At 37.8% G+C, this 110,595-nt stretch carries 103 protein-coding genes and 1 pseudogene; 76 read left to right on the forward strand and 28 right to left on the reverse strand.

Annotated features, from left to right (window positions below):
* Positions 1-419: 419 nt before the first annotated feature.
* The 4 genes from HMPREF1212_RS24795 to HMPREF1212_RS24810 are packed head-to-tail and all read right to left on the reverse strand — an operon-like array spanning position 420 to position 2,373.
* Entirely contained in the window at positions 420-647 is a 228-nt protein-coding gene (locus tag HMPREF1212_RS24795; protein ID WP_046151539.1) for a hypothetical protein, read from the reverse strand.
* 2 nt (positions 648-649) lie between these two features.
* On the reverse strand, positions 650-1,009 hold the full coding sequence (locus HMPREF1212_RS24800; RefSeq protein ID WP_157317138.1) for a hypothetical protein: 360 nt from the start codon (positions 1,007-1,009) through the stop codon (positions 650-652).
* A complete protein-coding gene (locus HMPREF1212_RS24805; protein WP_046151537.1) occupies positions 1,006-1,185 on the reverse strand; it encodes a DUF7336 domain-containing protein in 180 nt (59 codons plus the stop codon). Before HMPREF1212_RS24805 ends, HMPREF1212_RS24800 begins: the two co-directional genes overlap by 4 nt.
* 51 nt (positions 1,186-1,236) lie before the next feature.
* The gene (locus HMPREF1212_RS24810; RefSeq protein ID WP_046151536.1) at positions 1,237-2,373 is read right to left on the reverse strand and encodes a hypothetical protein; all 1,137 of its coding nucleotides are present in this window, start codon (positions 2,371-2,373) and stop codon (positions 1,237-1,239) included.
* 269 nt (positions 2,374-2,642) lie between these two features.
* Here HMPREF1212_RS24810 and istA point away from each other — a divergent pair, with 269 nt between their 5' ends.
* On the forward strand, positions 2,643-4,175 hold the full coding sequence (gene istA / locus HMPREF1212_RS24815) for an IS21 family transposase (RefSeq protein ID WP_046151535.1): 1,533 nt from the start codon (positions 2,643-2,645) through the stop codon (positions 4,173-4,175).
* A complete protein-coding gene (gene istB, locus HMPREF1212_RS24820; RefSeq protein ID WP_046151534.1) occupies positions 4,172-4,963 on the forward strand; it encodes an IS21-like element helper ATPase IstB in 792 nt (263 codons plus the stop codon). The genes istA and istB overlap by 4 nt, the downstream gene beginning before the upstream one ends.
* Before the next feature lie 66 nt (positions 4,964-5,029).
* Here istB and HMPREF1212_RS24825 read toward each other — a convergent pair whose 3' ends face one another.
* The 5 genes from HMPREF1212_RS24825 to HMPREF1212_RS24850 all read right to left on the reverse strand — a co-directional run bounded on the left by HMPREF1212_RS24825 (position 5,030) and on the right by HMPREF1212_RS24850 (position 7,053).
* Complete coding sequence (locus HMPREF1212_RS24825; RefSeq protein WP_082099988.1) at positions 5,030-5,713, reverse strand: ParB/RepB/Spo0J family partition protein; 684 nt, start codon at positions 5,711-5,713, stop codon at positions 5,030-5,032.
* Between the two features lie 52 nt (positions 5,714-5,765).
* The gene (locus HMPREF1212_RS24830; RefSeq protein WP_046151533.1) at positions 5,766-5,972 is read right to left on the reverse strand and encodes a hypothetical protein; all 207 of its coding nucleotides are present in this window, start codon (positions 5,970-5,972) and stop codon (positions 5,766-5,768) included.
* 12 nt (positions 5,973-5,984) lie between these two features.
* Positions 5,985-6,203: a DUF3873 family protein gene (locus HMPREF1212_RS24835; RefSeq protein WP_046151532.1), complete on the reverse strand. Its 219-nt coding sequence runs from the start codon at positions 6,201-6,203 to the stop codon at positions 5,985-5,987.
* Positions 6,204-6,210: 7 nt separating this feature from the next.
* Positions 6,211-6,543 carry a hypothetical protein gene (locus HMPREF1212_RS24840; protein WP_046151531.1) on the reverse strand — a complete coding sequence of 111 codons (333 nt, stop codon included), beginning with the start codon at positions 6,541-6,543 and terminating at the stop codon, positions 6,211-6,213.
* 270 nt (positions 6,544-6,813) lie between these two features.
* Entirely contained in the window at positions 6,814-7,053 is a 240-nt protein-coding gene (locus tag HMPREF1212_RS24850; protein WP_046151529.1) for a hypothetical protein, read from the reverse strand.
* 493 nt (positions 7,054-7,546) lie between these two features.
* On the opposite strand from HMPREF1212_RS24850, the gene HMPREF1212_RS24855 reads away from it, so the two are divergent.
* Both HMPREF1212_RS24855 and HMPREF1212_RS24860 read left to right on the forward strand, forming a co-directional pair.
* Positions 7,547-7,825, forward strand: a complete 279-nt coding sequence (locus HMPREF1212_RS24855) for a helix-turn-helix domain-containing protein (RefSeq protein ID WP_046151528.1) — start codon at positions 7,547-7,549, stop codon at positions 7,823-7,825.
* Between the two features lies 1 nt (position 7,826).
* Positions 7,827-8,123: a helix-turn-helix domain-containing protein gene (locus HMPREF1212_RS24860; RefSeq protein WP_046151527.1), complete on the forward strand. Its 297-nt coding sequence runs from the start codon at positions 7,827-7,829 to the stop codon at positions 8,121-8,123.
* A 66-nt stretch (positions 8,124-8,189) separates the two neighbouring features.
* Here the strand turns inward: HMPREF1212_RS24860 and HMPREF1212_RS24865 are convergent, their stop codons facing one another.
* Together HMPREF1212_RS24865 and HMPREF1212_RS24870 are read right to left on the reverse strand one after the other, a co-directional pair.
* Positions 8,190-9,377, reverse strand: coding sequence for a site-specific integrase (locus HMPREF1212_RS24865; RefSeq protein ID WP_046151526.1), 1,188 nt, complete (start codon positions 9,375-9,377; stop codon positions 8,190-8,192).
* Between the two features lie 20 nt (positions 9,378-9,397).
* Positions 9,398-10,624: a site-specific integrase gene (locus HMPREF1212_RS24870; RefSeq protein WP_046151525.1), complete on the reverse strand. Its 1,227-nt coding sequence runs from the start codon at positions 10,622-10,624 to the stop codon at positions 9,398-9,400.
* 329 nt (positions 10,625-10,953) lie between these two features.
* On the opposite strand from HMPREF1212_RS24870, the gene HMPREF1212_RS26825 reads away from it, so the two are divergent.
* The 28 genes from HMPREF1212_RS26825 (at position 10,954) to HMPREF1212_RS25000 (ending at position 35,667) form a co-directional block, all read left to right on the forward strand.
* Complete coding sequence (locus HMPREF1212_RS26825; RefSeq protein ID WP_369800863.1) at positions 10,954-11,151, forward strand: hypothetical protein; 198 nt, start codon at positions 10,954-10,956, stop codon at positions 11,149-11,151.
* 178 nt (positions 11,152-11,329) lie between these two features.
* The gene (locus tag HMPREF1212_RS26465) at positions 11,330-12,088 is read left to right on the forward strand and encodes a hypothetical protein (protein WP_052725115.1); all 759 of its coding nucleotides are present in this window, start codon (positions 11,330-11,332) and stop codon (positions 12,086-12,088) included.
* 113 nt (positions 12,089-12,201) lie between these two features.
* Positions 12,202-12,591 carry a helix-turn-helix domain-containing protein gene (locus HMPREF1212_RS24880; RefSeq protein ID WP_232430222.1) on the forward strand — a complete coding sequence of 130 codons (390 nt, stop codon included), beginning with the start codon at positions 12,202-12,204 and terminating at the stop codon, positions 12,589-12,591.
* A 413-nt stretch (positions 12,592-13,004) separates the two neighbouring features.
* A complete protein-coding gene (locus HMPREF1212_RS26470; RefSeq protein WP_157317140.1) occupies positions 13,005-13,718 on the forward strand; it encodes a hypothetical protein in 714 nt (237 codons plus the stop codon).
* A 196-nt stretch (positions 13,719-13,914) separates the two neighbouring features.
* On the forward strand, positions 13,915-14,262 hold the full coding sequence (locus HMPREF1212_RS24890; RefSeq protein WP_052725117.1) for a helix-turn-helix domain-containing protein: 348 nt from the start codon (positions 13,915-13,917) through the stop codon (positions 14,260-14,262).
* Entirely contained in the window at positions 14,246-14,422 is a 177-nt protein-coding gene (locus tag HMPREF1212_RS27065; RefSeq protein ID WP_157317143.1) for a hypothetical protein, read from the forward strand. The genes HMPREF1212_RS24890 and HMPREF1212_RS27065 overlap by 17 nt, the downstream gene beginning before the upstream one ends.
* Positions 14,423-14,492: 70 nt before the next feature.
* Positions 14,493-15,518, forward strand: a complete 1,026-nt coding sequence (locus HMPREF1212_RS24895; protein WP_046151624.1) for an AAA family ATPase — start codon at positions 14,493-14,495, stop codon at positions 15,516-15,518.
* 64 nt (positions 15,519-15,582) lie between these two features.
* Positions 15,583-16,494 carry a toprim domain-containing protein gene (locus tag HMPREF1212_RS24900; RefSeq protein WP_046151549.1) on the forward strand — a complete coding sequence of 304 codons (912 nt, stop codon included), beginning with the start codon at positions 15,583-15,585 and terminating at the stop codon, positions 16,492-16,494.
* Between the two features lie 17 nt (positions 16,495-16,511).
* Entirely contained in the window at positions 16,512-16,844 is a 333-nt protein-coding gene (locus HMPREF1212_RS24905) for a helix-turn-helix domain-containing protein (protein ID WP_046151550.1), read from the forward strand.
* A gap of 49 nt (positions 16,845-16,893) precedes the next feature.
* Positions 16,894-17,775, forward strand: coding sequence for a hypothetical protein (locus HMPREF1212_RS24910; protein WP_157317145.1), 882 nt, complete (start codon positions 16,894-16,896; stop codon positions 17,773-17,775).
* Between the two features lie 337 nt (positions 17,776-18,112).
* The gene (locus HMPREF1212_RS24915; RefSeq protein ID WP_046151552.1) at positions 18,113-18,580 is read left to right on the forward strand and encodes a hypothetical protein; all 468 of its coding nucleotides are present in this window, start codon (positions 18,113-18,115) and stop codon (positions 18,578-18,580) included.
* The gene (locus tag HMPREF1212_RS24920; RefSeq protein WP_087880948.1) at positions 18,570-18,908 is read left to right on the forward strand and encodes a DUF4134 domain-containing protein; all 339 of its coding nucleotides are present in this window, start codon (positions 18,570-18,572) and stop codon (positions 18,906-18,908) included. The genes HMPREF1212_RS24915 and HMPREF1212_RS24920 overlap by 11 nt, the downstream gene beginning before the upstream one ends.
* Before the next feature lie 71 nt (positions 18,909-18,979).
* Positions 18,980-19,357 (forward strand): DUF4134 domain-containing protein, encoded by a 378-nt coding sequence (locus tag HMPREF1212_RS24925; protein WP_046151554.1) that lies wholly within the window; start codon positions 18,980-18,982, stop codon positions 19,355-19,357.
* 6 nt (positions 19,358-19,363) lie between these two features.
* A complete protein-coding gene (locus HMPREF1212_RS24930) occupies positions 19,364-19,666 on the forward strand; it encodes a DUF4133 domain-containing protein (RefSeq protein ID WP_046151555.1) in 303 nt (100 codons plus the stop codon).
* Positions 19,667-20,037: 371 nt separating this feature from the next.
* Positions 20,038-20,475 carry a hypothetical protein gene (locus tag HMPREF1212_RS24935; RefSeq protein ID WP_046151556.1) on the forward strand — a complete coding sequence of 146 codons (438 nt, stop codon included), beginning with the start codon at positions 20,038-20,040 and terminating at the stop codon, positions 20,473-20,475.
* A gap of 26 nt (positions 20,476-20,501) precedes the next feature.
* Positions 20,502-23,222: a TraG/VirB4 family ATPase gene (locus tag HMPREF1212_RS24940; protein WP_046151557.1), complete on the forward strand. Its 2,721-nt coding sequence runs from the start codon at positions 20,502-20,504 to the stop codon at positions 23,220-23,222.
* Positions 23,223-23,228: 6 nt separating this feature from the next.
* Positions 23,229-23,882, forward strand: coding sequence for a hypothetical protein (locus tag HMPREF1212_RS24945; RefSeq protein ID WP_046151558.1), 654 nt, complete (start codon positions 23,229-23,231; stop codon positions 23,880-23,882).
* A 20-nt stretch (positions 23,883-23,902) separates the two neighbouring features.
* Positions 23,903-26,452: a hypothetical protein gene (locus tag HMPREF1212_RS24950; RefSeq protein WP_046151559.1), complete on the forward strand. Its 2,550-nt coding sequence runs from the start codon at positions 23,903-23,905 to the stop codon at positions 26,450-26,452.
* Complete coding sequence (locus tag HMPREF1212_RS24955) at positions 26,449-27,168, forward strand: hypothetical protein (protein ID WP_046151560.1); 720 nt, start codon at positions 26,449-26,451, stop codon at positions 27,166-27,168. Before HMPREF1212_RS24950 ends, HMPREF1212_RS24955 begins: the two co-directional genes overlap by 4 nt.
* Before the next feature lie 59 nt (positions 27,169-27,227).
* Positions 27,228-27,956 (forward strand): DUF5045 domain-containing protein, encoded by a 729-nt coding sequence (locus HMPREF1212_RS24960; protein ID WP_232430223.1) that lies wholly within the window; start codon positions 27,228-27,230, stop codon positions 27,954-27,956.
* 137 nt (positions 27,957-28,093) lie between these two features.
* The gene (locus HMPREF1212_RS24965; RefSeq protein WP_046151562.1) at positions 28,094-29,230 is read left to right on the forward strand and encodes a membrane protein; all 1,137 of its coding nucleotides are present in this window, start codon (positions 28,094-28,096) and stop codon (positions 29,228-29,230) included.
* A 27-nt stretch (positions 29,231-29,257) separates the two neighbouring features.
* Entirely contained in the window at positions 29,258-29,872 is a 615-nt protein-coding gene (traK, locus tag HMPREF1212_RS24970) for a conjugative transposon protein TraK (RefSeq protein WP_046151563.1), read from the forward strand.
* Positions 29,873-29,883: 11 nt separating this feature from the next.
* Positions 29,884-30,237, forward strand: coding sequence for a hypothetical protein (locus HMPREF1212_RS24975; protein ID WP_046151564.1), 354 nt, complete (start codon positions 29,884-29,886; stop codon positions 30,235-30,237).
* Positions 30,238-30,244: 7 nt separating this feature from the next.
* On the forward strand, positions 30,245-31,411 hold the full coding sequence (traM, locus tag HMPREF1212_RS24980; RefSeq protein ID WP_046151565.1) for a conjugative transposon protein TraM: 1,167 nt from the start codon (positions 30,245-30,247) through the stop codon (positions 31,409-31,411).
* 21 nt (positions 31,412-31,432) lie between these two features.
* Complete coding sequence (traN, locus tag HMPREF1212_RS24985) at positions 31,433-32,278, forward strand: conjugative transposon protein TraN (RefSeq protein ID WP_046151566.1); 846 nt, start codon at positions 31,433-31,435, stop codon at positions 32,276-32,278.
* A 3-nt stretch (positions 32,279-32,281) separates the two neighbouring features.
* Positions 32,282-32,785, forward strand: coding sequence for a hypothetical protein (locus HMPREF1212_RS24990; protein WP_046151567.1), 504 nt, complete (start codon positions 32,282-32,284; stop codon positions 32,783-32,785).
* An 18-nt stretch (positions 32,786-32,803) separates the two neighbouring features.
* Entirely contained in the window at positions 32,804-33,460 is a 657-nt protein-coding gene (locus tag HMPREF1212_RS24995) for a hypothetical protein (protein WP_046151568.1), read from the forward strand.
* A gap of 17 nt (positions 33,461-33,477) precedes the next feature.
* On the forward strand, positions 33,478-35,667 hold the full coding sequence (locus HMPREF1212_RS25000) for a type IV secretory system conjugative DNA transfer family protein (RefSeq protein WP_046151569.1): 2,190 nt from the start codon (positions 33,478-33,480) through the stop codon (positions 35,665-35,667).
* A gap of 581 nt (positions 35,668-36,248) precedes the next feature.
* Here the strand turns inward: HMPREF1212_RS25000 and HMPREF1212_RS25010 are convergent.
* Together HMPREF1212_RS25010 and HMPREF1212_RS25015 are read right to left on the reverse strand one after the other, a co-directional pair.
* Complete coding sequence (locus HMPREF1212_RS25010; protein WP_046151571.1) at positions 36,249-38,120, reverse strand: ATP-binding protein; 1,872 nt, start codon at positions 38,118-38,120, stop codon at positions 36,249-36,251.
* Positions 38,121-39,296 carry a hypothetical protein gene (locus HMPREF1212_RS25015; RefSeq protein ID WP_046151572.1) on the reverse strand — a complete coding sequence of 392 codons (1,176 nt, stop codon included), beginning with the start codon at positions 39,294-39,296 and terminating at the stop codon, positions 38,121-38,123.
* Between the two features lie 221 nt (positions 39,297-39,517).
* Between HMPREF1212_RS25015 and HMPREF1212_RS25020 the strand changes: the two genes are divergently transcribed.
* From HMPREF1212_RS25020 to HMPREF1212_RS25100, 17 genes are all read left to right on the forward strand, one after another.
* A complete protein-coding gene (locus HMPREF1212_RS25020; RefSeq protein WP_046151573.1) occupies positions 39,518-39,754 on the forward strand; it encodes a helix-turn-helix domain-containing protein in 237 nt (78 codons plus the stop codon).
* On the forward strand, positions 39,747-40,403 hold the full coding sequence (locus tag HMPREF1212_RS25025) for a DUF1819 family protein (protein WP_074557827.1): 657 nt from the start codon (positions 39,747-39,749) through the stop codon (positions 40,401-40,403). Before HMPREF1212_RS25020 ends, HMPREF1212_RS25025 begins: the two co-directional genes overlap by 8 nt.
* Positions 40,404-40,416: 13 nt before the next feature.
* A complete protein-coding gene (locus tag HMPREF1212_RS25030; RefSeq protein ID WP_157317147.1) occupies positions 40,417-40,983 on the forward strand; it encodes a DUF1788 domain-containing protein in 567 nt (188 codons plus the stop codon).
* Positions 40,984-40,995: 12 nt separating this feature from the next.
* Positions 40,996-44,550 (forward strand): BREX system P-loop protein BrxC, encoded by a 3,555-nt coding sequence (brxC, locus tag HMPREF1212_RS25035; protein WP_046151576.1) that lies wholly within the window; start codon positions 40,996-40,998, stop codon positions 44,548-44,550.
* Positions 44,551-44,564: 14 nt separating this feature from the next.
* The gene (gene pglX / locus HMPREF1212_RS25040) at positions 44,565-48,041 is read left to right on the forward strand and encodes a BREX-1 system adenine-specific DNA-methyltransferase PglX (RefSeq protein ID WP_046151577.1); all 3,477 of its coding nucleotides are present in this window, start codon (positions 44,565-44,567) and stop codon (positions 48,039-48,041) included.
* 11 nt (positions 48,042-48,052) lie between these two features.
* Positions 48,053-49,081, forward strand: a complete 1,029-nt coding sequence (locus HMPREF1212_RS26475) for a DUF4365 domain-containing protein (protein WP_052725118.1) — start codon at positions 48,053-48,055, stop codon at positions 49,079-49,081.
* Between the two features lie 10 nt (positions 49,082-49,091).
* Complete coding sequence (locus tag HMPREF1212_RS25050) at positions 49,092-50,624, forward strand: RNA-binding domain-containing protein (RefSeq protein ID WP_232430224.1); 1,533 nt, start codon at positions 49,092-49,094, stop codon at positions 50,622-50,624.
* An 18-nt stretch (positions 50,625-50,642) separates the two neighbouring features.
* Entirely contained in the window at positions 50,643-54,332 is a 3,690-nt protein-coding gene (locus HMPREF1212_RS25055) for a YobI family P-loop NTPase (RefSeq protein ID WP_046151579.1), read from the forward strand.
* Positions 54,333-54,344: 12 nt separating this feature from the next.
* Entirely contained in the window at positions 54,345-56,840 is a 2,496-nt protein-coding gene (gene pglZ, locus HMPREF1212_RS25060) for a BREX-1 system phosphatase PglZ type A (protein WP_046151580.1), read from the forward strand.
* A gap of 15 nt (positions 56,841-56,855) precedes the next feature.
* Positions 56,856-58,883: a protease Lon-related BREX system protein BrxL gene (brxL, locus tag HMPREF1212_RS25065; RefSeq protein ID WP_046151581.1), complete on the forward strand. Its 2,028-nt coding sequence runs from the start codon at positions 56,856-56,858 to the stop codon at positions 58,881-58,883.
* An 8-nt stretch (positions 58,884-58,891) separates the two neighbouring features.
* Positions 58,892-60,805 (forward strand): SIR2 family NAD-dependent protein deacylase, encoded by a 1,914-nt coding sequence (locus tag HMPREF1212_RS25070; RefSeq protein ID WP_046151582.1) that lies wholly within the window; start codon positions 58,892-58,894, stop codon positions 60,803-60,805.
* A gap of 5 nt (positions 60,806-60,810) precedes the next feature.
* Positions 60,811-62,673 carry a DUF262 domain-containing protein gene (locus HMPREF1212_RS25075; RefSeq protein WP_046151583.1) on the forward strand — a complete coding sequence of 621 codons (1,863 nt, stop codon included), beginning with the start codon at positions 60,811-60,813 and terminating at the stop codon, positions 62,671-62,673.
* A 79-nt stretch (positions 62,674-62,752) separates the two neighbouring features.
* Positions 62,753-63,658, forward strand: coding sequence for a helix-turn-helix transcriptional regulator (locus HMPREF1212_RS25080; protein WP_046151584.1), 906 nt, complete (start codon positions 62,753-62,755; stop codon positions 63,656-63,658).
* A 91-nt stretch (positions 63,659-63,749) separates the two neighbouring features.
* The gene (locus HMPREF1212_RS25085; RefSeq protein WP_046151585.1) at positions 63,750-64,043 is read left to right on the forward strand and encodes a hypothetical protein; all 294 of its coding nucleotides are present in this window, start codon (positions 63,750-63,752) and stop codon (positions 64,041-64,043) included.
* A 3-nt stretch (positions 64,044-64,046) separates the two neighbouring features.
* A complete protein-coding gene (locus HMPREF1212_RS25090) occupies positions 64,047-64,247 on the forward strand; it encodes a hypothetical protein (RefSeq protein ID WP_046151586.1) in 201 nt (66 codons plus the stop codon).
* Positions 64,248-64,273: 26 nt separating this feature from the next.
* Positions 64,274-64,603, forward strand: a complete 330-nt coding sequence (locus HMPREF1212_RS25095; protein WP_046151587.1) for a DUF4177 domain-containing protein — start codon at positions 64,274-64,276, stop codon at positions 64,601-64,603.
* Positions 64,600-65,445: a hypothetical protein gene (locus tag HMPREF1212_RS25100; RefSeq protein WP_046151588.1), complete on the forward strand. Its 846-nt coding sequence runs from the start codon at positions 64,600-64,602 to the stop codon at positions 65,443-65,445. Before HMPREF1212_RS25095 ends, HMPREF1212_RS25100 begins: the two co-directional genes overlap by 4 nt.
* Before the next feature lie 65 nt (positions 65,446-65,510).
* Here the strand turns inward: HMPREF1212_RS25100 and HMPREF1212_RS25105 are convergent, their stop codons facing one another.
* Entirely contained in the window at positions 65,511-66,161 is a 651-nt protein-coding gene (locus HMPREF1212_RS25105) for a M23 family metallopeptidase (protein WP_046151589.1), read from the reverse strand.
* A gap of 222 nt (positions 66,162-66,383) precedes the next feature.
* Between HMPREF1212_RS25105 and HMPREF1212_RS25110 the strand changes: the two genes are divergently transcribed.
* From HMPREF1212_RS25110 to HMPREF1212_RS25190, 17 genes and pseudogenes are all read left to right on the forward strand, one after another.
* Complete coding sequence (locus tag HMPREF1212_RS25110; RefSeq protein ID WP_046151590.1) at positions 66,384-67,139, forward strand: DUF4099 domain-containing protein; 756 nt, start codon at positions 66,384-66,386, stop codon at positions 67,137-67,139.
* A gap of 22 nt (positions 67,140-67,161) precedes the next feature.
* Positions 67,162-67,386 carry a hypothetical protein gene (locus HMPREF1212_RS25115; RefSeq protein ID WP_046151591.1) on the forward strand — a complete coding sequence of 75 codons (225 nt, stop codon included), beginning with the start codon at positions 67,162-67,164 and terminating at the stop codon, positions 67,384-67,386.
* A 24-nt stretch (positions 67,387-67,410) separates the two neighbouring features.
* Positions 67,411-68,958, forward strand: a complete 1,548-nt coding sequence (locus HMPREF1212_RS25120; protein WP_046151592.1) for a hypothetical protein — start codon at positions 67,411-67,413, stop codon at positions 68,956-68,958.
* A gap of 19 nt (positions 68,959-68,977) precedes the next feature.
* Positions 68,978-70,579: a toprim domain-containing protein gene (locus HMPREF1212_RS25125; RefSeq protein ID WP_046151593.1), complete on the forward strand. Its 1,602-nt coding sequence runs from the start codon at positions 68,978-68,980 to the stop codon at positions 70,577-70,579.
* Between the two features lie 17 nt (positions 70,580-70,596).
* Complete coding sequence (locus HMPREF1212_RS25130) at positions 70,597-71,085, forward strand: PH domain-containing protein (protein WP_046151594.1); 489 nt, start codon at positions 70,597-70,599, stop codon at positions 71,083-71,085.
* On the forward strand, positions 71,066-71,767 hold the full coding sequence (locus HMPREF1212_RS25135) for a hypothetical protein (RefSeq protein WP_046151595.1): 702 nt from the start codon (positions 71,066-71,068) through the stop codon (positions 71,765-71,767). The genes HMPREF1212_RS25130 and HMPREF1212_RS25135 overlap by 20 nt, the downstream gene beginning before the upstream one ends.
* 18 nt (positions 71,768-71,785) lie before the next feature.
* On the forward strand, positions 71,786-72,466 hold the full coding sequence (locus HMPREF1212_RS25140) for a hypothetical protein (protein WP_046151596.1): 681 nt from the start codon (positions 71,786-71,788) through the stop codon (positions 72,464-72,466).
* Between the two features lie 25 nt (positions 72,467-72,491).
* Positions 72,492-73,157: a hypothetical protein gene (locus HMPREF1212_RS25145; RefSeq protein WP_046151597.1), complete on the forward strand. Its 666-nt coding sequence runs from the start codon at positions 72,492-72,494 to the stop codon at positions 73,155-73,157.
* 18 nt (positions 73,158-73,175) lie between these two features.
* Positions 73,176-74,003, forward strand: a complete 828-nt coding sequence (locus tag HMPREF1212_RS25150) for a M23 family metallopeptidase (protein ID WP_046151598.1) — start codon at positions 73,176-73,178, stop codon at positions 74,001-74,003.
* An 11-nt stretch (positions 74,004-74,014) separates the two neighbouring features.
* Positions 74,015-74,308 (forward strand): hypothetical protein, encoded by a 294-nt coding sequence (locus HMPREF1212_RS25155; RefSeq protein WP_082099991.1) that lies wholly within the window; start codon positions 74,015-74,017, stop codon positions 74,306-74,308.
* 22 nt (positions 74,309-74,330) lie between these two features.
* Positions 74,331-76,127, forward strand: a complete 1,797-nt coding sequence (locus HMPREF1212_RS25160) for a hypothetical protein (RefSeq protein ID WP_046151600.1) — start codon at positions 74,331-74,333, stop codon at positions 76,125-76,127.
* An 11-nt stretch (positions 76,128-76,138) separates the two neighbouring features.
* On the forward strand, positions 76,139-78,475 hold the full coding sequence (locus HMPREF1212_RS25165) for a MutS N-terminal domain-containing protein (protein WP_046151601.1): 2,337 nt from the start codon (positions 76,139-76,141) through the stop codon (positions 78,473-78,475).
* Between the two features lie 5 nt (positions 78,476-78,480).
* A complete protein-coding gene (locus HMPREF1212_RS25170; RefSeq protein WP_046151602.1) occupies positions 78,481-80,094 on the forward strand; it encodes a glucosaminidase domain-containing protein in 1,614 nt (537 codons plus the stop codon).
* Positions 80,095-80,160: 66 nt separating this feature from the next.
* Complete coding sequence (locus tag HMPREF1212_RS25175) at positions 80,161-80,790, forward strand: hypothetical protein (protein WP_046151603.1); 630 nt, start codon at positions 80,161-80,163, stop codon at positions 80,788-80,790.
* 6 nt (positions 80,791-80,796) lie between these two features.
* Positions 80,797-82,509, forward strand: a pseudogene (locus HMPREF1212_RS25180) (zincin-like metallopeptidase domain-containing protein); the annotation flags it as partial.
* Positions 82,510-83,209: 700 nt separating this feature from the next.
* Positions 83,210-84,679, forward strand: a complete 1,470-nt coding sequence (locus HMPREF1212_RS25185) for an McrB family protein (protein WP_046151604.1) — start codon at positions 83,210-83,212, stop codon at positions 84,677-84,679.
* Positions 84,672-86,039, forward strand: coding sequence for an McrC family protein (locus HMPREF1212_RS25190; RefSeq protein ID WP_052725120.1), 1,368 nt, complete (start codon positions 84,672-84,674; stop codon positions 86,037-86,039). The genes HMPREF1212_RS25185 and HMPREF1212_RS25190 overlap by 8 nt, the downstream gene beginning before the upstream one ends.
* Positions 86,040-86,106: 67 nt before the next feature.
* On the opposite strand, the gene HMPREF1212_RS25195 is transcribed toward HMPREF1212_RS25190, so the two are convergent.
* The 9 genes from HMPREF1212_RS25195 to HMPREF1212_RS25235 form a co-directional block, all read right to left on the reverse strand.
* Complete coding sequence (locus HMPREF1212_RS25195; RefSeq protein WP_046151605.1) at positions 86,107-86,478, reverse strand: DUF2958 domain-containing protein; 372 nt, start codon at positions 86,476-86,478, stop codon at positions 86,107-86,109.
* 10 nt (positions 86,479-86,488) lie between these two features.
* On the reverse strand, positions 86,489-86,770 hold the full coding sequence (locus HMPREF1212_RS25200) for a hypothetical protein (RefSeq protein ID WP_052725121.1): 282 nt from the start codon (positions 86,768-86,770) through the stop codon (positions 86,489-86,491).
* Positions 86,771-87,128: 358 nt separating this feature from the next.
* Positions 87,129-88,538 carry an OmpA family protein gene (locus HMPREF1212_RS25205; protein ID WP_046151607.1) on the reverse strand — a complete coding sequence of 470 codons (1,410 nt, stop codon included), beginning with the start codon at positions 88,536-88,538 and terminating at the stop codon, positions 87,129-87,131.
* 171 nt (positions 88,539-88,709) lie between these two features.
* The gene (mobV, locus tag HMPREF1212_RS25210; RefSeq protein WP_046151608.1) at positions 88,710-90,173 is read right to left on the reverse strand and encodes a MobV family relaxase; all 1,464 of its coding nucleotides are present in this window, start codon (positions 90,171-90,173) and stop codon (positions 88,710-88,712) included.
* Positions 90,174-90,413: 240 nt separating this feature from the next.
* Complete coding sequence (locus tag HMPREF1212_RS25215) at positions 90,414-91,274, reverse strand: hypothetical protein (protein ID WP_046151609.1); 861 nt, start codon at positions 91,272-91,274, stop codon at positions 90,414-90,416.
* Between the two features lie 95 nt (positions 91,275-91,369).
* Positions 91,370-91,864: a hypothetical protein gene (locus tag HMPREF1212_RS25220; protein ID WP_046151610.1), complete on the reverse strand. Its 495-nt coding sequence runs from the start codon at positions 91,862-91,864 to the stop codon at positions 91,370-91,372.
* 7 nt (positions 91,865-91,871) lie between these two features.
* Positions 91,872-92,249, reverse strand: a complete 378-nt coding sequence (locus HMPREF1212_RS27070; protein ID WP_157317149.1) for a hypothetical protein — start codon at positions 92,247-92,249, stop codon at positions 91,872-91,874.
* Positions 92,250-92,263: 14 nt separating this feature from the next.
* Positions 92,264-92,710: a hypothetical protein gene (locus HMPREF1212_RS25230; RefSeq protein WP_046151611.1), complete on the reverse strand. Its 447-nt coding sequence runs from the start codon at positions 92,708-92,710 to the stop codon at positions 92,264-92,266.
* Positions 92,711-92,722: 12 nt separating this feature from the next.
* Positions 92,723-93,781: a hypothetical protein gene (locus tag HMPREF1212_RS25235; RefSeq protein WP_157317151.1), complete on the reverse strand. Its 1,059-nt coding sequence runs from the start codon at positions 93,779-93,781 to the stop codon at positions 92,723-92,725.
* Between the two features lie 316 nt (positions 93,782-94,097).
* Between HMPREF1212_RS25235 and HMPREF1212_RS25240 the strand changes: the two genes are divergently transcribed.
* The 4 genes from HMPREF1212_RS25240 to HMPREF1212_RS25255 all read left to right on the forward strand — a co-directional run bounded on the left by HMPREF1212_RS25240 (position 94,098) and on the right by HMPREF1212_RS25255 (position 95,968).
* Positions 94,098-94,754, forward strand: a complete 657-nt coding sequence (locus HMPREF1212_RS25240; RefSeq protein ID WP_046151613.1) for a recombinase family protein — start codon at positions 94,098-94,100, stop codon at positions 94,752-94,754.
* Between the two features lie 246 nt (positions 94,755-95,000).
* Positions 95,001-95,327, forward strand: coding sequence for a cupin domain-containing protein (locus tag HMPREF1212_RS25245; protein ID WP_046151614.1), 327 nt, complete (start codon positions 95,001-95,003; stop codon positions 95,325-95,327).
* A complete protein-coding gene (locus HMPREF1212_RS25250; protein ID WP_052725125.1) occupies positions 95,327-95,608 on the forward strand; it encodes a DUF1294 domain-containing protein in 282 nt (93 codons plus the stop codon). The genes HMPREF1212_RS25245 and HMPREF1212_RS25250 overlap by 1 nt, the downstream gene beginning before the upstream one ends.
* Positions 95,609-95,683: 75 nt before the next feature.
* Complete coding sequence (locus HMPREF1212_RS25255) at positions 95,684-95,968, forward strand: hypothetical protein (protein WP_046151616.1); 285 nt, start codon at positions 95,684-95,686, stop codon at positions 95,966-95,968.
* A gap of 464 nt (positions 95,969-96,432) precedes the next feature.
* Here the strand turns inward: HMPREF1212_RS25255 and HMPREF1212_RS25260 are convergent, their stop codons facing one another.
* The 5 genes from HMPREF1212_RS25260 to HMPREF1212_RS25280 all read right to left on the reverse strand — a co-directional run bounded on the left by HMPREF1212_RS25260 (position 96,433) and on the right by HMPREF1212_RS25280 (position 101,003).
* Positions 96,433-98,658 (reverse strand): SF1B family DNA helicase RecD2, encoded by a 2,226-nt coding sequence (locus HMPREF1212_RS25260; RefSeq protein ID WP_046151617.1) that lies wholly within the window; start codon positions 98,656-98,658, stop codon positions 96,433-96,435.
* Between the two features lie 81 nt (positions 98,659-98,739).
* Entirely contained in the window at positions 98,740-98,991 is a 252-nt protein-coding gene (locus tag HMPREF1212_RS25265) for a hypothetical protein (protein ID WP_046151618.1), read from the reverse strand.
* Between the two features lie 7 nt (positions 98,992-98,998).
* Positions 98,999-99,754 carry a ParA family protein gene (locus tag HMPREF1212_RS25270; protein WP_046151619.1) on the reverse strand — a complete coding sequence of 252 codons (756 nt, stop codon included), beginning with the start codon at positions 99,752-99,754 and terminating at the stop codon, positions 98,999-99,001.
* A 184-nt stretch (positions 99,755-99,938) separates the two neighbouring features.
* The gene (locus HMPREF1212_RS25275) at positions 99,939-100,433 is read right to left on the reverse strand and encodes an SLOG family protein (protein WP_046151451.1); all 495 of its coding nucleotides are present in this window, start codon (positions 100,431-100,433) and stop codon (positions 99,939-99,941) included.
* Positions 100,434-100,439: 6 nt separating this feature from the next.
* Positions 100,440-101,003, reverse strand: a complete 564-nt coding sequence (locus tag HMPREF1212_RS25280; RefSeq protein WP_046151321.1) for a hypothetical protein — start codon at positions 101,001-101,003, stop codon at positions 100,440-100,442.
* A gap of 1,273 nt (positions 101,004-102,276) precedes the next feature.
* Here HMPREF1212_RS25280 and HMPREF1212_RS25285 point away from each other — a divergent pair.
* From HMPREF1212_RS25285 to HMPREF1212_RS25310, 6 genes are read left to right on the forward strand one after another with little or no spacing between them, the layout of a single operon-like run.
* Complete coding sequence (locus tag HMPREF1212_RS25285) at positions 102,277-102,828, forward strand: RNA polymerase sigma factor (RefSeq protein ID WP_046151322.1); 552 nt, start codon at positions 102,277-102,279, stop codon at positions 102,826-102,828.
* A gap of 3 nt (positions 102,829-102,831) precedes the next feature.
* A complete protein-coding gene (locus HMPREF1212_RS25290; protein ID WP_046151323.1) occupies positions 102,832-103,086 on the forward strand; it encodes a hypothetical protein in 255 nt (84 codons plus the stop codon).
* Positions 103,083-104,342, forward strand: a complete 1,260-nt coding sequence (locus tag HMPREF1212_RS25295; protein WP_046151324.1) for a dynamin family protein — start codon at positions 103,083-103,085, stop codon at positions 104,340-104,342. The genes HMPREF1212_RS25290 and HMPREF1212_RS25295 overlap by 4 nt, the downstream gene beginning before the upstream one ends.
* On the forward strand, positions 104,339-106,606 hold the full coding sequence (locus HMPREF1212_RS25300; protein WP_046151325.1) for a dynamin family protein: 2,268 nt from the start codon (positions 104,339-104,341) through the stop codon (positions 106,604-106,606). Before HMPREF1212_RS25295 ends, HMPREF1212_RS25300 begins: the two co-directional genes overlap by 4 nt.
* 11 nt (positions 106,607-106,617) lie before the next feature.
* Complete coding sequence (locus tag HMPREF1212_RS25305; protein ID WP_046151326.1) at positions 106,618-107,148, forward strand: hypothetical protein; 531 nt, start codon at positions 106,618-106,620, stop codon at positions 107,146-107,148.
* Positions 107,145-110,591, forward strand: a complete 3,447-nt coding sequence (locus HMPREF1212_RS25310) for an ATP-binding protein (protein WP_052725099.1) — start codon at positions 107,145-107,147, stop codon at positions 110,589-110,591. The genes HMPREF1212_RS25305 and HMPREF1212_RS25310 overlap by 4 nt, the downstream gene beginning before the upstream one ends.
* Positions 110,592-110,595: the final 4 nt, after the last annotated feature.

The following is a 110,595-nucleotide window of genomic DNA, read 5'->3' on the forward strand; positions in this document are numbered from 1 at the left end:
CTTTGTGGATAAAGGAGAAGTCGATAAGGTCGTTTATACGGCGTAATAAATTGTCTGCCGGAACTATCAAGTCATATAAACTTGAGTATTGACTGAATTGGAAGGTCTGTTGAGATGGTACCATATCTGCTTGATTTATACCTATAAAGATAAGAAAAAGTCAGCACATATCCCAATATATTGGTGGATATGTGCTGACTAATTAGAAGCCGATTGCTATAAAAAGGACTTTTTCAGTGCCCTCTATCATAAACCATCGGATTTTTCATTTTGTAGGGTTTAGTCGACAAAACCCTCAAACATTGGCTTTTTGCTTCTTTTTCCCCGCATAAAGCCTTGCTAATGGCTCATGGAAAAAGAAGTCCGGGCAAAGTTTTCTCTACCCGGACATAAGTCCTTAAAATCGTTATCAAAGGCACTTACAGCCCATTCTCGACCATGCTACGCAGTCGGTCAGCCACCCATTCCATTGTTGGATTGCATGGATATACGAACGTTCTACGGCGTATGTTTTCAATAATTAACCGATTGGGAAGCAAATGCACCGCTTCGCAGTCGGGGTCTATTTCATGTAGCAGTTCCTCCAGTTTGTAATACTGTTCATGGTTGGCAATAACAGGATTGCCGATATATACGTTTATCGTCATATTTAGTATCGTTTAATGTTCCACCATCCGTAAACTTCGTCCCTGTCGGGGGTTGTGCTACACAATTCCCCAGCAACAAAATTCTCTTTGAGCAAAGAACAAATATGTTCTTCGTCCACCTCCGAAAAAGTGAGTTCTTCGCCGTCTAACCACCATTCAATATCATGGGAATATAGGCGTTCAACGCCCTGCGAAATCTCGTATTTAGGCTCTTTCTGTGAACACTTTTTTATCTCACGTTTAGAAAGGGTTTCGCTACGATACATATTTTCATTGCATCGGGGGCAATAGAACGGATAATCTAAATTTGTTTCCTTTCGTACCTGCGTACCGCAATGTTTACAAAATCGGTGTGTTCTCATACTTCCTCGAATTTATCAATTTCACATTCGACTATATCCACCTCCGCATCACAGACGTATAGGTTGTTTTCTTTAGCTGCATCTATCGCCTTTATTTTTGAGGTGAACACGCCGAAAAATACACGGCTACTATACGTTTTCCAGACATCGGTCTGAAATAAAACATACACTGTCATATTGTTGTGTTTTATGGGCGGGATTGCTCCCGCCCTTGTTAATACTATGGTTTAGACCGCAACGGCTACCGCTTTAGGTTTGGGTGTGGTCGCTAATGCTGTTGTCGTTTTCGGAACAACGGCTACCGCTGTGGGTGTCGGTATGGCATCTGTTACGGTTGCTTTCGGTGCTACTTCTTTCTTTGCCTCTTTTACCTTTACTTTGGCGGGTGTGGCGTTTTTCTTGGCAGTCTGCGCCTTATCTGCTTTTTTCGCTTTGGCTTCCGCTTTTCCTTTGGGTTTATCGGCTTTAAGAGGCATTTTAGGCTGTTTCTCCTGTGCTTTCAGCCCTGCTATACGTTCGTCCAGTCGGGCGTTCTTCTTGCCGTATTCCTCACTGTATTGGGCTTCTATGGTTGCTGTCTTTTCGGGTAGGTGTTGCGTGGCAAATGCCAACATCATACCGCCCTGTATTCCCGAAACGGTGGTTGTTCGCTCGGTCAAGTGGCTATACAAATAATCACGGCGGATAACAGTTTTTTGTTCTTTGGTAAGATTGGCAACGATTTTCTGCGTCTTCTCATCCGACAAATTGCCGTAATAGTCGTTTTCTTTCAACCCTACGGCGGGGTAGCTGTGTTTACGCAATTTTGAGAGCATAAAGAAATACATTGCTTTTTCTTCATCGGCGGTAAAATCCGACTTCGGCAGTTTTTCCGTGCGGAGCAGTTCCTTTATATCCCCTGCGGTTTTTTCCTTAGCAATTTCGTTGTTGCGTACCTTTTTCGCTTTGAGATCGGTAATTATCTGCTCGTTAGTCTTGGTGTCCTTGCTGTTTACCTCTTTGTAATACAAGCTAATATCTTTGCTGTCTATATCGGCATAGACACGGATTTTACCCTGTTCTTTGAGGCTGTCGAGTTCTTGGGTCTTATTCTCAAAATAGGTCTGCTCCTTGCTGTAACGCTCCTGTGCCTTTTCCAAATCTTCGGGCTTCTCGTATTTGGAGGCTTCGGGTGCGGTCGGCTCTTTCGGGAAACGGTTAAGATTGTAGGTTTGTACATTCTTAAACTCATATCCCGCTTTTTTGATTTTTTGGACTGCTTCACTATCCCTGCCGTATTGGTCGCCTATAAATACGAGTTTCGGGTCGGCTTGGGCTACTTCTTGCGCCTTATCTACAAGGTAGAGCGTATTTTTGGCTTCCAAACATTTTTTATTGGCACACAGACCGCAATTCTTCCCGCAATCGCTACCCGCAAAAAGGTCGTAATTTTTGGAATTAAAGTTACATTTCAGACACTCGGTTTTGTCAAAATCGTAGCTGTCGAGGTCGTTTGTAACCAGTAACTTTGAATCGTCAAAAATCGGAAAAGTAAAATCGACATAATTAGATAAAAAAATAGCATTGTAATTTTGTAGTGCAAACTCCTAATTACAATGCTATGTGCGAGACCTCCAAGTTAAAGAAGTATCTCATGTGGAACAAAGTTAACGAATTATTTTCAGACGGTCTCAACAAGACCCAGATAGGTTTAGTTTTAGGTCTTCATCGTCAGACAGTGAGCAAATATCTTTCGCTGAGCGAAGACGAGTTTATCTCCAGTGCAAGCTATGACCGTCATTACGGTCATAAGCTTGACCCTTACGAAGATTATGTGGTGAATGAGCTAAAGAAATGGTCCTTTCTTTCTGCCCCTCAGATCCATGACCGGTTAAAGGAAAACTTTCCGGATCTACCGTTAGTAACGCCCAAGACAGTGTTCAATTTCGTTCACCGTGTGCGTTTGATCCATGATCTTCCTAAAGAAGAAGAAAGTAGTTTCCGTCCCTATGAAAAGCAGCCTGAGACGCGCTATGGGCAATATGCTCAGTGCGACTTCGGGGAGCGGTGGATGAGGACGCCTCAGGGGGAATCATTAAAAGTTTATTTCTTTGCAATGTCGCTGAGCCGCAGCCGGTATAAGTTCGTCTATTTTAGCCGTACGCCGTTTACTACAGCCCTTGCGGTGTATGCCCATGAACTGGCCTTTGCGTTCTTCTCAGGTATTCCTGAGAAAATAGTGTATGATCAGGACAAAGTGTTTTTGGTTAAAGAAAATCTGGGTGACCTTCTTCTTACCGGTGGCTTCCGCGTCCTGATACGTGAACATGGTTTCGAGCCGGTCTTTTGCCGCAAGTCCGATCCCCAGAGCAAGGGGAAGATTGAGAACGTAGTCAAATATGTAAAGTACAACTTCTTGCGTGGTCGTGAATTTATCGGTATCGAGCAACTCAACCGGGACGTGCTTGGCTGGCTGGACCGCACGGCTAACGGTACGGAACATCACGGCATCCGACGTATTCCATCTGAGGAGTTCAGGACAGAGAAACCACATCTTATGCCTTATAAAGGGGTTCCTACAGTTCCTTGCGAAAAACTGGCGCCACACCATGTGCGAAAGGACAACGTGATTAACTATAGGGGAAACTATTACACAGTACCCACAGGAACTTACAACGGTCATCAGACACTGGTTTATCTGGAAGAAAAAGAAGGCAGCCTGCATATCTACAGTCATGAGACGGGTAAAACTCTTGCCACCCACAAGATAAGCCAGGAGAAGGGACGGCTGATAAGTAACACCTCGCATCGACGTGACCGCGAAGCATCACTGGACGAATATGAGGCCTCCGTTCGCCAAACACTTCCCGAAAGTGCAACGATTGATGCCTATCTGTCGCAGTTACGCTTACATAAGGCCCGTAACTACCGCGACAATCTCCAGTTCATTGCCCGGCACCATAGGGCATACTCCGGCGCCACACTTGTCGAAGCCTTTGCCAAGTGCCTTGAGGCAAGTGTCTTCAATGGATGCCACCTGATGGAGGTGGCAGAGACCCTTAGAGTCCGGGGTAGACAGCCTCTTATTGATGTCCGACAGGAAACCGAAGCTGTTCCTCAAGCCGACATGTCGGCCATGCTCCCGGAGAAAACCGACCTATCCACTTTTAACACCCTCTTCGTATGACAATAAACGAACAAATCAAAAGCCTGTGCTCTCGTTTACGCCTATATGCCCTTCCGCGTCTGCTGGAATCAGAATCCCACATAGCCCAAGAACAGGGTAAGACCCATGTCGAGTTCCTTCACGACCTGCTGAACCGTGAGGTGCAGGAAAGGGATGGCAAAGACTTCCAGCGACGCCTCAAAGCGGCGGCTCTGCCTGCACGGCATGATCTGGAACTTTTCGACCACAACTACTCGCAAGGAATAACCGCACCCGGGCTGCGTGATCTGCGACGGCTGGGATGGCTCGAGCAGAATTACAACATAATACTCATGGGTCCTTCCGGAACAGGGAAAACCTTCATCGCCGCAGGACTCGTATATGAGGCTATACAACAAGGATATAAGGCGTATATGGTTACGATGGAGGATATCATTAATACCATCAAAATGAAAAGCCTGATGCCTTCGGCAATGACCGCCTACAACCGGTTGCTTAAAGCCGATCTGGTGGCTATTGACGACATCATGCTCTTCCCGGTGAAAAAAGAAGATGCCGCCGGCTTCTTCAACCTAATCAACACGCTGCACGAGAAAGCATCGCTGATAATTACCACCAACAAGGTTCCCACCGAATGGGCAAAAACGCTGGATGACGAAGTCCTTGCTTCGGCAATCCTTGACAGGTTGTTGTATCGCTGCGAGGTAATAAAACTCTCAGGACAAAGCTATCGGATGGGAAATCGAAAATCTATTTTTGAAGACGGAAAAAAACCATCTATGTCTGGGGGTACCCCCAGACATAGATAAACAGCAGTGCTATAAATAAACAATAGTATAAACCAATTGTCTCGACTAAAATGTGATGATTTAACTTTACCGAAATATGATGATTTTAAATTTGCTTATTACATCGTTTGTGTAGTAACTTTTTATACGGCTGTCTAAGGTGGTAGCGGAAATATGATACCATTCGTTTTTTCCGTCCTCATCTAAACGGTCTTTTAGCACCGCTTCCTGTGTTTTCTTGTCGTACTTGCTTAGGACTATCCCCGCCGATGCGGTCAGCTTACCTGACCTTACGAGTTCGGCAATACCTTTGATAAGGTCGCACAGTTTGAGCATTTGGTAGATATGCTTCTCACTTTTGCCGTATTTTAGGGCAAGGCTCGGCACATCATACCTTTTGGTATTTATAAGGCGTTTATAGGCTTCTGCCGCTTCCATTGGTGGTACATCTTCCCGCTGTAAATTCTCGGTAATAGAGAGGTCATATGCTTCCTCGTCCGACACGTTCCGAACGATAGCGGGAATGTCCGCAAGTTTCAGCATCATAGAAGCCCTAAATCGCCGTTCGCCACAAATTATCTCATAGCGTTCGCCCTTTTGTCGCACGGTTATCGGTTGTATCAGACCGTTGTTTTTGATGCTCTGCGCCAGTTCATCCAACTGTACAGGGTCAAAGGTTTTGCGTGCATTGTAGTTGCTCGGCTCGATTAGGTTCATGGATAGCATTACGCTTGTGTTTACTGTTGCTGTGTTGTTTACTGTCGTTTTCATATCTCTAAAATTTTAATGATTAATTACTGTTTATGAATTGAAATTTGATTTATTAATATTCTACAATCTTTAAATTTTGATTTTTCAAAAACTGTCTGCCACATTCGCAAATAACATGGGTATCGGTTATGCGAGTGATAGCGCGTGTAACTTCTTCGTGGCAGATATACGGCTTTCCGTCCATGTACCCATTTTGTAAATCGCCTGAAATGAGGTAGCGATTTCCGATTATAATGTCCTTTACTTCTATCATTTTCATGTCCTTAAATTTTTATTGATTATTTACTTTCTTTTCGAGCCACTTATCCCGCCGTTCCCTGCACGTTTCCAACGATTGGGCTACGGTGCTGAACAGTTCGCCGTCCGTGTGGCGATAATCATACTGGTAATAAAAGCTACCTCGAAATGCTCCCGCTAAAAAGCGTTCGTAGTTCTCCTGTCCTATGGCGCATACAGATACGCCGTCTTTGTTCATCTTGCTTGCTGTCATGGTCGTATTAGTTTACTTCGATTATTTTGTCAATTCTTCCGTAAAGCATGGCACGTAGGCTTGTTTTGTCGATTGCTCGGTACTCTTGATATGTGCCGTATTGCTTCACTACATAGGTTTTTAGTATTTCGGAAAAGTCGAAACGATAACCCTGTAAGGGTATAGCGTTTTTGAAATAGCTATTGTGGTTTACGTTTTCGGCTATCCAGTTTTTTTCTTCCCTGCTTAAATTTTCCCCTGCGTTTACTTTCTCACGAAGTAGATATACTTTAGAGCCTTTCAGCGTTTCTAATTCGGGAACATCCCACTTTACAAACTTTGTCGCTATTATTGTTTTCATTGTCTTGATGTGTTAAATATTAGTCTAATCCGAAATAGTAGGCTAAACGTGGCTCTTTTGACTTTGGGAATATCCACCCCTCTACCTTTTTGCCGTTTAGGGTCAACCTACTGTTGAAACTTCCCCCCATCTCTTTGAGTTGGTTGATTATCGGTTGTGTATCGCCGAATACAGCGACCGATTTTGTAGAATATGCCACGAGTGTACAATTTGCTTTTGCTACGACCTCTTGATTGTTGATTTCTAATAGATTGCTCATGTCTTTGTGTCTTAAAAAATTAATACTGTCAAAAGGAGGATAAAGCCAACAATCACGGCAATGGAAAGAAGAAAGATTATAACGCCTTTAGTGATGTTCCACAGTAGGTAAATACCTGCTACCACCGCCACGAACGACCAACCCCAAAGGGCAAAACCCGCAACTACAAAAGCTATTTTCAAAATCGAACCTATGCTGATTGGAAGGTTTGAGAATCGTTGTTTCCTATTTTTTTCTGCTGTCCGTATCATAATTTCTGACTTTTTTTTGAACGCTATGCCGTATCGGAGCCGGTTATGAGTGATCGAGTTTCAGGGGCAGAGAAAGGTAGTGTTTAGCCGATGCAAGTTTTTCGGGATAAAATACGCTCGCCCGCGAGGGAAAGAGGAAGATTTTTCACGAAACCGCTTTGCGGCTCGAACTTGTCTTCGGCGTGAAGAACACGGAAATACTTTCGCGCATGAAATCGAACACTTCATCGGCTAAGTCGGCATTCCGCTAAAGAGGAAGAAGCTATAAGATACGGTTCGGCGAAAAAATCAAAAGAAATTACTCCCGAATAATCCGAAAAGGGAGTACGAAAAACGGCAGATTTAACCGCCGCTGGTTACATCAGGATGCACGTTTAGGTATAGACAAGTGCAGACGAAAGCTACCACTCAATAAAGACATGGTATATGCTGTATTTTAATGATTTATCTTTGTTCTCCCGTAATCATAGTATTAACGAAAAGGTAAATCACTATGGAGATAATAAATATAGAAGCCCGAACTTTTGAGGCTATGATGGAGCGTTTCGAGGCATTTGCCCGAAAGGTGGATATACTATGCGGACAGCATAAGGGCAAAGAGCTTAAAGAATGGTTGGATAATCAGGATGTATGCGTAATTCTGAACATCAGTCCCCGCACATTGCAAACGTTACGTGATACTGGTAAATTGGCATATACTCAAATACATCGGAAGATGTATTACAAGCCCGAAGATGTGGAAAAGGTCATTAACAGCTTAAAATTACAGTAGAATGAGCAATGAGGTTATAACTAAAGAAAACGAACGGATAAAAGCGTTTTTCCACTCACTCGATAAAATGTTAGATAATATCGAAACAGCATTAATAGATTATAAACCAATGTTGAACGGAGAGCGTTTTCTGACTGATGTACAGGTGGCAGAAAGGTTAAAAGTCAGCCGCCGAACCTTGCAGGAGTATCGTACCGCAGGAAAAATCCCTTACATTCAATTCGGCGGTAAAACCCTGTATCGGGAATCGGACATACAAAACATACTGGAAAAGAACTACCGCGAAGCATGGGAGTAGCTTGCTTTGTATTTAATCAAAAGCCCCCGAAATCAAATAATTTCGGGGGCTTTTAGTTGAACGGTCTTATACTGCTTTTCTCCGCTCAATCAGCCTATCCATATCTTCCGATATTTTATCATCCGTTACTTTGGCGTAGGTTTGAGTGGTTGAAATATTTGTATGCCCCATCATTTTACTGATACTCTCGATAGGAATACCCGCCGAAAGCAAAAGTGTCCCAAACGTGTGGCGGCTTTGATGATAGCTGAGATTGCCCTTCACGCCTGCAAGGAAGCCGATTTCATGGATGCAGTTCCATAACTGGTCGCGATTGGGTAGTGGAAACACAGGCTTAGTTTCATCCGTTGTGTTGTATAGCGATAAAAGCTGTTCGGCAATCGGGTGTAAAGGTATAAAGGCTTCAACATCGGTCTTTTTACGATTGATCTTTATATAACGCCGTCCATCTGCTGCCTTTCCGATATGGCGGGGATATAACCCTTTAATATCAACATAGGCAAGGGAGGTAAAAGCAGAAAAAATAAAGGCTCTGCGTGTTAATTCCTGCCATTTGTCGGGCAGGGGATTTTCCATAATCGTTTTCAGCTCGTTCCGGCTGATATGTTCCAATTTTGGAGAAGCTTTCTTTTCATACGGCACATCGGCAATAGGATTACACCGAAGTATTTCCCGATCAACGGCAATATAGATAAGCCGATTCAGCCAAGTAAAACAATGGTTAATATGTCCCGAACTATAATCCTTACTCTTTAGGTAGAGTTTGTATCTCTCGCCAAATTCTTCGGTAATATCTATAAAAGCAATATCTTTCAGCTTTCGGGTAAGAAGAAATCCTCGCAGGTTACTTTGAGAAACCTTCGATTGCCGATAGGTAGAGGTGGAATTTATTTCAATAGAACGCAATCTTAATCGCTCACGTTCTACTTCGCCTGCCTCCAGTAATAGGGTCGGAACGGAGTTTACTTCGGTAACCGTATTTTTAAGCAGTTCAGCACTGACAACCCCCTGTTCCTTGAGAATAGTAACATAGGACTGCTCGACACGGTTACGAAATGCGATGAGCTGATTGTTGCTTCTTTCGTCTTTAATCTCGCCTTTTTTAGCGTTCCAATCTTCTATTTGACAGTAGATGCCTGTTGAGATAACCGTTTGCTTGCCGTCAATGGTAATTCGGCACTGGACAGCCGTTGTCCCATCAGTTTTTACTTTGTTTTTATTGATGTAAAATAATATTTTGAATGTACTACGCATGATAGTTGTATTTTTAATGATTACAGAACTAATTTTAAATCTTGGGTTGTTTCGATATACTTGTCCATATCCTCAAAGAGCTTTTTCGGGGTAACACGGGCGTATATCTGTGTGGTTTTTATATCCGAATGACCGAGCATCTTTGAAACGGTTTCAATAGGTACGCCTGCTTCGAGCGTAATTAAACTCGAAAACGAGTGCCGCCCCATGTGGTAGGTCAGTACAGGGATATTAAGCATTTGACGTATGCTTTGAAGATTCCATTTCAACGTATTGTACTCCATTTTAGGGAATAGAGTTTGCCTCGACTTGTTCCTGTACTTTTCAATTAACTCAATAGCTTCGGGCAACAGCTTTACACGGCAAAGTTTACCGTTCTTGCCTCGTTTGTATTTGAGCCATAAGTCGCCCGCATCATCTTTGGATAAATTATCGTTTGTGATGGCTACTACATCAATGTAGGCAGTCCCGGTATAGCACGCAAAGAGAAACATATCGCGAGAGGTAATGTGCGACCAGCGGTGTTCTTCAATCTCCAAATCCCGTATCTTTTCAAATTCTTCACGGCTAAGAGTTCTTGGCGGATTCTCTTTCTGTTTCAGCAAAGGATAGTTGGCGAAATAGTGTTTATCGGAATGCCCTTCTTTAAAGGCTATCCGGCAAATCTTTTTCAGTAATGCCAAATAGTGTCGGGCAGTTTCCACACTCAACCCTTTATCGAGAATTATATAATCCTGAAATTCTCGGATAAACTGCTCATTAAGCTGGCTGAATGCAAGGTCTGTCGAATTGGAGTTCTTTTTGATAAACTCCGCCAAGCGTTTTCGGGTGTAGAGATAGTTAGGTAAAGTACGGTGGGAATAATCTATACCGACACGCGCTTTTACCTCTTCGATATGGCGGTCGAATAGCCGCATCAGGGTCATTTGAGTGTCCATACTTCCCTGAAATTGATTCTTCACAGCTTCCGCATCGAAGGGTTGTTTTCGCTCGATGAGTGTGTCGTAAGCCTCATTGACTGCAAGCAGCAGCTTGTCTAACTTTGCGTTGGTAGCCACCGCCTCACGGCTTTTTCCGTTCAGGCGGCTTTCGCGTGGATTCCAAAGGTCGGGAGTACAGGATAGCTTACAGCTGAACTGTGCCATAGACTTGCCGACAGTGATACGCCCCATGATAGGGGTTTTGCCCGATTTGTCGGGAGAACTCTTTTTGAGGTAGAGCAACACCTTGAATTTTTCTTGTTTCATTACACTTATATTTTTGTGGGCTTTGCCATAGGCAAAGTTACCTGTTATATAAGTGCTCTTTATTACGCAAAATACTGAAATTCAGAACAAAAGAACCATAATTAAAGTTCTTCGATCTACTTCTGTTACCTATTTATTTTCGGTAACTGGCAGGTTAACGATTTGGTAACTGAAATACTGCTTACATCCGCTTTGCTTTGAATATTTCAGATTACCGTAAATCTACGCAAATCAACTCATTTCAAACGTGTTATCTCTTCTGCTTCTTACGTCATCTTACCCTTGCTTTTCTGTGATTTATCCACTCATTCCGCCATACTTTTGCCTCGTTGCAACTAGAACTTGGCACAGACATATATACAGTACAGAGTCTACTTGCACATAAGAGTGTAACAACTACTCAAATTTATGCCCGTCATGCCGACCCAAAACGTCGAGAAGCGGCCAATAGGATGTCACTTGAAGTGTTAAATAATGTTACGAACATCAAGAATGAATCATCTGAGACTGGTACATCAGATGAATAGTAAATAAATATCAAGTGCAAAAATGAACCAAAAACCGACAGAATCTGACAAGGATTTTGTCGGTTTTTGGTATTTCTAAAAAGAGTTAAGTATTTGTGTATCAATAATAATAACTTATATTATTTCAAATTATTCTCTATAACTTTGTACTCGAAACTAAGAATAATTTGAAGTAATTATGAGTAACCCAACAAAAGAAAAAATCTATTTTGCTATTATCACAAACGTTGTGATGCTATCCGTTATCACCTTTGTCCCATTATTTTCGGGAGATAACGTGATAGCAGATTGGTATCGTACAAAGGTTGAAATATTATCATCTGAACCTGCTTCAATATGGATATTTCTTCTATTGTGTCTGTGTACTATTATGATTATTATACTTTTTGGTCGTAGCTTGCGTAATGTCAAATTACCATTTTCTAATATATCCCCTAAAAGCAATGCAAATTATATGCAATGCGATACAGATCAACTAAAAGACCTTACCAACGAACTAGCAAGCTTAAACAAGATTGCAGAGCTTAAAGAAAAAAGAAGGATTGCAAATGAACGTCTGGAAACACACAAAATGAACCTTGTGAAAACGTATTTGCACGAAGAACTTTGTATCTATATGAAAGAGGAAGAACTCTCCATGCTTATTGAAAACGTATGCAGATTCACTTTGGAAAAAGGATTCTCACCTATTCCTGTGGTAACAGACTGTCGACTCTCTACCCTAGATCTGCGCCATTTGGTATGGAACATAGGCAAACGACTTTCTTGGAATGGTAATCAGTGTTCGGTATTCTTAAAAACATGTTTTCCTATTGAGATGAAAGAACTTGAAATAGAAACAATTCGTCGCAATCTACGTCAAAGAGGGACATGCCTTATAGAATTAGATATACCTGAAAATGGGTCTTTTGAGTTTCATAACACTCACACATCATAATTAATCGACAATTACTTTTAATTACTTTGACTTATTTCCTTACATCCGAACACTTACATTAATCAGCATTTTATCATTGAGTTCCTTTGCCATTGAAATCAAATAACAATATTATGATCGATATGACAACAGATGAAATGACTTTCAATGATGTTCCACAAGTAGTGGCTCATGTCTACAACAAAGTAGAAAGACTAGAAACTCTTATTCAAAATCTAAATGAGGAATTGAGAAAAAATGTTCTTACAAAGAAAAGCGACCACACACCCATGACCCTTGACGAAGCATGTGAATTTCTAAAGATGAAGAAATCTACAATGTACTATAAACTTGGACGTGGTGACATACCGGGAACACGTTCAGGAAAATACTACATATTATTCAAAGATGAGCTTATAAAATGGATTGAATCAGGTCGTAATGGAAAAGCGCATCTTACACCTGAAGAAGAAAATGAATTAATCGCCCTATCTCATAGAAGAAAATCCAAACGTACACTCTAAGTCAAACAGTACAGGGTCTCATTAATCGGTATAAACGTAAATGCTAAATACACGTTATACAGGATTTTAAATCAATCCTACAGATGAATATAGAAAATTACAAGGTTGTACCGACCTGTGGTGCAATATGGCTGTAACTTTGTAGGTTTAAATAGAATGTATAATGTAAAAAGCCGCAAGCTCATATTACAAGTAAGCCCAACTTGAAACTGCAACAGGTCTCTAGCTGGGCTTTTCTTTGCTTAGAAAATGATGAATAAAGATATTATATATCAACATAAACATTAAAAAAACCAAAATTCAAAAAGAAATGACTGAAAAGAACAATCAATTCGGTCTCTCTCTTTTTGTGTATTCCGAGCCTACACAACAATAAGAGCCAGCAGACCTATGCACCGCAAAATGAGTTGCAGATGCTTTGTATTGCTGCCTATGAGCAGTATCAATTAGAAATCATAAACGATGACAAACTGTATCATCGTTATGTAGAGGACTTTGTAAATTCTCACATGATTATCGACAGTTCTAATCACAATGATTGGAATATACACTTCAAGAACCTATGTTCCATAAAAAGCCTCCTTGAGCAACGCAAAGATTTGGTATTGGAATACTTTTCCAAACCACACTTGGAAATGACAGATTGCAATGAGATGATTCTCTCTCTAAATTATGGTAGATCTCCTAAATCAAAATTCTTAAAAGCTGAACTTGGTAATCTTTCAGATAATCAGCTCCAGCAAATTACAGATTTTGTCAATGGTGACTTTGAGAACAAGAAGAAAAAGAAAGGCTCAATCTTCGCAAAAGCGGTAAGCTATGATGAAATGTATGATCTCTTTCACTGCCGTCTTACGAATCCGATCAGGACTGGAAGCAATGTCAAATTTGCTCTATTTATGGATAGTTTGAGTACACATAATCTTCTTCATTATTCTTATCAGGAATTGATTCTTGAATATCAACTTATTCTATCATCAAAGGATGGCGTTTATTATGGAGGGAATGCCATCAGTGCAAGTATCTCAATAGCAAAGAGAGGAAAAAGTTACATCGGCAACCCGTATGATTCTTTTGTAAATGAACTGACAATATGCAGTGAAAATGACATCAAACATACTAAGTGAAAGAATAAAATTATAATACTTCTTATAATAGAAAAAGGTGTTATAAGGTCACTTATACCGGTTTGATAATCAGGACGTAATTTTGCCTTCGAATCGATTCGAGATTCGGAGGCAAGACTTCCTTTCTCAACCCAAAAGCAGTGTCAACCATAATGTGTCACTGTTAGTCAGTAACATTTAAATAAGCAAGAACCGTATGGTAAAACAGAGAATAACCCAACAAGTATTACATAAAAGACTTGAACGAGTAGAGTCACTAATTGATGAATGTAATCCATCAGCCATTGAAGACATGATTAAAAGACTTGCAAAGATTGAGCGCAAACTGTTTTTGACCAAAAACATGCTCACATCTGAAGAAGCAACAGAGTTTACAGGCATCTCTATATCTCAGCTATATAAGCTTACACGTACACAAATGATTCCACATTGGAAGCCAAGGGGAAAAATGGTGTACTTCGACAAGAAAGAATTGGAAGAATGGATGCGACAGAACCCGATTAAAGGCTTTAATACAACTTCACAACATGAGCAAAAAATATAAATCCGCCCCTCATTATCTGACAGCAGAACATGAAAAGCTTACAGATAAACAATTGGAGCAGTTGATTGAAAAATCTACAATCACTGCCTCAGAGTATAATACAGAATCGCACCACGATTCAAAAGTACAAAGTAATGGAAAAGAAAATAAGAAAAATTAGTATACCAAAGCCTTCTGATGATTTCAAAAGTGATTTTGACTTCAACTTTAAAAGCGATTATCCGGATGATATGCTTGAGCGGTGCTTGAATAAGGGGCAGATAAAAGTTACTGAAAGACCTGAGAATCCACCTCAGATATTATGGGTCGGTGACTGTGTAGTGGCAACATTCGGTAATTTTAGTGCTTCAACCGGAAAGGCAAAGAGTAAAAAGACTTTCAATATATCTGCTATGGTTGCAGCAGCTCTTACCAATAGTAATGTGCTCAATTACAGAGCTAGTCTGCCCAAAGGCAAACGTAAGATATACTATTTCGATACAGAGCAAAGTCGTTTCCATTGCCATAATGTACTTGAACGTATTTTGAAGATGGCAGGTTTGCCAATTGGTCAAGATACTGACAGAATAAAGTTTGTTGGCCTTAGAGAGTACACACCAAGCCTACGACTCAGTTTGATTGATTATGCCCTTCGTAAAAGTGAAGGTTATGGGCTTGTTATTATCGACGGTCTTCGTGACTTAATGTATGACATCAATAATGCAAAGGAAGCCACAGATTTGATTACCAAACTGATGAGCTGGACAAGCAATTATAAATTACATATCCATTGTGTGCTGCATCTAAACAAGAATGACAGCAATACACGAGGACATATTGGTACAGAGCTTGAGAATAAGGCTGAAACAGTTCTTGTCGTAAGCAAGGACAGCAAGAATACTGAAATCAGTGAAGTGCGCCCTATGCACATGCGAGACAAGGAATTTACATCATTCGCCTTTCATATTGATGATAATTCCCTCCCTGTTCTTGAGGAGGATTACAAAGTTACCGTTGTAAAGCAGCGTGATCCACAACTTACAACTCTTCCGAAAACTGTTCATAAGGAAATTCTAGATGAGCTGTTTAGTCAATATAAACCTACCAACTATGCGGAAATGGTATCAAGAATTGGTGAATCCTATACTGCACATGGCTATAAACGAGGCCTAGTGGCATACAAGGAATTGCTAAAGTTACTATCTGCAAGTGGTATCATAAAGAATGAGAATAAAGTGTACAACTATTATCCCAATATATTAAACATTCAGGAGTAAGTATGAGTATAGGTATTTTCCCCCTATATATATAATACTTATACCTTCCAAAAATCATAAGAAAATGACAATTGAAGAAATAAAACAGATAAACATCGTGGACTACCTTTATCATAAGGGTATTAAGCCAACTAAACAATACCATAATACCTATTGGTATCTATCACCTTTGCACGAAGAAACGAATAGCTCATTCAAAGTAGATATGAATACCAATCTTTGGTATGACTTTGCATTAGCTCAAGGTGGCAATATCATCAATCTTGTTCAAGCCATGAACCCACTTTTAGACAATAATGGTATTATCTGCCATTTAAAATCTTATAGTAATAATGATGATAATCAATCTTTCATCCCCGTCCCGGACAGAGAAGCACTTATCAGAAATAATAAAGTCAAGAATGATAATACAATCATTGATAGAATAGTTGATATCAGCAATGCCAATCTTATCAACTATTTAGTGGGAAGGGCAATTAGTATTGATGTTGCCAAAGAGTATTGCAAAGAAGTATACTATACAATTTCATCCAACAAAACATATTATGGCATAGGTTTCAATAACAATAGCGATGGTATGGAGATACGCAATCAATTTTTCAAGCGATGTATCGGGAAAAAAGATATCACTCATATAGCTAAAGAACGAGAACTGCCTGTACGTCAATGTTGTGTGTTTGAAGGCTTTTTCGACTTTCTTTCATACAAGACATGTAAAGAACGAGGAGATCGATGGCTATGTGTAGATGGTGTCTGTGACTATTTAGTTCTTAATTCTGTTGCTATGGTAAACAAGGCCATCCCATGTTTGGAGAGATACGATAAATTATTTCTCTATCTAGATAACGACGATGCTGGAAAATCAGCTACAAGAACCATCATTGAAAGATATGGTTCGAAAGCTAAAGATTGCCGGGAACGATATGCTAAATTCTCTGATGTAAATGATTTCATAACAGGTAAAACTAAAGTATAACATAAATAGAAGATGAAATGAATACAGACCCGAAGATTCTAAGACTAGAAGAGAGAGTTCAGCAGATTGAAGAAGAAATGAAGGTGTTGGGTATCTTTTCTGATTTTCTGAAAAGAATTGAAAAAATAGAAGCAACCATCTTTTTGAATAAAGATATCTTCACTTTCAAAGAGGCATCAATAGTTCTTGATATGTCGCATAGTCAGTTGTATAAGATGGCACGCAACAAAAGTATTCCCCATTACAAGACCGACCGAAAGATTTATTTTATCAAAAGTGAGCTTATCGATTGGTTGAAACAGCATCCGAGAAAAAGAAATAAATACCCCAATGACTATGGACATAAATAAATGGTGGGAATGGTATCACCATATCCGAACAAGAACTAAATTCAATCCTATGAATATCGAACAAATAAATAAAATCAGTCTGACAGAACTATTATCAGAATTTGGCTGTATGCCAGTGAAGAAGCGAAGAAATACCGTTTACTTCAATTCACCTTTTTATAATGATAATAAAAATAGTTTCGAGGTTGACATCGTTAAGAACGTATGGCATGATAGAGGACTCAATAAAGGTGGTGACGTTATATCATTTGGACGTATATGGCATAAATCAAATAACGTTGAAAAAGTTATTGATGAGTTTGAGAAATATGAGCATCTGATTATTGGTCATGAACTTTCTGTAAAACCAATTCCAAAACACGATGCAGATGAAATGATAATAAATTCATGTAATAGACTAAGCAACCATGCTTTACTATCATACCTGCGCTCAAGAGGAATAGATATCAATGAAGCAAAGATATTTGCCAAAGAAATAATATATAGAATTGAGGAAAAGAACTATGTAGCTCTTGCGTTCAAAACTATATACGGAGGTTACCTACTTCACAATCCATACTTTAAAGGGTTCTTGGGCAAAGATGGTTTGTCCATACTTCATCATGAGACTATAGGAGTTCAAGATACCTGTTGCATTTTTGAAACCTATATGGATTTTCTGAGTTATAAAACTCTGGAATCCAATGGTCATAAATTAATGGATACACCTGTTCCCTGTGATTATATTCTACTTCATTCAGCAGATTATTTACATAACTGCCTACAACGACTTGTCAGTTATAAGGAAATCCATCTCTATCTCCATCACTCCCTTTCCGGCCACACAATGAAAGATACTATCTATGGATTATATAAGGATAAAACAATTGATGAATCTTTCCGGTATATAGATGATATTAGCTTGACAAAGTATCTACAATATAGAAGATAATTCTATATCCCCAATCAATTATGATTTAGGAGGCTTTTCCATTAGGAAGGTCTCCTTTTTTGCATCATCGTAAGGTAAATGGCAACTACTTTGAAAAACAAAACATTCTCCAAAATATGATATTTAAGTATGATTATATTATCCATTAGAATTGATGTTAAGAATGATTTGGGATGCCTCTAAAAATTCTTATATCTCAATTTTTCAAATTTACTTTGTACCTGAAAACAAGGTTTGAATGTGACAGAATAAGATATTTTTCATTATTACAACCTCTGTCTTGAGAATAATCAACTGGCATTCTTGTCACAAAACAGATTAATAAACAAAGTATGATATGAGTCCATTTTTAATTTTTGCAATTGTCCTAACTGTAGCTTACATCATCTACTATGCAGTGATGATAACAAGAGACCTATATGGTAAGAAAGATGAAGAAAACAAACATGAGGAAGTATTCGACGTTGGTGATATGGATGAATTGGAAGAAGCCGTTGTTGTTTCAGAAAAAGGTAATGGATTCTCAGTAGCTGATAAGCAATACGAAACCACAACTCATACCTACGATGAGATTCCCGAAGATATAAAAGTTGAAAAACCAGCTCAGCCTGAACCCAATCAAACAACGAAAAAAGATATAGTAAAGATTATCGAAGCTAAGGTATTACCAAAGATGCAGGTTACCCACATTTATATGGAAGATCAAATGATGCAAGATGATACTACAGCATGCATACTTAACGGAGGTGACAGAGGAATAGGTAAACCAAGAGTAATAGTAACATCGTTAAATGATGAGTTATAAATATTTAATCATTTACGTGTGTTTGCTCCTCTTCGTATTTTGTCCACAGTCCGTTTTTGCCAAATGTGGTGGCGTGGATTACAGTTGGGGAGCAGATGCACTCGCAACAATGCACGACTATATTGTCACAATGATGCTCTATGTACTCTGGCTATGTTATGCCATAGCAGCAATCATGGTAATAATATCAGCACTTCAGATATATATCAAAATGAATACAGGAGAAGATGGTATAACAAAATCTATTATGATGCTCATTGGAGCATGTATTTTCATGATAGGTGCTTCCATCGTATTCCCTGCATTCTTCGGCTATCAAATTTGGTAGCCACTAAAACCGAACTCAATGCGCAACGAGTAATATAAGTACAATTAAAAATTAAAATTAAATCAAGAAGAATGTTTAATAAAACAATGAACTTTTTGAAGAAGACTGCGAAAAGAGCAGCTTCTTCTCAACGATTAAAATCAATGGCTCTTATGCTTCTCGTTGGCACAGGTGCCGTAATGGCACAAAACTCAGCTGGAGACTACTCAGCTGGTACAACAGCCCTGACAACTGTAACCGCAGAGATAGCTAAATATGTTCCTATTGTGGTAAAGTTGTGCTATGCGATAGCTGGTGTCGTAGCCGTTGTGGGTGCGATTTCCGTATACATTGCCATGAACAACGAAGAGCAAGATGTCAAGAAAAAGATCATGATGATTGTAGGCGCATGTATTTTCCTCGTATCAGCAGCTCAAGCACTTCCATTGTTCTTTGGCGTAACAAACTAAGCATAAATGACCAGTAAAGAACAGACAATCCATTATCCTGAATATCCCCTTTTCAAGGGCTTGCAGAAGCCACTTGAATTTATGGGATTTCAAGGAAGATATATCTACTGGGCGGCAGGAACTGTAGGCGGAGCTATCATTGGTTTCATTGCAGCATACTGCCTACTAGGATTTGTCGCAGGATTAATTGTTCTGGTCGCTACTATCTCAGTGGGTGCCGGACTAATCATAATCAAACAACGGAAAGGACTGCACACTAAGAAGAACGACCGAGGAATATTCATTTACGCAAGAAGCAAGCACATTTAAGTAAAGATATGACCATCATGACCAACGTATGGATTATTAGTAAATGTTGAACGCAGGCAGGTTCTACCTAAAATCCAGGCAGAGCCTGCCTTTATAAATTCCACAATCAATGAAGAAACCACTCATTCTATGTCTGATGGTATCGGCACTTTGTATCTCATGTAAGGAGAAACATTACACTCCACCTAGTCTTGATGCCGTAAGGTCAGCAGAAAAGGCAAGGATACAATGGAGTAAAGAAGTACAAAAAACAACTGTAACTCAGATAACAGTAATAGATACAACATCTATTCAAGATAGTATCACATCTGTTTCTGTCAAAAATTTGAGTACGGATAGTATCACAAGCAAAACAATAAATCAATAACGAAATGACTAAGAATAAAAGAAAAAATAAAAGCAACGGCAATCAAGATGCAGGTATGAGAATCGGTTTTATGGCAATCAGAAACTTAACCATTAAAGATATTCTATCACTTGATTTTAAGGATAAAGGTAAGGGCTACATTGAATTGACAATTGGCTTTGCTAATCTAAAACCTGTAGTGCTCCCTCTTAAAATCAGTAAGGAATGCTATGCTGATTTCCAAAAGCTAACTGGAGATAAGAGAATCAGTATCATAGATACTTTAAGGGAAGCAATCTATGGTGATTTGAATATTATCACTTTTTGGAGAGTGAAAAACTATGATCTGAATAATACCAAAGAATACATGGGTTGCCATCAAGCTGTCTGTGAAAGCATTGATAAATTTAAAAATATATGGGAATGTCACATCGAGTTCCTTGTGTGCGAAATGAGTCATTAATCAACCAGTCATAAAAACAATATCAAATGGTACTGTACATTATTCTATTTTTCATTGCAATCTGCTTAGGCATGGCAATTAGTGTCTATGCTTTCGGAACAGGTGGCAAACGAAAGAAAATATTCCAAGACATCTATTTCTCAATAGAAGACATTGAGAATACCGGTGTGATATATACAAAGACTGGCGAGTTTTCGGCAGTTATGCGTATAGAGAATCCTGTGCAGAAATACTCAGCCAACATCGATAGTTACTATGAGTTCAGCCATCTCTTTTCCGCCATCTCACAAACATTAGGCGAAGGGTATGCCATGCATAAGCAAGATATCTTCACCAGAAAGCAGTTTAAAGACGAAAGTGGAAATGAGCATGAGTTCCTTTCTGAATCATATTTTAAATACTTTAAAGGTAGAGAATATACCGACACCAGTTCATATCTAATCATCACTCAAGAAAACAAGAAAGGCCGTCTGTTATCTTACGATAGCAAGAAATGGCGAGACTTCATCGTCAAAATCAATAAGGTTTATGATCAGTTAAAAGATTCAGGTATCCCTGTTCGTTTCCTTGGTAAGGAAGAAGCCAGTGAATATGTTGATAGATTCTTTGCGATGAATTTCAGGGATAAGTCTGTATCCATGACAGGCTTTAAGGTTGATGATGAAATGATTTCTATGGGTGACAAACGCTGCAAGGTATTCTCTCTCGTAGATGTGGATTGTGCAAATCTACCATCACAAGTACGTCCCTTTACCAATATAGAGGTAAACAACACTTCTATGCCAGTAGATATGGTGTCGTTGATTGACAGCATACCTGGGGCTGAAACTGTTGTCTATAATCAAATTGTTTTCCTTCCGAATCAAAAACGTGAATTAGCATTACTTGACAAGAAGAAGAATCGTCATGCCAGTATGCCTAATCCTTCCAACCAAATGGCTGTAGAGGATATAAAGAATGTGCAAGAAGTAATTGCGAGGGAAAGCAAGCAGTTGGTTTATACACATTATAACATGGTTGTCGCAGTTGCTCCTGATACAGACATTCAAAAATGTACAAACCATTTGGAGAATGCATTTGGACGCATGGGTATTCATATAAGCAAGAGAGCCTACAATCAATTGGAACTGTTCGTTAATTCATTTCCGGGAAACTGCTATAGTATGAACGAAGACTACGATAGATTCTTGACATTGGGTGATGCGGCAACATGTCTAATGTATAAAGAGAAAATTCAGCATAGCGAAGATACTCCGCTGAAAATATATTATACCGACCGTCAAGGAGTACCCGTAGCAATTGATATTACTGGTAAGGAAGGGCGTAACAAGCTGACTGACAATAGCAACTTCTTTTGTTTAGGGCCATCAGGTTCGGGCAAGAGTTTTCATATGAACAGCGTAGTCCGTCAACTTTGGGAACAGAATACTGACGTTGTTATGGTCGATACCGGTAACTCTTATGAAGGACTTTGTGAGTATGTCGGAGGTAAATATATCTCCTATACGGAAGAGAAGCCCATAACCATGAATCCTTTCCGAATCAAGAGAGAGGAACTTAACGTGGAGAAAACTGGGTTCTTGAAAAATTTGGTGCTACTCATTTGGAAAGGTACACAAGGAACTATCTCCAAAACAGAAGACAGACTCATAGATCAAGTTATAACGGAATATTATTCCACTTTCTTTAATGGGTTCAACGGCTTTACACCACCCCAGCGTGATGATTTGAAGAAAAGTATTGAGATAGACGAACACAACTTGATGAACCAACATCCAGACGAAACGCAGCAACAGAGAGATGAACGTATCAATAATGTTATCGACGAAATCGAAAATCGACGTAAGGAACTAAAGGTAGAGAGCCTTTCTTTCAATACCTTCTATGAGTATTCTGTTCAACGTATCCCTGCTATCTGTCATGAGAACAGCATTACAGGAATAGATATAAGTACCTATCGGTATATGATGAAGGACTTCTATAGAGGTGGCAACCATGATAAAACTCTTAATGAGGATATGGACGGCTCACTCTTCGATGAGACTTTTATCGTATTCGAGATTGATGCAATCAAGGATGACCCACTTCTTTTCCCTATAGTCACACTCATTATTATGGACGTGTTCTTGCAGAAGATGCGAATCAAGAAGAACCACAAGGTACTTGTGATTGAGGAAGCATGGAAAGCTATAGCAAGTCCATTGATGGCAGAGTACATTAAGTACCTCTATAAAACTGCGAGAAAGTTTTGGGCATCTGTTGGTGTGGTAACTCAAGAGATTCAAGATATCATTGGTTCTCCTGTTGTGAAAGAAGCCATCATCAATAATTCAGATGTAGTAATGCTACTTGACCAAAGCAAGTTCCGTGAACGCTTCGATACCATTAAAGCTATCCTCGGATTGACCGATGTAGATTGCAAGAAGATTTTTACGATCAACCGACTTGAGAATAAAGAAGGTCGTAGTTTCTTCCGTGAGGTCTTTATTCGGCGTGGAACTACCAGTGGTGTTTATGGCGTAGAGGAACCACATGAGTGCTACATGACATATACAACTGAGAGAGCCGAGAAAGAAGCTTTGAAACTCTACAAGAAAGAGTTGAATTGCAATCACCAACAAGCTATTGAAGCCTATTGTAAAGACTGGGATGCATCTGGTATTGCTAAATCACTACAATTTGCTCAAAAGATTAATCAAGAAGGATGTGTTTTGAATTTGAGCAAGAAAAAACAACCAAATTATTAATAAACAATGAAAAGAATAGATTTAGTAAATCGTTTACATTTCATCGAGTTGGATATCAGACCAAGCTTGATAGATAAGTTGGCACATGAATTAAATAAAGAAGATCGTCATGGTGATTCCTATGAATCAATATGTAAGATGTCAGAAGAAGAGCTGCTCAAAGTTCCTCATATCACAAAAGATATTGTAGATAGAATAAAAGAACATCTTGCAGGTTATGGATTACGTCTTGGTATGACAGATAAAGACATCGAAGACTATAAGGATGCAGAGTATAACAAACTACATGGCAAAGAAAAGGTCGAAGATACTTATGAGAAAAAGCAAGGATCAGCCTCCATTAAAGAGGAAACGCTCAAGGGAAACTCAAAGCAAACAGAGGATAAGAAATCCAACAATCAAATAGAATATCGCAACAAGATCAATGCTAATCCATTTGAAAAAGGGACGCTTAATGATTTGGAGTGGATGCGTCATCAGACCAGAATCCAACTGTTGACCCATCAATCATGGTTTGTAAGACTCTTTTTCCCATTCTCATTCCGTTTGCAGATAGCTATGGTACAATCATCGGAAGTGTTCAAAGTCTTTACAGATGATATCGTGCAACGTGCATCAGAATGTAGAAGTCAGGAAAGCCCAAAACAAACATCAAAATAATCCCACCAAACAAGAGAACAATGAAACGGTTTCAGGTAATTATAGCAATTCTATTTTGTGTGATAGTCTCAGCTAGAGCACAGTACTACAGCATAAACTACGATAAACAAACTATCGCAGCTATGGCTGCTGCCTATAATGCAGAAGCCGTTACTGAAGGATATTACAATGAGCAAGTTCAAAAAATACTTCAACACTATAATGCCGCTGAAGTAGCTTCCGCAGGTATTTTTGCTTCCAAGTTTCTGGAGAGAAAGGCACTTACGAACTTAGGCATTTGGTCAAGCTCTACAGAAAACTATTTCTACAAGCGTATCTATCACATGGTTAGCGATAAGATTATGCCGAAGATATGGACAGTAGCGGGTCTGATGATCAAAAGTCCACAAACAGCTATGTATTGGGGCAGTTATTTGATGAAAATATGTGATGACACAAAAAATCTGTGTATGCAGTTTGAAAGTGTGGTAACAAATTCCTCCCTGTCTTTTTCAGATGTAGCGTTTCTGCAAATCAACCAAGAGATTGCATCCATCCTAAAATTATCAGAAATAGGAAATATTGATTTCGAGGCTATGCTCAAAGATTTCTCTAATATACCTACCAATTTCTCTAAAGATGACTTAAAAGCGGATTTGGATAATCTCTATAGTTCAGGAGCAAATTTGGCAGCGGCCGGAACTACTAATCTTGGTGAAACATTAATGCAGTCAAGCCAGTTCAATTCATTGTTTTCAGGAAAGATGTCATCAGCCATTGACATAGCGAAAAACTATGCCAACACTTTTGAAAAATTTGAAAAAGATGCCGGTGGAGTATTACTTGAAGCTATTGGTGGAAGTGATAATGTATCAGCACTTTTTAGTTTTTCCAATTACAATATGACCTCATGGATAAGTGATTATGTAGATGGCGTTATGGGACAATACTATACACAACGATGGTATATATATCGTCGTGACCAAGGACGTATTGTTCTTTGTGATTATTATCCACCGACAGGTAAAGATGACATAATCTCGGGACCACATTGGACTCGATTTGATACATCTGATCCCAATTTCTATCCAAACTCCTCTCAGATGGAAACGGTATTGAGAAATTCAGAAAATATGGCCGGATGGTCTAGAAATCGTATACAGCAACTCAATAACAGTAATGATGGCAATACCTACTCTATGAATTATTGGTGGTCGAGCTATATTATTACACGTAACAATAGACAGACGAAGAAAGCCTATGCTTATGAGATTCATGTCACAAAGAGTTGGAACCATACAGAAGAAATATACGAAGACGTTTTCGATTCCTACTCTATGGATCTGAATACTTTCAAAGCACAACTAGAGGCACGCCTTTCTGATTTTAATGATAATGAGAATGGCTATACATACTATATCGGTTCGGATAGCAAAAAGTATTATCAGACTACTGATGCAGCAAAGCTTAAAGGGTGTGAAACCGTAACTATCAGCGTAACTTGTAGTGATGGTGTCACATTAGGTTCTGGAACAACTAACTATAAATGCAGTAGTTGCAGTGGCTCGTTAAATAACCACAGTAAGGATTGTGCTATGAGTACAACCATCTCAGAAAGCAATCTTGATACATCTGAACTCGATGCAATGGAACAGGAAGCAAAGAGTGCTATCAGCAAATTGGAATTGGAGATAGCCGCTTTGGAAGAGCAGAATAAGACATTGCTGCAATATATTGCTAGTGCAAGTGTTAATGATGCTTCTCGTTATCGTGAGCAGTATAATCAGAATTCAAATAATATTGCAGAGCTTAAGAAGGAACTTACTACATGGCAACAGAAACTCAACGATATCACTAATGCAAAAGCAGAAGCATCAAACGACAATTCTGTTGCTACTGATGACTATTATCGTATCCCTGCTATCATGGCGGATTGTAAATCAGCCTATAACCTGACTTGGCAAGGACAAGGTTCTTGGAATGGATATACCTATATCCGAAAAGCAACGATGCCAAACATCAATGGTGTAATAACATTCACAGCCACATTGAGTATTGCCAGAAAACCTAAATATTTCTTGGGTATCAAGATACACAGAGCTATCATGCAAATCAGTTGGTCACTTACATCAGAATATACAGATACCTCTGTTGTCGATGTATTGACGCTTGATCCAAACAAAAGTGAACAACAAAAGGCTGATGAAGTGAATAAACGCATATCCGAAATAGCCCGTGAATATCCATCTTGTAAGATTACTACTGAGTATGCAAAGACGGAACCGGCAGAGACAGACAATACAGATGACACACGTCATCTTCTATGGTCATCGGACAGGCTGAATATCGCAATGGAGATAGACAGTAGAATTACACAAATATATGCAGACCTTGTTTCTCTGGAGAAGATGATGCATTACAAACGTAATATCATAGATGTTCTTCTTGATATAGCCCCTTATGTTAATGCAGACCAAGGCAGACGATTAACCTTAGTAGAAGAATGTCGTAAACGTTGGTTGCGTAAGGCTGCCAGTACCAAACACTCTGATAGCTATAATGGCAAATATGAAGAGGAGAATGACCAATGAGACAGTTGATTTTTATGCTTATCGTTTTACTATCCCCTCTCAAGATGATGGCACAATGGGGTTTTGATGTTGTGAGTGTAGAAGCCTACATAAATGACCATAAGAAACAGCGTAGTCTGTTATTGGCAAGATCAACATTGGAATACAGCAATAAACTCCTTCATCAGTATAGTAGTGAGCAGACTAATAACTACAAAGAGATCAATGTCGAACTAGATAAATATACCAGGGCTTTTGACGTGATAGACGTGTTGTATCAATCATTGCGTACAAGCATGAATGCCGTTAATACTTATGAGAATGTCAGTGATAGAATATCAGACTACAAGAAACTCTTGAACGATTTCAACTCTCAGGTGGTGAAACGTAAGCATATCGAGTTGGCAGATACAATGCTCATAAGTATCAACATAAAAGCCATTGCGAATATTGCTAAAGAGGGAGAATATCTTTATAAATCGCTCAGTGATTTAGTGCTATACGCCACAGGGGCTGCTGCTTGTTCAACAGCAGACTTGCTTGTAGTCATGGAAAGTATCAATACATCACTTGACAATATAGAAAAGATGCTTAACACAGCCTATTTCGACACTTGGAGATACATCCAGTTGAGAATGGGCTATTGGAAAGAGAAGGTATATCGAACGAAAACAAAGAAAGAAATGATAGATGATGCATTTGGAAGATGGCGGAAAGCCGGAAAACTAGAGAAATAGCATAAGTACAATTTTATAAATATTGAATAATGAAGATGACAATAAAGACATACAGTCTTATGGCAATAATGACTTTGTGCTCCGCAGATTATGCTAATGCACAGAGAGTATCATACAATCATGATTCCTCTAAACAGAATCAGATTACCGTGATGGAAACTGGAGCCGGTTCTCTCTCTCCTGAACTATATTATATGGCAACACATAATTCATACAAAAAGACAGCTGCCGCAAAGAATAAGCAAGGTTACCGCACGATAGCTAGCATAAGCTGTTACAATCAAGTTGATTATGCAGAAACAATAGATTCAGCTCTGACAAAACGAGCTAAAATAGAAGCACTTAACCTCGCTGATAGAAGTATTGATTTAGCATGGTTGGCAGAGGGTTCAAAGATAACAAGCAAGTTGGATGTCTTTCAGAAAAACATAGATCGAATCATTCCGATGGGTGGATCTTATGAACAAAGGAAGCAATGGCTTGAGTATTACAACGAATATGAATGTGCCATCAAATCAATAAAAAACTACTATATGCCCAATGCACAACGAAAGAAAATGTACTTGGATATATATGCCGGATTGAATTATAAAAATGAGACACTGGTAAAACAACTGGTGAGTTTCCAAACAGCTAAAGAGACAAAACAGCTTCTCTCATCCAACACAAATTATAAACTGGCCGATAAGACAAGCATTATTCTTTTGGCAAAGCGGAACTGGAAGAAAGCCAGTAACTCAAAAGAAAGCGGAGGGTCAAGTAATGGTAGTATAGAGGAATCCGAATGATATAAACCAATAACAATATTAGCATGCAAAGTTTTAACCGACAAATGTCAATCATCACAGATAGAAACGTGGAGATAAGAAAAGCAGGATTAAAAACAAAGTTATACGTAACGGAACAATCAAACAAGTAATCATCTATGGCTGAAGGTACTAACATATTATCAGATTTTGGCATTAATCTCCTCGAAGAAGAGATTGATGATGTCATCTTTCAAACAAACGAGTTTCTTTGTGATGCTACTTTTACAGGCTCACAAGGTCCATTTTGGTGGCTTGTACAGATGTGTATGGCATTGGCAGCTCTATTCTCCATCGTCATGGCATCAGGAATGGCATACAAAATGATGGTTAAACATGAGCCGTTGGATGTGATGAAATTATTCAAACCATTGGCTGTCTCCATCATTCTCTGTTGGTGGTATCCACCTGCTGATACAGGCATGGTTGGAGGTGGTAGCCAATGGTGCTTCCTTGATTTCCTGAGTTATGTACCTAATTCCATAGGTTCCTACACTCACGACCTCTATCAAGCGGAAGCAGCTCAGATAGAAGATAAGTTCACTGAAGTGCAAGAACTAATCTATAAGCGAGACACAATCTATAACGACCTACAGGCAAAAGCCGATGTAGCCCATAAAGGAACTTCGGATCCTGCTGTCGTACAAGAGACAATGGTAAGTGCAGGTGTTGAAGAAGTTACCAATATGGAGAAGGATGCAAGCCGTCTTTGGTTTACATCGCTCACTGCTGGAGCTGTTGTCGGACTTGACAAAATCGTGATGCTCTTATCTCTGATAGTATTTAGAATCGGTTGGTGGAGCACTATTTATTGTCAGCAAATACTCCTAGGAATGCTAACAATCTTCGGTCCTATACAATGGGCGTTCAGTCTGTTGCCAAAATGGGAAAGCAGTTGGGCTAAATGGATAACAAGATATCTGACGGTGCATTTTTATGGAGCCATGCTCTACTTCGTTGGATTCTATGTGCTTTTGCTCTTTGATATCGTACTGAGCATACAGGTTGAAAACCTTACTGCAATCACCGCTTCTGAGCAGACTATGGCATCCTACTTACAGAATTCATTCTTCTCTGCCGGCTATCTGATGGCTGCAAGTATCGTAGCGTTGAAATGTCTTAACCTCGTTCCTGATTTGGCAGCATGGATGATACCCGATGGCGATACCGCATTCTCGACACGAAACTTTGGTGAAGGTGTTGCTCAACAAGCAAAAATGTCTACTCAGGGATTGATTGGACATGTAGTCAAATAGTCTTAACCCCTAAAATGTAATCATAAAATGGTAATAAAAAATCTAGAGAATAAAATCAAACTTGTGACTATCATCTGTGGACTTTTCCTCGTTGGCTGTGTGTTCATTAGCATTTCGAGTATTTGGACAGCACGTAATATGGTGGTCGATGCACAAAACAAAATCTATGTTTTGGATAGCAATGTTCCAATCTTAGTGCAAAGGACGACAATGGATGAAACGCTTGATGTGGAAGCAAAAGCACATATTGAAGCTTTCCACCACTACTTTTTCACCTTGGCTCCTGATGATAAGTATATAAAATACACCATGAATAAAGCCATGTATCTAGTGGATGAAACTGGTCTTGCCCAGTATAATACTCTGAAAGAAAAAGGCTTCTATAATAATATCATGGGAACAAGTGCTGTATTCAGCATTTTCTGCGATAGCATCAAGTTCAATAAGGAGAAAATGGAATTCACTTATTACGGTCGTCAACGAATAGAAAGACGAACAAATATTCTGACTCGTGAGCTTGTAACGGCTGGACAGTTGAAAAGAGTACCACGCACTGATAACAATCCTCATGGACTTTTGATTGTCAACTGGAGAACGCTACTTAACAAGGATATCGACCAAAAGACAAAAGTCAACTACTAAAAACATAAGATATGAAAGGAATAAAACGAATGTTGTTTGGCGAGAAGATGCCTGACAAGAACGACCCTCAGTATAAGGAACGTTATCAGCGTGAAGTGAAAGCAGGACGCAAGTTTGCCCAGACATTGAAAATTGACAAAGCGGCTGCACATGTACAACGATTTGCCGATATACACAAAACACTATTCTTAGTTATTGTCTTTGGATTTGTCGCTTTAAGTTTTGGCTTCAATATCTACCGTATGGCGAGAGTATATAACCACAAGCAGAGTTCAATATCTGCCATCGAGAGACAAGATTCACTTATACGCTCCAGACATAAGGGAGAAAGTAGGAATATTCACCCAATAAACAAACAAAAATAGAATCATCATGAAGCTGACCGATAAAATCAATTTCAAACAGCCTAAATACATGCTACCGCTGATTATATATCTCCCTTTGCTTGGAACAGCATATTTCGTTTTCGATATGTTTGATACGGAACTGGCAGAGAAGAAAGATGCCAATATGCAGACTACGGAATATCTGAATCCGAATCTTCCTCAAGCACAGATAAAGAGTGATGGCATTGGTGGCAAATACGAGAATATGCTCAATTCTTACGGCAAGATTGAGGATCATAGTGCCGTAAACAATATCGAAATAGAAGACAATAATGAAAAAGAAGAGTTTCAATCGAAATATTCAGACGAAGAACTTCGGAAGCTTGATGCCGAAGCAGCCGAACGTACAGCAGAAATGGAAAGACAGAAAGGCATGCAGAAAACCGACACCGATAAGACAGAATCCGAAGCATTGGCAGAACTCAACAAAGCATTGGCTCAGGCGAGGTTGAAAGCCCAACAAGAGACAGGTTTAACAGATACTGGCCAACAAGCTGATGAAACCAATCCCGCAAACAGAAACATAAGCGGTAGCGTAAACATCAACGATAAGTCAAGAAACGCAATATCCGAAGAGTCAGAACCCACTGAGGTTGTGAAGAAAGTCAAAGTTTCTTCTGACTACTTCAATACCCTCGCTGAAAACGAAAAAGAGGCCAATCTAATCAAGGCTATCATTGATGAAGACGTGAAAGCTACCGATGGGACTCGTATCCGTTTGCGCTTACTCGATGATGTGGAAATCGGAGAGCTAGTTGTACCAAAAGGTTCATACTTGTATGCCACAATGAGTGGCTTTGGTTCGCAACGAGTAAAGGGTAACATCAAAAGTATGCTTATTGATGACGAATTAGTAAAGATAAATCTGTCCATCTATGATACAGATGGCATGGAGGGACTTTATGTTCCTAGTAGCAGTTTCAGAGAGACCACTAAAGATGTAGCAAGTAGTGCAGCTTCAGGAAATATGGAAATGAATAATGGTACAAACACAGGTAACAGTATGACTCAATGGGCTGCTCAGGCTATGACGAATGCTTATCAAAAGACTAGCAATGCCATTGGTAAAGCCATCAAAAAGAATAAAGTCAAGTTGAAATACGGAACATTCGTGTATCTCATCAATAGCAAGGAAAGTAAAAAGAATAAGTAAGCGTAAATAAAATCAGCAATTATGAAAATCAAGAAAATATTTGGCGCATTGATACTTTGCGCCGTAACAAGCACTCCGATATTAGCACAACAGACCTATGAGGAGATGGAGCAGCTCACCATCAATGAGCAGGTGACAACAGTTATCACGGCTTCGGAGCCAATTCGATTTGTCGATATATCTACCGACAAGGTTATTGGCGACCAACCCATCAACAATACCATACGATTAAAACCCAAAGAAGGTCTTCATGCAGATGGTGATGTGTTGGCAATTGTAACCATTGTAACAGAACGATACCGCACCCAATATGCACTTCTGTATACTACAAGAATGCAGGAAGCTGTAACCGATAAGGAAATTCAACTAATCGAGCGCAATGCCTATAACAATCCGGCAGTAAGTATGTCAACAGTTGATATGACTCGCTTTGCACGCCAGATATGGAACTCCCCTGCAAAGATAAGAAATATCGCAACCAAGAAACATCGAATGGTTATGCGACTGAATAACATCTACACGGCAGGTGACTATTTCTTTCTTGATTTCTCTGTTGACAACAAAACCAACATTCGTTTTGATATTGACCAAATACGATTGAAACTGGATGATAAAAAGATGTCGAAAGCGACCAATACACAATCTATCGAGATTCAGCCGGTGATGATATTGGAACAAGCGAAGTCATTCAAGTATGGGTATCGTAATGTTATTGTCATTAAGAAAATGACCTTCCCAAATGACAAGGTTCTTACCATCGAGATGGCAGAGAAGCAAATTTCGGGCAGAAATATCCTTCTAAATATCGATTATGAAGATGTCCTGTCAGCTGATTCGTTTAATGCAGTTTTATTGGAGGAGGATTAATCTATGAAGAAAGTAATTCTAATGGCAATGTTGTTTATTGTCACCCTAACATCATCTCATGCTCAAGACGGTTCAAATAGAATATCTTTAAGTACAGGAGTATTGTATGAAAGAGGCTTAGACTTAACACTCTCCTATGAACATGAAACCAAATATCATAATGCGTGGGAGTATTTTGGCAATGTGTATCTGAAATGGGATGAGTGTGCTTCTTGCGGTCATGTTTGCCCCGACAGTTTTTGGAAAAACTACCGTACCTATGATTTCGGTATAGCCTATAAACCTTGTGTGGTACGAGGCAGAAACAATCATGGCAATGTGCGTATTGGAGCTTCCGTAGGCAGTGATACCGACAAGGTTATCGGTGGTATCCATGTAGGCTACGAACATAGCTATGCTCTCCAATCCGGTTGGCAAATCTTCTGGCAAGTAAAAACAGATATCATGATAAAAGGCCTTGACACCTTTAGGACGGGGGCTGCTTTAGGAATCAAATACAGTCTATAACCGAAAACAATAATCAAAATGAGAAAAATATTTTCGATGTTAGCGATAGCTACAGCAGTAATCACCTTTACATCATGTGATGCTCACAAAGACTTTCCTGATACAGACACAAAGGTATGTCATGTACTTTGTAGTGACGGGAAAATAATGCCTATAACAGATGTCGAGAAACAACATAAGACACCAGTTGCGGTTGTTTTTGATATCAATATTGATGATAACACATCTGGCAATGGAACAGCTGTATATCTATATGAAGTAACCCCCTCTGCCTTTGCTGATAGTCTAGGTGTAAAACAGAGCACATCGACTGATGTTACAAAATGGGACGGCAATGAGAATACATTCAACATGTTTAATTGCAGAGATGTTTCTTCTCCATTAGCCAATAGCGTATTTGAACTTTGGAATAATGGACAAAGTGCCTATATCCCTTCAGTATCACAAATGCGTATGCTCTATGCAGCAAAAGATTTAATCAACCCTATTTTAAAGCAATGTGGTGGCGACCCAATCCCTGATAATCCGGATGACTGTTGGTACTGGACTAGTACCGAAGTATCAGGACAAGAGTTAGCCAAGGCATGGCTCTACTCACTTAGTAGCGGTTCGATGCAAGAAACTCCAAAGACACAGACTCATAAGGCACGAGCCATTCTCACACTCAATAATTAAAAACGAATATCAAATTCATGGAAGAAAGTAAAGAATTACAGGGAGCTTATAAAATATTTCGGGCAGTCATCTATATCTCCATATTGGTGGAGTTCTTTGAATATGCCTTTGAACCAGCCATGCTAGACCATTTCGGAGGTATCCTTGCCGACATTCATGGTAGAGTCAAACAATGGTTTATCTATAATGATGGTCATCTGATATATAGCAAAGTAGTCACTTTCTTCCTCGTTTGTATCACTTGCGTAGGTACACGAAACAAAAAGCATCTGGAATTCGACTCACATAAGCAAGTGCTTTATCCCATCCTAGGCGGTGTCATACTACTTATCCTATCCGTGTGGCTCTTTGGCTTCACGATGGATGCACATTTTTATTCCCTAAGATTGAATATCATTTTCTATATGATTACAACAATAGTGGGAACAATTCTTGTACACATAGCTTTGGATAACATTAGCAAATTTCTGAAAGAAGGACTTGGAAAAGATCGTTTCAACTTTGAGAATGAAAGCTTTGACCAATGTACGGAGATGGAGGAAAATAAATACTCTGTGAATATTCCAATGCGCTTCTATTATAAAGGTAAATTTCGCAAAGGAGCCATATCAATCAGTAATCCGTTCCGAGGAACATGGGTAGTCGGAACACCAGGTTCAGGTAAAACATTTTCAGTAATTGAACCGTTTATCCGTCAACATAGTGCGAAGGGCTTTTCGTTAGTTGTATATGACTACAAGTTCCCGACTCTCGCACAGAAATTATACTACCATTACCGTATCAATCAAAAGGCAGGTAATACTCCAGATGGATGTAAATTCAATATGATAAATTTTGTTGAAGTTGAGTATTCCAAGAGAATCAATCCTATCCAGCAGAAATACATCAACAATCTTGCAGCAGCCAGTGAAACTGCTGAGACATTGCTTGAATCCCTTCAAAAAGGAAAGAAAGAAGGTGGTGGCGGTAGCGACCAATTCTTCCAAACATCTGCCGTCAACTTCTTAGCTGCTTGCATATATTTCTTCATAAACTATGAGAAAGAGCCGTACGACAAGAATGGAACGATGTTGATTGCGGAAAAAATTCTTGACCCAACAACAAAAAGACTCAAACCTACAGGACGTGTATTTGACCATAACGGAGAAGAAACAAAAGCAGACCATTGGTTAGGTAAATACTCTGATATGCCACATATTCTGTCCTTTCTCAATGAAAGTTACCAAACCATCTTTGCTGTACTTGAAACCGATAACGAGGTCGCACCTTTACTTGGTCCATTCCAAACAGCCTTAAAGAACAAGGCCATGGAACAGTTAGAGGGTATGATTGGTACTCTACGTGTTTACACCAGTAGATTGGCAACAAAAGAGAGTTATTGGATATTTCACAAAGACGGAGATGACTTTGACTTAAAGGTCAGTGACCCTAAGAATCCAAGTTATCTTCTCATTGCTAATGACCCGGAGATGGAAAGCATCATCGGGGCTTTGAATGCTTTAATTCTAAATCGACTTGTGACACGAGTAAACACCGGTCAAGGGAAAAATATACCTACAAGTATCATTGTGGATGAGTTACCTACTCTCTATTTCCACAAGATAGACCGCTTGATAGGTACAGCCCGAAGCAATAAGGTAAGCGTTGCATTAGGTTTTCAGGAATTGCCACAGCTTGAAGCCGACTATGGTAAAGTTGGTATGCAGAAAATAATCACCACAGTCGGTAATGTGATAAGTGGTTCTGCAAGAAGTAAAGAAACTCTTGAATGGTTGAGCAGTGATATCTTCGGTAAGGTAGTTCAGATAAAGAAAGGTGTAACTATCGACAGAGATAAAACTTCTATAAATCTCAATGAAAACCTTGACAGCCTTGTTCCAGCATCAAAAATCAGTGATATGCCTACAGGATGGATTTGTGGTCAGACCGCACGTGATTTTGTAGTAACCAAGACTGGACGTGGTGGCTCAATGAATATCCAAGAAAGTCATGAGTTCAAAACCACAAAATTCTACTGCAAAACTGATTTTGACATGGAAGCTATCAAAAAGGAAGAAGAGGATTATATACATTATCCAATCCCTAAATTCTATAATTTCGGTCCTGTAGATGAGCGTGAGCGCATACTTTACAAGAATTTTGTTCAGGTGGGACAAGACGTAAAAGAAATGATCAATTCCATCTTTGGCAAGGATAAGCATATTTAGTGTGCTGGAATCTAAAATCCATATAAATGATTAGAATCTTGAACATTAGACTTTTGACGACAGTACTGCTACTTGTAATGACGATTAGTGTTTCAGCAAAAGACAAACAACAAAATACAAACATAACATCAAAGGAGTATTCTTCACTTTATAGCCTTCCCAAATTTGAGAGGGCTGTTTTGCTTATAAAATATTGTGAAGGTATGCACTCCCAAAAAGACTATCCATACGTTGGCTATGGACATCGACTTCAACCTGGTGAGAAACTTACATCACAGATTACTAAGAGACAGGCTGATTCGTTGTTACGTAGTGACCTAAAGAAACTATGTTACTTATTCCGTGACTATGGTTCTAACACTATTTTATTAGCCACACTCGCCTATAACTGTGGTCACGTCTCTATCTTGGGCGATAAGAACAAACCTGAAAGTCGGCTAATTCAGAAAATCAAGCGAGGCGAAAAAAACATAGAGAATGAGTACATAACATTCTGTAAATGGAAAGGTAAGGTAATTCCATCCATCAAACGGAGGAGATGGATAGAACTAAAACTATTAACATAATTCATTTGATTCAGATTAGACTTCATCAATCCAATTCTTAATCAAATCTATATTGTCACTTTTAGGACTATAATGTTTCTCTATCTTGTACATTTGTACAATAATTGGCAAATCTGCAATAACCCCGGATAATACACAAGCTCCTACAGGAAGAATAGGTAAAGACTCTATGGACAATTTATCTAAATAAGATACTGCCTTTTCTACCATTTCCAAATCTCTGTTATTAATTAATCTATGGATTAAATAGTTATGTAACTGTGAAATAATAGTAGATGAGATATCTGAAGGTCGTTGGCTGGCAATTGTTAGAAAGACTCCAAACTTTCTGCCTTCTTTTATAATTTCTTCAAACGTTTCCAATCTAAAGTCCTTCCATGATTCACTTTCCCTCATAGATTCGTAAGAAAGGATGTTATGAGCTTCATCAACAATAATATTTAAGGACTCACTCAAAGTTTCATTTTTTGTTTTTTTATGGGTTGTATAAAGCTTGAATGATATAAGAAGAGGTATTAGTTTCTTCATATTTATATTCACATCATTCAAATCGATAACTACAAAATAATTATTATTCCAAAAATCAGCATTGTCATCAATAATAAATACCTTTTCGAAATCTTTCATCAAAGCCTTTAGCTTATTAATTGCCGGTGCAATGTGTTCATTGATAGCTCTATTATTTATAACATCTTCAATTAGTTGTATATATAGGTATTTTATAATAATATCAACAAAATTTCCATTTTCTGCATAATCATCTATAGCTCTATATATTGATAGTCTATTAATGTAAGATTGCCCTATAGAATTATTAAAGAATTTCATATCTCCAGCCACAATTGTATAATATGAACTCCTGCTTCCATGCCATTCTAAATCCTTTTGTAAGCCAATGCTTATTCCTGATTCATTAATTTTTTCTGGTAATATCTGTTCAAAATAATCCAATAATAATTTAGCCTTAGTATGGTCGGGCATAGATAGAACACTTTTAAGAAGATTATGCAATGTACCCTTTATATAGGATATAACATATTTTTTCGAATGAACATTTTGATAGAACGATAAAGTCCTTTTAATAAATGGCTGTTGTGTCTTTTCAGTTGCGCTAGCCAATATATTAAAAAGTTCTGGATTGAGAAGATCCTCCTTCTTTAATGGTATTTTATTCCCCGTGCTGTTACGAGTACATAGTATATATGATTTTTTTGTATCTGTAATTACTCCTTCCTTTGAATACTCCCCATTGAAATCAAATAACAAAAATTTTGCATTCTTCTGAAACATCTTGTTTGCGCTTACTTTATCAAACAACTTCTTGTAAATACCAGCTAATGTATAACTCTTTCCACTACCAGTATTTCCAAAAATTCCAATATGACTTGAAAACAACTTATTAATACTGATTTCTATTGGCACATTGCTATCAGATACTAGATGACCAATTTCAATAGTCAACTCATCATCTTTCGCAAATTTATGAATTAATGAGAATTCACTATTATCCATTAACAAGCATTCATTACCTATAAGAGGAAGCTCTTTTACTCCCTTATGGTATAAGCCATTTTCAAAATATCCTATCAGCTTAACTACTAGAGTTCTACTAATTTCCTCATTCTTATTATGGTATGAATCATTAACGTCGTTATTTTCCTTAATATATTCACTTTCAACTTTTGCCACAATATGAACAAATCCTTTTAGGATGTTTAGATAACTTCCTACTGATACATTTTTAATTATCTCACCTCTATATAAAAGATGGGATAAATTTTTATTTTTATCAACCTTAATGCAAACCTCTCTACCATTGACTGACAATACTTCACCAACTCGAAATATTGATTGTTTTTGCAGTAAGTCATTTACAATCGTATCCATTTATTTATTGATTAGTTTAAGAATATTGTCAAAAACATATTTATTAATCGATTCAAAATCGAACGCTGCAAGACCATTTAGATTCTCATTTGCAAACTCTTGATCTTGACATAACTTAAATCTCTCAGGAGTTAGTATCTTAATATTATTATTGTTTACAGGACCAGCCTTTGAAATATTGTTAGATATAGCATCTCCAGCTTCTTGGTTATATGCAAAAATTAGAACTAATAATGTTGGGTTTGAGTTAGCTGCACGAACAGTAATTTTCGCAATATGCTCATCAGCAAAAGAGAATCCAGCAGCCATTAATAATGTTGATGCACATTCAAGGTTATTTGAATATAATCTCATTAATTCATAGAAGTGTAAGTCTATAACGCTTTCTCTAAATTTTGTCTTGCGAGGATTTATCATTATTAGCTTATTATATTCACTTATGAACTGATCAACATTTGGATCAACAACATCTAATTCAAGATAATCCTTCGCAAATTCCACAATCTCACATAGAGGGGTTTTTTCAGAAAATGATGAAAAAATAGCTGTTGAATTTAAAGAATCACATAATGCTTTTAAATTCCGAAGTTGCTGTAGTGTTGAATCATAATTTACGTTATTGTCCTTTCCTTGAATCCAATTTATTGACCCATGAATTTTCATAAAGTTGAAAATTGGAATTAATGCACTATTCTGATATAAAGGGCTAACCTTTGAAACAATATTGGAGAAACTATCTTCTCGATAAACCGGAGTCTGATGACCTTTAAAACCATCATTAAACTCTATGCCCTGAGACTCTGCTGATATTTCAACGAAATTATCGATATTAGTGGTAAAGATATTTACTTGCTTGTCCAACAAAGTGTCCTTTCTCCTAGCAATAATCTCGTTCCAATTTTTCAAGAAGCATTCGTAATTGCTAATTACTTTGTCACAGAGAGGAGATTCTCTTGTGAATTCTTCCAAACAAGGAAACATTACTCCCTTTAAATATTTCACATACAAAGACAGCTGAACCAATGTTCTAATGTTTTTATCATCTATATCCGCACTTTCTGTCAATAGATTCTCTATACTACCTAGTGTCGATAGATATGGCTGAGATAAGCCAGACCCAAATAAGAAGCTTATATGGGAAGATTGAATGATATTTTTAAGCTGTTCTAGTTTCATGTTAAATTTATTTTGATGACTTGAACTATTAGTATGACTTGACTATTTGCTATTCGTCATGCAAAAGTAGCTCAATTTCATATTAATTCATAAGTTTAAACTAATAAAGTCATAATATTGATGTAATTCACCATAATATTTGCATAAATGTCGTTCAAAAAGGTATATTGTCAATTTTTATTAGTATTTTTGCATTTTGGATACAATAAATTAGGTGTAATATGCAAAAGAATAAAGACATCAATCGATTAAAGGTTGTATTGGCTGAAAAGAAACGAACCAACAAATGGCTGGCAGATGCACTGGGAAAAGATCCTGCTACTGTTTCAAAATGGTGCACAAACACTGCACAGCCATGCCTTGAAACACTGCTTGAAATAGCAAGAGTCCTTGAAGTTGACGTTAAAGATCTTTTGAATTCATCAAAAACTGAAGCAAAGTATATAAGAGTTGAATAAAGTAATGATGGAAAAAGAGAATAACAATGTGTATAACATGGCTTTCACAGCCGGCGCAGCTATGCTCAGCGAAACCCTTGCGGTCGCTGAAGCATATCTCGACTGTGGGCAAGATTGGGAACTCACCAGAGAAAAAACAATAAAAGAGAATCTGATGAGTAAAGGCAAACTATCATCCAATCAAAGATATTTTCAGTTGATGAAACAACGTATTGAGGTTCTCAATAATGAAGAAATACAGATGCTTGTTCACGGTTCTGTATCAGCCAGACGACAACTTATTCTATTAGCTATTTGCAAAGCATACCGTTTAATATTTGATTTCATCAATGAAAATGTTAGGGAGTGCTTTTATAATTTTCACGAAAGTATATCTTATGCCAACTTCAATGAATTCTTTAACGAGAAGAAGTATGAACATCCGGAAATGGAAAAAATATCCGAATTGTCTATTTATAAGATGAGACAGGTAATATTCCGTATTCTTGAACAGACAGAGCTAATAGAATCAGCTGAGTCAGGAGAACTGCGTCGCCCGTATCTTACAGAAGAACTAGAACGTATGATTGTTAAGGATGATGCAAAATGGTTAGCAATATACCTCTATTCTAATAACGAAATTTCTAATCTCCATGACTTGTATGCATAATCAATCAATCGATATGGACACACTCTTTGATGGTGTGTATAACAAACTGTTGGCTCCTAGCTTCGGCAAGAATTTAGGTGGTGAATTACCATTGTATATCCAGCCGATACCATCTGATCAACAATCAGAAGAAAGCAGTCAAATTAAACGCTTGTCTAACAGACTCAAAAAGAAAGGTTTCGAAACAACATCAATAAACCTATATGATATCTGTATGACAATACTCTCAGAAGAAGGTGTCTTAGAAACTATTTTCGAGGAAGAAGCTAATATTCCCAAAGAGGATATCATAGCCACGCTTGATAGCATGCTTGACATTAAATCGGTAGTCATTCCTCGTATAAAAGAAAAGATAATTGAAGATAATTCCACTTTTGTCTTTATCAGTGGTGTTGGGAGCATCTATCCTTTCATACGTTCACATGGAATTTTAAACAATATCGATGAACTCACAGAGAGTTGTAACCTGATATTGTTTTTCCCCGGAGACTATAACAATCTTCAATTAAAACTTTTCGGTAAAATCTCCGACGAGAATTATTACCGAGGACATAATCTAAATGATATAAAAGAAATTTAATACATAGAAATCATGATACAGGAGCGAATATATAAAAAGGACATTCAACGCCCTATCAATGGTGTAATCAAAGCAGATAGCAAAAATGAGCTCAGCAATGAAATCACCGAGTATGTTATCACAGCTGAGCAGCAACAACCAAAACTACTTCCAACACTGTTCAAGACATTAGTAGCACCAACCAGACCTACTTGCGTATGGATATCAGGCGACTTCGGAAGTGGTAAATCACACTTGCTGAAGATTCTGTCATACGTTCTTGAAAATCAATTAGTCATTGATGGACGTAAATGCGGTGATATTTTTGCAGACAAAGCCGAAGACGATTTTGAACTGAAAGGTGATATTCAGAAAGCCTGTCGCATACCTACAGAAAGTGTCCTTTTCAATATTCAAGAGAAACTTGATGGTGTTGCCAAAGGCAGCATCGATCCTGTATTAAATATATTCTTGAAGGAATTCAATCGCAAGATGGGATTCGATGATAAGAAACCGGAGATTGCAGAGATTGAAAGATATTTTGATGAGAAAGGCAAATTTGATTATCTAAAATCAGAGTTCAAAAAACGCTTTGGTGAAAACTGGGAAGATGCCCGTAAGTCTATACTGCTCAAACTTCAAAAGTTAGCTGAGATTATGGCTGATGTAGAAAATACCAGCAAAGAAATCGCCTATCAGAATATTCAAGTTCAAATCAAGAATTATAAGTTAGACATTGATGGATTTGTCAACTTGGTAAAGAAGCATCTCGATAAGCAACAACCTGGTTCTCGATTTATCTTTTTTGTTGATGAGGTTGGCCAGTTCATAGGGAAAGATGTCCACCGTATGCTCAGCCTTCAAACTATCGCAGAAGGATTAATTGACAAGACTGATGGTCTTGCCTCAATCATGGTAACATCACAGATGGATATCGACGCCACTCTTGGTAATCTCGAAAAGCAACAAGAATATGATTTCTCACGTATCCAAGGTCGTTTTACCACTCGCATCAACCTGACAAGTGCAAATGCAGATGAAGTCATCCAACGCCGTTTGCTTGAGAAAAACGAGAAACCAAAGAAAGAATTGTGCTTAGTATATGATCAGCAAAAGAATATCATCAAAAGCCTGTTCAATTTTGGGGATAACAGTCAGTTTAAGACAAACTACAAAGACGATGCTCAGTTTGCTATTGACTTCCCTTTTATTGACTATCAGTTTGACCTTTTACAACGGGCTATCATTGAATTAAGCAAGAACAATGCATTCAGCGGTAAACAGCAATCTGTTGGTGAGCGTTCACTTCTGACAATTACTCAAGAAGTTGCCATCGCATACAAGGACAAAGACCTCAATCAGATTGTACAGTTCTGTGATATGTATGAAGGCATCCGTGGAATCCTTCAAACAAAGGTTCAGTCGGATATCCAGCAAGCAGAAAAAACATTGGGTGATGATATGGCATTGAAGGTCTTGAAGACACTCTTCATGATAAAATATGTGAAAGGTTTCCCATCAACAACCGACAATATAACAAAAATCATGCTGCCTACTCTTGACACCGACTTTCCGGAATACAAAAGTCGTATTCAAGAGGCTTTGAATAAGTTGGTTCATACCTCTTATATCGAAAAAGGTGCTAATGACGAATACCATTATCAGACCAACGAAGAAAAGGATATTGAGAATGAGATAAAGAATGAAGACATTCAGCCTGATGCCATCAATAATGAATTGAAGAAAATATTCCGTGATGAGATTTTCTCAGACTCAAAAATAAAACTGTCAAACAATAAGGTATTCTCTTATGGACGAATGGTAGATGAACAGCAAGATGGTCGCGATTCTGAAATGTATATCCATTTTGTTACACCTTTAAATAGTCTTGTGAATACCGACCAACAAGCAATGCTTATGTATTCTATGGGACATCCAACGCAATTATGTGTGGTACTTGGTGAAGACAAATACATGGCAGAGGATATTGCAATGTTCAAAAAAGCAGATAAATGCCTGACTAGACTTTTGTCTGCAAATGGTGATAACTACCGTCAGCAAATTGTAACAGACAAGCGTCGTGTAAATGCAAACCGTAGAGTTAGCATAGTAAATCGTTTGGTTGAACTTACAAAGAGCGCACACCTCTATATAAATGGTCAAGAGCTTACAGACATACGTTCATCAGACATCAAAACACGTCTAAATGAAGCCATGACTAAACTTGTGGAACAAGTTTATACTAATCTTAAGATGTTGACTATCGAATATGATGATTCGATGCTTAAAACAATCATAAACGACACAACACCTAGTGGTGAATTTGGTTTTCAAATAGACAATTGTTCACAAGAAATTCTCAACTGGATTAATCGTAACAAGGGCATGAGTGTTCGCACAAAGGTTAAAGACCTCGTTGATTATTTCAAGGCGAAACCTTATGGTTGGTATGAAACAGCATCGCTGTGTATCTTGGCTAAATTGTATAAAATGGACAAGATTTCATTTAGAAGTAACGGCGGTATTGTGCCCGATAGAGACCTATACACCAATATGACAAATGGCACTCAGCAAGCTGTTCTTATTGTAGATATAGAAGAAACTATCACCAACTCCCAGATTGCTAAATTAAAGAATCTATATAAAGAATTCTTTGAGGATGAAAGTTGTTCAGCACAGAGTGCAAAGGATGTTCACTCAGCATTTATAACTCGTCTCAACAAGGAAATTGCAGACCTACGTTCAATCAAAGATCAGTGGCACTTTGATTTTGTGAAACCAATGGAAGAAATCATTCCATTGCTTAGCTGCTTGGCAAGTTGTGTTTACCCTGGATTATACACTAAAACCAATCAGATAGAGGATGCTATCGACCGCAAAGTAGATGAAGCTGATGTAATCTGCCAATTCGTTAATGGCAAACAGTTTGATATTTTCAAACGTATTGACACGCTGAAAAAAGGCAATCAAGCAAATCTTACATACGTTTCTGCTGAGTTGATAAAGGCTTTGGATGAGATATACAACTCAGCTACACCTTGGAGCTTAATGGCAAAAGGAAAGGCAACCATTGATGCTATAACAAACGAGATTAAGGAAAAGCAGGAAGCAGCCATTGCTGATGTCATTATTATTCTGGATACAAAATTGCAGGCACTTACCGGTCTTTCTTCATACGGTGCTTTGCAAGCCAACCAACAACAGCAGATCACGGCTATGTTTGAAGTGTTGAAATCAAAAGCTCAGTCTGAACGATACATCGGGAACTTGATTGCAATGAATAATCAGGTTACAGACACTTACAACAAGTGTCTTGATTCTATCAACCATTGGATTGAAGAGAAACAAAAAGCACAGGAAGAGGAAGCACGCAAGAAAGCTCAACAGCAGAATGGCGATGGACATACTATCGCACAACCTAATACACCTCATGTTATTCATAAGGTCGTTAGCAAACAGAAGGCTATGGCTGTAACTTTTGACAAACCTGTTCTTGAAACAAAAGAAGATGTAGAAAAATATGTAGATGCATTGAAAACTCAGTTAATGCACTTTATTGAACAGAACAACAATATCATGTTGAATTAATAGAAAATAATAGAATGGCAACAAATACAAGTGCTTTAAAGACCTTTGCACAACAGACACGCATCAAACTGATCTCGCTTATCAAAACGAAGTTACAGCTGGTGCTAAATACTGATACTTCTGAGTTTAGGGGTTACGAAGAAGAAATAAAAAAGCTGCGTAGTAAAATTTCGCAGCAAGGAGAAGATGGTGTAATTGAGGAGGTAGCTTATACTTGGTTTAATCGTATTATGGCTCTTCGCTTTATGGATGCCAATGGCTACAATTCTCCAATGATTGTTACTCCTGCCGCAGGACAAACTCGACCGGAGATATTACAGGATGCAATGGCGGGAAACATAGATGACGAATTAAGCCTTTCTGATGACGATAAATTTCTGCCTGAGGCCAAACTCTATCGCTGTCTCTTGATTGCTGTATGTAATCAGAAGAACCATGCCATGCCATTCCTTTTTGAGCGAATTGCCGATTATTCGGAGCTTCTTCTTCCCGATGATTTGCTGTCGGAGCAAAGTTTTGTATCCGATATTCGTAATGGAATGAGCGTTGATGATTGCCAAAATGTGGAACTAATGGGCTGGCTGTATCAGTTCTATATCATTGACCGCAAGGCTGATGCCGAGATTAAGAAAACGAAGAAAGGTGGATTGAAGAGCGATGAACAGGCAGCAGCCACTCAGTTGTTTACTCCACATTGGGTGGTGCGCTATATGGTTGAGAACACCCTAGGCAAGATATGGATGACGCTGCACCAGGAAAGTCGCCTTATTGATGAAATGCCATATTATATCAAGTCTCCCGACGGGCAAGTTGACCCAATACCGGAAGATATCAGTAAAGCATCTGACATTCGTTTTATCGACCCTTGCATGGGTAGCGGACACGTGCTGGTGTATGCTTTCGACCTCTTTACAAAGATGTATGAGGAAGAAGGTGAAATGACGAAGGATATTCCGAATCTTATTTTGACCAATAATATTTTTGGTATTGACATTGACCCTCGATGCTATCAATTGGCAAGCTTTGCGCTAACAATGAAAGCTCGTGCTTACTATAGCCGCTATTTGCGTCGCACCGTATCGCCTAATGTCATTGCACTGCAAAATATTGACCACGACACCATTGAATCATCAGGTAGTTGGCAGAAGGATTCCCTAATGTGGCAATTTGAGAATGTAGATACTATTGGTTCTTTGCTAAAAGTTGCTCCTGATGAGTGCACAGCAATCAAGGTTGACAGCGGTTTGTTTGGAGCAAATCAAAAGGTATTGAAGAAGCAAGCGGAATATCTTTCGGGTACTTATCATTGTGTGGTTACTAATCCTCCGTACTTGGGGAAAGGATTTTGTGATGAATTGAAGAATTATGTAAACAAAGAATATCCAAATTCCAAAGCCGATATAATGGCAACCTTTATGGAGCGTACTTTGGAGTTTGCAGCAAAGAACGGAAAGATGGCAATGATTAATATGCACTCTTGGATGTTCTTGTCCTCTTATGAAAAGCTACGTGGCGTAATTCTTGACAACTATAATATAGATTCTTTACTTCATCTTGGTCCTCGTACCTTTGATGAAATTAGTGGTGAGGTGGTTCAGAACGCAGCTTTTATTGTGGCTAATCATAGGCCAAGTGAATTTGGAGGAATATATTACAGATTGGTTGCAGGAGGAAATTGTCATTCAAAAGAAATGATGTTTTTAAATCCCGAACAAATTGATACAGAAAAGAGAGATCAGCAAGATATCATCTTTAGCAACGTTTCTCAGAAGAACTTTGAGAAGATTCCGGGATATAAGATTTCATATTGGGCTTCTGAAAAAGCAAAAAATAATTTTCTTTATAAGAAATTCTTGTCCGATAACATACATAATTTACAAGGAATAATTACTGGTAATACAACTAAATATTTAAGATTATGGTATGAGGTAGATTATAAGAACGTATCTATCCATGCAACATTATTTAACAACTCCAGATATTGGATTGCATATACAAAAGGCGGAAGTGTAAGAAAATGGTTCGGCAATAATGATTATGTAATTTATTGGAAAAATGGAGGTGATTATTTGGTTAGAAATAGAAGCACCAATTCCAAATATTATCTCAAACCTTGTTTTACATGGTCTTTGATTGGATCACAAAGATTCTCAACGCGATATTGTGATAATGGCTTTCTTTGGGATGTCTCAGGTTCAATCGGAGTACCTCAAAACAACAATTGGGAAATCTTGTTAGGCTTAATGAATTCAAACATTATAGATAAATATCTAAAAATATTAAATCCAACATTAAATACCAATATAGAAGATATTGACTCAATACCATTAGTTCCAAAAATTGAGGAACCGTCAAATGCGATAGATTATACTGTTAAACAAAATATCACTATTTCTAAACTTGATTGGGATGCCCACGAAACGAGTTGGGATTTCCAAACATCACCGTTGTTTGATGCAATGTTGGGGGAAATTGGAATGTCAAAATCTCAATTCTATCATTCTCGAATGATAGCTGAGGCTAATAGAGGTGTGCTATTGTCTGAAGTATGCAAAACTTACTGTGAGCAATGGCAAGCCTTGTTTATGCAACTCCATGCCAACGAAGAAGAGCTCAATCGTCAATTCATAGAAATTTACGGCCTGCAAGACGAACTTACACCCGAGGTGCTACTCAAAGAAATCACTATCCTTCAAGAGGGAGAAATAAGCATAGAAGACGACCAGATAATATGGCACAACGATGTAATCATTAAGCAGTTCATCAGCTATCTTATTGGCTGCTACATGGGCAGATATTCCGTAGATAAGCCCGGACTAATAATAGCAAGCCAAGGACAAACATTAGATTCTATTGACCCTGAAGTTCAAAAGACTTTGGAGATAGATGATGATGGCATTATCCCATTCATTCAAGAGCCGGACTTCTTTGCCGATGACATGACTGAGCGCGTACAGATTGCAATCAGAAAGCTATTCGGAGATACTAACTATTACGATAACTTGAAATTCATTGACGATACATTAGGCTGTAATCTTCGTGAATACTTGTTCAAGACATTCTACACTGACTACGTACAGATGTATCAGAAGCGACCAATCTATTGGCTTTTCTCCTCAAAGATGGGCGACAAGAAAAAGAAAGGATATTTCAAGGCACTTGTGTATATGCACCGCATAGAGGGTGACACGCTGTCGAAACTTCATGCCGACTATGTGCATCCATATCTCGAAAAAGTGGAGATGCAACTAAAGGAAGCTGAATACCAAGCTACCCGCGATGACCTTAGTACCGCACAGCGAAACAAAGCCTTGAAACTGGTAGATGAGCTAAAAGACAAAGTGCGTGAGGTGCATGCCTTCGAGCAGCAACTGGTAGAAATGGCAAGCCACCGCTTAACTATAGACCTTGACGACGGAGTAAAAGCAAATTATCCCAAATACTATCCATTGGTAGAACCTATCAAGGGATTGGAAAGCAGTGAAGAATAAAAAGAAAAATCATGAATGCTAGATATAAAAATATAGATGATACAGGCATTGCCATCCTAAATCTTTGCATTTCTAAGGAATTAGAATGGATATGTCGTAACACCACTAATAGTGATGTAGGTATTGATGCAACAGTGGAACAAGTTATTTTCGGAAATCCAACAGCTAAATACATATCAATCCAACTTAAAACTGGCTTTGGTAATGTAAACATTAATAAGGATGGAAATTTTACATTCTATATTGACAATATTCATTACGATTACTGGTTATCGTCAAGTGTGCCTGTTATTTTAGCATTATGCGATCCTGAAAAAGAAATAATATATTGGACTTTAGTTAAGAAACATAATATTTCTAAAACTAATAAAGAACATAAGATTACTATATTTAATACTCACCAACTCAATAAAAATTCTCTAAATGAATTAAATACTATAATAGATACATATCAATCAGATTTTACATTACCTGATTCTGATGAAAATGATATCTATGATACCGAGTATTGGGAAGAACTATTTGGCAATTGTGCGGAAGCAATATCAAATAGTACATTAATATTCAATCAACTTGATAATAAATATAAAAGTCATATAGAGACTATGACTAAATTTATTGATAAAAATAAGAATGGTGTAAACGAATTGGTTGTAAACAAGCAAATATCAAAACATACAAAAGCACTAAAATTAGCTATAGATATATGCAAAACACAATTTAGAAGTCAGATTCCAATTATTGGGAAAACACATATTGAAGCTATAAGATTGGCAGAATATTCGTTCAGCAATACAATGAATATACCGAGTGATATTATTCTATATATTCAAACAGCCTTGAACGATGAACTTAAGACGATTGAAGGTTCAATAGAATTGTTTAAATCAGGTTCAGATAAGTATTCAGAAACTTCTTCTCCTTCATACGAATTAAGACAATCGGAACACTCGTTTGCATTAGTTCTTAAAGAATATACAGCCGAATTAGAAAGTATTGCATTTTGGATAAAGAAGTTAAATGATTCTCTTGAAAAATAATACAGATGTTATGACAAAGGATGAAATATATAAGTTGCTGCATAGCACAGAAACCTCAAGAATAGAGCGTACAGTGAGCACCGGTGATATGGATAAGTTCCAAGAAGCCATCTGTGCTTTCAGCAACGATATGTCTAACTCTCGACAGAATGGGTATCTGATTATCGGAGCAAAAGATAACGGAGAATTGTCAGGACTAAAAGTTGACGACAATCTATTCAAGAAAATCTCCGGCATTCGTAGTGATGGCAACATTTTGCCAATCCCTATGATGACTTGCGAACGATACGAATTGGATGGTGGTGATCTACTTATAGTAGAAGTACAGCCATCATTTTCTACCCCTGTGCGCTATAGAGGAAGAACATTCATTCGCATAGGTCCACGTAGAGATATTGCAACCATAGATGAAGAACGTATTCTATCGGAAAAACGTATGAGCAATATGGCTACTTTTGATGCTTCGCCTTGTTATAATGCTAAAATTGATGATATTTATATTGACATTATAAAGAATGAATATATTCCTAAAGCTGTAGATGCAGAAGAACTGGAAAAAGATACGAGAAATATAGAGCAGCAAATGGCTTCTTTAGGCTTATATGATATAGAACATAATTGTCCGACTAATGCTTGTATTGTATTATTTGGAAAGAATCCAAAACAGTTCTTGTATGGAGCATATCTACAATATGTACGCTTTATTGGGCTGGATAAGGGTGCGGAAATTGATGATGACAAGCCATTTTATGAGTGTCTTGCCAAAATGATGCCTAAGTTGGAGGCTTTTATCGACTATGGTGTAGTAAAAACAAGCCCGGTGGCTATTAGCACACTTAGAGAGAAGAACCAATCGAATTATCCAAAGGATGCACTGAGAGAATTGGTTCTGAATGCTTGTATGCACCGCGACTATCAGGCAAATATGCCTACACGCTTCTATCAGTTTACTGACCGCATAGAAATAATGAATCCCGGTGGGCTGTATGGCAAGGCTCGTCCTGAGAATTTTCCTAATGTGAATGACTATCGTAATCCTATTATCGCTCAAGCTTTAAAAGTAATGGGATATGTGAATATGTTCAATCGTGGTGTAAGCCGTGTAAAGAATATGATGATTGATAATGGAAATAAAGAACCGGTATTTAATGTTGATAAGATAACTGCATTTGAAGTGATAAGCTATTCAGCTATTAAATATACTGATTTGCAAGATAATAGCGAAGATTTTCCTAAGTCATTTCCTAAGTCATTTCCTAAGTCATTTCCTAAGTCATTTCCTAAGTCATTTCCTAAGTCATTTGCCAAGTTAATACCAAGTTATTTCCAAGAGAGCGATATCAACTCTATAGAAACAATTCTGAAGAGTTTGGGAGAAGCAAAATCGGCGAAAGAACTTTCATCAACAATGTCTTGCTCTACTCGTACTTTGAAAGATAAATATTTAAATAAGATGATGCAAGCAGGTGTCATTGAGATGACAATTCCAGATAAACCCAATAGTAACAAACAAAAGTACAAATTGGTAACAGACCATCAATAATAAAAAAGACAAAGCTTCATGAAAATTTGGATAACGATAAAACAACAGATCAATAAATATAGATCAATAATTAGGGAATGGTTTTCTGATAATCAAAATAAGGTTACCAAATTACCTTATAAACCATTATCTCCAACAGATAATGCAGAAGATTGTGAAGTATACTTTAATGCTCTTTCATGGGCTTTGTCTAATAAAAAACAAATTAAAAATATTGCTATATCTGGTCCTTATGGATCAGGCAAAAGTAGTATCCTACAAACATTCATAAAAAGAGAAGAACAACGGTCTCTTAAAAGCAAAAAATGGTTTTCAAAAAAGGATCATTTCCTTAATATTTCTTTAGCAACATTTGAAGTACCTAAGAAGGCGAAAACTGTTGCCAGAGATGAAGAAAATGAGCATTCTACCAATAGTGATACTCAACGATTAATTGAATTAAGTTTATTACAGCAGCTCTTCTATCGTGAAACTAATTCAAAAACTCCAGACTCAAGATTAAAAAGGATTCATAGACAGAAATCATGGAATCTATTAATTCAAACAATAGCTACTATGATTTTTGCTATATCAATCATAATACTATTTCAACCCAAAAGACTTGACTTATTTTTTAATTTTGAAAGTGAAATATTTTCAAGTGATATTGCCAAATACATTGCAGTAATTGCTTTTATTGTAGAAATATTCTTGATTATTTATAAATCATCTCGCTCAATAATTGGTCTTTCTATTAAAAAATTGAACTTACAAGGAGCAGAAATTGAGATTGATAAAAGTATAAGTAAATCTATTCTTAATAATCATATTGATGAAATTATTTATTTCTTTGAAGCGACGAACTACAATGTTGTTATAATCGAAGATTTAGACAGATTTGGAGATTCTGAAGTATTCACAAAACTTCGTGAAATAAATCTTCTTATAAACAATTCAAAGAAGATTGATCGAGATGTCGTTTTTATATATGCTATAAAGGACGATATGTTTCAAGATAAGGACAGAGCAAAATTCTTTGATTTTATGCTTCCTGTTATTCCTATTGTAAACTTCTCAAACTCCGGAGATAGATTAAAAAAGATGCTGAAAGAATCATCTACAAAAATAGACAATGAACTAATAGATGATTTATCCTTATTTATTGATGATATGCGCTTGCTATATAATATCATGAATGAATTTCATGTATATGCCACGAAGGATAGCAATCAGCTTGACATGAATAAATTATTAGCTATTATCGTATATAAGAATCTGTTTCCTAAAGACTTTACTGATTTGAGTGAAAACAAAGGAGAACTATTTAATACTATTAATAGTAAGAATAGATATATTCAAGAAGCGGTTTCAAAAATTGAAAAAGAAATTAAATCAATAAAAGAACGGCTGCGAGAATCCGACGCATATTTTACCTCAAATATAAAAGAATTACGCACTCTTTATGTGAGCAAAGTATGTGATAGTATAATGAAAAATGATTTTATGGGATTACGAGATGACGATAAATTTGTAAATATTGCTTATTTTACTAACGACGATACATTTTCAAAAATAAAGAACGGGACAATTGAATTCTATTCTTTAAATACATATTATGGACGAAAAACAGCTAATAGTCAATCTCTTAATTTTAAAGAAATAGAAAAACAAGTTAATCCAAATTTTACATACGATCAACGAGAAAAGATTATCTTAGATAAGCAATCTAAAAACAACAATGATCTTAAAAAAGAAATAATTGAGCTACAAGCTGAACAAAATTCCATCAAAAAAAGTAGCTTGAAACAAATACTGTCTGAAGGAAAAATAAAAGTAAACTGTGATGACATAAAAAAAGGAGAGTTAATAGACATTCTATTAAGAAATGGTTATATAAATGAGAATTATTTAGACTACATTTCAATTTTCCATGAAGGTGCGTTATCAAAATCAGATTATCAATTTTTGATAAATGTCAAACGAGAATTGGCACCTCAGTTTGATTATGTTCTGCATAAGAAAGAGGAACTACTCAAACGTATCAATATTTTTACTTTTGAAAAGGAATGTATCCTTAATTTTGATATTGTAGATACTTTACTCGAATGCAACTATACAAATGAATTAACTGTCTTATTTAATCAGCTTTTAAATGAGCAGGAAATTACTATCAGATTTATAGACGAATACATTGATAGAGCCAAATTTCAAGATTTATTTGTAATTAAATTGTGTTCATACTGGCATAATATATGGAGGTATATACTTTCAGAATCCAGCTATATTGATGAAAGAAAGGAACAATATTTTCTATTAATAATGAAGTATGCAAAGATTGAAGATCTTAAAGAAATATTTAATGAAAATGACTCTTATATAGCAAACTACAGCGATTTCTTTATTATAGATATGGATAATAAAGTAAGGCGAGGATTGGTGGAATCTTTAGGAATTGTTTTCAATACAATTAATTCAGAATCGCCAAAAGAAGATTTGATGTTTCTCATGAATAATTGCTATTATGAGATTAATATAGAAATGCTGAAAGCGATAATTCCTGAAGATAAATTTGACTTAGAAAAATTCAAAACAAATAACTATTCTTATTTAAGAGAGTCAGACTTAAATTCAATCGTGACATACATAGAAGAAAATACAAATACTTATGTTGAGAAAATATTGATTGGAATAGCAGATAATACGAAGGAAAATATTGACTCATATACCCTACTTTTGAATAATTCAGACTTGAAATTAGAACTAAAAGAGAAACTGATTCAAAAAATAGATACGGTTATTAATGATATAACTACTATTACAGGCATCAAGGAAGCCCATTCATTATTCCATTATTCAAAAGTAAAACCAACATGGGATAATATTCAAGCAATGTTCGCAAATGATAGCGATTTATTATCAACGTCCGTTATTACTTTCTTAAATCAAGATAATAATGCAATTGCATTATCCAAAAGCAGAATGACAACTGCAATTAATGAAGACGGAGTTGAAGTATATAGCAAATTATGTAAGGCATTAATTCACGAAAAAAGTATTAATGATGTATCATATAAATTACTTCTGCAATCCATTCCATGGTGTTACAATAACTTTGACCCAAGTTTAATAACTACTGAGAGGATGAAAGTTTTAATTGAAAGTAATAAAGTTCAAAAAGTTGTTGCTGGTTATGATTTCTTACGTCTAAATTACAAAGATCTGAATGTTCAGCTAATTGAAAATGCCCCTGATAAATTCATCGAACAAGTAGATCAAATAGTTTTTGATACATCTGATATGGAGCTTCTTCTTAGCTCATCAAAAATTTGCAAAGAAATGAAGTTTAGGTTCATTAATTCAGTTAATGAAAGTATCATTGTAAACAGCATTGATAATGCAAAATTTGTTTTGGATAATGTATTATTGGATTCTAATCAATATTCTGTAAGCGATTCTTTGAAGGTGCAGCTGATAAAAAAGAAAGAACTATCAAAAATTGACAGAATAAAACTGTTTCTACGGATTCATGATTACTTAGATAATGACGAAATAATATTGTTCTTAGTGTCCTTAGGTTCTCCTTATGATGAAATTGCTAATTCCAGAAAATCGCCAAAGATACAAAGAAACAAGTTGAATGAGGATTTTATGAAAATTCTAATTCAGAAAGAAATTATTATTTCATATTCTAACAAAAATGACCAAATATACCATTCAACGAAAAAATAAGAATAATTGAATATGAACGATTCAACAAAAGATAAAATACAGGGTGTTCTCAGCGAACTGATTGACCGCAAGAGATTCATATTCTGGTATGACGAAGGTGGGCAGATGAATGATTTTGTTTCAAGCCTTGAAATACCAGGGGTTGAAATTCTTACTCTTAATCGGAATGCCTTCACACTGAAACACAGAATACTCGCCGGTGAACAACCAGAGAGAGGATTTATCATATATAGTCAAGAAGCCAGACCTGATGATGAAGATAACTGGTTACTTGATTTGGAAGTACAATCAATACCTTTCTCGGCAGATATGGGTTCAATCTATGCCGCTGAGTGTGGCATTCCTATGGAGCTGAAAGCAAAAGTTGTGGATGCTCACGCTGACTTCTTTAAAACAGCAGGGAATAGGCAAAAAATTACTACACGCCTTACTACACAAATGAACGTGAAGGCTATTGAGAAACAAATGCTTTCTGTGGTATGTAAAACAGAACCTACATATGATGCTCTTACATACGCCTTGGCTAAAGAGACATTGGAAGGCAAAAATGACATGCAGAACCGTTTGGAAAAATATAACCTGAGCAATGTTTATTGGGAGGATGTAGAAACATATTTTGGATATGACAAAAGCAGAAACATAAAGGATCTGATTATCGTCCTATTCCGAAATGATTTGCTTCGTCATCAAGGATCTAATACACTGACCAACGAAGCATATATCTTCATGCGAGATTGGCGTGACAGCCGACAGTTTGGTGACATGTATAAGGAATGGTCTTCACTTCTTGAACAAGAATTGAATATAAAAGAATCATTGCAAGACTATACATTGGAACAACTTTTACCTATTGAAACATTCCCTTGTGTAGATAAACTGATTGCTCAACATCTGCAAGTAGAAGTTGCAAATAGCACGATGACTGTGGAACAAATAGAGAGCATCGTTGATGAGAGAGAGCACAAAGTCTTTTTCTCTGTTGCAGCCCATACTATAAAAGCTTTGTTGGAGGCAAGGCGTATGTTGGAAGATATAGACCAGATGATGTCCGGACTAATCATTAATTCTGTGGAAGAGGGATTTCAATTATATTGCAATGACCTGTATTCAATAGATTTGCATTACCGTCATTATTTCCGTGAAGCAAAGGAAGCAGAAAGCTATGGTTTGTTAGCAAACATTACAGAAATAGTCCAGCGAACTTATACCAATGGGTTCTTGATGCAACTTGCAAACAAATGGCAACCATTAGTTGATGATATGGATAAATGGAGAATTAATCATGTTATTGACCAACGCCGTTTCTATGATTATCATGTTTCTCCTTTTGTGGTTAAAAATAATAAGCTTTTCGTTATTATCAGTGATGCGCTACGCTATGAGACTATGGTAGAGATGGAACAGCGCATTGCCCAAGTTAACCGTATGGTGACTACCATGAAGCCAGCTATGGTTTCAACACTTCCATCATACACCCAGCTTGGCATGGCTGCACTATTGCCAAACAGAGAATTATCGTATGAAAAGCCTGCTGATGAAGTTTTCGCCGACGGTTCAAGTACCAAAGGCACTGAAAACAGAAATAAAGTCTTGAATAAGAAGGTTTTGAAAAGTCTTGCAATAAGAGCAGAAGATTTTTTGGAAATATCGACGCCTAAGACTTATTTCAGGGATTTTGACTTAATCTACATATACAGTAATGTCATCGACAAAACAGGCGACAACAAAGATACAGAAGGAAATGTTTTTAAGGCAACAGAAGATGAATTTGAGCATATACTTAAAATTATTGATAAGATTCGCAATGGTAATGGCTCAAACATACTTGTCACATCCGACCATGGATATTTGTTCCAAAATGAGCAATTGGATGAAAGTGACTTCACTGACTTCAAAGTTCACGGAGACATCATCACCGACACAAGAAGATTTGTGATTGGTGAGAATCTGCAAACAGGAGCAGCTGTCAAGACTTGGGATAGTGAAGATGTAGGATTAAAGACCGGCAAACAAGTACAGATAGCCAAAGCAATGAACCGAATACGTAAACAAGGCTCAGGAAGCCGTTTCGTTCATGGAGGTTCAATGCTGCAAGAGATTGTTGTACCTGTGCTACATGTTAACATACAAAAGAAACAGGATGTTAGTCAGGTTGATGTCGATATTCTAAATCAGCGATCAAGACTTACTACAAACAATCAAACGATAAGTTTCTATCAGTCGGAAGTTGTATCAGAGAAGGTCAAAGGTTTGACTTTGAAGATGGGTTTCTATGATCCAAATGGTAATTTGATTTCAGACTCTGTTATTATGGTTTTTGATAGCCAAAGTAATGATTCTACACAAAGAGAGCAAAAGCATATCTTTATGTTCAAGAATGAACTGTCTAAGCTAAACGGACAGGAAGTTGTGTTGAGAATGGAAAAGAAGTTGCCAGACTCAGAGCAGTTCGCACTATATAAGGAGGCTGCTTACAAAGTAAGTGTAATGTTTCAAGCAGAATTCTAAAGGAGGAGATTAGCAATGGACGAAATAGATAAAAAATTAAACGACTATTATGCAGGTAAGGTTGTTCGCAAAGACCTTACAAAGAGCATAAAGGAAGGTGCGAACGTACCAAGCTACGTTTTAGAGTATCTTCTAGGCATGTACTGTGCCACTGATAACGAGGAAGATATTGAGAACGGTACCAACATGGTAAAACATGTACTAGCCGAAAACTTTGTAAGACCAGATGAAGCGGAAAAGATTAAATCAAAAATTCGTGAGCGAGGTCATTATAAGATTATTGATAAGGTCTCAGCAAAACTAAATGAGCACAACAACTGTTATGAGGGACAGATATTTAATATCAACCTCAATCACATAATAATAGATGACAGTTACATCAAGAATTATGAGAAGCTGTTGTGTGGCGGAATATGGTGTATCATAGATATGGAATATAACTATGATGAAAACACAAAGGAAAGTCCGTTCCGTTTGGTTTCGCTCAAACCAATACAGATGCCATCCACTGACTTGGAAGAATACATAGAATGCAGAAAGCACTTTACCCTCGATGAATGGATTGAGGTTATCTGCCGCAGTATAGGTATGGAACCGACTAATCTTGATGAAAAGACAAGATGGCATTTGGTGGCAAGAATGATTCCATTCGTTGAGAATAATTATAATATATGCGAACTTGGACCTCGTGGAACAGGTAAATCGTATGTTTATGATGAACTCTCCCCTTACTCTATACTTATTTCCGGTGGTCAGACTACAGTAGCTAATCTATTCTACAACATGGGACAGCATAAGGTCGGTCTTGTAGGAACATGGGACGTTGTCGCTTTCGACGAAGTAGCAGGTATCAACATGAAGGATAAGGATGGCATTCAGATTATGAAAGGATACATGGCGAATGGTTCATTCAGCCGTGGCAAGGAAAGCATCAATGCCTCTGCTTCAATGGTTTTTGTGGGTAATATCAATGGAAGTATTGAGAATTTGGTAAAGGTAAGTCATTTGCTTTCTCCTTTTCCTAAAGATATGATTGATACTGCATTCTTTGACCGTTTCCACCATTACCTGCCTGGTTGGGAAATTCCAAAGATGCGACCTGAGTTCTTTACTGATTCATACGGCTTTATATCTGATTATTTCTCTGAATGTTTAAGAGAAATGCGTAAGCGTAGTTCTAGTGATGCAATACAGAAATATTTCCGTCTAGGCAAGGATTTGAATCAACGTGACGTTATTGCTGTCAAGAAAACAGTGAGCGGTCTTCTTAAACTATTATTCCCTGATGAAAATTATGGTAAGGAAGATGTTCGTCTCTGCTTGGAATATGCGCTAATTGGTCGCCGCCGTATCAAGGAGCAATTAAAGAAGATTGGTGGACTAGAATTTTACGATGTACATTTCAGTTATATTGATATTGAGGATGGTGAAGAACATTATGTGAATACTCCTGAAAGCGGTGGTTCTGCTCTTATCCCTGAAGGTGAATTGCAGCCTGGTTCTCTTTATGGTATCGCACACCAGCCAGGAGAAGGAAATCTTGGCTTGGTACGATTAGATTTACAGGTAATGCCCGGAGCCGGTAAATTCACCCATACTGGATTTGGGACAGGCAGTGCTATCAGTGATGAACTTAAAGAAGCTGTAAATTATTGCCGTTCTAATCTAAGCAGAATTTCTCAGAGCGCACACTTTGCAGAAAACGAAATGCACATGAAAGCTACAGATATTAACGGAATTGGTACTCTTGAAGGATTGGAATTAGGAGTTTTTATTTCCCTTATTTCAGGTTTAACAGGAAGATGCGTTCAACCGCAGATGTGCATACTTGGCTCAATGAGTATTGGTGGAACTATTATTCCTACAAGCGATTTAGCAGGTGCTTTACAAATAGCCCAAGATGCAGGTGCTAAAAGAATTCTGATACCTGTTGCGGACATGATTAATTACTCTAAAGTTCCAGCTGACCTAATATCAAAATTCAGTTTGGAAGTATATTCGGATCCTATTGATGCAGCTTTTAAAGCATTAGGAATAAAATAGAATGTGTTATGGTGGACTTCAAAGAATTAATAAACTCTATACGTAAAGAAAATATAACGCTCTTTATCGGCTCAGGCTTTTCTCTAAAAGCTGGAGCTCCTTCAGCTTATAGTTTGGTGAATGCAATAAACAATACTTTACCAGAAGATGAAAAAATAGATGGTAATGATTTGGATAAAGTATCGGAAGAATACGAACAAATGCATAATCGTGAATCTCTAATGAAGATAATCAGAGATAAAATGTCATTTATTCCTACAGACACGTCAGATCATCAAAAATTAACTAGAATTCCACATATTCATACTATTATAACTACAAATTATGACACCTTGTTGGAAGATATATATGGTCAGGAAAAATGTTATGTTGTTCGTAATACACAAGATTTGACAAATCTGAGCAAGGATAAAGTTAATATAATTAAAATACATGGTGATTTTCAGTCAGAAGAAAGTATATTGTTGACAAAGCAAGATTACACAAACTATTTTGTCAAGACTAAAGATTCATTATTATGGAAATTTGTACAGGCTGAGATACTAACAAAAGATATCTTATTTATTGGCTATAGTCTTGAGGATTCAAACGTTTTCGAAATAATAAAACAGGTAAAAAAAGAGACAAACGGACAACCACGAAAATTCTTTTTAATCGCACCTGGACTTAAAAGTTATAAGGTAAATCGACTGGCTGAGACCAAAGTTAAATATTATGATGCAAAAGCGGAAGATTTATTTTCTCCTTTATTTGAATCACTCGATAAGCACATCAAACAGGACTATAATAAAAATAAAATTTCATTTAAGACATTATCACAATATAGCCGTCAACATAATCTCGAAGCAATAGGTGTAGAAGGAGAAAAGAAAAATTCAGTAAGTTTTAATACAATAGGTCAGGCTGAAGTTAACATCAATCTAAGAATAGAAAAAATATTAGCTCAAAAACTTATGAATAATGATCCTTCTATCTATAAAGACACATTTCATGGTTCACTTGTGCCAGGTTTAAAATTACCCACAAAATCATTGAACAATATTGAGGTGTTGATTAATGGAATGACAATTGGCACCAATGAAGATTTATCATACTTAATTATTTCTCCAACTTCCGAAACGGTAAGCTGTAGTCTAAAAATTAAAGATACAGGTTTCAATGAGAAGATTAAGTTTGTTAGATTCAATCTAGGAAATCAAATAGTATTTAAATCTAAGGTGCAACCATTTACGATACAATTTATATTTACAATTGATTATATAAACAAATCAATAAGTTGTACCTGCAATATAACTTTAAATGAAACATATCAGGATAATTCAGATGCATTGAAGTGGATTGAACTACCAATAGCTTTATGGGGGAACAAAGAACTTATAATATCATTACTTCCAACAATGCCTCTTAAATTTCCAAATAAAATACAATACGCAAATAATTTCAATCAAGTTAGACGTTACTATCAGAATATAAGGAATATAGAATTATGGTATGATATAGAATTTGATAGTTACATTAATTTTTCACCAGAACATTTTGAACTATCAGAATTACTAGTTAACGCATACAAAGAAAAATTCTTTTCTATTCCAAATGATGATGAGGAACATACCTTTGAAGTAGAAGGAGATGCGGATAAACTAAGGAGTAATATCGAATTACAAGATGAAACATGTAGCTTATCGATGTCATATATGCAAGAAGAACCGAAAGAGTTTAATGGTCATCTTTTTACGTTCAAGCCTAAGTATATTTTTGCAAGTAACTGCAAAATATTATCAGTAACCCAGCTGAGTAACAATAAAATCAAGGTTTCTGTAAAATTAAAAAAGAATTGTCTATATCAAATATATACTGATAATGGTATTAGTGACATAAGTGAAATGTGGAACGTGGCTCTACAATCTAAAACTAAAATATAATTATTATGGAATCATCAAATAAAACAATACTCGCAAAGGAATACTCATTAAAAGAAATCCTTGCAGATAAAAAGTACATCGTTGATTATTTCCAACGTGAATACACTTGGGAAAAACTTCAGATTGAGCAGTTGGTTGAAGACCTGACAAATGCTTTCTTTGATGACTATAAAGTTGGTGATACGCCAAAGAATGTTGCTAACTATAACACTTACTATATGGGGTCTATTGTGCTAAGTGATAAAAGAAACGGTATTAGCAGTATTATAGATGGTCAACAACGTATCACTTCTCTCACCCTTTTATTGATTTATCTTTTGCATAAGACAAATAATACAATGCGCTCTCAGATAGATAATCTTATTTATTCGGATAGTTATGGTGAGAAATCATTTAATATTCAAGTCCCTGAAAGAGAAATCTGCCTAAAAGCGTTATATGACTGTGGTGATTATGAACCAACTGACCTTGATGACGAAAGCACTATCAATATGGCCAATCGATATAAGGATATTGTTGAAGCATTTCCGGAAGATTCATTTGGAGAAGATGTATTGAAGTCATTTGTGTATTGGCTTCTTGAGAAAGTTATATTAGTAAAAATCACAGCAACGTCAGAGGATAATGCTTATACAATATTCGAAACAATGAACAATCGAGGAAAGAGTCTTAAACCATCTGATATGCTGAAAGGTTTCATTCTTTCTAAGTTCAATTCTGATGACCAACGAAAGGTTATGAATAATGAGTGGAAAAGTGAAATTCAGAAATTAAAAGAAATTTCTGATGATACTGACAATCAATTTTTTCAATCATGGCTTAGGTCTCAATACGCCGAAACAATTAGACAATCTAAACAAGGTTCTATAAACATGGACTTTGAGAACATTGGTACCAGGTTCCATAATTGGTTCAAAGATAACTATTCTAAGGGGTTATTAGCAAAATCAATCAATGGAGATATAGAGAAATTCATGAAAGAATCTTATCATTTCTACCTCAAGTATTTTATGCTAATCAAGTCCGCAGAACAAGTATTTGATAAAAGCTTGGAGCATGTATATTATCACCAGCATTGGGGTATCTCACCATCACTTAGTTATCCGCTCTATTTAGCTCCCCTAAACATCACTGATGATGATACAATTTGTAGAGCTAAGATAAATCTTGTAGCACATCACCTTGAAGGATTCGCTGTAAGACGTGCTATAAACTATAAGCTTTTTTCAGCGAGTTCAATAAGATATACAATGTGTTCCCTGGTCAGAACAATTCGTGGCTTAGACTTAGCAACCCTTAAAGTGGCACTCGTTGAATCAATCTCAGAGGAAGAAGCCAAATTTGACTTCACCAAAGTCTCTTCTTTTAGACTACACATGCAAAATGGACGCTTTGTTAAGTTCTATCTAAGCCGCTTAACCTCTTTCATTGAAGATAGATGTGGACAAGGAAGCAATTACGTTAGATATATGACTAATCCGGATTGTAAGCCTTACGAAATAGAACACATTTGGAGTGATCATCCAGAATGGCATACTGATGAATTTACTGATAAATCAGATTTTGCTGATGCAAGAAATACTATTGGAGATCTAGTACTACTTCCCAATGGTATTAACCAGTCTCTAAACGATATGGAATGGAAATATAAGATGCCTCATTATATTAAGGAGAATATACTAGCATCATCTTTATGCCAAGAATTATATAAGAACAATCCTTCTTTTAATTCTTTCATTAAGAAAAATTATTTGCCTTTTAAAGAATATACAAGCTGTGAATTTAAGTTTGATGCCATAAAAGAGCGTTGCATATTATATCAGAAGTTGTCTGAGCTGATGTGGAATAAAGATTTGAATTTTAAATAAATAGGTAGATTATACAGAACTAAAGACCCCTTAAAAATTTATACAAATATCTAGAAAACCACAATCTAAAGCATTTAAGATGAAGCTATACCATATCTTTAAGCAATATATTTGGCTTTTGAACACGATATATAAAGCCAAGAGAATCACACTCCGAGAAATCAATGAGAAGTGGCAAAAGACTGAAATGAGTGGAGGTATGTCAATAGCCCGAACAACATTCAATCGTCACCGTGATGATATACTGGATATCTTTGGTGTATATATTGAATGTGACCCTAAAGATGGCTTTAGATATTATATAGGCAACGCCCATGTACTTGAAGAGGACTCAATACAAAACTGGATGTTCTCTACTTTAACAGTAAATAATACAATTAGCGAATATAGAAGTCTGCATGATTGTATTGTTCTTGAATCAATACCGACTGAAGGCGAGATATTATCGGTAATTGTTGAAGCACTAAAGGAAAGTAAGGTTTTACAGATTACTTATAAAAAGTATAGTTCATCTGATGAAAAAACATATGCGGTTCACCCATATTGCGTAAAGCTGTTTCATCGTCGTTGGTATCTTCTTTGCAAAAGAATTGAAGATGGTGAGTTTAGAACCCTCTCTTTCGACCGGATGCAAGATGTTACTCCTACCAATACCCATTTTGAAAAAGATGAAGATTTCAATACTGAGCTTTATTTTAGAAATTGCTTTGGCATTGTAAACAATGATGGGACACCTACAGAGCGGATATTGGTTAGAGCTTATGAAACAGAACGACTCTCAATGAGAGACTTGCCCATACATTCCAGTCAAAAGGAAATATTCACATCCAATGAGTATTCCGACTTTGAACTGACACTAAGACCTACACTTGATTTTGCCGGTTATCTAGTATCAAGAGCGGGATTAGTTAAAGTATTAGAGCCTCAATCACTACAAGATAAAGTGCGTGAATTACATCAAAATGGACTAAATCGCTACGAATAACTACAAATATTTTGACTGTGTACCGACCTTTGGTACACATTGTATGTAACTTTGTACCCTATATTCGAATAACTATAAACATATTGAAAATATGAATGAAGAACAGACATTGCTATTAAAAGTAGGTGGAGAAGGTGGATTTGTGGAAATTCTACAGGATAGTAATGGTTCATTCATTTATCATTACGACCAATCTTCCTATAAAGATTTCTTGCCCCATGATAAAAATGAAATTGATAAAGATACTTATACATTCGATACACTTCAAGAAGCTATCGGTCAAATAAACCTTTCATTACTCGTTCATGGTGTCATTCTATATGCTGACGAAGATATGGGATTCGATATAAAATTGGCAATTCATAATAGGATTAAAAACTTATAGTTTATGGGACAGACAAAAAACTATAAATGCAAGCAATGTGGAAATGAATGGACACACTATGCTGGTGTCGGTTTCCAAAACAAGAAAATCAAAGGCAGTAAAGCAGATAATACCACCGGAGATGCTGATAAAGTTGTGAAATGTCCTAAGTGCGACAGTATAGACTTCGAGAATGTAGGCGGGATTGTGATGATGTTTGATTAGAATGTTCAACCATAAATTTAATTGATATGAAAAGATTTTTATTCGTAGCTATTGCAGTGATAGCATTGTCATCTTGTACAGAGAATACCAAATGGGAGTACAAGGTTGTTAAAGTAGCAGGTCAGAATGCTGAGAGTTTGCCTGATTATGCTCCAATGGTATTTAATGACCAAACACCGATGCTCAATAAAATGGGTGAAGATGGTTGGGAATTAGTAAATTCTTATACTGAGACGAATACTGTTCATCCCAATTTTGGAAGTTCTGAATACGTTACAGGAATAAGAGAGAATACACGAACAAGTGTATTGAACTTTGTTTTTAAGCGTCCTCAACAGAAAAAAGATAAGAAATGAGAACGTCATTGATATCCATTTTAATTATTGCAGCATCCTGTTTATCATCATGCAGTAATAACGGAGATGTCGCAAAGGAACTTGTTGAGAATTTCTTTATAGCTGCTACAGATTCAACAGCAAGTGTCAAGATTAAAGATATATACCCTCAATTTGATTCTCTTGGCATTGCTATAAAACGTGATGTCCTTGATATAAATGATGCTATTCAGAAAAAAGGTGATACTATAATTGTTTCAGGACAGAACAGTTATACTGGAGAAGATGGTATTTTCAAGCAAGATAGCGTGAAGTTCTATATACATAAAGATAAGAATGGAAAGTTTAAGATTGTCAACTCTGAAGGATTAATTGTTACGCCAACTTATTTGAAAGATTTTGCCAAACAAATAGATTTGAAAAACAATACAAAAACTGATATTGAGAAAAATAAGCTTCTTTCAGACTTGAATGGTTTCTATCGTTCAATTTACATTGACGCATACATTGAGTTACGTGCAGGAGTAAAAGTATCTTATTGGGATTGGGAAACAGATTATAGTAATGAACCTCATGGACAAGCATGGATTATCAATAACACCAATCTTACAATAAGGAATATCAAGTATAACGTAAAGTATTATGATAGGAATAAGCAATACATCAGTGATGACAACGGTAATGCGTGTTCAAAGTTATCACCAGGTGAAAAATATCGATTTACATTCTATTCTACTCATGTAAAAGGTCCTTCTTCTGCAAACTTGTCAATAGACTTTGCAGATTCTAATGTTGATAACATTATTGCTTCGAAGCAATATACTGTCGCTGATTTTAATAAATATTGTAAGGATAATAAATAAGAAGATTGACGTGAAATCGAAAATCATTTAATGAAAAAGAGGAAGCGTGGGCACTTCAAACTTAACTATCGCTTTGGTATGTTTGAATGAAGCAGTGTAGTTTCCATAATAAAATCAAGCATAATGGTCGGGTTAAATACTCGGCCATTTTGTTTTGTCACCAAATGCAAATGCTCTCCAGAACTACGCCCTGTTGTTCCAGTAATACCTATCACATCACCAGCTGATACATTTCTTCCTTGAACTACCAAGATTTTTGAAAGATGGCAATAGCTCACCAAAATATTACCATGACGAAGCACGACATATTTACCAGCACGACTGTCACTGCCTGTTTTCTCTACTACCCCAGGCAACATCGCCATCACATTATCATTCCTAGCATATAGATCCAATCCATTGTGAAGTGTGTGGCCTTTACCGGAAATAGGATCCTTTCTCCAACCAAAAGGAGAATTTACTTTTATCCGAAGTAATGGAAGCGAAACACATGATAGAGACAAACAAGTAAGTGAAGTATCAGATACAGCATCTTTATCGTCTATCACATCACCATCATCAGAATCAATCTCTGAGTGTATCGGTGAATTATCACTTTCTGCGACCTGCTCTATTTTCTGACGGGGAGAAACTAAACCTATCGTGTTGAACTGTGCAAATGACGGCTCGACATTCATCACCATTATTCCCAATATTATAATCGAAATATTCTTCATAGCTGCAAAAGTAAACAAAGCTTTTGAGCACAAATAATTATTGATAGCTGTATGGTCTAACTATAACAAAGAATAAACTGAAAGTATTATTATATCGAAGTAATCATACTATAAGCATAATACTATTTAAAACGATTCTCAAAGCTGTAAGCATATTCTTTTATCTCAGTAAACCTGCATAACTTTGAATTTGAGAATATCAAATTTATCAAATAACAAAGTATGAAAAGTAGTACATTTTACGAGAACGAAGTACCTTATGGAATCCTCGAAAAGTTCGGTCTGACGCATGAGATGATAGAAGACTTGCCCATGTTCGCATTGGAGGATATAGCTCAAGGACGACCATCTCCATTACTTCCTTTGCGAGTAAGGGATGAACAAGGACATATCCAACAGAACTATTCTCGCTTTGCTCTCGTTCGATTGGATGATAACAAAGTGGATGTGATGTTTTATCCAGCCCTAGAGTATGCCCCTCTTGACCATTTCACAAAAGAGCAACAGAATCTGCTCAGAAATGGAAAAGCAATCATGGCAGATATTACTATGCCCGATGGTAAAGTACTAAAGTCTTTTGTCCAGATTGATTCAGAAACAAATCAAGTCATGGCCGTGCCGTCTCCTGTTATTGGGAAAAACATTCAGGTAGTATCAGATGAACTAAGTCTTGGAAGCAGTGAAATTCAAACTATTCAAAAAGGAGACCCACTTACTTTTATATCCGATGACCAGATGGTAACAGTTGGCATTGACCTTCATTCACAGGTAGGACTTCGTTTTGCCGGCGGTGACGGACAGAAATGGAAGGAAGAAGGTAAAAGAGAATGGGATAAATACACCTTCGGTTGTTATGGCTGTTGGATAATGGACGATAACGGTTGCCTAAGCTATGTTCCGGAAGAAGAATATACTGATGAGCTATGGAATGAGCAGAAGAAGATGGGTGAACGTAATATCGTCAACCAAAGAAAATAATCAACCTTACAAAATACAAATAATGGCTAAACAAAAATATTACCCAGAGGAAGTGCTCATCGAGATGATGCAACAAGGAGAAATCGGTTGGCTGGAATATGTCAACCGATTCAGTGAAGAATGGCAGAATGAGTTTGAAGACTATTGCCGAGAAAATGGTTTTGCCATCAATAACGAAAGTGCCGAACAGTTCGTGCATTCAAAATCAGAAGAGCTAGAAGATGCTCTCAGCAATGGCGATGCATAAGTATTAACACCCTAAAATCCTATTATGGCGATTAGAAAAAATACCAATCCACGAGAAATGGACTTACAACCTGAAATGCGTGATATCCTCATGCGTAATGGGATGCAAGCACATATTATACCAGTTGGCGACGGTTATCAGTTAGCCGTTCAGGGTCATGATTCGCCGCTTATCACATACCCCATCTCTCAGAAACAGATGCTTACGCTCACTGATTGGGGAACAGGCTTCGCCAACAAGAAAGCCTATAACGCCTTTGCCGGCATTGTAGAAAATGACTTCTATATGCCTAGAAACTTTGTGTCGGCACGCAATGCCAATGGACGTGTGGCCATGGGATTACATGGTTACAGAATTGGAGCCGGTGAATATGGACGTATGGGATATCATCATAATTTTTTAGGTTGGACTCCACGTCAGCAGGAAGGATTCCATCTTCGTCGTGTAGGTGGACAGATGTTCTATGCCGGTGCTCCAATGGTAGTAGAACGTCCCGATGGAAGGCTCAAACCGGGCGAACTACGCTCTGGAGATTATGGTTTTTATTGGAAAGGTCAACAGGCAGTACAACCACAAGCTGATGTACTTCAAAGTTTGCAAGCCGTCGTTATTCCGCAAGAGAACCGACCAAGAAATATGGAATCCGCCAAGCCCTATAAGGAACTTGTAACATCACCTGTATATTTCTCCAATGAGAAATGGCAGGAATGTCTTACATCTCATGGCATCATCTTGGATGAAAAGAACAAGACGCTCACCATACAGTCAATAGCATCAAATAGTGATATGATATATGATGTCACCGATGAAGAGTTGAAAGTCCTTACAAGCAATGATGTGAAAACGGCTCCTGTAGACAAACGGCTTGAAACACTGAACAACATTATCAAAGGTGATTTTTCTGAAAAGATCACGATGGATACACTGAATTGCAAAGAACAGCTATCCATCCAACTTCGTCCCGAAGTTCAGCAAGAATTGGATGCCAGACTGCAACCTGTATTAGAGAGTAATCACGTTGAAGAATCATCCTTGAACCAAGCTCCTATCGATCGTAATATCGGGGTGGTTGATGGCAGAGACCTGCAAGAGAATAAAGGATGGTTCCGTGAGGGAGCACATGGCCGTGAAGTGGAGGTTGGTGAAATCAGTGTACAACCATCAGAAGAACAAGGAAAGTTCAAGATGACAGCCGTCATCAATGGCGAACATATCACCCATGAGATTACACAGAAGCAGTATGATAAGTTCATGGCTGTGGATGACTATCACCGTATGAAACTCTTTTCAAAAGTATTCTCGGAAGTCGATATGAAAGGACGTGGCGACGGTGTAGGTCTCGGAGTAAAAATAAGTGCAGCCCTTCTTGCCGGTGTTGCCATCGTTGGCGAACTGGGAAGAGGAATAAGTGGACCACCAGAGTTCTATGAAGAGCATCACCACCATCGAGGATCTGACGTACATCCATATTTTAAGCCAGGAGTTGATACGCCAATGGACGTGGCCGCAAGAAATTATGAAGCTGCCGCCAATGCAGATGCCATGCAGCATGAGCTTCATCATGGTATGTAACAATAAACAAGAATCACTAATGAATGAATTAAAATATGATGACTTTCTTCGCAGCATCAATATCCAAGATGTACTGAAAGATGCCGGCTACCAACTTAACCGCAAGGATGGTATCCGCTATCCTTCATATGTTAGACTTGACAGCAACGGCAAACGCATAAAAGGTGATAAGTTTATTGTCACCGCCAATGGTATGTGTTGCTTTCAGCCACCAGCACAAAAAAACTATAATGTAATCGGGTTTATCAAAGAGCATCCAACACTCTTTCCAGACTACACACCAAGTATGTCAGTAGATAAATTGGTGAACGTTGTCTGTAACCGTCTTCTCAATAATCCTATAGAGTATAACCAACCAAGAAAAGAGCTAAAGGAATATACACCTAAAGTCTTTAGCATTAAAGATTATGAATGTCTTGACTTTAACCGTTACAATTTTGCCTCTCAAAAGCCATTCTATAGCTTCTTCAAGCCAAGAGGTATCAATCTTGATACCCAAAAAGCATTTGGCTATAACTTTATGATAGCTATCAAAGAAGCCTCTAACGGACAAACATATACCAACCTTGTCTTTCCACTTAGAAAGCCATCAGACCTATCTACCATTGTAGGGTTGGAAGAACGAAGCCGTCCTGATAAAGAAGGCAGGACCAGCTACAAGGGAATGGCAGCAGGAAGTAATGCTACAGAAGGCATGTGGATAGCATCCCCCTCTAAAACCGAACTTTCAAAAGTCAAAGATGTCTATTGGTTTGAAAGTGCGTTCGATGCTATGGCATTCTATCAGATTCAGAGAGAGCAAATGAATAATGCGCAACAGCTTGGCAAAAAGGAAACTGACAGATTAGCAAGAGCCTGTTTCATTAGTACAGGAGGTAATCCTAGCATGCATCAGTTCAAAGGAATGTTGACACAGACACAAGCCGCAAACCATCATCTATGTTTCGATAGAGATGAAGCCGGACGAACTTTCGCTTTGAACTTTCTTGTGGTCAAAAATAATGCAGACGTGAAAGTCATGGCTCAAGGAGATTCAACAATCATTGAAGCTAACGGAGAAAAACATCTGATAAACTTCGCTGATAGAGACTTTAAATTGGAAGATGTCGCAAATAAACTTCACCTCAATATGGGTATGGTAAGTGATAAACTATCAGCCTATATGATGTCGCTACGTAATGACAGCATCTTTTCAGGTGATGAATGGCTATTACCCAAAGACTTACTTGACCTATATGGCAAGTACGAAAGTGATGCCGAGGAGTATTATTCCTCTAAACAAAGTGGTTTGATATGCCAAGACGATTTATCAGACATACGAAAAACTCTTGAAGAGAGCCATAAGATATATTCCGATGCAATGCGAGTAGCCGTTGCTGAATTTCGCGCCTCACAGGACAAGATAATATATTACGAACCATGCGACAAATCTTACAAAGATTGGAACGACCAATTGCTTGACAAGAAAGCCTATTCGCAAATCGATGAGATTGAGACAGCCTTTGATGACAACGGCAATGATGTCGTTATAGAACGAGAGGAAGATTACGAAGAAAAAGATAAGAACGAGGAAGCCGAAGAGAGAGAGGAAGAAAAGAAACGCTCGTGGTTTCATCGGTAACTGCAAAACAACGAAAGATGCAACAAACACCCTTATTCCAAACAATACTTATCACTCCGCATTGGAAACAGTTTGTAATAAATGAACTGCCTCTGCTATTGTTATGTATATCAGGTCTCATCTATGCAGGAATGGATGGGATGCCATTTGCTGAGTTTGTACTGATTATTGTTGTTATAATCTCCCTGATGTTACTCTATAGCTTTTGTTATATGCGAAAAATTAAATATTTGATTGGCAGTGAACAGCTTGTGGTTGAACATGGCATCTTTCAGCGTAAAGTTGACTATTTGGAATTGTATCGTATTGTTGACTTCAACGAACATCAGACTTTCATGCAACAATTGTTTTCCATGAAGACTATAACCATCTTTTCAGGTGACAGATCAACTCCAAGTTTAGATATTATCGGAGTAAAAGCAAACAATCAAATCGTTCCCATGATAAGGGAAAGAGTCATCATCAGTCGTAGAAACAATTCAATATATGAAATCACTAATCGCTAGAACAGTACTTATGGCTATATCCCTATCAAGTGCAACGACCATTCAAGTAAAGGCCCAGATAGCAGCAACTAACCCGATGGAATATATTGCTTTGGCAGAAGGTAATGAAGCCATTAACGGACAGATAGAAAAACAGATAAAAGGTCAGACAAAGACCGCACTGCTTCAAAACGCCATAGCAGCGGAGTTCAATCAAATGCATCAGTGGCAGAAGAAATATAACAGCTATCTCAAGACAGTGAATGGTTATGCTTCATCGCTGAAAGCATGTACACATTTGTATAATGATGGCGTGCGCATCTTTATCACCCTATCGAAATTACGTAAGGCAGTCGGGAACAACCCACAAGGCATTGCAGCCTCCATCAGTATGAACAATCTATATATCGAGACCGCTACAGAATTGGTATCCGTATATAATCTTCTGAAGGATGCAGTCGCCACCGGAGGTTCTGAGAATATGCTGACAGGAGCTGAACGTTCACGTACCCTTTGGGCACTTAACGATAAGCTCAGTGACTTTCAAAAGAAGTTATCACGTCTCCACCTTAGTATCCGCTATTATACTATGAATGATGTGTGGAACAATGCAACATCCGGTATGCTTGACAGAGATAACGCAACGATTGCTCGTGATTCCTATTCCAGATGGCGAAGAGCGGCAGCCGTAGTGCAGGACTAACACCTATACAATTCTAATATGAATCGAATCATTGTATTGCTCATCCTTACACTAAGTTTCAGTCCGAAGATTTTCGCTCAGAACGACCCTGCTTTGGCAGGTATGATTGTTTTGTATACAGAAAAGGCTGAAAAGGAACTGAAGAAACAAGAGACGGTCATGCTTTTGCAGACAACAGGTCATGTATGGATCAAAGAAGAAGTAGAAGGTACAACCGACTTGCAACGGGAGTTCAATAATTACCTGAGTTCATTTCGTGGCATTGTGGTATATGCCGCACAGATATATGGTTTCTATCACGAGATAAATAATCTAGTCAAAAACATGGATGGCTTCACAAGGCAATTAGATAATCATGCCGGCAATGCACTGGCTGTAGCATTATCCACCAAACGTAATAAAATCTATAGAGAGCTGATTATGGGTAGCGTAGATATATGTAATGATATTCGGCAGGTATGTCTGAGTGATAACAAAATGACAGAGAAAGAGCGAATAGAGATAGTGTTCAATATCCGCCCCAAGCTCAAGTTGATGAACCATCGTTTACAACGTCTTACTCGTGCAGTGAAATATACCTCAATGGCTGATATATGGGCAGAGATAGATGAAGGCAGTCGTGAAAAGGTTGACAAGCAGTCCATAGTCAATGATTGTATGAACAGATGGAAACGTAATGGGAAAAAAGTAATGAAATAGTAGTAATCAATCAAAAATCAGAATAATGAGCAAATGGGGAACATTATTAAAAGGCTTCGCAAAAAGTACGGCTTCTAACACTGGCAAATTCGTCGGTGCCGGTGGTCGAACATTGAGTAATTCCGTCATTCATCCAGCCCAAGCCCTTAGAGGAGCAGGAACAGCTGCAAAGACTGCGGCTGTCGGTGGAACGGCAGGCTATCTGACATGGGAGGCAATCGTAAATGATAAGAGTGTGTTGGAAACCACCTCAGATTTGGTGGTTGGAAAAGATACCAGTAATAAGATTACAGAGGTCGTTGATGATGTAAAGGGATTGAAAGAGAAGGCCGGGGAAGCGGTAGACTCCGTCAATGGAGCTATGAGTGATATCAACAGCAAATGGAGCGGTATGAGCAATTTCTTCCGTGGTATCTTCGGAGGAAACGGCATTGATATGTTCGGTAACTTCTTAAAAAATCTTGGTGATGGAAATGTTTCGGGACTCAGTCTTGCAGGACTCGTCATCGCAGGATTCCTATCATTTGGACGCTTCGGATGGCTCGGCAAGATAGCAGGTGCCATGCTTGGCATGATGCTGATAGGAAATAACTCTAATATGTCACAAGTACTTGGAGGAGGTACTAACACAGCATCCCAAAGCATGGCTCAATCAGAAAGTCAAGCAGAAGGTGGTGGAAGAAGAAGATAATCAAAACAGTAAAGTAAAATGAATTATACAGAAGAAATGATATTGCGTTCAGATAGTGGCTATTGCATGCCTTTTGAGGAACGAGACAAAAATGTAGAACTATCCTTGGGTTATGGCAATCAGAGACATCCTGTCAGCGGTGAGACTTTTTTTCACCATGGGCTGGATTTTAATGCGACACGCTATCTACTCTCGGCTTTGGCTACCGGTACAGTGTCAGGTGTAGGCAGAGACAATGAACATGGAATCTATCAAGTTATACGGTATGGAAAGTACGAGGTGAAATATTCTCATCTTGCAGATGTGTATGCTAACTTCGGTCAGAATGTACAAGCAGGAATGATGGTAGCCTTGAGTGGTGACCTGTTACATCTGGAAGTTCGTTTTGACGGTGAAGAAATGAATCCGATAGATTTTCTGAGTATGCTATTCAGCAACATCAAAGCCATCGAACACAATGGAAGCCTTTCTTTCCCTGAGTTTGAGAATTTCGAGATGAACACTCCTACCAACTATGAGAAGGACAAAGATGAAATCGAAGAATTAATGATGCACTTCCTGCCAACCTATCTGATGGATCTACACCGAGGACAGTATATTCTTCCTGAACGAACAGAGCAAAGTCTGAGAAACATCTTCTCACTCTCAGCCTCCAAGAACTATTTTTTCGACAGTATGCCATCTATGGCCAATCCATTAGGCATCGGTCAAAGAGCAATGCCATTGGTATGTAAGGTACAGAATCTGCTCATTGGTGATTTCTTAAACTATTTGGCATTAAGACACAATGTCTATCTCTCGACCATGAATGATGTTCTAAAAAAAAAGTCCTCGACGAAGCCCTGAGTGACAGCGGAATTATCGATCCTTTATCTGAATTGGATTTCGACGTTCAGAGTTTTGATATTCCACGTTTAGTCAGCGTATATCCAGATCGAGCAGAAACACGTTGGTGGACAAAAGCATGGTTTAACAATCGTGAGGAAGGTGAAGAATCCGTGGAGATTACCCGACAATTGGCAATTCTCTTTATCCATCGACAAGTTGAAAAGGACACATGGTTAGAAGAATATTATCCTAAACAGATGGCCATGTATCATCAGGCTATTGAACAAACGAGAGAGCAATTGCTCAGTCAGTTGAACTTATAACAATGAACTATAAAAGCAAGACATGAGTCAAATCAAGAATCCCGAACAATTTACCGCCATAGAATACGGACTACAGCACTATTTTGATGCTGCGGTTTCACCTGTGATGAAGCAGGTAAGGGATGACCTAAATAAGAAGCAGACGAAAGAGTTGTCGGACTATATGCAAAGTCCGGCAGGTATTCTCGCTTCAGCCATGCCTTATGGTATGACAACTGACCCTGTACAGGCTGTGCGAATGACAGGCAAATGGAATAGTAAGACTACCGAAGACTATATTCAAATGGTCAATACAAAGATTCAGCAGTCAGGCAAGCTTCAACAAGACTTTGCCCTGTTTGCTGAACAATGGCGAGACGCTGCTATTAAGCAGATGGGTAGAAACAAATATGATGCACTCTCAAAACAATTAGGATGCGATTTAGCCTATGCCTATGTTGGTGCACGCATGGAAGATTTGATGGTAAACAAACTCGTACATGATGGTATGCCCAAGTCATCTGCTGATTATATCATCCGTAAAGCAGCACAGAGCAGTATTTGGGGATTAACAGGAGAACTCATGAAATCACCGCTGACCAAGGAAATTGAGGAACGTGGTGAGAAAGCATATCACCCAAGCACTACAGAAAAGATGTCAGGACGTGCTATTGGTTCGGCGGTGGATGCAATTAGCATGGGCGGAGCAGGCGCATGGAAATCCTTTGCATCTTTTGTTGGGGTTGACCTTATTGCCGGTTATGCCATTGATAAAGTTACTAATACACAACAAAAGAAAGAGCTTACGATGGAAGCCGCTATCAGTAAAGGTGTATTCGGCAGTAACAAGAATGTTTTCAATGAATTTAGAAAAGATGCGAAAAAACTTAATGGTGCAGATAATGACTATCTGAAATCGCTCAACCAACAATTGAATCGAAAAATATATCTCAATGATTATCAATTTAAGCCTATGGCATGGAATACAAATGCAACAAACAAATATCCTTTCCCAATATCAATTTCCGAGACCAATAACGCAAAGTACAAGAATGTCCCTTTGGTTGTAGCACCAGGAAAGGAAGAGGAATATCTGGCTAATAAAGCAAAATATGATGCCCAAAAAGTTGCTCAAGCAAAGGCAGAGAGAGAAAGCCTGAATACAGAGAAACAAGAAGAATCTTCAACAGTAAATTCTTCTCAACAGCAACAAGGACAGCAGCAGGAACAGCAACCTTTAAACAACAACAGTGGTGGGTGGCTCGACCTACTGGCGAATGCTACTGGCATGGATGGCTTCAGTAATGTGTTTGGCAACCTAGGGTATTCTTTAGCTATGCTACCTGATGTTATCGTGGGTATGTTCACAGGGAAAACAAAGTCACTGAATATGAAGAATACCATGATCCCTTTGGCACTTATCATGGCTGGATTATTTACCAAGAATCCCATTATAAAGACACTTCTTATAAGTATGGGTGGCATCAATCTGTTGAACAAATCAGGTAAGGAAGCTTTATCATGGAAGCAACAAGAAAGCGAATCGATCAATCGTTCACCGGGAGCGGAACGCTTTAAGACTTATTCAGATGAACCATTGAACAGCAGATTACAAAATCCTGTACTTCGTGGAAACTGCCTGATAGCAACGATTGACAATATACCATGTACCATTCAACTAACAAATAATGTAATTGATGCTTTTAATTCAGGAGCACTCCCATTGAACACATTGGCTAATGCTGTACTAGCAAAGAATGACCAAATGCGTCAGATGGCACAACAGAACTATGGTGAACGTGAAAACGAGACCATTCAAAGAACAAGAGGAATACAATAATTAGAAATATAATGAAAGAGAAAAATCAATCAGAACAATTAGCCGCTGAACGTCAAGTGGAATTAATCACCGAGGCGTTGGCAAATGCACGTAATAATGATGGTTATTGGTTGAATACCAAAGGGAAGACGATACCTAAGTTTTATCCCAAAGGTTGTGAAGTCAGTGCCTTCAATGCGCTTGTGATGGGGCTTCATTCCGACAAAGAGGGCTACAAGACAAATCTATACACTCTCTTCAACGAAGCCAAACTACGTGGAGAAAGTGTGAAAGAACATGAGCGTGGTGTACCTTTCAACTGGTACAATTGGAATAAGTATGTGAATCGTAATAATCCCGATGATATTATCTCCAGAAAAGACTATAAGGAATTGCCATCTACAGAAAGAACGCAATACAAAGGTGTTCATAATAGAGAGGTAAGAAATCTATTCAATATCGACCAGACACTACTACCGATGGTTGACGGTGAAGCTTACGAAAAGCAGGTTAATCGCTATGGCGGTGACACAAACCGCAGTGAATCCCAGTCTTCGAGTAAGGGAATCCACATGATGGTTAATGACTTCATGCTGAAGATGCGTGAAAACCTAATGCCGTTGCGACGTGACGGAAGCGGTGTCGCACACTATGATTCCGGAAAAGATGCTGTCTATATGCCAAAGCAGGAGAACTTTGAACATTACAATGAGTATGTACAGGAGATGCTTCGTCATGTAGTCAGTGCTACAGGTAATCAGCAACGACTATCACGTGAAGGAATGGTGATGAAGAATGGTGTAGCACCATCGGACGATGCAGTTAAGCAGGAACGTCTGATTGTAGAATTAGCTTCGGGCGTGAAGATGATGGAAATGGGGCTGCCGGCTCGTCTCTCAGAAGAAAGTCTTAATTTGGTTGACCATTGGAACAGGGAACTAAAAGAAAATCCTTGCCTGATCGATGCTGTAGAAAGTGATTTGAACAATGCGCTTGATGTGATTCGTAAAGCTGAAAACGGTGAGAAAATAGAATATTCCTCCTACATTAATCAGAAACAGACAGAAAAGATGCAGAGCCAGTTGCCACAGCATTTTTACATTTCGGATGAGATTAGTCAACATCCTAATGCCGATACCAAGATGGTTGTGCTGATTAGAGACAAAGCCGATAAATCGGTGGATGTAGTACTACCGGCAGGGGCTTCATTAGAGGTGAACAATGAAGTGCCCGGCATGTCAAAAGAACGTATCAAGCGAGCCTTGGAACATGAAGGTTTTGAAAATGTGAAGTTCTTTAACTCAAGTGGCATTTTAGGTTATCGTCCCAACGACAGCACATTTGATAATAAAGAAGTCACAATTGCACGATTGCGTAACTGGAATCTTGAGGATATATCACGCATTGATGTGACGGATGCTGTGAAACAGGCAAAAGTAATCGGCTTTGACCGCATACAGATGGTGCAGGATGATGATAAACGTTGGGCTATGTATATCAAACCGGAAGGAAGAGACTCATTTGCAATATATCCTGATAAAGCAGACTTGAATCGCTTCTTCACTACACTAAAACAAGCACAAGATAATGTTGACAGCTTGCGTTTGGAGTTAGCCCAAAAATATTATGTTCTTTCAGAAACCAAGCCTGACTTGAAAGTTGATTTATTCAGTTCACATGAAGAAGATATTGATTTGAATCGTATCGAAAGAGTCAATGTTTTCCGTGCGAAGAATGATGTTATTCTCTGTGCTGCAAAAATCTCAGGCGAAGCTGATGTCAAACCTCGTGTTGTTTCTCCTAGTCAGTGGCAACGTCTATGGATTGCCGATGACAAGACCGAATACAAGAAACATTTGGCAGCAACACTCTTTGCTGATGTCCTACGCAAAGGTAATACACTTGAAACAAACGCTAATGAGAAACAATCAACTGACGTAGAACAGAAGCAACAAGTACAGGAAACGGTTCAAAAGCAGGACGAAAACTCACAAAAGCCGGAAAAAAGATGTGCATTGATTCAATGGGATAATCTGAAAGACAAACATCCTGATGCTATCATTTTGTTTCGTATCGGCAATGATTATGAGACGTATAATAAAGATGCCAAGAAATTAGCTTCATGTCTGGGTATAGAGTTGAAAGATGAACTGGATCCTGATGGTCAGAAGATGAAAACTTCATCGTTCCCATATCATCAACTTGATACATATCTCCCTAAACTTATACGTGATGGTAACAGAATAGCTCTATGTGATTTTCCTGAAGCTATAGCAGAACAAGCATCAGAGAAAGAAACAGACATGTCTGAGGGTAAAGACGAAAGTGTTGAAGAGGAAGAACAACGCAGCAACGGTATTAGAAGATAAAAGTCATGAGTAAGAATTCAGAATACGCTAGTAAGTATGCGCCCGAAGCATGTGAACAGATGAAAAGGTATGGTATTCCCGCATCTGTAATCCTTGCTCAGGCTATTCTTGAAAGTAGCAACGGACAAAGTCAGTTAGCTCGTAACGAGAATAATCATTTTGGTATCAAAGCGACTCAATCATGGATCAGTAACGGTGGAAAGTATGGTCTATACACTGATGATAAGCCGAACGAAAAGTTTTGTAGCTACGCATCTGTGGGTGACTCTTATGAACACCATTCACAATTTTTGAAGAACAGTACACGTTACAAAGGCTGCTTCTCCCTTTCTGCTGACGACTATAAAGGTTGGACAAAAGGAATAGAGAAAGCTGGTTATGCTACAGGTGGCGGTTATGCAGCCAATCTTCAAAAAATAATTGAAGTTAATGGCTTGCAGAAATACGATAAAGAAGTAATGGCAGAGATGCAATCGCAAGTGAAATCCTTTGGTGTAGAGCAAAACAAACGTTCAACTTATAGGTATTCAGGTAATACACAAATAAGTGGAATAGTTGATACTAATAGTAGTAAAACCATAAATACTAATATAAGCAATGACTATTCTTTTCCATTAAAGCGTGATGAGTTCCTTTTTATCACATCTCCTTTTGGTATGCGTAATGACCCTATGGATAAAAGTAAGGAACAAATGCACAAAGGCATTGATATCCGAACTGACCATGAGGCAGTACTAGCTACTGAAAAATCAGGAAAGGTAATTGCGGTCAATCAAAACGCAAATACAGCAGGTGGTAAATCACTCACCGTAGAATACCAACGGGAAGATAAAAGCAAGGTTCAGGTCACTTATATACATCTCGATAGCATCGATATAAAAGTCGGTGACGAAGTTATAGCCGGACAGAAATTAGGTATATCGGGAAATACCGGAACAAGGACAACGGGTGAACATCTTCATTTAGGTGTGAAGGCAAGAACATCGGAAGGTGCAAGTAGAGATGTAGATCCTGCGGCATATTTGGCAGAGATAGCACAAAAAGGAAATATCCAGTTACAAGCTCTTCATAACGGCAATGATTTGCTGGCAAAGTATAAAAGCGATATAAAACCGGAACAGGAGACTAATCTGTCGCCTGATGATTGGATGAAGAAATTGCTCTCATCTGAAGATAGTGGTACAGGTTTATCAACCGGCGATCCTATTATGGAAAAAGCGATCTCAATGTTTATGAGTCTTCTTCCTCTTGCCTTAATGATTGATAACAAGTCCGATGAAGAGAAAAAAGAAAGCATCTCACAATCTGTAAATGGCAAGCAGGTGGATTTGAAATCTTTGCTGCCGAGCCTAAAGGAGTGCAAACTGACTGTCGATACAGATGGCAAGGCTTTACTGACAGCTGATAACGGTACAACAAAAGTTTCTCGTGAACTGACTAATGCAGAGATGAGTCGTCTTTCATTGATTTTGGGTAATACCGAACTAACAGATGAAGCCACAAGATTGCGAATATCAGGAATGGTCAATACCCTTGTATTATCGCAACAAGCTTCACAAAACTATGAGGAAGCTGTATCTCAACAGGAAGGTCAACAACAAAATATGCAACGCAAATAACATTTCGAATTACCTACGTCTTTGGTCAGATGGTTAAAATGGTATAAATAATAAAGTGATTTTGAAATGATTAAATGTAATGTAAAAGTAAACGGAACCATCGGCAGAGCTGCTGTAGTACGTGCAAGTAAAGAGGGTAAGCAATTCATGACTTACTCTGTAAATGTGGTGTTGTCTCCTAATAATGGAATCAATAAGACAATAAACATCAGCGTTATCAAAGATAGCAACGATAGTTCCGTTGCAGCCCAATACGTAACAGGTCATCGTATCGAGGTTGAAGGTGTACTGTATTTCAAAAAACGTGGTTCTGAACTATATCTAGATATGTCTGAAAATCGATCCAACTTCTATCCAGAGCAATCAAAGGATGGTATTGAAGGTGAAATGCATTTTCGTGGAACTCTCGGTAAGAACATTGAGATGAAGACAGACAAAAAGAATCGTCCCTATTTGGCATGTTCTGCTTATAGTGCGGAGAAGGTAGCTGATGGATTTGAATATACATGGGTACGTTTCATCCGCTTCTCAGACGTAATAGAGGATTTTCTTGTCCCCAAGGGCACGATTGAAGTAAAAGGTGATATGGATTTGTCCGTCTACAATGACAACTTGAACCTGGGTTGCCGTATCAAAGAGATGAGTAAATGGGTAAAACAACCTTATCAGGAAAAGAAAGAAGAACTTCCATTTTAATAAGCTATGGCATACTATAATAAGAACAAACAGTATCAGGCAGACGGCTTAAGTGCTGAATCAAAAGCATTAGATACCTTTGCGGAGCTAATGATTGAAAAGATTCAGTCGTTGCAAGATGGTCAGTCATGGCAGAAACCATGGTTTACAGAGTCAGCTTTGCGTATTCCGAAGAATCTGTCTGGACGTGAGTATAATGGAATGAACAGCCTGATGCTCATGATGCATGGAGAAAAGAACAACTACGAATTACCAATTTACGTGACTTTCGACCGTGTCATGGCTTTAAATTACCAAAAGGATAAGCAAGGTATGCGTTCCGCTATGCTTGATGCTAATGGAGAACCTTTACCTCATGTCGGTGTAAATAAGGGAGAAAAATCCTTCCCTGTGTTCCTGACCACATTCACATGTATAGATAAGGAAACCAAGAATCGCATTAGTTACGATGACTACAAACAGATGTCTAATGATGAGAAACAGGGTGTAAATGTTTATCCGAAGCAAAAGGTTTATTGTGTCTTCAACGTGGCACAAACCAATATCAAAGAGGCACGACCTGAACTGTATAATAAGCTACTTGAAGAGAACAAAATCAATAAGCCGAATGTCAATGGAGAACATTTTTCGTTCCCTCCAATGGATAAGATGATAGAGGACCAAAGTTGGGTATGCCCAATCAATATTATCCATCAAGATGCGGCATTTTATTCAATTTCAAAGGATGCCATAACATTCCCGGAGAAGTCTCAGTTCAAGGATGGCGAGTCTTTCTACTCAAATTTATGGCATGAAATGGCTCATAGTACAGGAAGCGAAAAGCAATTGAACAGATTAAATCCTAATAGTGGTTTCGGGAGCGATGAATATAGCAAGGAAGAGCTAACGGCAGAGTTGTCAGCTGCTTTAGTCGCTACAAAATATCAATTAACGAAAGGACTAAAGACGGATAGTGCTATGTACCTAAAATCATGGCTAGACAACTTGAAGCAATCTCCAGATTACATTAAGACAGTCTTGATGGATGTGAAAAAAGCGAGTGGTATTATCATAGAGAAAATCGATGCTGTTAAAGAAAAGTTAGACAACAAAGTGGAAGAACAAGAGACAAGCGCCGTGGAAAAGGAACCTGTATTCTACGCATCAGTAAACTATTTGCAGATGGCTGATGATACTCATATATTTGATAAGATGCAGGATAGTCAGGATTATAACGGCATGATTATGGAAGCTGCTGAGTATGATAATGGAGACTCCATCAATTTATCACATACCTATACCTCATCCTGTCGTTACCCTACTGATGTTGTCCTCGCTGAAGATGAAAACTATGCAGTAGTTTATAATCCTAGCGTTGGTGGTACTTATGACATCATGCGAAAGGTTACTCAACAAGATGTTCGTGATGCCATCCAAAGATATGGACTGTTTGAAGATGCAACCGATGACGTAAAAGACGTTGCCAAAGCGATGGTCTCAGAGGAGTTCTCTAAAATGATGAATACTCACATTCCTGCTTTTGAAATGCCCAGTGGCGATATTCTCTATATTCAATACAATCAAGATAAGAACACTTTAGATATTGGTTCTGCAACCAATATTGGCATGACTGTAATGCATAGTTTTCCCTATGACCATAATTTCAGCCTAGACGCTAACCTTGAAGGTGCTAGTGAAAAACTTTCTGAAATGCCGGTCTACCAAGCCGAGAGTGAGCAAGAACCTTGCGTTGCAGAACAGTCGCCATCATTAAGCAATAGTATTTTTGAGAATAGAGAGGCATTAGACACCTTTATGAAAGAATATTGGGGTGCGAGACGTGATAATGGTTTTATGATGTGTGGCTTCGAAACTTATAATGGTAAAGAAGCTATAATACTAGAGAATGAGAACTTTACCAATTCTACCTATTACTTGATATCACGAGATGAGTCAGAAGGAAAAGACAAATACTTCATGCATCTGTACGACTCTGATCTAGACAAGGAAGTGTTTACTTCACGTGAGATGCCTCAAGACAAAGAATCCGCATATAGTTTTATGCGTGGAGCTTACCGTGAATTAGAAGATTACGAACACGACAAGCAACAGGATAAAGTTCAGGACCAGCAAGAAGAAGCAGACGAAGAACAGCATTTTCGGAGAGGAAGATAAAATCATTTTTTAACATGCACAATTCAAATCCAATATTATATGTGATGATTAATAAACTCTCTAAATATAGAAAAATTCATTTTTTTAAAGCTCAAAATAGCATAAACATCACTATATCAAATATTGCATGAATAAACAATAATGAATTTGCTATAAACTAAGTAACTTTGTATTTTTGCAAAATGAATATTATTATACTAACCATCTTTTTCTTTTTTAAGGAATAAAATAATGGGAAATAATGATTAATAAATGAAAGAAAATAATGAGTGAAGATAAATTTAAAAGATTCAAAAAACTTCTTGAATACTTTATTGCCCATTTAGAATACATCCAAAATGAGTCTATAGATAATAAAGGGTATTCAATATATATCGCTCCTCTGATTCATAATATGACTTTCCAGACATGTGGACAAGGCTACAGCGGAGCAAAAATTCAGAATCAAATATCTGAATGGCAGGACTATGGGGATAGTACTATTTGTATCAATGTTCAGGGACATTATGGAAAAGGATACTATACTAAGAAGTGTTATCTGAATTGGAAAGAGACAGGTATAAATATATACGCTAAATGGAATGACGCAAAAACAAGAATTACTCATTTGGCTTTTACTGATTATATGTATTGGCTTGACCCACCAGAATATAAAGATTCTGAAAAATTTAGTATCGAAGATTTAGGGCTATTTGATGATAGTGAGCCAAATACAGAAATAGCTAAGATGTTTAATAAATTCTATCTCAAAATTTATAATTATAAAATGAACGGTATGACAAAAAGATATCAAGATTTATTGTTGGCTAATAAAAATATGATTTTAAATGGAGCTCCAGGTACAGGTAAAACTTATTTATCCAAACTAATAGCCTCTCAAATGATAAAATCAAGTATAAAGTCAGATACAACAATGGAAGAGAATCAGTTCATCAATGATCATATAGGTTTTGTCCAATTTCATCCTTCTTTAGATTATACTGATTTTGTGGAAGGACTACGACCATATGAAGAAATAGGTAATATTGGATTTAAGAGAAGAGATGGAATATTCAAAAAGTTCTGTAAGAAAGCCATAAGTCACAGTAATGAAAATTTTGTTTTCATCATTGATGAAATCAATCGTGGTGATATCTCAAAGATATTTGGTGAATTATTTTTTGCTATAGATTCTGGTTATCGAGGGAAAAATGGTATTATTGAAACACAATATCAGAATTTGATTAATATAGATGATTCTACAAAAGCAGAAGATGTTTTTAAAAATGGTTTCTATATTCCACAGAATGTTTATATTATTGGTACAATGAATGATATTGATCGCTCTGTAGAATCAATGGATTTTGCAATGCGAAGACGTTTCGCTTTTATAGAAATTACTGCTAAAGAGAGCGCAGAAAATATGTTAGGAAAAGAGGAGAGCTATGCTGCTTTAGTTAAAGGAATGAAAAATGAAACAGAGCTGATTGAAGCCTGCATGAATGCAAATACAGATATTATCAATAAAATGGATTCTCTAAATAATACAATTATTAGTGAAGAAATAGGATTAACTTTGGATTACCAGATTGGAGCCGCTTATTTTTTAAAATATGCTCTTTATGCCAATTCAAAAGATGCATTCGAAAAATTGTGGCAAAATCATTTACAATGTGTGCTAAAAGAATATCTACGTGGTATAGGTGAAGAAAGTAAAAAACTTCAAATTTTGAAGAACAGCTATGACAATGCATAAAATACAGATTTCAGATAATTGTTATCCTGGTAAACTGTTACAAGATTGCATAGAAAGTGAAAACAAAGACATTGAGTCTGTAGCCCAAATCGCAAAAGATATTTCTATTTTTAGTGGGAGACAACTTGACCAATTAATCCAAGAAAATAGTAACTTACTTGTTTTTCCACAGAATATTAATGCCTTTAATGATGAGATAGAAGAACTACAAATATGTTCTTATGATAATCAATCTAAGTGTATTAGTACTGGAAACATGATGGGATTTGTTGGCGCAGGACAAACTCTAATGCGCATTTCTTCTCGTTTTGATAATAATATTAACGATTATTTTCTACACTATATGCTCCAAAAGGTATTCTGTCCACATATAGTTAATCTAAAACATACGAGTACACAAGAAAATATCTTTGATTTCCTTCTTTACTTATTTCCATATTATCTTAATCAAGCACTCAGCCAAGGTTTATATAAAGAATATAAAAAGTTTGAATATAATGATTGTAAGATAAAAGGAAATATAAATATCCAAAAGCATTTGAATCAAAACATCCCTTTCTGTGGGCTAATTGCCTATAATACACGAGAATATAGTTATGATAACAAAATAACCCAACTTGTTAGACACACAATTGAATACATCAAAAGATCATTCTTAGGAAAGAATATTCTCCAAAGCAAAGAAACGGATGATAATATACGTCAAATAATAAATTCAACACCTACATACTCCATTTGGGACCGTCATAAAGTATTAATTAGCAATTCAAAAAGATTAAATCATCCATACTTTACTAAATATTGTATTCTACAACAATTGTGCATAAGGATATTACGTCATGAAGAAATAAAATATGGAAACGACAAGGATAAAGTATATGGAATCTTGTTCGACGGGTCATGGTTATGGGAAGAATATCTTAATACTATTTTAAAAAAGTGTAATTTTATACATCCAAGGAATAAAGCTATATTAAAAAACGAAAAACAACCTATATATCTTTTTGAGGATAATACTTATGACAGGTATCCTGATTTTTACAAAAATAAGGAAATGATTATAGATGCCAAATACAAACATCTAGGTGGAAAAATTGAGAGAAACGACATACATCAAATTATATCTTATATGCATGTTTTATCTGCCAATACTGCGGCATTAGCATATCCTAATTGTAAATCAAGAAGCGCATATACAGCAATTGGTAAATTAAATGGCTTGGGCGGAAATATTGGGTTGTTAAATCTCCAAATTCCAGATAACTGTAAAACCTACTTTGACTTCGTTAGTAATATTGAAATACAAGAAAATTTGTTTGTTGAAGCAGTTTTAAACTCAGTCCAATCAACTGTTAAGTAAAATCTTTCTAAAATACAGTAAATATGGCGAAATCTAATAACAACTATTAGCTTCGCCATTCTTTCGCTTACAACACAGCCTCCATCTGAGTCAGGAACTCCTGCAACTCCGCATCCTGTATAAACCCAATTGGACAAGCCACAAAGTCCCTATCCCTTTGAATCTTCACATTGGGCAACTCGGGTATACCGGTCTTGATTTCAATCGCTTCCATTTCATTTATGGAGGCATATCCATATTCGGTTTCGTTCATACCCACTACAATCGTAAATAAAGTGAAGTCATCACCTTCCGGTTGACCTTCAAGCACATACCAACGAACACGTCCAATGAAGAAAACACAGATGCAAATCGCATCCTTCTTCTTTGAGTCTTGACTATAAAGCGGATATTTTGTTAGAGTCTCCGCCAACTCCGGTGTAATCAATCTGCTTTCCATATTCTAAAGCTTAATCTTGTGAAACATAATACAATTCTTTCTCTTCTAGGCTCTCAATCATTTCCGAAGCCCATTTGCAAGCCCATTCGTCACGAGGGTCATAATGTCCCTGTTTGAAATCTTTTGCAAGCTGCTCGATAAAGCCCATAACAACCTTAAACTTCTCATTGACCAAATAACGATGGTCATTAGCCAACTCAGCTCCAGTTCTATGAGCTGAACACATACCGTCATTTACAAACCTTGAAAACTCCAAGGCAAACTCCCTGTCTCTGTCATTTATCTTATCCATATCAATTTGAATGAATGATTAATATTTACTTCCCTAAATTTGAAGCCTTTTGACTTCTCTGTCGGGGTTGATTTTTACGTGCAATTAAATAGTGTAGCTAAGGAATCAAGACAAGTCATTGAGGCTTAGTTTCTTTGGAATGCCCAAATCTTTGATTTGTGGAAGGTTTCCGAAGAAAGTAAGACACAATAGGCAATGCCAGTACTTGACAGATATTACAGCGAAACTAACTTTGCAGAGTAAAATGTCACAGCCCAAAAGAGAAGGAGTACATTTACTTGTCCACAATAAAAAAGGAAGAGCCAACTCCTCACAAGCAGACCCTTCCAATAAAGAAATAAGTTTTAATATTTTAGCTCTATTTCATGTACAGACAAACAAGCACCTGTCTGTTTGCCGGCACAGGAGTATAACTGTCAATGCCACCTTTACTTTCCTGAAGAATGACATCACTATCCACACCACGTGTCTGCAATTCCTTTGATATAAATGCAGCTCTCGATAAAGAAAGATTGTCGTTTATCACAGTAGTACCAGTAGCATTATCAGCAGAACCGATAACCTTTACCTTTAGATCATGCTTCTTTACCACACGAGCTATCTCATCAATGTTGATAGCTTGTGCCACATCAGTAAGTTCTGTACTGCCCAATTTGAAGAAGAAGTGTACCGGCGCACCTACACACGTCTTGCCTTTAAGTATATCAGAAATATAACCATCCATACGTGTAGAATCATTGGCTGTCATCTGCTTACTGTAAGCGTCTTTTCTTGTGCGATTTTTGTGTGGTTCATTACCATCCCAGTCACGATGAGACAATCGGGCACGCAGAGAATTGAGACCGGAATAATCATTTTTAGGATAACCTTTGATTGTCTCACCATCATCAAGAGATGCCAGTTGGTCACCGTAAAAATCTATCAACCCTTCAATCTCCAAAATCTTTTGCAATTCGGCTATCGCTCTGGAATCTTTCTCATGACGGGAACAGAGCAACTGGTTCTGATGAAGCATATCGTTTGTGTAATCCGTCAACCATTTATTCTGAGTGATGTACGGTGAAGCATCAACGACTCGCTTGAATCCCACTTTGCCAATGTGGTAAGTAATGCCGAGCGACACTGACAGCATATTGTCGCCAAAACGATTCGTTTTACCGTCCCCATCAAAATTTTGAAAGGTAGTCATACCACCGACTTCTAAAGAAACAAGTGCTCGTTTGGATAGACGATACTGAGTCATCATGCCGTAAGAAAAGGCAAATGGCACATTCCCATTGTCCTCATGATGGATAATTCCTGCACCGGCATAAGAAATGATATTCCATCGGCGATCAATCTTATTATTACTGAAAGACGTGGACATATTCCACAAAAAGTCAGCGTGAGCAAATCTGTAATCCTTTGTTCCGAGATTGCTGTCCTTAAACTGAAATCCCTGATAAGCGATGCGTCCACCCACCTCAGGAGTGAACCATTTGCCAAACGATAGTGCCAGTGACGGTTTCATCCTTCCGAAAATATCTTCGCATCCTAAAGGTTTCCCTAAGAATGCTGATGCTCCACCGGATATGCCAATAAACCAATTAGATGACCATGCTGATGGTGTGACCACATCCTTTAGAAAAGTCGGCTCGATTGTACAAATCATTTCATGCTCCATGTTACGAGGAAAATTTGTGAGCGTGTCACTTGACACCTCACCTGCAAAGGACTGTAACTGTACGGACAATCCCAATGCCGCTATTATAAATGTTCTTTTAATCATATTGTTGTTTTTATTAATTGTTTGCAAGCGAAATAAGAAAGCTATGACCACTCTGACCAAGAATGTATTGTACGCATCTGCATATTGGCATTCATTCCATTAAAACCGGAAAGACAAAGTCTATCTTCAAAATCCTAATCAGAATGAGGAATCTCCAATATGTACAATAGGCTACCTTCTACGACCACGACCACCTGACGGCTTCATCATCTTGTTGGCCATAGCCAAACAACGACGTGCCCACTGACGATTATCCTCGTCATCATCACGTCCCCATTTGACATCACTTCCACCGCCACCGCCGCCATGACCTTCAGCAAATGTGGTAGCTTGGTCTATATAACCAAGAAAGAGCATTGTGGCACATTGCATAACCTCATTTCCCTTTTCCGAGATGGATTGAAGAGTGCTATCATCAAACAGTTGCTGATCGGAAGCGGATAATGCAGGACTTCTCTGCTGATAATCACTGACCATACTCTCAAGCATGGCATCCTTGATGAAACCAGCCACACCTGACTGAGCCTGTCGGGAGTACTCCATGGCACTCTGTCTAAGCTCACCTGTACGCTCCTCCACATAACCCATATCCGCTTTCAACTCTTCGTATTTGCGGTCAGCCTCAGTGAGCTTACCTTGCTTGTCTGCCAGTTTCTCGTCAACTTCATTCACCTCGGTCTGCAATCCTCGAATACGTTTTTCCAACTCAGCCTTGTCACCTTCGCTGTTTGCTATCAGCCGCTGAAGATTAGCTATCTGATCCAACTTGCCGGAACGTTCATTTTCCAGATTACCGACCATTGTGGTAAGGCCTTTGATTCTACGCTCTGCCGTTGACATTTCCGTTCTAATTGCAGAAAGTGCCTTATGTAGATTGGACAATTCCTCCTCCTTAGTGGCACACAATTCCTCCAGATATCGTCTGTATTGCTCTACGGGCATATGGCGTGCTTCTGTCTGTGTGATACTGGTGCCACGTGCCAAACCCCATGGACGATTCACCTCTGCAAAAGCATCATGCAGTTCAGCGGTCTTCTGCTTGTACTCATATTTATCTTTACCGGCGAACATCTTCTTAAAAGCAAACTTGCGGTTTTCAACCGGAAGGATTGTACAATGAAGATGGGGAGTCGTTTCGTCCATGTGTATATAGAAACCAATGATGTTTTCCTCACCGTATCTGTCACATACGAAATCGTACATGTCACGTGTCCAGTGCTCAATTTCGGGCATGCGCCTGAGTGAATAATTCTCGGTATTATTGCCTGGCCCATATACTACTTCTTGTGTACCAAAAGCCATCTCACGCATTCGCTCCTGTGAACCGCTGAGAATAAAATCTACCACCGTTCTGAACTTTGGCTCTTCCAACCCTTCGTTCGGATCTGTAATACCACGCTCAGCCAAAGTCTTTGCCATACGCTTTGGAATGGAGAGACTCTTATCTATCGGCCGTATTATTCCCCCCTTTGCTATCTCGAAGTTCAGCCTTTCTCTGCTCCGGTCATAATTTCCACGAGCCACAGCGCAATCCCAACCCTTCTCAGTCCAGGCACGCTGATGCTCTCTGCTTTGTGCAGCGGTGAAACCTTTCATCACACGAAAATTCACCACCTGTTTTGCTATTCCTGCCATATCTCTGATATGTTTATCGATTATTATTTGCGTGTCTCAGCTTGCTGCTTGTATGGACACTCTCCCGAAGCCGAAAGGCGACCGGGGTATTAAGTTACCCCTCCATTTTTTTCGTGGACATTCGGGCAAGCCCGATGCGCTAAAATGCCAAGCTATACGAGAGCTTAAAATCAAGTCAAACCGTTAGGATGTATCCGGGAGTAATCTGTCAAGACATACAATCTGAGAACCACGCAGTGCTTATTTATGGGTACTCCTATTGGACGTAACACTCTGCTGTTCGTCACCGGTCAAAACAGGAATCTCGTAGACGTTCCGATATTCGGTGAATATCGCTTGAAGGTGAACAGCAAATTGCTCGTTGTCGCAGTAATCAATTACGCTTCTCTTACCTGCCGCCAATTTGGGTATATCCATCATAAGATGCAACATACGTTCCCAGTCTTCATGAAGATGAATTGTGAAGGCTTCGACAAGAAGGTCTCGCATTGACTCTGATGATGTAGTGTTATCTTTCAGAGAGAAGGTAGAATCAATAAGACGTTGGATCAAACGTGTGATGATTGAATCACGAAGGAAGAAAGTATATTCCTTATTTACAAGCGGCATAATCTGATTGCTGAGTTTCACACTTGATGTGATAATCTGTCCACATGTTATGGCTGTCTGATTTATATCGACATTGCCACTAGGCCATGCGGTCACAATAAACGCTGCCATATCCTCAAAGAGCTGTAGTTGCAAATCGGTTGGCTTCTGAGGAGACTCCAATGCAGTCATCCGGCATATAATACATTTTGGTTCTTCCTGACGGACTATCTCTCCATATTCGTCGAGCTTGTCCAGAAAGGCACGCACAGTAGCACGATGCCAGTGCCACACTTCGGCTAGTTCCGTCTTTGTAGTGACGAAGTGGAATTCTGCCAACTCAGGTCTATCACCTTTTGGGATACTGCTAGAAATATACTGTACACTCGCTTTGTTCAGAAGGTCGCAGTAAGCCTCGAACTTTGTGTACCTTTCGTTTCGCCGTTCCTGAAGAAACCCAAACAGGTCTTTACAGACACGGACTTCAGTCGCATCGACTGGAATTCTTTTCATTTTTCTTTTTTCTTTTGATGTGAATACTATGGATGACCAATCCTTTCACACCGTATGGAGGATGCCAGTTGAACGCGGCACAGAAAATGAAACGCTTAGTAGTAATACTCAACTACCGTGTTCGGATGTTCACATAGTTTAATGCCATTCTCATAGTTTACAGAATGGTGCAGAATGTGGTGCGAAGGATAAAACCCTGCCGCCACAAGTATCGTTGCTGTTGTAGCAGCTAGAGTATACAGATGCGGTGTGAACAGAAATAATAATGTAGCAAGAGCCGTGCAATAAGCTACCTTCCGTCTATCGTGCAATATATGCAGAATCTTGTCTGCATACTTGAAGCGAAAGAGTATGATCATCGGAACGGTTGATATCATGATGCCATATTCCGTTGGCATAACCTCGTGTGCGGAATAATGGAACAGAATCAGCACCATCAAAGTCACTAGACTGTACAGTTGGCGGCAATGGTATGAGAAGGTCATCCGAAGGTAGAATTTCTGCATAGCCCTGCTGTTGTTTCGGTACAGAAAGACCGAAACAAACAGAAGCAGAACCGGCAGCATAAAATACATTGTTTTAATTATCATGATTGTCTTACTGCTTTTTACACTTAATAATTTGTGGCTGTAACTCAAGATGTATAATACCGAAGGATGCCATACAAATGATGTTTTCTATATCCGTAGGAAGAAGCATCTCATGCTTGAGTCGTCTTCTGAAATCAGCATTCTCATGACGTAGCTTAATGACAGCCTTGTCTATGTCATATTCGGAGATATGCCACATACGCCCTTTACGATAATGGTATCGTTTACGACAAACATACAGGGTAATCATTCGGCAATATACGGAACGCAGACCATCGGACACTGTCAACAAGTAGCTTCGACGCTGCATGATGTTTCGTGCTTCTATCCATGTACAATGATGATTGATGACTGAGGCCATCTGATAATAGAGGTAATATTTCATTCCCATGGTGTGCGCTAAAAGAAATTTGCCAGTATCTCAGCTTTCTCTCTACGAAACTTGAAATAGCCTGTAGTAGAGTTTAACTTGATGTCGTTGCAGAGGTCACCGTACATGAATTCCGAAGAATCGTAAATGGTGACATGGACAGTACTGATCATCCCCTTACCGTTAGTGGTGGCATTGATTTTATACATGTGCCCGAAGTCAGGATTGGAATAGGCACAACAACTGTGTCCGTATGTAGTATATCCCGAGGATACCTTATGATACAGAGGAATTAGCTCCATCTGCTCCTCGAACATATCCATAATATCATCAAGTGTATGAGATGTCGGCAGATTAAATGTCAAAAGAACATACTCGTCATAGATTTCCGGCTCCTCCATCCACTCTCTGTTGATTAGACTAGGCAACTGCATAGGTGCAAGAGCCATAAAGTTATCCAAAAAGATTTGTAGCATATATGTTTGCTATTACAGTTTCGAGATATACATTTTCAGGAACAAGTTCGGCAGATTATCCGTTACTTCTGCATTCATCTTCAACGATTGAGACAGCTTACTTATAACGCTTGGAACATCTGCGGCAAGCTTCTCAAACTGTTTCTGTTGTTCGGATGAGAGAATTGCCATACCGAAGTCGTCAATAGATATGAATGGCTGAAGTATCATCCAGAAATAAGCGGTTCGTTGTTCATCCTGCCTTATTTTATTTGTACGAATATCCTCAGTGCATGTAATGGCATTTTGAAGCAATCTCCTATTGGAACGAAGAGACATGAAGATAACTGCATCTTCCGTACTGAGCACATCAGAACCGGCACTGTGCATTACTTGTGAACAAATATTCTCAGTGCTGCATGTGATGTCGGTAACGGATACGTTATTCATATCACTTAGGTTACACAGAAAAGAACGGAATAGAATATCTTCAACTTGCAAGTAAGATAGAAACTGCTTTTTTGAATGGATTCCATTAATTTGCGTCTTGTCGAGAAACTCCTTGTAGCTGCGAATCATCTTGTCTTTACCACCTTTGTACAAGGACATGGTGTCCAATGAAGAAAAGAATGAATGTGCTGCTGTTGTCGCTTCTTGAACCTTCTTGTCATCAGCAAAAGCTGATACGCTTATCTTTAATGAAACTATATCCTTATAGGTACGCTTCGATGCCGATGTAAGGCGAATAAACTCGGAACGAATTGAATCGTGAATAACTTTGTATTCTGACGTGGGATAAACATGTGCTTTACGGATTGTGTCTTTGCTCACAAAACTGAAAACGGAATCATCTATTTCTCTCCATTGCTTGATGGAAGTGGTCAGCTCCTTGATGGAAGCTCCCTTTCTACTTTTTAATTCGGATAGATAGCTGCGATATTCAGTGAGTGCTTCATCAGAAGTTTTAAATACATGATTTTTCTTTTCTTCTGAACAGGATGTCACCAATACTATGCCTATCAATAATAGAATTGATGTGGCATAGTGTTTGGCAGCCATACTTTCTCTAAAATATGAAATGGCGGTATTCATACTTCTAAGTTGATTGAAAAGTGGAGCATATTGAAACCTTAAAAGACATTTTATAATTGCGAAAGACATAATTTTTCCTCTTGTTTTTTAATCACGCCGCAAAGTTACACAGAATACCCCGAACGCAAGCCTTTGAGTTTCAAACTTTAGTAATTATTCCATATCATACTTTTAGTGCAAGTACCAAATGATAATTATTAGCAGTTAATAGCACACGAGCATTATTAAAGAAGTCTAAAGTTTATCAGAGTATGATTGCAATTTTGAAAAACACCGTACCTTTGCAGCACAATTATCAAACTAATGGTCAAAGACTATGGCAAAAGTTGGTTACATATTCAAATCTGAGTACTACGACGGATATGATGAAGACATTAAATGGATGGAAGACTATGGCTGCTGTCGTGTTGTTACAGAACTGTCCGAACATGAGAAACAGCGTCCGCAATGGAAGCAACTTATGGAGTGTTTGGATCGTGGCGATGAGATTGTCATTTCCAAATACAGCAATGCGGTACGTGGCTCTCGTGAGTTTGCAATGTTTATTGAACTTTGCAGAGTGAAGGTAGTCCGCATCATATCCATTCATGACAAGATAGATACCAAAGGAATCCTATTCCCGGAAACCACCATCGCTGATGTATTGATCATGGTGGGTTCTCTTCCTGAAGAGACTGCCGCTCTGAGAAAAGAGTCAGCGCATGTTGAACTACTTAAAACCACCGTCAAATTCAATGTTGTATCAAGTGGCAGAAAGAGCAGGGAAGAGGAGAAAATCGAGCGAGAGAAAAATATCGTCAATATGTATACATCCGGTTTCACTATGGATGAAATATGGAAAGCGAGTGGTTTCAACAGTCGCAGTTCAGTATTTCGTATCCTCAACAAATTCGGTGTCAATCTGAACCGCGGCAAATTCAAAGGTCCTCTCGGTAAGCGAAAAGACAAAGATGAAGCGACAGAGATTGAATAGTACATTTCTTCGTTTATGGTCTTGATTAACAGCACTTTTATTCGTTAATCTCAAGATTTATTTGTACCTTTATACATGATTATCAGGTGTTTAACCGTTAAATAAATTGAGTATGGAAGAATTAATAATAGGCGTTATTGTGGTCTTAGGAATAAGAATAGTATTGAAGGGAGTTTTCGGTTTCTTCGGAGCTAATGATTATAGAAGAGACAGGTAGCAATTCATAAAACAAGTTGATATACAATCATGGAAAAAGATTTTATGACACCTCCCAACCATGTAAATTTCATGGCAAAACAACTTTTTGGTTCATGTGGAGAAATAGAGAATATTGCTGTTGCGCATCTACAACCCAATGGGGGTGGTCCCACTATACAACATTCGCATCCCCACAGTCATTTGTTTGTTGTAACTAAAGGAGAAGCTAAAGTTCTTTTAGGTAATGACGTACATATCATACACGAGAATGAATCGTTTTTGATAGAAGGTGGACGTATGCACTCTGTTTGGAATAATGCAGACTCTGAAACAGTAATGGTCGGCATAACAATAAAAGAACAAATTGGTAAATGATGACAATTTCTCAACTCTCCCTATACTTTCTTCTTGCCATCAATGTAATCACATTGATACTCATTGGCGTTGACAAACTCAAGGCCAAGAAACATTGGTGGAGAATACCGGAAGCTACTTTGCTTATCATGGCAGGAATTGGTGGAAGTATCGGAGCTTTAAGTGGTATGTATCTTTTTCACCATAAGACAATGCATAAGAAATTTTACATCGGTGTTCCCACAATATTACTGCTGCAAATAAGTATCACAATATATATACTAACCCATTGGCGAAATTAAACATGCACTTATTTAATTCCGTCAACGAGAAGAATTTAATATTTTTGAGTCTTTAATAAATTAATAACGATTAAAATGAGTATCCCATTAGAAAAAATAGATCTTCCAATTGAATTAATTACTCCTGACTTGGCAAAACAATATCTAAAAAAGAATAGTAGTTGCAATAAAGTATTAGATGAATGCAAAGTAAATTTCATAATCGAAAGAATAATCAGCGGTAAATGGGATTCAAATGGAGATGCGATTTATTTTGATCATGGAGATGTTTTGGTAAATGGACAACATCGCATGCATGCAATTATACGAAGCGGAATCCCATTATACATACGTGTTTTTAGAATGCCTACAGAAGAATAGCATTTTTTATTGGTAAGCTATGATAAGCAGTGGTAATTTGGATTTTCTAAATCCCCCTTCTTGGTAGAAAGAGAGAAAATTACCCAATAAAAACTATTATCAGTATATCAAATAATAAACTCGCTCCAGATTAGATGATAAGGGAGTAATAACGGATGATATTATTTATCTAAAAACACATGAATTAGGTAAAGCAGAGGCTATTAAATAGTTTTGAACAACGTTCAGCATATATAATGAAATAAAGGTTTCCTAATGAGCAACTTTTGTGATAGTACTATTACAGTCAAGCATCAATCCATCAGCAATTCTAAACAGCATAGAGGGAAACCTCATACTACATAAATCGAATTGAAAAAAATCACACCTAAAAATGGCTGCGTCTTATGAATTCTCACAAGCCGATTTAAAATATGTTGAATCACTTGTTATCATAAGTTTATATATCTTATGTGTATTATACATTAGATTCTTTCATAGTCTGTTTCCTCATCAGCAACCATTCCCAAACCTCCTTCATGAAGAGGTAAAGAATATGCTATTGGTGCAACATTACCAGATGATGGATTCAATGAAGGATTGATACGTTCCTTAAGTTTGGTGTTTCTTTTCAGAACGGTCATGTTCTTTATGGCATAGGCTAATGCCTTTGATGTACCTATAAGCACACATATTTTTTTGGCACGGGTGATACCGGTATAGATTAGGTTTCGCTGAAGCATCACGAAATGTGTCATAAGCACAGGCATTACCACAATGGGATACTCAGAACCTTGAGATTTGTGAATGGTATTAGTATATGCCAGTGATAACTCATCCAGTTCTGATACTTCATACTCTACAGGATTCTCATCGAACATGACTGTGAGTGTCCTGTCTTCCATGTTTACATCTACTACGTAGCCAAGGTCTCCATTAAAAACATTCTTGTCGTAGTTATTGCGTATCTGCATCACCCTGTCGCCTTTGCGGAAGGTAAATCCGCCACGGCTAAGTCCGGCTTTGTTAGGATTGAGTGCTTCCTGCAACATAAGGTTCAAGTTGGAAGCCCCGACTATACCACGCTGCATAGGGGTCAGCACCTGAATATTAGAATTTGGCATATTGTAGGCTTTGGGAAGACGGTCACGAACCAACTTCACGATAGTCTCTGCCACAACATTCGGATCTTCCTCTTTCATGAAGAAGAAATCTGTATTCTGTCCATTGCTCAAATCGGGGAAATGACCTTCATTAATGGCGTGCGCACTCATGACTATACGGCTGCTTTGTGCCTGTCGGAATATACGTGTCAATCGTATAACCGGTATCTTCTTGGAATCAATAATATCACGAAGCACATTTCCTGCACCTACAGATGGCAGCTGGTCAATGTCACCAACCATGATAAGACGCATATTCAGCGGGATGGCCTTCATTAGGTTGTTCATCAGAAGAATGTCAATCATGGAGCATTCATCAAGAATTAGCGCATCACCATCCAATGGGTTTTCGTCATTTCGCTTATAACCGTCCATAGGATTATACTCAAGCAATCTATGAATGGTCTTGGCTTCCATTCCAGTTGCTTCACTCATACGTTTGGCCGCACGACCGGTTGGAGCAGCAAGTATGATTGACATCCCGGCAGTCTTTAATGCCGCTATGATACCTTGAGTGGTAGTTGTCTTGCCGGTACCCGGGCCACCTGTGAGAACCATAACCTTGGACTCTACGGCTTGACGAATCGCATCAACCTGCACTTCATCATATTCTATTCCTGTTGATTCAGAAATTGCATCAATATTGAAGACAGGTTTCTTCTTGTCTTCCGCCTCAGTAAGTTCAACCAGCCTTTTGGCCGTTCCACTTTCGGCGTAGAAGAATGGAGGCATGTAGATACTTTCATCTTCCTTGATAAGGTCTTTGGTCTGAATCATATCATCCATAGCCTGCCTGATAGGTTCCTCCTCGGCTTCAAGCAGAGACTTTGCCGTTGTAAGGAGTTGCTCCTCCTCAGCATACACATGGCCTTCATTTGACAACTGTCCAAGGGTAAAAAGGATTCCACTACGACAGCGTCGCAAATCGCTTTTCTCATAGCCCATCTTTGAAGCTATCCCGTCCGCCGTCTTGAACCCGATGCCCCAAATATCATCAGCTAAGCGATATGGATTATCTTTGACCTTATCGATACTCTCCTTACCATACTGCCGATAAATTTTGGCTGCATAAGCCGTACTCACACCATAGCCTTGAAGGAAGATCATCACGTTCTTGATATCTTTCTGCTTCTCCCAACTCTCGGCTATCTTCTCAACCCTTTTCTTTCCTATGCCTACGACTTCATATAAACGATTTATGTCACTTTCGATGACATCGATGGTCTCTGTACCAAACTTCTCAACGATAAGATGGGCGAACTTAGGTCCTATTCCTTTAACCAAGCCGCTTCCTAAATATTTCTCAATGCCATATATAGTGGCAGGCATCACTTCCTCCCATGATTCGGCAACAAACTGGCTGCCATATTTCTTGTCCACTTTCCAATCTCCATCGCATAGCAATACGCTTCCTACAGGAACATCCAGAAGATTTCCTACAAGAGTAACGAGGTCATTGTAACCTTTTACCTTGACCTTCATTATCGAATATCCATTATCTGGATTCTGATATGTGATACGCTCTACTACGCAACGGATTTTTATCATTGTGAGGATAATTTATAAGTATGGCAGCAAAGACCGATGTTCTAATAACACCGGCTATATTCGCATGAAAGTTGTGCCTTATTATTTTTCGTACTTATCCAGGTATTCCTTCATGGCTTCGTTGACCATATCCTTAAGAGACATATCTCTGTCTATAGCCATGTACTTCATACGTGTATGAATGCTTTTGCGAATAACGAAATTGCAATGAACTTCACGTTCTTTTTCTTCTGAGGCAGATTTCTTGTCTTCTTTTGGAGAAGATGATGTAGATGAGATGAGTCCGTTCAACCCGCTCTTCATGCCATTTTTAAGTAAATCGCTTTTTGCCATACCTTTATTATTTTATAGCCAATACTTCTTCCGCTAACGACATGTAGTCTTTAGCTCCATTAGCTTTGTTATTGTATTCAAATATACTTTGACCGTTGATAGGTGCTTCCGCCAAAGCGACATTATCACGAATGACGGTTTGGAAAATCTTGTCACAGAAAGAATCCTTGATAAGGTCAGATACACTTCTGTTCAAAGTCTTACGTTGGTCATACTGAGTGATGACGATACCTGCAATATCCAAATTTGGATTCAAGCGTTCCTGAACAATACTAATCACATTGGTAATCTTAGCCATTCCTCTCATCGCTAAAAACTCCGCTTGAACAGGAATAATCAACTTGTCAGATGCGGTAAGTGCGTTCAGTGTAAGAAGCCCCAGTGAGGGAGGACAGTCAATAATGATATAATCAAACTTGCTTGTCTCGGTATTCTTATGAATGAGCTGTTTTAGAATCATTTCACGTCCAGGTTCATTGATAAGTTCGGACTCTGCCGCTGACAGGTCAAGACAAGAAGGAACCAGAGTCAAACCTGTATTTGTTTCTACAAGAGGTAACGGATATTCACCTTTCATAGCTCCATAGATTGTCTTTTCCTCTTCGATTGATAATCCCAAAGACTCGGTAAGGTTGGCTTGACCGTCAAGGTCGATGACCAATACACGTTTACCTTTTATTTGTAGAGCTGCCGCAAGGTTTACAGCCGTTGTCGTCTTTCCTACGCCACCCTTGTGATTTAAGATTGATATTGTTATTGCCATTATAATATTATTGTTTTTCGTCTCGCTGCAAAGGTACTTAAAACCCTTCCATTTTGACTATTTATAGTTGATAAACATTCATGCTTTCACTTTATTTAGCAAATACATATATACATATTCACTACTAAGCATATAAATGTAATATAGCGAATAAGTATAGTAGTATCTATTGAGATACAACACTTTAAGTATCTATAATATTAACTATCGGGATATTTAAAGACATTGCCTTCATGTATGTGTAGAATGTTCCGCCTTTATGTTCTCCGTTATAATAGGCAATTACACCACATGAGTTATTAACCATATAATCGTTTCTACGAAGTAAACACCCCTTGTAATATTGTTCACTGAGTATAATAATCCGGTCTGCATGTGATAGTAGATAATTATACTTTGCTTTCTGCTTGTCACTCCACTTTTCAGATTGATTACGAAATGGAACGACAGCAGTCAGATGAATGTATGGCAAGCGTGATTTTAAGGAAAGAACCATGTCAGCCACCATCATATCAAAACCTAACGCCATTCCACAGATACAATTGTGAATGCCTCTTTTGTAATGCTCGATGATTGCAGCTTGCAATGACTGTTTCAATTCATTCTGTTTATCCATAGAGATAAAGCGATGTCCTGTAAAGGCTACTGAATGAGCCTTGTCGAATAATATTTTTTCCATTTCCAATTATAGTTTATATGTAGTTTTAGCCAATGCGAAGAAGCCTAAGAACTGCGCACCATATTGTTCAAGCTTATTTGATAGAGCGGCACCACTTGCTCCGGACGTAAGGAGGTCATCAAATAGACAAAACCTTGCCTTATTGAAAAAGTCCTTGTCTATCTCCAGACTTTCCACGTTATCAGCCGCATTCTTTCTTTGCTTACGATGCTTGTGTATTTCCGGACGTTCACTTACCACTCTTACATGGTCATAGGCATTTATAGCCCCACTGAGTTCACATACTCTCTTACTGAAATTCTTATACCTGATTTCGTTCTTCTCTTTTGACGATGCAGGAACACAAACGAACACAATACCGGAAATATCATCCCCATACTTGTTTATTAGTTCGTCAGCCGTTTTCTGTGCGACATATTCGGTATTCTCACCACTTTTGAAACTCCATACGAGCTTTCTTACATTCTCTCCATCCAACCCTACATTTTTAATTCTGCATGGATAGTAAGATGCGAAACAAGTAACGACCTTGCCCCAAAACCTTCTTCTGACTTCATCAACCTTTGCCATAACTTTGAAATATTTAGTTTCAATTCCCTATGTTTAATCAGCTTCTGCTGCAAGGGAAATTTTTCGGCCACGCAAAGGAAGTGCAGCCCATAAAGCAAATATGGAGATGTAAATACGCTCCCATTTCTGGGAGGAAGATTTGCAAACAATGAGGTCTCAAGATTTGCTGTTGGACGGCTGCACTTTATACCTTTGCAGAAAAATGTTCTTGGCGGCAGGATGAATTACAACGTAATTAGTATAAGTGGCAGACTAATCAGGTATAAAGACAATTATAAAAGTATTGGGCGGGTGTAGCGTTTAGCGGAATAGATAGTTCAAACAAAAAGCAATGTGGCAGTAATGCATACACATTGGAAACAAGCGAAGAGCGATACTATCGCCGTGAGCTTTCCAACGTGCATAAATGCAGGCCTTATTGCGTTTGAACTTTTGGCAACATTCTTCGAAAGAATTGAGATGTATATCGCCTAACTATTTCGCCATTAAGCTACAGGTGTGGGACGTGTCTATAAATAAAGGAGTTTATACAATTATAAGAGGAAATGGTTAAGACTTCCATACATAGAAGTCAATCTAAGATGAAGCATTTGGCTATATATAAGCAAGGGGCTTGATGTTATACCTACTTATTTAAAACAGAAATTCCCGACTGCTTTGTTGCAATCGGGAAATATGTGTTTGGGCAATCGATTTTACTAATGAAAATCAGTAACGTCACAAATATCGAGTTTTTGTTTCTGACTTTAACAAGTAAATCAAGTTCATAAATTCTCCAGATAGTTGAGCGTCAAGAAACAATGATATAGACTGTCCCTTCTGAATGATTTTGACATAAACAATAAACTAAACCTATTGGCAGACTTAAATATGCGCTTATTTAATTCCGCCAACGGGTGACAAGTGTGAGGTTAGAGAGTGCAGACGGAATACCCTAATTTTAGAGGCACGAGAAAATTTGTGGAAGGCTGCCGGCAAACCCTCCGACCGAAAACATAAGTGATACTTGACGTTCTTCCTGTTCGTAGTATTTTTGCACGAATAAAACGACTTCTACCAAGATGCTCAAACTGGTAACAAGAATGTTTTTCGCAATCTACTTTGGAAAAACGACACGTCTCTTGCATTTAAAATCATCAATTCAAGCTTAAACTTAGGAGTAAATTAATGCAAATTGATACATATCTAAGGATAATAGTGTATAACACAATTATTTGTATTATATTTGTATGTATTATACAAGAATAAATGTCAAGCATATTAACACTTAGACATGGAAGGATTCGATAAATTGACAGATAAAGAAATTGTTAATGGAATAATTCATAACAATCCAGAAATAATAGAGTACTTTTTCTTTGAGAAGTGCTCTGGTCTTTTACTATACATTGTCGATTCTGTTTTTGGCGGAAAGATTGATAAACGAGAAGTCCTTAATGAGTTGTTTTCGTATTTAGTAACTGACAATTGGAAAAAACTCAGAAGTTTTAATTTTCAAAGTACCCTTTTGACTTGGTTAAGCGTTGTCTCAATACGCTTTTTTATAAAGAAACGAGATTCTCTGATAGAAAACGAATCTTCTGAGGCTCTAATAAAAGAAAGCCGACCGGAGTTCATCTCTCAGTTTTCCTGTATTGATAGGTTGAATTTGGAATTAGCGTTGAACAAAATGCCAAATCCCCGATACCGTAAAGCAATTATTCTCCTTGATATGCAAGACAAAGAATATGAAGAAGTGGCAGTGGAATTAGGGGTAAATGTATCAAATTTGTACAACCTTCATAGGCGGGCTTTAGCACAACTAAAGGTCATTTTAACAAATTAGCGTATGGAAGATAATCTTTTAGCATCTTATTTCGATGAGAAACTTACACCTTTGGAGTCTATAGTGTATAAAGATAGGTTTCAATTGATAAAGAATAGTGAACTTGGCAACATAATGAATGATATAAAGGAAATAAGAACTTGTATAGAAACGGTGAAACCAATAGAAATTCCAGCTTGTCAAGAGTATTTATTAGATCTTCATAAATGGAGAGAACTTAAAGGAAATCCTGATGATAACCCATTAAAAATTGTATGATTGAAAGTCTTATCACATCATCCCTGATTTATAATAATCATCCTGTCAGTGATTTAAACAAAAAACATAAGGAGCAATATCTTCAAGGACTTGGGGACATGTTATCTCATTTGGCAAAACAAAATCAAACAGCAAGATTTTGTTATGATTATATGTGCGAAGCTCTTTTGGGAAATAAATTCCCCGAAGGTTGGGCATGCTCCAATAAAATGAGAAATGCTCGAAAAGCCCAATCATTATGTAGAGAAGGATTAAGTTTTTTCCGTATGAATGAACCATTTTGGTGGGATTTCTATCACATCGCCAATCTTACTGGTATACTCACAAATGATTCTGAGGAAATAATCAAGGAAGCCATAACTCCAGCATCAAAGAAGAAACATTATATCGCATGTGATTTCTTTTTAAATGGTATTATTCCAAACAATACTCAATCAGAGTTTATCAGAAATCAGATAATCGATCAGCAATTCAACTCTCAACCTAAAAAAAGAATTCTTATTGTTGGCACAATGAGTGCCGGAAAGTCGACTATTATCAACACTCTTGTTGGTCATCGAATTGCCAAAGTTAAATCCACGGCATGTACATCGACTTTATGGTATTTATATAATCGTCCCATAGATGATGGAGTGTATTACTCTGATGGAGTTTATATAGAAAAAACGCAAGAAGTAGATTTATCGCAAACTGATAAGCATTTAATCTCTATCAAATTCTCTGGAACTCTTTCCGAAAGTCCACTCGTTCTAATAGATACCCCCGGACTTAATTATGCATACGATGAGACACATCGAATAATTACAGAATCTGCAATCAAGAATGGTACTTATGATTCTATTATTTGTGTAATCAATGCGCCATATATAGAGAATGAAGATGAAGCCTTCATGATAAATAAGGTTTTATCAATACCTAAGAAAAAAAAGATATTTATTTTGAATCAGCTTGATAGATTCGACCCTGAAGACGACTCTATAGAAATGATTATGAAACGATTCAAAGCCTCTCTAAAAAAAAGAGAAACAGATGCATTGGTCGTTCCGATATCAGCAAAGATGGCATGGCTTCTCAAAAAAGAGTGTTTTGAAAGCCTTACTCCTTTAGAGAAGGTGGAGTTAAAACAGTTCAAAGCACAAATGTCTACTACCTTTTTTGATATGGGAATGTATGGTACTGGTGTCTGTTCTGCTGATGAGGATTTCTTTGCTCGTTCCGGTTTGTCTAATTTAGAATCAATAATTGTTAGTCAATGAAACAAATAAAAATAAAATACAATCCCTATCTACTGAGTACAGAAATTCTCATAGATGGTAAAAAGCCCAAAGCCAATAGCAAGTTGAATTTTGGGAAACTTAGGATACAAGAGTGGTCATCTCGTCTGCCCGAAATACTCATTGAAGAATGTAGTGACCGAAACTATGAAATTGAGTTTATTGGCACAGAGACTGATTATAATGATTTGAAGTGTTCAATTGAGTCTTTCGGTCAGATTTCTTGTAACTTACTTCCTAAGTTCCAACAAAGTGTAAGCGATGTTGAAATTGAGGTAGACAAATTGTTTGATGAAATAAAAAAAGGACCAGTTGAACAGCTTCGTGACAAATCAATTTTAAATGCTTTTGAAAAAGCTAAAAATCAAGAATTTGAAATTAACGTAGTTGCCACTATGAGTTCTGGCAAGTCTACATTAATTAATGCCCTTCTTGATAAAAAATTGATGCCTGTTGCAAATATGGCAACTACTGCTACTATTGTTCGCATAATTGATACTGACCAAGATAATTTTGCAGCTATCGCATACGATTCAAAAGGTAACAAACTTAAAGAAGATCCCAACATTGTGTACCGAACCATGCGCGAATGGAATACGGACACCTCTATTTCTGCAATAGACATATATGGAAGAATCCCTTGCGTAGATAGTGTAGGTATGAGACTTGTTCTTGTTGACACTCCGGGACCTAATAACTCTCAGGATGCAAATCACCGTCACATGACGTACAAAATGCTTGAGGACTCGGATAAATCTCTCGTTTTATTCGTAATGAACGGGCGTCAGCTTAATGTTGATGATCAAAAGAACTTTATGGATTACGTATGTGAATGTATGGATAAAGGAGGTAAACAGTCTCGCGAGAGATACATTTTTGCCATTAATCAAATGGACAGTTTCAATCCAGAAGATGAAAATCCGGAAGATGCTTTGAAATCAGCTCGTGAAGTTCTAGAAGACTACCACATTCTCTCCCCTAATCTTTTTCCTGTCTCTGCACTTGCTGCGCTTGAATGCAGAAATAAGCCAGCTATTCCCAAAGTACTTCCTGTTTTTGGTCCCCTTGTTCAGGAATATCCTGAAATGCGATTCGACACATACTATTCCTATAATAATCTTCCTGTGTCTGCTAAACATGATATAGACAGTATGCTTGAGAAACTTTCCCCAGAAGAAGCTGTAGAAATCCACAGCGGTATAGTCTCTATTGAAGCAGCGATTGGCCTTTACATTGACAAATATGCCCGTGCACTGAAAGTAAAAGACCTTGTAGACTCATTTAATAACCGTTTAAATGAACTCCGTACAGTGGCATCCCTGCAAGAAAATATTCGCAAAAACAAAGAACTCAAAGTTAAGCTTGACCAAAAGATTGCAGATATTCAAAATCGTATCGAATCAGGAAAGTCCGCTCAAACATTGTCTCGTCTTATTGACAAAGAAGATCTCTCTAGTAATGTCAAAGACGACATCGATGATTACGTTGATGTAACTAAAACAAAAATAGAAAAGATCATTTTCCGTTTTAACAACAGCGATAAAGTTAAGAAAACGGAAGCCTTGTATAAAATCAAAGATGTTGAAAAAGAAAGCCTAGAAATCCTTAATCAATTAGATTCAAGAATTTCTACTATACTTGAATGTGGTTTTAAGACACTTTATAAGACAATTCTTGATGAATATAAAGGTCATTTGACTGATTTAGGTATTACCGCAAGTAATCAAGAGCTGTTCCTTCATCCTTTGGATTTTGTCGCTGAAGAACTTGATGATCTAAATCGATTGATGGACCAAAATAGCACCACAGTTGATGAAGGGCATAACGAAGAAAGAACTCGTACCGTCCGTGGAAAAAGAAAAACTAACTGGCTTTTTGCCCCATGGACTTGGGGCTCTGAACGGTATGAAACCCGTGAAGAATCTTATACTGTTCACATACCAAACAATATTGAATATGTGAATATGTCTAAAGTCATAGCAGATTATCTAGAGCCTTTACAGGAGCAACTCAGAGATGCAAAATCCGCAGCATATTCTCATGCCCAGTCAGAATCAAATAGGATTAAAAAACATCTTAAAGACTATCTTATTGAGATAGACAATGTGCTCTGCAAAAAGCTTGAAGAACTCAAGCTAAGTACTGAATCCTCCAATAGAACTCAGGCTGAAATAAATCGCCAAGTTTCCAACCTTAAATGGATGGAGGAAATTATTGAACGAGTTAATAAATTAATTTATTTCTAAATTAGTAAGACATGAAAGAACATTTCATAAAAGCAGTTGAAGACGGTAACGTGGGTAAAGTACGCATAGCCCTGTCAAACGAGCTTCTTCTTGATCCTCGTGGAAAAACATTCGCTGAAATGCTGATTTATGCAAAAGAAAAATTACCCAATCTCTTTGAAGAGAATAAAGAAGCTAATTATAATGTTCCTCCAAAGGAAGACTGGAATGAAGCCTTTCTATTTAAGGTTAAGAATGATCTTGACTCAAATTTTTCTGTTGAAAAACTTGCATTTTATCAAGCTGTTATAGAAGTTGTTGGTAAAGAAAAAGCGGAAACGTTGGAAAAGGAAGAACAACAATCTTCATCTAAACCAGCATCTGATACTATGCTAGTAACACGAAAAAAAAGTAAAGTAAAACCTACCTCTATTACAGTAACTACTGGTGGCGCTATTTTGACAGCTGCTGGCATTTGCTTTGGGAAAACACTACTTACGATCTTCGGTGGTACTGTTCTAATTGGAGGTGTTCTTCTAATTCTTAATGATATACGCAAATGAGTACGATTCACGATAAATTCAAGAAACGCCCAAGCGAAACGGTATTCACTCCAACGTCCAATATATCTGAGGATTCAGTTTTCTCTCACGAAAATGTGGCAGAACCGATTTCTATTAATTCTACAAATCCAACGGAAGCTAGTGAATACCCCTCTAAACATGAACTTTATTCGTCAAATGTAGCGGAAATTGAAGAATACCTCAGAACTGCAGGTAATGCTATGGCTATGGTAGACGATGTTGTGCTTAAAGAATATCTAACGCAACTTACAAATCTAAAGGTTCTTCCTTTTTCTGAAAAAGAAATTGGTAAAGGCATTATTCTTTTTAAAATCAAGAAGATGGTATATGAAAAAGATGAATTTGTTACCGAAAAATTCATCAGTGCCATTAGTGCTATGACCTATGCTGATTGTTCTATTTTCTTAATAGTAGATGGTTTTGTAGATCACACTGATTTCTATCTTGGTGTTCGGAACAATGATGAAAAAAAAGGGGATCGTTCTGTCGCCGAAACTTTCCGCTCCTCATTACAGGGGCAATTTCCAGGAATTATGCTGGAGGATTGTTCTATCGTGGAACAAGGTGAGAATTTCTCTGACCAAGAACGTCTTCTTCATAAATTACATAAAGCTACTTCTGTTAGTTCTTGCGTTGGTGTGCCTTCTTTTAAAGACGAAAATGGCACATATAACAACTCAAATTATGTCCAAGGCATTGAGAAATTAGCAATGGCTATGCAGGGACGGAGATATACCTCTATTATCTTGGCGGCTAACCTTACATCGGCAACTATATCTGAAATGAGGACTCAATATGAAACACTCTATACACAACTTTCAGCAGTAGCCACACAGCAATTAACGTATAGTACCAACGAATCATTAGCAAACGCAATCAGCCGAAGTAAAGGCTATAGCAATGGTGTAACTGATACTCATACCGAAGGCTCTTCTCACACTAAGAGCACTAATCATTCCAATTCGACTAATGAAAGTGTTTCGAATAAAAGTACACTTGCTAAAGCGTCAAGTATTATTGGTGGTGCTTTAGCAGCGGCTGGAGGTTTTGCTTTAATAGCAACAGGTATAGGAATCCCAGCCGGATTAGCTTTTGCCGGCGTTGGTGTTGGCTCTGGATTAGCTGCTGCAGGAGCAGCAGGTAAGACCACTACAAAGGGGACCACTGATACATATGGAGATAGTAAAAGTGACTCGACCAATGTAAACGATGCTCATGCTATTTCTCATATTGAGAATTTTAATGAAACAAATGGACGTACCGCAACAATACAGAGTGGAAAGAATTTTACTTTGACACTTCATAATAAGCATGTTGAAGAGTTGCAAAAAAGAATAGATAAGCAACTTGATAGGATTGCAATGTCGGAAAGTACTGGCTTATGGTCAACCTCTGCTTATTTCTTCTCATTTGACAATGATGTTGCATCGGCTGAAACTGGAGCATCAATATTCAAATCCATTATGCAAGGAGAAGAATCAGGAGTAGAATCCTCAGCTGTAAATACATGGTGTGGAGATGACAACTGTGGCAATTCTTATGCACTCCAGCAGTTGGCAAATTCTATTTGCAGTTTTCGTCATCCGCTTTTTGAGTATTCCAAGGATGAAATTAATATAACTTTTCCTGTGGAAAATTCATCTCTTGTCAACAGCAAGGAACTATCGATGATGTTAAGTTTACCTCGCAAATCAGTTCCCGGATTACCAGTAGTAGAACATGTTTCACTTGCTAAAGAAGTTGTAAGACATTATGGCAAAGAGATAAAACGTATTCTTCCGTTAGGAATTATATTTGACCAAGGTATTGAACGAATCAAGAATGAAGTTAATCTTGATGCTAAAAGTTTGACTCAACATATCTTCGTAACAGGTTCAACTGGATGTGGCAAAAGTGAAACCGTTTATAAACTGATTCACGAAGCCAAAAGAGCTGGAGCCAAATTTCTTATTATAGAGCCAGCAAAGGGAGAATATAAAGATGTGTTTGGCAATGTCAACATATTAGGGACAAATCCTATGTTAACTCCACTCTTTCGCATCAATCCTTTCCGCTTTCCAGAAGGTATTCATGTCCTCGAACATATAGACCGACTTACCGAAATATTCAATGTTTGTTGGCCTATGTATGCAGCGATGCCTGCCGTTCTCAAAAAAGCGATACTAAAATCTTACGAAAATTGCGGCTGGGACTTGTATCATTCTACCAACAGGTATTCAGACAATAATGATTTATTCCCGTCATTCGATGACCTTCTTGTTGAACTAGAGAAAGCCATTAATTCATCGGCCTATTCCGAGGAGGTGAAGGGCAACTATATAGGTTCTTTGGTTACCCGAGTTGAATCGTTAACAAATGGTATCAATGGGGAAATTTTCTCAGTCAAAGAACTTTCAGATGCTTTTCTATTTGATGATAATACTATTATTGACTTAAGTCGGATAGGATCGCAGGAAACAAAAGCGCTGATTATGGGTATTCTCATTATGAGGCTAAATGAATACAGAATGGTGTCTGCGAAAGATGCAAACTCTAATCTCAAACATATTACTGTACTTGAAGAAGCCCACAATATCCTCAAAAGGACTTCCACAGAGCAATCTATGGAAGGCTCTAATGTAATGGGAAAATCTGTTGAAATGATAACTAATGCCATCGCTGAAATGCGAACTTACGGTGAAGGTTTCATTATTGTAGATCAATCTCCAACTTCGGTTGATCCTGCAGCGATTAAAAATACCAATACTAAAATTATCATGCGCCTTCCTGATGGTGATGACCGTAGAATTTCCGGTAAAGCTGCTGCTATGAAGGATTATCAGATTGATGAAATAGCTAAACTTCCCACAGGAGTGGCTGTAGTTTATCAAAATGATTGGGTAAGTCCAGTTTTGTGTAAAGTTAAGCAATATGACGGTGAAAGAATAAAGTATGTTCAAAAGGAAGATTCTACTGATTACTTTGATAATGAAAATGCTTTATCACAGGTAATAAACTTTTTAATAAGAGGAAGAGTTCTTGCTTCAGAAAGAATTGAATTGATTGATGATCTCAAGAGTGTTGTGAAGACAATGCGACTTTCTAATCAAATGCGACTTACTCTTATTAATCTCATAAGCGGATACCAGAAGACATCCTCAATTACGCTTTGGAAAGATGAAAAATTTCCAGAACTGGCAAAAATTATCACACAACTTCTCGGTCTTAAGTCTGATGTGGAAAAAGCCGCAGCAGAAGCAAAAGACTTCAATAATCTCAACAACCAGTTAGATGTTCTTATCAAAAGTAAGGTTGATACTACCGAAAGTATAAACTTCAATCTTAGGCAATGTCTTATGGAAGATTGGGGAGAAGGAAACCCAACTCGTCGCCATATTGCTAATGTTTGGGAAAATGAGTTTCGTTCAATTTTAAAAAAGTAATAGT

This window comes from Parabacteroides sp. HGS0025 (assembly GCF_000969845.1).
Classification (GTDB): domain Bacteria; phylum Bacteroidota; class Bacteroidia; order Bacteroidales; family Tannerellaceae; genus Parabacteroides; species Parabacteroides gordonii.

What these genes read in the sequence shown, in the direction of transcription:
- HMPREF1212_RS24795 (WP_046151539.1), bottom strand. Translation starts at nt 647, where the DNA reads ATGACGATAAACGTATATATCGGCAATCCTGTTATTGCCAACCATGAA.
- HMPREF1212_RS24800 (WP_157317138.1), bottom strand. Translation starts at nt 1,009, where the DNA reads ATGAGAACACACCGATTTTGTAAACATTGCGGTACGCAGGTACGAAAG.
- HMPREF1212_RS24805 (WP_046151537.1), bottom strand. Translation starts at nt 1,185, where the DNA reads ATGACAGTGTATGTTTTATTTCAGACCGATGTCTGGAAAACGTATAGT.
- istA (WP_046151535.1), top strand. Translation starts at nt 2,643, where the DNA reads ATGTGGAACAAAGTTAACGAATTATTTTCAGACGGTCTCAACAAGACC.
- istB (WP_046151534.1), top strand. Translation starts at nt 4,172, where the DNA reads ATGACAATAAACGAACAAATCAAAAGCCTGTGCTCTCGTTTACGCCTA.
- HMPREF1212_RS24825 (WP_082099988.1), bottom strand. Translation starts at nt 5,713, where the DNA reads ATGAAAACGACAGTAAACAACACAGCAACAGTAAACACAAGCGTAATG.
- HMPREF1212_RS24830 (WP_046151533.1), bottom strand. Translation starts at nt 5,972, where the DNA reads ATGAAAATGATAGAAGTAAAGGACATTATAATCGGAAATCGCTACCTC.
- HMPREF1212_RS24835 (WP_046151532.1), bottom strand. Translation starts at nt 6,203, where the DNA reads ATGACAGCAAGCAAGATGAACAAAGACGGCGTATCTGTATGCGCCATA.
- HMPREF1212_RS24840 (WP_046151531.1), bottom strand. Translation starts at nt 6,543, where the DNA reads ATGAAAACAATAATAGCGACAAAGTTTGTAAAGTGGGATGTTCCCGAA.
- HMPREF1212_RS24850 (WP_046151529.1), bottom strand. Translation starts at nt 7,053, where the DNA reads ATGATACGGACAGCAGAAAAAAATAGGAAACAACGATTCTCAAACCTT.
- HMPREF1212_RS24855 (WP_046151528.1), top strand. Translation starts at nt 7,547, where the DNA reads ATGGAGATAATAAATATAGAAGCCCGAACTTTTGAGGCTATGATGGAG.
- HMPREF1212_RS24860 (WP_046151527.1), top strand. Translation starts at nt 7,827, where the DNA reads ATGAGCAATGAGGTTATAACTAAAGAAAACGAACGGATAAAAGCGTTT.
- HMPREF1212_RS24865 (WP_046151526.1), bottom strand. Translation starts at nt 9,377, where the DNA reads ATGCGTAGTACATTCAAAATATTATTTTACATCAATAAAAACAAAGTA.
- HMPREF1212_RS24870 (WP_046151525.1), bottom strand. Translation starts at nt 10,624, where the DNA reads ATGAAACAAGAAAAATTCAAGGTGTTGCTCTACCTCAAAAAGAGTTCT.
- HMPREF1212_RS26465 (WP_052725115.1), top strand. Translation starts at nt 11,330, where the DNA reads ATGAGTAACCCAACAAAAGAAAAAATCTATTTTGCTATTATCACAAAC.
- HMPREF1212_RS24880 (WP_232430222.1), top strand. Translation starts at nt 12,202, where the DNA reads ATGATCGATATGACAACAGATGAAATGACTTTCAATGATGTTCCACAA.
- HMPREF1212_RS26470 (WP_157317140.1), top strand. Translation starts at nt 13,005, where the DNA reads ATGCTTTGTATTGCTGCCTATGAGCAGTATCAATTAGAAATCATAAAC.
- HMPREF1212_RS24890 (WP_052725117.1), top strand. Translation starts at nt 13,915, where the DNA reads ATGGTAAAACAGAGAATAACCCAACAAGTATTACATAAAAGACTTGAA.
- HMPREF1212_RS27065 (WP_157317143.1), top strand. Translation starts at nt 14,246, where the DNA reads ATGAGCAAAAAATATAAATCCGCCCCTCATTATCTGACAGCAGAACAT.
- HMPREF1212_RS24895 (WP_046151624.1), top strand. Translation starts at nt 14,493, where the DNA reads ATGCTTGAGCGGTGCTTGAATAAGGGGCAGATAAAAGTTACTGAAAGA.
- HMPREF1212_RS24900 (WP_046151549.1), top strand. Translation starts at nt 15,583, where the DNA reads ATGACAATTGAAGAAATAAAACAGATAAACATCGTGGACTACCTTTAT.
- HMPREF1212_RS24905 (WP_046151550.1), top strand. Translation starts at nt 16,512, where the DNA reads ATGAATACAGACCCGAAGATTCTAAGACTAGAAGAGAGAGTTCAGCAG.
- HMPREF1212_RS24910 (WP_157317145.1), top strand. Translation starts at nt 16,894, where the DNA reads ATGAATATCGAACAAATAAATAAAATCAGTCTGACAGAACTATTATCA.
- HMPREF1212_RS24915 (WP_046151552.1), top strand. Translation starts at nt 18,113, where the DNA reads ATGAGTCCATTTTTAATTTTTGCAATTGTCCTAACTGTAGCTTACATC.
- HMPREF1212_RS24920 (WP_087880948.1), top strand. Translation starts at nt 18,570, where the DNA reads ATGAGTTATAAATATTTAATCATTTACGTGTGTTTGCTCCTCTTCGTA.
- HMPREF1212_RS24925 (WP_046151554.1), top strand. Translation starts at nt 18,980, where the DNA reads ATGTTTAATAAAACAATGAACTTTTTGAAGAAGACTGCGAAAAGAGCA.
- HMPREF1212_RS24930 (WP_046151555.1), top strand. Translation starts at nt 19,364, where the DNA reads ATGACCAGTAAAGAACAGACAATCCATTATCCTGAATATCCCCTTTTC.
- HMPREF1212_RS24935 (WP_046151556.1), top strand. Translation starts at nt 20,038, where the DNA reads ATGACTAAGAATAAAAGAAAAAATAAAAGCAACGGCAATCAAGATGCA.
- HMPREF1212_RS24940 (WP_046151557.1), top strand. Translation starts at nt 20,502, where the DNA reads ATGGTACTGTACATTATTCTATTTTTCATTGCAATCTGCTTAGGCATG.
- HMPREF1212_RS24945 (WP_046151558.1), top strand. Translation starts at nt 23,229, where the DNA reads ATGAAAAGAATAGATTTAGTAAATCGTTTACATTTCATCGAGTTGGAT.
- HMPREF1212_RS24950 (WP_046151559.1), top strand. Translation starts at nt 23,903, where the DNA reads ATGAAACGGTTTCAGGTAATTATAGCAATTCTATTTTGTGTGATAGTC.
- HMPREF1212_RS24955 (WP_046151560.1), top strand. Translation starts at nt 26,449, where the DNA reads ATGAGACAGTTGATTTTTATGCTTATCGTTTTACTATCCCCTCTCAAG.
- HMPREF1212_RS24960 (WP_232430223.1), top strand. Translation starts at nt 27,228, where the DNA reads ATGGCAATAATGACTTTGTGCTCCGCAGATTATGCTAATGCACAGAGA.
- HMPREF1212_RS24965 (WP_046151562.1), top strand. Translation starts at nt 28,094, where the DNA reads ATGGCTGAAGGTACTAACATATTATCAGATTTTGGCATTAATCTCCTC.
- traK (WP_046151563.1), top strand. Translation starts at nt 29,258, where the DNA reads ATGGTAATAAAAAATCTAGAGAATAAAATCAAACTTGTGACTATCATC.
- HMPREF1212_RS24975 (WP_046151564.1), top strand. Translation starts at nt 29,884, where the DNA reads ATGAAAGGAATAAAACGAATGTTGTTTGGCGAGAAGATGCCTGACAAG.
- traM (WP_046151565.1), top strand. Translation starts at nt 30,245, where the DNA reads ATGAAGCTGACCGATAAAATCAATTTCAAACAGCCTAAATACATGCTA.
- traN (WP_046151566.1), top strand. Translation starts at nt 31,433, where the DNA reads ATGAAAATCAAGAAAATATTTGGCGCATTGATACTTTGCGCCGTAACA.
- HMPREF1212_RS24990 (WP_046151567.1), top strand. Translation starts at nt 32,282, where the DNA reads ATGAAGAAAGTAATTCTAATGGCAATGTTGTTTATTGTCACCCTAACA.
- HMPREF1212_RS24995 (WP_046151568.1), top strand. Translation starts at nt 32,804, where the DNA reads ATGAGAAAAATATTTTCGATGTTAGCGATAGCTACAGCAGTAATCACC.
- HMPREF1212_RS25000 (WP_046151569.1), top strand. Translation starts at nt 33,478, where the DNA reads ATGGAAGAAAGTAAAGAATTACAGGGAGCTTATAAAATATTTCGGGCA.
- HMPREF1212_RS25010 (WP_046151571.1), bottom strand. Translation starts at nt 38,120, where the DNA reads ATGGATACGATTGTAAATGACTTACTGCAAAAACAATCAATATTTCGA.
- HMPREF1212_RS25015 (WP_046151572.1), bottom strand. Translation starts at nt 39,296, where the DNA reads ATGAAACTAGAACAGCTTAAAAATATCATTCAATCTTCCCATATAAGC.
- HMPREF1212_RS25020 (WP_046151573.1), top strand. Translation starts at nt 39,518, where the DNA reads ATGCAAAAGAATAAAGACATCAATCGATTAAAGGTTGTATTGGCTGAA.
- HMPREF1212_RS25030 (WP_157317147.1), top strand. Translation starts at nt 40,417, where the DNA reads ATGGACACACTCTTTGATGGTGTGTATAACAAACTGTTGGCTCCTAGC.
- brxC (WP_046151576.1), top strand. Translation starts at nt 40,996, where the DNA reads ATGATACAGGAGCGAATATATAAAAAGGACATTCAACGCCCTATCAAT.
- pglX (WP_046151577.1), top strand. Translation starts at nt 44,565, where the DNA reads ATGGCAACAAATACAAGTGCTTTAAAGACCTTTGCACAACAGACACGC.
- HMPREF1212_RS26475 (WP_052725118.1), top strand. Translation starts at nt 48,053, where the DNA reads ATGAATGCTAGATATAAAAATATAGATGATACAGGCATTGCCATCCTA.
- HMPREF1212_RS25050 (WP_232430224.1), top strand. Translation starts at nt 49,092, where the DNA reads ATGACAAAGGATGAAATATATAAGTTGCTGCATAGCACAGAAACCTCA.
- HMPREF1212_RS25055 (WP_046151579.1), top strand. Translation starts at nt 50,643, where the DNA reads ATGAAAATTTGGATAACGATAAAACAACAGATCAATAAATATAGATCA.
- pglZ (WP_046151580.1), top strand. Translation starts at nt 54,345, where the DNA reads ATGAACGATTCAACAAAAGATAAAATACAGGGTGTTCTCAGCGAACTG.
- brxL (WP_046151581.1), top strand. Translation starts at nt 56,856, where the DNA reads ATGGACGAAATAGATAAAAAATTAAACGACTATTATGCAGGTAAGGTT.
- HMPREF1212_RS25070 (WP_046151582.1), top strand. Translation starts at nt 58,892, where the DNA reads ATGGTGGACTTCAAAGAATTAATAAACTCTATACGTAAAGAAAATATA.
- HMPREF1212_RS25075 (WP_046151583.1), top strand. Translation starts at nt 60,811, where the DNA reads ATGGAATCATCAAATAAAACAATACTCGCAAAGGAATACTCATTAAAA.
- HMPREF1212_RS25080 (WP_046151584.1), top strand. Translation starts at nt 62,753, where the DNA reads ATGAAGCTATACCATATCTTTAAGCAATATATTTGGCTTTTGAACACG.
- HMPREF1212_RS25085 (WP_046151585.1), top strand. Translation starts at nt 63,750, where the DNA reads ATGAATGAAGAACAGACATTGCTATTAAAAGTAGGTGGAGAAGGTGGA.
- HMPREF1212_RS25090 (WP_046151586.1), top strand. Translation starts at nt 64,047, where the DNA reads ATGGGACAGACAAAAAACTATAAATGCAAGCAATGTGGAAATGAATGG.
- HMPREF1212_RS25095 (WP_046151587.1), top strand. Translation starts at nt 64,274, where the DNA reads ATGAAAAGATTTTTATTCGTAGCTATTGCAGTGATAGCATTGTCATCT.
- HMPREF1212_RS25100 (WP_046151588.1), top strand. Translation starts at nt 64,600, where the DNA reads ATGAGAACGTCATTGATATCCATTTTAATTATTGCAGCATCCTGTTTA.
- HMPREF1212_RS25105 (WP_046151589.1), bottom strand. Translation starts at nt 66,161, where the DNA reads ATGAAGAATATTTCGATTATAATATTGGGAATAATGGTGATGAATGTC.
- HMPREF1212_RS25110 (WP_046151590.1), top strand. Translation starts at nt 66,384, where the DNA reads ATGAAAAGTAGTACATTTTACGAGAACGAAGTACCTTATGGAATCCTC.
- HMPREF1212_RS25115 (WP_046151591.1), top strand. Translation starts at nt 67,162, where the DNA reads ATGGCTAAACAAAAATATTACCCAGAGGAAGTGCTCATCGAGATGATG.
- HMPREF1212_RS25120 (WP_046151592.1), top strand. Translation starts at nt 67,411, where the DNA reads ATGGCGATTAGAAAAAATACCAATCCACGAGAAATGGACTTACAACCT.
- HMPREF1212_RS25125 (WP_046151593.1), top strand. Translation starts at nt 68,978, where the DNA reads ATGAATGAATTAAAATATGATGACTTTCTTCGCAGCATCAATATCCAA.
- HMPREF1212_RS25130 (WP_046151594.1), top strand. Translation starts at nt 70,597, where the DNA reads ATGCAACAAACACCCTTATTCCAAACAATACTTATCACTCCGCATTGG.
- HMPREF1212_RS25135 (WP_046151595.1), top strand. Translation starts at nt 71,066, where the DNA reads ATGAAATCACTAATCGCTAGAACAGTACTTATGGCTATATCCCTATCA.
- HMPREF1212_RS25140 (WP_046151596.1), top strand. Translation starts at nt 71,786, where the DNA reads ATGAATCGAATCATTGTATTGCTCATCCTTACACTAAGTTTCAGTCCG.
- HMPREF1212_RS25145 (WP_046151597.1), top strand. Translation starts at nt 72,492, where the DNA reads ATGAGCAAATGGGGAACATTATTAAAAGGCTTCGCAAAAAGTACGGCT.
- HMPREF1212_RS25150 (WP_046151598.1), top strand. Translation starts at nt 73,176, where the DNA reads ATGAATTATACAGAAGAAATGATATTGCGTTCAGATAGTGGCTATTGC.
- HMPREF1212_RS25160 (WP_046151600.1), top strand. Translation starts at nt 74,331, where the DNA reads ATGAGTCAAATCAAGAATCCCGAACAATTTACCGCCATAGAATACGGA.
- HMPREF1212_RS25165 (WP_046151601.1), top strand. Translation starts at nt 76,139, where the DNA reads ATGAAAGAGAAAAATCAATCAGAACAATTAGCCGCTGAACGTCAAGTG.
- HMPREF1212_RS25170 (WP_046151602.1), top strand. Translation starts at nt 78,481, where the DNA reads ATGAGTAAGAATTCAGAATACGCTAGTAAGTATGCGCCCGAAGCATGT.
- HMPREF1212_RS25175 (WP_046151603.1), top strand. Translation starts at nt 80,161, where the DNA reads ATGATTAAATGTAATGTAAAAGTAAACGGAACCATCGGCAGAGCTGCT.
- HMPREF1212_RS25185 (WP_046151604.1), top strand. Translation starts at nt 83,210, where the DNA reads ATGAGTGAAGATAAATTTAAAAGATTCAAAAAACTTCTTGAATACTTT.
- HMPREF1212_RS25190 (WP_052725120.1), top strand. Translation starts at nt 84,672, where the DNA reads ATGCATAAAATACAGATTTCAGATAATTGTTATCCTGGTAAACTGTTA.
- HMPREF1212_RS25195 (WP_046151605.1), bottom strand. Translation starts at nt 86,478, where the DNA reads ATGGAAAGCAGATTGATTACACCGGAGTTGGCGGAGACTCTAACAAAA.
- HMPREF1212_RS25200 (WP_052725121.1), bottom strand. Translation starts at nt 86,770, where the DNA reads ATGGATAAGATAAATGACAGAGACAGGGAGTTTGCCTTGGAGTTTTCA.
- HMPREF1212_RS25205 (WP_046151607.1), bottom strand. Translation starts at nt 88,538, where the DNA reads ATGATTAAAAGAACATTTATAATAGCGGCATTGGGATTGTCCGTACAG.
- mobV (WP_046151608.1), bottom strand. Translation starts at nt 90,173, where the DNA reads ATGGCAGGAATAGCAAAACAGGTGGTGAATTTTCGTGTGATGAAAGGT.
- HMPREF1212_RS25215 (WP_046151609.1), bottom strand. Translation starts at nt 91,274, where the DNA reads ATGAAAAGAATTCCAGTCGATGCGACTGAAGTCCGTGTCTGTAAAGAC.
- HMPREF1212_RS25220 (WP_046151610.1), bottom strand. Translation starts at nt 91,864, where the DNA reads ATGATAATTAAAACAATGTATTTTATGCTGCCGGTTCTGCTTCTGTTT.
- HMPREF1212_RS27070 (WP_157317149.1), bottom strand. Translation starts at nt 92,249, where the DNA reads ATGAAATATTACCTCTATTATCAGATGGCCTCAGTCATCAATCATCAT.
- HMPREF1212_RS25230 (WP_046151611.1), bottom strand. Translation starts at nt 92,710, where the DNA reads ATGCTACAAATCTTTTTGGATAACTTTATGGCTCTTGCACCTATGCAG.
- HMPREF1212_RS25235 (WP_157317151.1), bottom strand. Translation starts at nt 93,781, where the DNA reads ATGAATACCGCCATTTCATATTTTAGAGAAAGTATGGCTGCCAAACAC.
- HMPREF1212_RS25240 (WP_046151613.1), top strand. Translation starts at nt 94,098, where the DNA reads ATGGCAAAAGTTGGTTACATATTCAAATCTGAGTACTACGACGGATAT.
- HMPREF1212_RS25245 (WP_046151614.1), top strand. Translation starts at nt 95,001, where the DNA reads ATGGAAAAAGATTTTATGACACCTCCCAACCATGTAAATTTCATGGCA.
- HMPREF1212_RS25250 (WP_052725125.1), top strand. Translation starts at nt 95,327, where the DNA reads ATGACAATTTCTCAACTCTCCCTATACTTTCTTCTTGCCATCAATGTA.
- HMPREF1212_RS25255 (WP_046151616.1), top strand. Translation starts at nt 95,684, where the DNA reads ATGAGTATCCCATTAGAAAAAATAGATCTTCCAATTGAATTAATTACT.
- HMPREF1212_RS25260 (WP_046151617.1), bottom strand. Translation starts at nt 98,658, where the DNA reads ATGATAAAAATCCGTTGCGTAGTAGAGCGTATCACATATCAGAATCCA.
- HMPREF1212_RS25265 (WP_046151618.1), bottom strand. Translation starts at nt 98,991, where the DNA reads ATGGCAAAAAGCGATTTACTTAAAAATGGCATGAAGAGCGGGTTGAAC.
- HMPREF1212_RS25270 (WP_046151619.1), bottom strand. Translation starts at nt 99,754, where the DNA reads ATGGCAATAACAATATCAATCTTAAATCACAAGGGTGGCGTAGGAAAG.
- HMPREF1212_RS25275 (WP_046151451.1), bottom strand. Translation starts at nt 100,433, where the DNA reads ATGGAAAAAATATTATTCGACAAGGCTCATTCAGTAGCCTTTACAGGA.
- HMPREF1212_RS25280 (WP_046151321.1), bottom strand. Translation starts at nt 101,003, where the DNA reads ATGGCAAAGGTTGATGAAGTCAGAAGAAGGTTTTGGGGCAAGGTCGTT.
- HMPREF1212_RS25285 (WP_046151322.1), top strand. Translation starts at nt 102,277, where the DNA reads ATGGAAGGATTCGATAAATTGACAGATAAAGAAATTGTTAATGGAATA.
- HMPREF1212_RS25290 (WP_046151323.1), top strand. Translation starts at nt 102,832, where the DNA reads ATGGAAGATAATCTTTTAGCATCTTATTTCGATGAGAAACTTACACCT.
- HMPREF1212_RS25295 (WP_046151324.1), top strand. Translation starts at nt 103,083, where the DNA reads ATGATTGAAAGTCTTATCACATCATCCCTGATTTATAATAATCATCCT.
- HMPREF1212_RS25300 (WP_046151325.1), top strand. Translation starts at nt 104,339, where the DNA reads ATGAAACAAATAAAAATAAAATACAATCCCTATCTACTGAGTACAGAA.
- HMPREF1212_RS25305 (WP_046151326.1), top strand. Translation starts at nt 106,618, where the DNA reads ATGAAAGAACATTTCATAAAAGCAGTTGAAGACGGTAACGTGGGTAAA.
- HMPREF1212_RS25310 (WP_052725099.1), top strand. Translation starts at nt 107,145, where the DNA reads ATGAGTACGATTCACGATAAATTCAAGAAACGCCCAAGCGAAACGGTA.